Annotated in this window: 94 protein-coding genes, 2 tRNA genes and 1 pseudogene; 56 read left to right on the forward strand and 41 right to left on the reverse strand. The window is 70.2% G+C overall.

The features are described 5' to 3' along the window. The 3 genes from ACIHFD_RS55575 to ACIHFD_RS55585 form a co-directional block, all read right to left on the reverse strand. A partial coding sequence (locus ACIHFD_RS55575; RefSeq protein ID WP_397373804.1) for an FAD-dependent oxidoreductase occupies positions 1–661 on the reverse strand: 661 nt, incomplete at its 3' end. A gap of 162 nt (positions 662–823) precedes the next feature. Then, on the reverse strand, positions 824–2,107 hold the full coding sequence (locus ACIHFD_RS55580) for an ArsB/NhaD family transporter (protein WP_397373805.1): 1,284 nt from the start codon (positions 2,105–2,107) through the stop codon (positions 824–826). Beyond that, positions 2,104–2,550 (reverse strand): CBS domain-containing protein, encoded by a 447-nt coding sequence (locus ACIHFD_RS55585; RefSeq protein WP_397373806.1) that lies wholly within the window; start codon positions 2,548–2,550, stop codon positions 2,104–2,106. Before ACIHFD_RS55585 ends, ACIHFD_RS55580 begins: the two co-directional genes overlap by 4 nt. A gap of 281 nt (positions 2,551–2,831) precedes the next feature. Between ACIHFD_RS55585 and ACIHFD_RS55590 the strand changes: the two genes are divergently transcribed. Further along, positions 2,832–4,046: a cation:proton antiporter gene (locus ACIHFD_RS55590; protein WP_397373807.1), complete on the forward strand. Its 1,215-nt coding sequence runs from the start codon at positions 2,832–2,834 to the stop codon at positions 4,044–4,046. A 91-nt stretch (positions 4,047–4,137) separates the two neighbouring features. After that, on the forward strand, positions 4,138–5,013 hold the full coding sequence (locus ACIHFD_RS55595; protein WP_397373808.1) for an alpha/beta fold hydrolase: 876 nt from the start codon (positions 4,138–4,140) through the stop codon (positions 5,011–5,013). Positions 5,014–5,019: 6 nt separating this feature from the next. Here the strand turns inward: ACIHFD_RS55595 and ACIHFD_RS55600 are convergent, their stop codons facing one another. Further along, positions 5,020–5,892: an SAM-dependent methyltransferase gene (locus ACIHFD_RS55600; RefSeq protein WP_397373809.1), complete on the reverse strand. Its 873-nt coding sequence runs from the start codon at positions 5,890–5,892 to the stop codon at positions 5,020–5,022. Continuing rightward, positions 5,889–6,365 (reverse strand): GbsR/MarR family transcriptional regulator, encoded by a 477-nt coding sequence (locus ACIHFD_RS55605; RefSeq protein ID WP_397373810.1) that lies wholly within the window; start codon positions 6,363–6,365, stop codon positions 5,889–5,891. The genes ACIHFD_RS55600 and ACIHFD_RS55605 overlap by 4 nt, the downstream gene beginning before the upstream one ends. 152 nt (positions 6,366–6,517) lie before the next feature. Between ACIHFD_RS55605 and ACIHFD_RS55610 the strand changes: the two genes are divergently transcribed. Beyond that, complete coding sequence (locus ACIHFD_RS55610; protein ID WP_397373811.1) at positions 6,518–7,231, forward strand: DUF998 domain-containing protein; 714 nt, start codon at positions 6,518–6,520, stop codon at positions 7,229–7,231. 104 nt (positions 7,232–7,335) lie between these two features. On the opposite strand, the gene ACIHFD_RS55615 is transcribed toward ACIHFD_RS55610, so the two are convergent. After that, entirely contained in the window at positions 7,336–7,647 is a 312-nt protein-coding gene (locus tag ACIHFD_RS55615) for a GbsR/MarR family transcriptional regulator (RefSeq protein WP_397373812.1), read from the reverse strand. A 117-nt stretch (positions 7,648–7,764) separates the two neighbouring features. Next, positions 7,765–8,946 carry a cytochrome P450 gene (locus ACIHFD_RS55620; protein ID WP_397373813.1) on the reverse strand — a complete coding sequence of 394 codons (1,182 nt, stop codon included), beginning with the start codon at positions 8,944–8,946 and terminating at the stop codon, positions 7,765–7,767. Positions 8,947–9,033: 87 nt separating this feature from the next. Here ACIHFD_RS55620 and ACIHFD_RS55625 point away from each other — a divergent pair, with 87 nt between their 5' ends. Next, entirely contained in the window at positions 9,034–9,639 is a 606-nt protein-coding gene (locus tag ACIHFD_RS55625) for a TetR/AcrR family transcriptional regulator (protein ID WP_397373814.1), read from the forward strand. 497 nt (positions 9,640–10,136) lie between these two features. Then, a complete protein-coding gene (locus ACIHFD_RS55630; protein WP_397373815.1) occupies positions 10,137–10,646 on the forward strand; it encodes an Imm21 family immunity protein in 510 nt (169 codons plus the stop codon). 66 nt (positions 10,647–10,712) lie between these two features. Here ACIHFD_RS55630 and ACIHFD_RS55635 read toward each other — a convergent pair whose 3' ends face one another. Further along, on the reverse strand, positions 10,713–11,141 hold the full coding sequence (locus ACIHFD_RS55635; protein WP_397373816.1) for a DUF6086 family protein: 429 nt from the start codon (positions 11,139–11,141) through the stop codon (positions 10,713–10,715). 234 nt (positions 11,142–11,375) lie between these two features. Between ACIHFD_RS55635 and ACIHFD_RS55640 the strand changes: the two genes are divergently transcribed. From ACIHFD_RS55640 to ACIHFD_RS55660, 5 genes are all read left to right on the forward strand, one after another. Beyond that, entirely contained in the window at positions 11,376–12,518 is a 1,143-nt protein-coding gene (locus tag ACIHFD_RS55640; RefSeq protein ID WP_397373817.1) for a hypothetical protein, read from the forward strand. Positions 12,519–12,985: 467 nt separating this feature from the next. After that, entirely contained in the window at positions 12,986–13,540 is a 555-nt protein-coding gene (locus tag ACIHFD_RS55645) for an EF-hand domain-containing protein (protein ID WP_397373818.1), read from the forward strand. Positions 13,541–13,951: 411 nt separating this feature from the next. Next, complete coding sequence (locus ACIHFD_RS55650) at positions 13,952–14,335, forward strand: peptidase inhibitor family I36 protein (protein WP_397373819.1); 384 nt, start codon at positions 13,952–13,954, stop codon at positions 14,333–14,335. A gap of 66 nt (positions 14,336–14,401) precedes the next feature. Next, complete coding sequence (locus ACIHFD_RS55655; protein WP_397373820.1) at positions 14,402–15,259, forward strand: hypothetical protein; 858 nt, start codon at positions 14,402–14,404, stop codon at positions 15,257–15,259. 215 nt (positions 15,260–15,474) lie between these two features. Further along, positions 15,475–16,368 carry a bile acid:sodium symporter family protein gene (locus ACIHFD_RS55660; protein WP_397373821.1) on the forward strand — a complete coding sequence of 298 codons (894 nt, stop codon included), beginning with the start codon at positions 15,475–15,477 and terminating at the stop codon, positions 16,366–16,368. 6 nt (positions 16,369–16,374) lie between these two features. Here the strand turns inward: ACIHFD_RS55660 and ACIHFD_RS55665 are convergent, their stop codons facing one another. After that, positions 16,375–19,671 carry an ATP-binding protein gene (locus tag ACIHFD_RS55665; protein ID WP_397373822.1) on the reverse strand — a complete coding sequence of 1,099 codons (3,297 nt, stop codon included), beginning with the start codon at positions 19,669–19,671 and terminating at the stop codon, positions 16,375–16,377. A 244-nt stretch (positions 19,672–19,915) separates the two neighbouring features. After that, complete coding sequence (locus tag ACIHFD_RS55670; RefSeq protein ID WP_397373823.1) at positions 19,916–20,131, reverse strand: 2TM domain-containing protein; 216 nt, start codon at positions 20,129–20,131, stop codon at positions 19,916–19,918. Between the two features lie 124 nt (positions 20,132–20,255). On the opposite strand from ACIHFD_RS55670, the gene ACIHFD_RS55675 reads away from it, so the two are divergent. Continuing rightward, positions 20,256–21,053 (forward strand): alpha/beta fold hydrolase, encoded by a 798-nt coding sequence (locus ACIHFD_RS55675; RefSeq protein WP_397373824.1) that lies wholly within the window; start codon positions 20,256–20,258, stop codon positions 21,051–21,053. 121 nt (positions 21,054–21,174) lie between these two features. Beyond that, entirely contained in the window at positions 21,175–21,288 is a 114-nt protein-coding gene (locus tag ACIHFD_RS55680) for a hypothetical protein (protein WP_397373825.1), read from the forward strand. A 297-nt stretch (positions 21,289–21,585) separates the two neighbouring features. Here ACIHFD_RS55680 and ACIHFD_RS55685 read toward each other — a convergent pair whose 3' ends face one another. The 3 genes from ACIHFD_RS55685 to ACIHFD_RS55695 form a co-directional block, all read right to left on the reverse strand. Next, entirely contained in the window at positions 21,586–22,080 is a 495-nt protein-coding gene (locus ACIHFD_RS55685; protein WP_397373826.1) for a monooxygenase family protein, read from the reverse strand. 113 nt (positions 22,081–22,193) lie between these two features. After that, on the reverse strand, positions 22,194–22,322 hold the full coding sequence (locus ACIHFD_RS55690) for a hypothetical protein (RefSeq protein WP_397373827.1): 129 nt from the start codon (positions 22,320–22,322) through the stop codon (positions 22,194–22,196). A gap of 365 nt (positions 22,323–22,687) precedes the next feature. Next, entirely contained in the window at positions 22,688–23,962 is a 1,275-nt protein-coding gene (locus tag ACIHFD_RS55695; RefSeq protein WP_397373828.1) for a serine hydrolase domain-containing protein, read from the reverse strand. A 330-nt stretch (positions 23,963–24,292) separates the two neighbouring features. Between ACIHFD_RS55695 and ACIHFD_RS55700 the strand changes: the two genes are divergently transcribed. From ACIHFD_RS55700 to ACIHFD_RS55710, 3 genes are read left to right on the forward strand one after another with little or no spacing between them, the layout of a single operon-like run. Further along, on the forward strand, positions 24,293–24,910 hold the full coding sequence (locus tag ACIHFD_RS55700) for a DUF1989 domain-containing protein (protein WP_397373829.1): 618 nt from the start codon (positions 24,293–24,295) through the stop codon (positions 24,908–24,910). Positions 24,911–24,917: 7 nt separating this feature from the next. Beyond that, positions 24,918–26,045, forward strand: a complete 1,128-nt coding sequence (locus ACIHFD_RS55705; protein ID WP_397373830.1) for a tRNA-dihydrouridine synthase — start codon at positions 24,918–24,920, stop codon at positions 26,043–26,045. Beyond that, positions 26,042–26,944: a polysaccharide deacetylase gene (locus ACIHFD_RS55710; RefSeq protein WP_397373831.1), complete on the forward strand. Its 903-nt coding sequence runs from the start codon at positions 26,042–26,044 to the stop codon at positions 26,942–26,944. The genes ACIHFD_RS55705 and ACIHFD_RS55710 overlap by 4 nt, the downstream gene beginning before the upstream one ends. On the opposite strand, the gene ACIHFD_RS55715 is transcribed toward ACIHFD_RS55710, so the two are convergent. Further along, entirely contained in the window at positions 26,932–28,506 is a 1,575-nt protein-coding gene (locus ACIHFD_RS55715) for a PucR family transcriptional regulator (RefSeq protein WP_397373832.1), read from the reverse strand. The two genes, ACIHFD_RS55710 and ACIHFD_RS55715, sit on opposite strands and share 13 nt — an antisense overlap. Before the next feature lie 148 nt (positions 28,507–28,654). Beyond that, positions 28,655–29,335, reverse strand: a complete 681-nt coding sequence (locus tag ACIHFD_RS55720; RefSeq protein WP_397373833.1) for a class I SAM-dependent methyltransferase — start codon at positions 29,333–29,335, stop codon at positions 28,655–28,657. Between the two features lie 169 nt (positions 29,336–29,504). Here ACIHFD_RS55720 and ACIHFD_RS55725 point away from each other — a divergent pair, with 169 nt between their 5' ends. Next, positions 29,505–30,590 (forward strand): cytochrome P450, encoded by a 1,086-nt coding sequence (locus ACIHFD_RS55725; RefSeq protein WP_397373834.1) that lies wholly within the window; start codon positions 29,505–29,507, stop codon positions 30,588–30,590. A gap of 577 nt (positions 30,591–31,167) precedes the next feature. After that, a pseudogene (locus ACIHFD_RS55730) lies at positions 31,168–31,779 on the forward strand (phosphotransferase family protein); the annotation flags it as partial. A 23-nt stretch (positions 31,780–31,802) separates the two neighbouring features. Here ACIHFD_RS55730 and ACIHFD_RS55735 read toward each other — a convergent pair. Next, a complete protein-coding gene (locus ACIHFD_RS55735) occupies positions 31,803–32,804 on the reverse strand; it encodes an ArsR family transcriptional regulator (protein WP_397373835.1) in 1,002 nt (333 codons plus the stop codon). A 68-nt stretch (positions 32,805–32,872) separates the two neighbouring features. On the opposite strand from ACIHFD_RS55735, the gene ACIHFD_RS55740 reads away from it, so the two are divergent. Then, complete coding sequence (locus tag ACIHFD_RS55740) at positions 32,873–34,054, forward strand: MFS transporter (protein WP_397373836.1); 1,182 nt, start codon at positions 32,873–32,875, stop codon at positions 34,052–34,054. 124 nt (positions 34,055–34,178) lie between these two features. On the opposite strand, the gene ACIHFD_RS55745 is transcribed toward ACIHFD_RS55740, so the two are convergent. From ACIHFD_RS55745 to ACIHFD_RS55765, 5 genes are all read right to left on the reverse strand, one after another. Further along, on the reverse strand, positions 34,179–34,538 hold the full coding sequence (locus tag ACIHFD_RS55745) for a hypothetical protein (RefSeq protein WP_397373837.1): 360 nt from the start codon (positions 34,536–34,538) through the stop codon (positions 34,179–34,181). Beyond that, positions 34,538–34,972 carry a hypothetical protein gene (locus tag ACIHFD_RS55750; protein ID WP_397373838.1) on the reverse strand — a complete coding sequence of 145 codons (435 nt, stop codon included), beginning with the start codon at positions 34,970–34,972 and terminating at the stop codon, positions 34,538–34,540. Before ACIHFD_RS55750 ends, ACIHFD_RS55745 begins: the two co-directional genes overlap by 1 nt. Positions 34,973–35,488: 516 nt before the next feature. After that, entirely contained in the window at positions 35,489–36,220 is a 732-nt protein-coding gene (locus ACIHFD_RS55755; protein WP_397373839.1) for a hypothetical protein, read from the reverse strand. A 311-nt stretch (positions 36,221–36,531) separates the two neighbouring features. After that, positions 36,532–37,329 (reverse strand): methyltransferase domain-containing protein, encoded by a 798-nt coding sequence (locus tag ACIHFD_RS55760; protein ID WP_397373840.1) that lies wholly within the window; start codon positions 37,327–37,329, stop codon positions 36,532–36,534. A 30-nt stretch (positions 37,330–37,359) separates the two neighbouring features. After that, complete coding sequence (locus ACIHFD_RS55765; RefSeq protein WP_397373841.1) at positions 37,360–37,767, reverse strand: hypothetical protein; 408 nt, start codon at positions 37,765–37,767, stop codon at positions 37,360–37,362. Between the two features lie 348 nt (positions 37,768–38,115). Between ACIHFD_RS55765 and ACIHFD_RS55770 the strand changes: the two genes are divergently transcribed. The 10 genes from ACIHFD_RS55770 to ACIHFD_RS55815 all read left to right on the forward strand — a co-directional run bounded on the left by ACIHFD_RS55770 (position 38,116) and on the right by ACIHFD_RS55815 (position 49,750). Continuing rightward, positions 38,116–38,253, forward strand: coding sequence for a hypothetical protein (locus tag ACIHFD_RS55770; RefSeq protein WP_350733660.1), 138 nt, complete (start codon positions 38,116–38,118; stop codon positions 38,251–38,253). An 87-nt stretch (positions 38,254–38,340) separates the two neighbouring features. Further along, positions 38,341–39,345: an MvdC/MvdD family ATP grasp protein gene (locus tag ACIHFD_RS55775; protein WP_397373842.1), complete on the forward strand. Its 1,005-nt coding sequence runs from the start codon at positions 38,341–38,343 to the stop codon at positions 39,343–39,345. Continuing rightward, positions 39,335–40,372 (forward strand): TIGR04500 family putative peptide maturation system protein, encoded by a 1,038-nt coding sequence (locus tag ACIHFD_RS55780; protein WP_397373843.1) that lies wholly within the window; start codon positions 39,335–39,337, stop codon positions 40,370–40,372. The genes ACIHFD_RS55775 and ACIHFD_RS55780 overlap by 11 nt, the downstream gene beginning before the upstream one ends. Before the next feature lie 60 nt (positions 40,373–40,432). Further along, positions 40,433–42,583, forward strand: a complete 2,151-nt coding sequence (locus ACIHFD_RS55785; protein ID WP_397373844.1) for a peptidase domain-containing ABC transporter — start codon at positions 40,433–40,435, stop codon at positions 42,581–42,583. Beyond that, positions 42,580–43,188 carry a DUF6461 domain-containing protein gene (locus ACIHFD_RS55790; protein WP_397373845.1) on the forward strand — a complete coding sequence of 203 codons (609 nt, stop codon included), beginning with the start codon at positions 42,580–42,582 and terminating at the stop codon, positions 43,186–43,188. Before ACIHFD_RS55785 ends, ACIHFD_RS55790 begins: the two co-directional genes overlap by 4 nt. Positions 43,189–43,800: 612 nt before the next feature. Then, complete coding sequence (locus tag ACIHFD_RS55795; RefSeq protein WP_397373846.1) at positions 43,801–45,036, forward strand: glycosyltransferase; 1,236 nt, start codon at positions 43,801–43,803, stop codon at positions 45,034–45,036. A gap of 74 nt (positions 45,037–45,110) precedes the next feature. Then, on the forward strand, positions 45,111–47,264 hold the full coding sequence (gene helR / locus ACIHFD_RS55800; protein ID WP_397373847.1) for an RNA polymerase recycling motor ATPase HelR: 2,154 nt from the start codon (positions 45,111–45,113) through the stop codon (positions 47,262–47,264). 190 nt (positions 47,265–47,454) lie between these two features. After that, entirely contained in the window at positions 47,455–47,874 is a 420-nt protein-coding gene (locus ACIHFD_RS55805; RefSeq protein ID WP_355206873.1) for a helix-turn-helix transcriptional regulator, read from the forward strand. Beyond that, positions 47,871–48,722 carry an ABC transporter permease gene (locus tag ACIHFD_RS55810; protein ID WP_397373848.1) on the forward strand — a complete coding sequence of 284 codons (852 nt, stop codon included), beginning with the start codon at positions 47,871–47,873 and terminating at the stop codon, positions 48,720–48,722. The genes ACIHFD_RS55805 and ACIHFD_RS55810 overlap by 4 nt, the downstream gene beginning before the upstream one ends. Continuing rightward, a complete protein-coding gene (locus tag ACIHFD_RS55815) occupies positions 48,719–49,750 on the forward strand; it encodes an ABC transporter ATP-binding protein (protein WP_397373849.1) in 1,032 nt (343 codons plus the stop codon). The genes ACIHFD_RS55810 and ACIHFD_RS55815 overlap by 4 nt, the downstream gene beginning before the upstream one ends. A gap of 31 nt (positions 49,751–49,781) precedes the next feature. On the opposite strand, the gene ACIHFD_RS55820 is transcribed toward ACIHFD_RS55815, so the two are convergent. The 4 genes from ACIHFD_RS55820 to ACIHFD_RS55835 all read right to left on the reverse strand — a co-directional run bounded on the left by ACIHFD_RS55820 (position 49,782) and on the right by ACIHFD_RS55835 (position 56,183). Then, positions 49,782–53,915, reverse strand: a complete 4,134-nt coding sequence (locus ACIHFD_RS55820) for a molybdopterin-dependent oxidoreductase (protein ID WP_397373850.1) — start codon at positions 53,913–53,915, stop codon at positions 49,782–49,784. A 180-nt stretch (positions 53,916–54,095) separates the two neighbouring features. After that, entirely contained in the window at positions 54,096–55,154 is a 1,059-nt protein-coding gene (locus ACIHFD_RS55825; protein WP_397373851.1) for a threonine aldolase family protein, read from the reverse strand. Between the two features lie 59 nt (positions 55,155–55,213). Beyond that, positions 55,214–55,501, reverse strand: coding sequence for a DUF1905 domain-containing protein (locus tag ACIHFD_RS55830; RefSeq protein WP_350733675.1), 288 nt, complete (start codon positions 55,499–55,501; stop codon positions 55,214–55,216). 19 nt (positions 55,502–55,520) lie between these two features. After that, complete coding sequence (locus ACIHFD_RS55835) at positions 55,521–56,183, reverse strand: rhomboid family intramembrane serine protease (protein WP_350733677.1); 663 nt, start codon at positions 56,181–56,183, stop codon at positions 55,521–55,523. A 123-nt stretch (positions 56,184–56,306) separates the two neighbouring features. Here ACIHFD_RS55835 and ACIHFD_RS55840 point away from each other — a divergent pair, with 123 nt between their 5' ends. After that, positions 56,307–56,837, forward strand: a complete 531-nt coding sequence (locus ACIHFD_RS55840; protein ID WP_397373852.1) for a DUF4240 domain-containing protein — start codon at positions 56,307–56,309, stop codon at positions 56,835–56,837. A 4-nt stretch (positions 56,838–56,841) separates the two neighbouring features. Here the strand turns inward: ACIHFD_RS55840 and ACIHFD_RS55845 are convergent, their stop codons facing one another. Both ACIHFD_RS55845 and ACIHFD_RS55850 read right to left on the reverse strand, forming a co-directional pair. Then, positions 56,842–57,489 carry a LuxR C-terminal-related transcriptional regulator gene (locus ACIHFD_RS55845; protein ID WP_397373853.1) on the reverse strand — a complete coding sequence of 216 codons (648 nt, stop codon included), beginning with the start codon at positions 57,487–57,489 and terminating at the stop codon, positions 56,842–56,844. Then, the gene (locus tag ACIHFD_RS55850; protein WP_397373854.1) at positions 57,474–58,715 is read right to left on the reverse strand and encodes a sensor histidine kinase; all 1,242 of its coding nucleotides are present in this window, start codon (positions 58,713–58,715) and stop codon (positions 57,474–57,476) included. The genes ACIHFD_RS55845 and ACIHFD_RS55850 overlap by 16 nt, the downstream gene beginning before the upstream one ends. Before the next feature lie 189 nt (positions 58,716–58,904). Between ACIHFD_RS55850 and ACIHFD_RS55855 the strand changes: the two genes are divergently transcribed. The 7 genes from ACIHFD_RS55855 (at position 58,905) to ACIHFD_RS55885 (ending at position 65,549) form a co-directional block, all read left to right on the forward strand. Continuing rightward, on the forward strand, positions 58,905–59,321 hold the full coding sequence (locus tag ACIHFD_RS55855) for a hypothetical protein (protein ID WP_397373855.1): 417 nt from the start codon (positions 58,905–58,907) through the stop codon (positions 59,319–59,321). A 37-nt stretch (positions 59,322–59,358) separates the two neighbouring features. Next, positions 59,359–59,793: a signal peptidase I gene (gene lepB, locus ACIHFD_RS55860; RefSeq protein ID WP_397373856.1), complete on the forward strand. Its 435-nt coding sequence runs from the start codon at positions 59,359–59,361 to the stop codon at positions 59,791–59,793. Positions 59,794–59,803: 10 nt separating this feature from the next. Beyond that, the gene (locus ACIHFD_RS55865; RefSeq protein WP_397373857.1) at positions 59,804–62,704 is read left to right on the forward strand and encodes a BTAD domain-containing putative transcriptional regulator; all 2,901 of its coding nucleotides are present in this window, start codon (positions 59,804–59,806) and stop codon (positions 62,702–62,704) included. Between the two features lie 74 nt (positions 62,705–62,778). Further along, positions 62,779–62,973, forward strand: coding sequence for a hypothetical protein (locus tag ACIHFD_RS55870; protein WP_192789616.1), 195 nt, complete (start codon positions 62,779–62,781; stop codon positions 62,971–62,973). Between the two features lie 88 nt (positions 62,974–63,061). Then, positions 63,062–63,235 (forward strand): hypothetical protein, encoded by a 174-nt coding sequence (locus ACIHFD_RS55875; protein WP_350733688.1) that lies wholly within the window; start codon positions 63,062–63,064, stop codon positions 63,233–63,235. A gap of 14 nt (positions 63,236–63,249) precedes the next feature. Continuing rightward, a complete protein-coding gene (locus ACIHFD_RS55880) occupies positions 63,250–63,747 on the forward strand; it encodes a hypothetical protein (RefSeq protein ID WP_397373858.1) in 498 nt (165 codons plus the stop codon). Continuing rightward, positions 63,744–65,549, forward strand: coding sequence for an ABC transporter ATP-binding protein (locus tag ACIHFD_RS55885; RefSeq protein ID WP_397373859.1), 1,806 nt, complete (start codon positions 63,744–63,746; stop codon positions 65,547–65,549). The genes ACIHFD_RS55880 and ACIHFD_RS55885 overlap by 4 nt, the downstream gene beginning before the upstream one ends. On the opposite strand, the gene ACIHFD_RS55890 is transcribed toward ACIHFD_RS55885, so the two are convergent. The 5 genes from ACIHFD_RS55890 to ACIHFD_RS55910 all read right to left on the reverse strand — a co-directional run bounded on the left by ACIHFD_RS55890 (position 65,522) and on the right by ACIHFD_RS55910 (position 71,542). Next, positions 65,522–66,010: a S26 family signal peptidase gene (locus ACIHFD_RS55890; RefSeq protein ID WP_397373860.1), complete on the reverse strand. Its 489-nt coding sequence runs from the start codon at positions 66,008–66,010 to the stop codon at positions 65,522–65,524. The two genes, ACIHFD_RS55885 and ACIHFD_RS55890, sit on opposite strands and share 28 nt — an antisense overlap. Further along, complete coding sequence (locus ACIHFD_RS55895) at positions 66,007–67,848, reverse strand: ABC transporter ATP-binding protein (protein WP_397373861.1); 1,842 nt, start codon at positions 67,846–67,848, stop codon at positions 66,007–66,009. The genes ACIHFD_RS55890 and ACIHFD_RS55895 overlap by 4 nt, the downstream gene beginning before the upstream one ends. Next, complete coding sequence (locus ACIHFD_RS55900; protein WP_363981509.1) at positions 67,845–68,393, reverse strand: hypothetical protein; 549 nt, start codon at positions 68,391–68,393, stop codon at positions 67,845–67,847. Before ACIHFD_RS55900 ends, ACIHFD_RS55895 begins: the two co-directional genes overlap by 4 nt. A 63-nt stretch (positions 68,394–68,456) precedes the next feature. Beyond that, a complete protein-coding gene (locus ACIHFD_RS55905) occupies positions 68,457–68,642 on the reverse strand; it encodes a hypothetical protein (protein ID WP_350733697.1) in 186 nt (61 codons plus the stop codon). Positions 68,643–68,821: 179 nt separating this feature from the next. After that, positions 68,822–71,542, reverse strand: a complete 2,721-nt coding sequence (locus ACIHFD_RS55910; protein WP_397373862.1) for a tetratricopeptide repeat protein — start codon at positions 71,540–71,542, stop codon at positions 68,822–68,824. Between the two features lie 87 nt (positions 71,543–71,629). Here ACIHFD_RS55910 and ACIHFD_RS55915 point away from each other — a divergent pair, with 87 nt between their 5' ends. The 3 genes from ACIHFD_RS55915 to ACIHFD_RS55925 are packed head-to-tail and all read left to right on the forward strand — an operon-like array spanning position 71,630 to position 73,739. Continuing rightward, the gene (locus ACIHFD_RS55915) at positions 71,630–72,154 is read left to right on the forward strand and encodes a MauE/DoxX family redox-associated membrane protein (protein WP_350733700.1); all 525 of its coding nucleotides are present in this window, start codon (positions 71,630–71,632) and stop codon (positions 72,152–72,154) included. A gap of 16 nt (positions 72,155–72,170) precedes the next feature. Beyond that, complete coding sequence (locus tag ACIHFD_RS55920) at positions 72,171–73,058, forward strand: hypothetical protein (RefSeq protein ID WP_397373863.1); 888 nt, start codon at positions 72,171–72,173, stop codon at positions 73,056–73,058. 48 nt (positions 73,059–73,106) lie between these two features. Further along, a complete protein-coding gene (locus ACIHFD_RS55925) occupies positions 73,107–73,739 on the forward strand; it encodes a 2'-5' RNA ligase family protein (protein WP_397373864.1) in 633 nt (210 codons plus the stop codon). Between the two features lie 16 nt (positions 73,740–73,755). Here the strand turns inward: ACIHFD_RS55925 and ACIHFD_RS55930 are convergent, their stop codons facing one another. Further along, entirely contained in the window at positions 73,756–74,196 is a 441-nt protein-coding gene (locus ACIHFD_RS55930; RefSeq protein ID WP_397373865.1) for a MarR family winged helix-turn-helix transcriptional regulator, read from the reverse strand. Positions 74,197–74,258: 62 nt separating this feature from the next. Between ACIHFD_RS55930 and ACIHFD_RS55935 the strand changes: the two genes are divergently transcribed. Further along, positions 74,259–75,392, forward strand: a complete 1,134-nt coding sequence (locus tag ACIHFD_RS55935; protein ID WP_397373866.1) for an FAD-dependent oxidoreductase — start codon at positions 74,259–74,261, stop codon at positions 75,390–75,392. Here ACIHFD_RS55935 and ACIHFD_RS55940 read toward each other — a convergent pair. Then, the gene (locus tag ACIHFD_RS55940; protein WP_397373867.1) at positions 75,389–76,279 is read right to left on the reverse strand and encodes an NAD-dependent epimerase; all 891 of its coding nucleotides are present in this window, start codon (positions 76,277–76,279) and stop codon (positions 75,389–75,391) included. The genes ACIHFD_RS55935 and ACIHFD_RS55940 overlap by 4 nt on opposite strands. Positions 76,280–76,350: 71 nt before the next feature. Between ACIHFD_RS55940 and ACIHFD_RS55945 the strand changes: the two genes are divergently transcribed. Then, a complete protein-coding gene (locus ACIHFD_RS55945) occupies positions 76,351–77,286 on the forward strand; it encodes a GlxA family transcriptional regulator (protein ID WP_397373868.1) in 936 nt (311 codons plus the stop codon). A gap of 20 nt (positions 77,287–77,306) precedes the next feature. On the opposite strand, the gene ACIHFD_RS55950 is transcribed toward ACIHFD_RS55945, so the two are convergent. Beyond that, positions 77,307–77,579, reverse strand: coding sequence for a ribbon-helix-helix protein, CopG family (locus tag ACIHFD_RS55950; protein WP_355206940.1), 273 nt, complete (start codon positions 77,577–77,579; stop codon positions 77,307–77,309). 468 nt (positions 77,580–78,047) lie between these two features. Here ACIHFD_RS55950 and ACIHFD_RS55955 point away from each other — a divergent pair, with 468 nt between their 5' ends. Further along, the gene (locus tag ACIHFD_RS55955; RefSeq protein WP_355206943.1) at positions 78,048–78,395 is read left to right on the forward strand and encodes a hypothetical protein; all 348 of its coding nucleotides are present in this window, start codon (positions 78,048–78,050) and stop codon (positions 78,393–78,395) included. Here ACIHFD_RS55955 and ACIHFD_RS55960 read toward each other — a convergent pair whose 3' ends face one another. Genes ACIHFD_RS55960 through ACIHFD_RS55970 form a run of 3 tightly spaced genes read right to left on the reverse strand, consistent with a single transcriptional unit; the run spans position 78,396 to position 80,577 of the window. Beyond that, the gene (locus tag ACIHFD_RS55960) at positions 78,396–78,899 is read right to left on the reverse strand and encodes an NUDIX hydrolase (RefSeq protein ID WP_363981537.1); all 504 of its coding nucleotides are present in this window, start codon (positions 78,897–78,899) and stop codon (positions 78,396–78,398) included. A 12-nt stretch (positions 78,900–78,911) separates the two neighbouring features. After that, positions 78,912–79,655 carry an ABC transporter permease gene (locus ACIHFD_RS55965; protein WP_397373869.1) on the reverse strand — a complete coding sequence of 248 codons (744 nt, stop codon included), beginning with the start codon at positions 79,653–79,655 and terminating at the stop codon, positions 78,912–78,914. Next, complete coding sequence (locus ACIHFD_RS55970) at positions 79,636–80,577, reverse strand: ATP-binding cassette domain-containing protein (RefSeq protein ID WP_397373870.1); 942 nt, start codon at positions 80,575–80,577, stop codon at positions 79,636–79,638. The genes ACIHFD_RS55965 and ACIHFD_RS55970 overlap by 20 nt, the downstream gene beginning before the upstream one ends. A gap of 247 nt (positions 80,578–80,824) precedes the next feature. Between ACIHFD_RS55970 and ACIHFD_RS55975 the strand changes: the two genes are divergently transcribed. The 5 genes from ACIHFD_RS55975 to ACIHFD_RS55995 all read left to right on the forward strand — a co-directional run bounded on the left by ACIHFD_RS55975 (position 80,825) and on the right by ACIHFD_RS55995 (position 83,403). Beyond that, complete coding sequence (locus tag ACIHFD_RS55975) at positions 80,825–81,358, forward strand: AAA family ATPase (RefSeq protein ID WP_397373871.1); 534 nt, start codon at positions 80,825–80,827, stop codon at positions 81,356–81,358. Positions 81,359–81,408: 50 nt separating this feature from the next. Beyond that, positions 81,409–82,371, forward strand: a complete 963-nt coding sequence (locus tag ACIHFD_RS55980) for a GH25 family lysozyme (protein ID WP_397373872.1) — start codon at positions 81,409–81,411, stop codon at positions 82,369–82,371. An 88-nt stretch (positions 82,372–82,459) separates the two neighbouring features. Next, positions 82,460–82,987 (forward strand): NlpC/P60 family protein, encoded by a 528-nt coding sequence (locus ACIHFD_RS55985; protein ID WP_364265673.1) that lies wholly within the window; start codon positions 82,460–82,462, stop codon positions 82,985–82,987. A 73-nt stretch (positions 82,988–83,060) separates the two neighbouring features. Then, positions 83,061–83,291 carry a transposase gene (locus tag ACIHFD_RS55990; RefSeq protein ID WP_350733721.1) on the forward strand — a complete coding sequence of 77 codons (231 nt, stop codon included), beginning with the start codon at positions 83,061–83,063 and terminating at the stop codon, positions 83,289–83,291. Between the two features lie 39 nt (positions 83,292–83,330). Beyond that, positions 83,331–83,403: transfer RNA gene (locus tag ACIHFD_RS55995), tRNA-Thr, on the forward strand. Between the two features lie 254 nt (positions 83,404–83,657). Here ACIHFD_RS55995 and ACIHFD_RS56000 read toward each other — a convergent pair. After that, on the reverse strand, positions 83,658–84,404 hold the full coding sequence (locus ACIHFD_RS56000; protein ID WP_397373873.1) for a DUF2071 domain-containing protein: 747 nt from the start codon (positions 84,402–84,404) through the stop codon (positions 83,658–83,660). A 302-nt stretch (positions 84,405–84,706) separates the two neighbouring features. Here ACIHFD_RS56000 and ACIHFD_RS56005 point away from each other — a divergent pair. The 7 genes from ACIHFD_RS56005 (at position 84,707) to ACIHFD_RS56035 (ending at position 90,056) form a co-directional block, all read left to right on the forward strand. After that, positions 84,707–84,780, forward strand: a tRNA-Met gene (locus tag ACIHFD_RS56005). A gap of 71 nt (positions 84,781–84,851) precedes the next feature. Then, positions 84,852–85,016: a 50S ribosomal protein L33 gene (gene rpmG / locus ACIHFD_RS56010; protein ID WP_019632658.1), complete on the forward strand. Its 165-nt coding sequence runs from the start codon at positions 84,852–84,854 to the stop codon at positions 85,014–85,016. An 863-nt stretch (positions 85,017–85,879) separates the two neighbouring features. After that, on the forward strand, positions 85,880–86,329 hold the full coding sequence (locus tag ACIHFD_RS56015; protein ID WP_192789633.1) for a MaoC family dehydratase N-terminal domain-containing protein: 450 nt from the start codon (positions 85,880–85,882) through the stop codon (positions 86,327–86,329). A 1-nt stretch (position 86,330) separates the two neighbouring features. Next, entirely contained in the window at positions 86,331–86,759 is a 429-nt protein-coding gene (locus ACIHFD_RS56020) for a MaoC family dehydratase (protein ID WP_350733726.1), read from the forward strand. 111 nt (positions 86,760–86,870) lie between these two features. Further along, complete coding sequence (locus ACIHFD_RS56025; RefSeq protein ID WP_397373874.1) at positions 86,871–88,085, forward strand: hypothetical protein; 1,215 nt, start codon at positions 86,871–86,873, stop codon at positions 88,083–88,085. A gap of 11 nt (positions 88,086–88,096) precedes the next feature. Then, on the forward strand, positions 88,097–89,134 hold the full coding sequence (locus ACIHFD_RS56030; protein ID WP_397373875.1) for a UDP-N-acetylmuramate dehydrogenase: 1,038 nt from the start codon (positions 88,097–88,099) through the stop codon (positions 89,132–89,134). 340 nt (positions 89,135–89,474) lie between these two features. Continuing rightward, a complete protein-coding gene (locus ACIHFD_RS56035) occupies positions 89,475–90,056 on the forward strand; it encodes a TMEM165/GDT1 family protein (protein WP_397373876.1) in 582 nt (193 codons plus the stop codon). On the opposite strand, the gene ACIHFD_RS56040 is transcribed toward ACIHFD_RS56035, so the two are convergent. Together ACIHFD_RS56040 and ACIHFD_RS56045 are read right to left on the reverse strand one after the other, a co-directional pair. Beyond that, entirely contained in the window at positions 90,042–92,894 is a 2,853-nt protein-coding gene (locus ACIHFD_RS56040; protein WP_397373877.1) for an ATP-binding protein, read from the reverse strand. The two genes, ACIHFD_RS56035 and ACIHFD_RS56040, sit on opposite strands and share 15 nt — an antisense overlap. A gap of 115 nt (positions 92,895–93,009) precedes the next feature. Beyond that, complete coding sequence (locus ACIHFD_RS56045; protein ID WP_192789639.1) at positions 93,010–93,156, reverse strand: hypothetical protein; 147 nt, start codon at positions 93,154–93,156, stop codon at positions 93,010–93,012. Between the two features lie 198 nt (positions 93,157–93,354). Between ACIHFD_RS56045 and deoC the strand changes: the two genes are divergently transcribed. Further along, positions 93,355–94,284: a deoxyribose-phosphate aldolase gene (gene deoC / locus ACIHFD_RS56050; protein WP_397373880.1), complete on the forward strand. Its 930-nt coding sequence runs from the start codon at positions 93,355–93,357 to the stop codon at positions 94,282–94,284. A 2-nt stretch (positions 94,285–94,286) separates the two neighbouring features. Beyond that, a partial coding sequence (locus tag ACIHFD_RS56055; RefSeq protein WP_397373878.1) for an aldehyde dehydrogenase family protein occupies positions 94,287–94,513 on the forward strand: 227 nt, incomplete at its 3' end.

Here is a 94,513-nt window from a genome sequence, read left to right on the forward strand (position 1 = left end):
CGTAGGCGAGCAGTCGCCACTGATCGCCCGGCATCGGCATCGCGCCCAGCACGCCGTCGGGGTGCGCCCAGCCGCTGGTGCCCGACCGGTCCAGCTCGGGGTCGAGGCGGCCGTCGACCAGCAGGAACCGCTCGCTGACCTTCACCCCGGGAAAGCTAATCCCCGCCAGCCCACGAACCGAGCTGCCGCTCCCGTCACAGCCCACCAGCCAGCCCGCCCGGACGGTACTCCCATCGGCCAGCACCGCGGTGACCCCGGCCGCGTCCTGGCCCAAGGCGGTCAGTCTCCTGTCCCATTCCGGCCGCTCGCCCAACTCGGCAAGCCGCTCACGCAGCCGCGCCTCAACCCTGGCTTGAGAGATCACCATCGGCGGAGCCGCGGTGCCCAGCCCTGGGTCGCCGAACCGGATCTTCATCATCGGACGGTCCCCTGCGTACGTGGTGATGGCCATCGCCCGCACCGACTCCTCCGGCAGGTCACCGAGAGCGTCCAGACGGTCCAGCACCTCCGAGCCGCGAGCGTGCACGAAGTTCGCCCGGGACGTGGTGGCCGGCCCCGCTGCCTTGTCGATCACGCGGACCGATACGCCGTACTGCCGCAACGCGCACGCCAGCGCCAGGCCCACCGGCCCTGCGCCGACCACCAGAACATCGGTCTCCATGATCAGCCTTCAATTTATTAACGGAACGGGATCGTAAACATAATCCACCAACTACTCCGGTGTGTCCAGAGGGGGTGCCTTGCTGCAGATGGCAACTCGTCGGGGGTTGGTTATAAGAGGTCGCCGTGGCCCACTCTGTCCACCTGTGGGTGCTGACGCCGGTCAGAGGAGGTATCGCAGCCACAGGTACGGGGCGACCAGGGCGACGGTGACCGCCGTGACGATCAGGCCGTACTTGGTGAACTGCCAGAAGCTGATCGGCGTGCCGTTGCGGGCGGCGATGCCGAGCACGACGACGTTGGCCGCGGCACCGACCGCGGTGGCGTTGCCGCCGAGGTCGGCACCGAAGGCCAGCGCCCACCACAGCACGTCGTGCCCACCGTTGGCCTGGACCAGTTGCTCCACGATGGGGCTCATCGTGGCGACATAGGGGATGTTGTCCACGATGGCCGACAGCACGGCCGAGACACCCAGCAGTCCCAGGGCGGTGGCCTCCGGTTGCCCGCTGGTGGCCGAGACAGCGGCCCGCGACAGTTCCTTGATGACGCCGGTCTCGACCAGGGCGCCGACCATGACGAACAGGCCGGCGAAGAACACCAGCGTGGGCCACTCGACCTCGGCGATGGCCTCTTCGGTGGTCACCTTGGTCGCGGCCACCAGCACGCCCGCACCCAGCAACGCGACCACCGACGGCTCGTAGTGCAGCACCGGGTGCAGCACGAACGCGGCCATCACCAGGGCGAGCACGGCCAGCGACTGCCACAGCAGTCGCCGGTCGGCGATCGCCTCCCGCTCGTCCAGCGCCATGATGGACTCGGCGCGTTCGGGGTCGTAGCGGAACGATCGGCCGAACATCAGCCAGCACAACCCCACGAACACCGCCATCAACACGATGATCATCGGGGCCATGTGGGCAAGGAAGTCGTTGAAGGTCAGGCCGCCGCGGCTGGCGATGATGATGTTCGGCGGGTCGCCGACCAGGGTGGCCGCGCCGCCGATGTTGGAGGACATCGCCTCGGCGATCAGGAAGGGCGCCGGGTTGACGGCGAGCCGTTCGCACACCAGGAACGTCACCGGAGCGATCAGCAGTACGGTGGTCACGTTGTCCAGCAGCGCCGAGGCCGCCGCGGTGATCAGCACCAGCAGCACCATCAGCCGGAACGGCCGGCCGCGGGCCCGTTTGGCGGCCCAGATGGCGAGGTATTCGAAGACGCCGGTCTGCTTCAGTACACCGACGATGATCATCATGCCCAGCAGCAGGAAGATGACGTTCCAGTCGATCCCCGCGTGCCGGGAGAAGAACGCCGCCTCGCCCTTGGTGGCATGGATCAGCAGCATGATCCCCGCGCCGCCGAGCGCCGCCGCGACCCGGTGGACCTTCTCGGTAGCGATCAGTGCGTACGCGGCCAGGAAGACCGCCACGCTCACCCACGCGAGCACGCTCATACCGGGAGCACCCGGTCCAGCAGTGCCTGCAGCGTCACCGCCCCGATCAGCCGCCGGTGCTCGTCGACGACGCCGATCAGCGGGCTGTGGGTGCGCGCCATGAGTGCGGCCAGCTCCAGCACGGTCGCCTCGGGGTCGGTGACCGGTAGCTCGCGGGGCTGCCGTGGCAGTGCCTCGCGTACGGTGCGGCCGTCCAGCGCTTGGAGGAAGGCGTCCGCGTGTGACTCGTCCACCACCCGCGCCAGCGCCGGATCGTCCTGGCAGTAGCCGGGCACGGCCAGGCGCAGCACCTGCGTGCCGGGCAGGATCGTGACCGGCGAGTCTCCTCCGTCGACCACGATGAGACCCGGCAGATCCTGCTCGGCCAGCAACCTGGCCGCGTCGATCACGGGAGAATCCAGGCGGACCGTAGGGAAGTCGGTAAGCAATTCTCGGGCGCGCACCGGCACATCCTTCGCTCGACGGGGACAGAACGTGCCGACCAGACTTCCCGGCTCACCTGTAGACAACGTATCAAGCCCTGTCAAGATCGCCGAGAGCGGATCGGCAGCTCACCGCCCCGTTCACCGTGAAGGCGGCCGTCTGCGCCGTCAAGAATCCGTCTGTTCGCTTGACACGGCCGCTGCTAAGGTGAGCGTTGGTGCGCCGGGAAGTCTGGTCGGCAAGATCGCGATAGCTGGACCGACCGGAGGCGTTCCATGATGTGTTCTTCGCGGTGCCCCTGATGAGCGCTTTACTGACAGCGTTCGCGGGCGTGCTGCTGCTGGCTGTGCTGCTGTCCAGCCTGGCCCACCGCACCATCCTGTCCACGGCCGCGCTGTTCCTGGTGGCCGGATTCGTCCTCGGCGACGGGGTGTTGGGCGTGGTCTCGCTCAAGCAGGGCGATGAGCTGGTGGCGACGCTGGCCGAGCTGGCGCTGTTCACCGTGCTGTTCACCGACGGCATGCGGGTGGGCTGGCCGGAGTTGCGCAGCGCCTGGAGACTGCCGGGGCGGGCGCTCGGCTGGGGTCTGCCGCTCACCCTGGTCATCACCGCCGTGGGTGCGCACTACCTGGTGGGGCTGGGCTGGGTCGAATCCCTGCTGATCGGTGCCATCCTGGCGCCCACCGACCCGGTCTTCGCCGCCGCCCTGGTCGGCAACGAGAAGGTGCCACCCCGGCTGCGGCAGCTACTCAATGTCGAGTCGGGTGTCAACGACGGGCTCGCGCTGCCGTTCGTCATTCTCTTCCTGGCCATCGCCTCCGGAGCGCAGAACCTGCACCTGGGCGAGCTCAGCCTGGAGCTCGGCCTTGGCGTGCTCATCGGAGTCGTCATCCCCTGGGCGGCGATCAAGCTGGAGCAGACGCGCTGGTTCTCCGCCTCGACGCAGTACGAGCCGCTCAACGCCCTGGCCATCGGCCTGCTCGTGCTCGCCGTCGGCAAGGCCACACACGGCAACCTGTTCCTGGCCGCCTTCTTCGCCGGCATCACCGTCGCCACCATCGGGCAGCGGCAGCGCGAGTCGTTCGAGCACTTCGGCGAGCTCATCGCCGAAGTTTTCAAGCTGGCCGCGCTGCTGGTATTCGGCGCGCTCATCACCCCGCCCCTGCTCGGGTCGGTCGGTTGGCAGGGATGGCTGTTCGCGATCCTCGCCCTCGTGCTCGCCCGGCCGGCGGCCATCTGGTTGTCGTTCCTGCGATCGGGGCTGTCGGTGCGCGAGCAGGCGGCGGTGGCCTGGTTCGGCCCCAAGGGCTTCGCCTCCGTCGTGTACGGGCTGCTCGTGCTCGGCTCCGGCATCGCGCCCGCCGAGCAGGTGTTCCAGCTCGTCGCAGTGACCATCGTGCTGTCGATCCTGCTGCACTCCTCGACCGACATCGTGGTGGCGCGCTGGTTCGACGATGAGCGTGAGGTTCCGGCCTGGTACGGGAGCGTCGCCCGCAAGATGCGCCGACGGGAGTGACCGTGCCGGGGCTGATCCGTTGGCTCGTCCCGCGGATGTCTGCCCATCCCCTGGTCCGAGGTCGTGATCCCCTTTCACGCAAGGAGATGCCATGGTGTCCACATCCGGTGCGGCCTTCGCTGAGCGCACCACCAACGTCGCGCGCCTGCCGGCTGGTCAGGTGGAATACCGGCTGGAGGGTGAAGGCCTCAGGACGATCCTGGTGTTCCACGGCGGTCACACGCGGGCGGGGCTGGCGCAGGGTGAGGAGGTCTTCGCCGACGCCGGTTTCACGGTGCTGGCGCCCTCGCGCCCCGGTTACGGGCGTACGCCGATGACCACGGGCACCGCGCCGGCCGGCTTCGCCGACGCCACCTCCCAGTTGTGCCGGACCTTAGGCATCGAACGCCTGGCCACGGTGGTAGGGATTTCGGCCGGCGGGCGCACCGCGCTGACCATGGCCGCCCGCCACCCGCACCTGGTCGAGCGCGTCATCCTGCAAAGCGCCGTCGGATTCCTGCCCTGGCCCGACCGGCTGACCCGGCTGGGCGGCCGGGTGGTGTTCAATGCCCGGGTGGAGGCCGGTACCTGGGCGATCCTGCGGTCCCTGGTCCGCCTCGCACCGTCCCTGGGGCTGCGCCTGCTGCTCCATGACCTGTCAGTCCTGCCCGCGCGCCAGGTCCTGGCGCGCCTGTCCACCGCCGAGCGGGCCACGCTGGCCGGACTGTTCACCGTGATGCGCTCCGGAAGCGGCTTCGTCGCCGACATGCTCCCCGTGCCGGACTGCGCCGCGCAGGTCAGCCAGCCCACGCTGGTCATCGCCACCCGCATCGACCGGTCAGTGCCCTTTGCCCACGCCGAGTCCTTGGCCGCGGCGATGCCGAATGCCGAACTGGTGGACCCCCGGGCCGACAGTCACATGATCTGGTTCGGCCCTGACTATCCCCGCATCGCCGCGAAGATCCGTGATTTCCTCGCCGCAGGCTGAGCGCGGCTACCGCTTCTCGGCGTAGACGAAGCGTTCGAGGTCGGACACCGGCAGCTCACGGCCCGCCGGCTCCAGGTAGCGGGCCCGATATTCGGCGGCGCCGACCTGCTCACGCTCCACCCAGCCATAGCTCGCCAGCAGGCCGCCGACCTCGCCCGGAGCCAGACCGAACCGCCACAGCCGCCGCTTGACCACGAACTCCTCATACAGCGCCATAGCCCCGTGGCCGCCACCGTCCAAGAAATCCCGCAGCACGTAGGTGAACAGGAGCCGGCTGCCTGCCGTGGCCTGGGACAAGAACGCCAACGTGGCGCGAACTCCCTCCTCGGTCAGGTACTGCGTGACCGCCTCCCACACGAACACCACCGGCCTGCCGGTCTGGAACCCGTGCTCGGCCAGCACCCCGCCCAGATCGTCGGTCTCGAAGTCGACACCGATCAGCCGTACGTGTTCCGGCACGCCGCCGGACAGTGTTCGCAGCCGCTGCCGCTTGTCCTCGACGTTCGCCGGCAGGTCCAGCTCGTAGGCACGCCCGCCGGACGGCGTCAGACGGCAGGCACGGGTGTCCAGCCCCGCCCCGAGTACCACCACCTGCGTGATCCCGGTACGGAAGGCCTCAGTGACCTTGTCGTCGGCGTAACGCTTGCGGCACAGCACGGCGCCCCAGATCCCCGGTGCGCGCTTCTCCGATGCTGCGATCATCCATCGGCGCACGGCAGGCCATCGGCATGCCCGGACGGCTGCGCGCATGGTCACGGGCAGCAGCCCGATCGCCAGCCCGTCATCGATCAGGCGTCGGCCGGGTGGCTCGTACTGCTCGGCAGCGGCGATCATCATGGGGCCGAGCGCGGTCTGCGCCGCTGCGGGCCGTCGCGTCATGCCTCTTCCCTCCGATCGGCCCGTGCCTGCGATGGGGGCGGTGGGGCGTCATCGAACACCTTGGCCATCCACTCGAACGTGGCGTGCGCCTGACGCATCCGCCCGGTACGGTCCTCCTCCTGGCCGGCCAGCGCCAGCCCATCCCGGGTGATGTCCAAGAACGCGGCGATCCCGGCAACCTGCCGGCGCACCACAACCGTCCAAGCGTCCTCGGCCATCCGGTAGTAGACGGTCCGCTCGCCTGGCCGTGTCCGCCAGTCGAGGAAGCCCATGCTGGTCAGAAGCCGCAGGTTCGAGGTCAGCGAGGCGCGGCTGGCGCCGATGGCGTCGCTGATCTGCCCGGCGGACTGCTCTGGCGGATCGCAGATCATCAGCCAGCCCAGCACCCGCCCGGCGATCGGCGGCACCCCGTCGCGCGCCAGGTACATGGCGACCCGCTCTACCCACTCCAGCAGTTGCTCTTGCTTGGTCACACCCGATCCGCCTCCTCTTGCAGTTATTTCAGTATGCGCTAAAATCCATGTATTGATCAAGGATGTGCCTCAACCTGGGGCGTGCTGTTGGTGAGCCGGGAAGTCTGGTCGGCCCGTGACCTGCGGTCGCGGAGAAGCGGGAGGACTTTCCTATGGCCACGCGTACTCTCACGGCGCTACTCGGCAGCGGCGTCGCCGCCGGTGTGCTCGTACCGGTGCTGTTGTGGGCCGACGGCGCGACCCGCCCCGGCTACAGCCTCTGGCACCACGGCGCCAGCCAGCTCGGCACCGGCGAACGTGCTTGGCTGCAGACGGCCAACTTCGTGCTGGGCGGGCTGCTCCTGCTGGCCTTCGCGGCCGGGCTACGCCGAATCCTGCGCGGCGGCCGCGGGGCCACCCGGGTACCGGCACTGCTCGCGACCGCGGCGACCGGGATGATCGTGGCTGGGCTGGTGCCCACCGATCCAGCGCTGGGCTACCCGCCCGGGCAGCCCGCCCCGGCGACCGGCGCGCTCACCACCAGCGGCCTCATCCACCAGGCGGCCGGCTTCGCCCTGTTCGCCGGGTTAAGCGCCGCCGCGTTTGTACTGGCCCGGCGCTTGGGACAGCAGAGTCGCGCCTGGGCCGTCTACTCGCGCCTGTCCGGGGCCCTGATCATCGCCTTCGCCTTCGCCGCCGGCATCGCCTACCGCCTCGACGTTCTGGGCGTGTGGCGCCCGGCTCCTGCGGGCCTGCTCGAACATCTCTCCCTGCTGACCGGCTTTGGCTGGATCATCGCGGTGGGCGTTCATCTCCTGCGCAGCCACGTCCCCGGAGGCCCGAACACACCTCCGGCAGGCACCCAAGGACCCGCCCAGGCTGGATGACGCGAAAGCCAGTCGTCAGCTCTCCGGCGACAGCTGCGGAGCGGGAGCTGCCATCGACAGGCTCCCGCCCCGCGCGCTTTCCGGCGGCACGTTAGACGCAGCCGCTACCGGGGAGTGCCGGCGTGCTTGGCGGCATAGTGCTCGCGCCAGTTGTCGATGAGCGGGATCAACTGCTCGGTCATGTAGGCGTAGAAGTCCTTCATCTCGTGCAGGCGTCGGCCGGCGATGCTGTCCTCACCCGCCGCGTCAATGCCTTCCTGGGCGGCAGCGCCCATGGTGGCCAGCATCGCGTTCTGCTGTGACATCAAGCTGGCCCAAGCGCCTGCGCGGAAACGATAGTGGTCGCGGCGGCTGCCGGGGGCGGGGACCCGTTCGATGAGGCCGAGCGGGATCAGCTGCTTGACCGCGGTGGACACCAACCAGCAGAGCCGTAGGTACCGCCGGAGGCCTCGAACGAGCGGGTGGTCTCCGCGTCCAGGTCGGCCCGCCGGCGCTCCCGGGTGGTAGGCGCGTCCTGCCCGATGCGGTGGTCGTCACCAGGTGACGGGCAGGGCGGTGAGGCCGCCGGTGAGCACGTTCGGGTTGAAGGTCAGCTCCTCCACCGCGCAGCCAAGCTTCAGGGCGGGGAAGCGGGCGACGAGCTGGGAGAAGACGACCTGCAGCTCGATGCGGGCCAGTGGCGCGCCGATGCAGTAGCGGGCGCCGTGGCCGAAGGTCAGGTGCGGCGCCGGCGGCCGGTCGAGGTCGAAGCGGTCGGGGTCGGCGAAGACGGCGGCGTCGTGGTTGGCCGCGCCGGTGTCCAGCAGCACCAGGTCCCCGGCTCGGACGTGGGCTCCGGCGATCTCCAGGTCGGTGCGGGCGTAGCGGGGGATGCCGCCGCCACCCAGACCAGGCGCGCGCAGAATCTCTTCCACGGCAGCGTCGATCCGGGATGGGTCGTCCACGAGGGCCTGCCACTGGCCGGGGGTGGTCAGCAGCCACAGCGCACCGTTACCGATCACGGTGACCGTGGTCTCGTGCCCGGCGAACAGCAGAGTCATGCCCATCGCGGCGGCATCGTCGTCGCTGACGCCGTCGGTGGCGGCCAGCCGGGAGATCACATCGGCGTCCACTTCCCCTGCGGCGCGCTTGCGGACCACCAATTGCTGCCCGTAGCTGAACAGTTCGGCCAGCCCTTGCTCGGAGCGGGCCCGGTCGGTGATGTCGGCGGCAGCCTGCGTCCAGGCGCGAAACTGCGCCCGGTCCTCGAACGGGACGCCGAGGAGTTCGCAGATGACCGCGATCGGCAGCGGCAGGGCGAGCGCGGCGTGCAGGTCGGCAGATGGACCGGCGGTGGCCATCTCGTCCAGCAGGTTCGCCGTGAGCGTCTCGACCCGGCCGCGCAGCGCGCGCATGCGCTTGGGCGAGAAATGTGGCTGCAGCAGCGAGCGCATCCGCCGATGGTCGGCCTGCTCGGTGTCGAAGTCGCCCAGCGGGCCGCCGAACAGTGCTGACTCACCAGTGCGGGAGGCGCCCTCGGGCTCGCGGTGGGCGCGGCCGAGCCGGTCGTCATCCAGCAGAGCGCGTACCTGCTCATAGTCGGTCACCAGCCAGGCCGGGTCGCCGACGGCGGTGCGGATGGCGTGGATCGGGCCTTGGGCCTGCAGCTGGCGCAGCAGCGGCGCCGGCTGCATCGGGCCGGGCTGCTGGAACGGCAGCCGGACGGGTTCGGACACGACTCCCCCAAGAGGTAGACGCAGATTTGTATACTTCGATGTCTAAAAAACTACATGTATACTTCTGCTTCTACAAGTGGAGGTGGGATGAGCAATCCCGAAGCAGGCGGTACCGCCTCTGAGGCCGTCCCGACTTCACCGGTGCGGCGGCTGCGGCGCGCCGAGCGGCGGGAGCAGATCCTGGACGCTGCCACCCGCGCCTTCGCCCGTGCCGGTTACGCCGCCACCGGCCTTGACGACATCGCCGCCGAGGCCGAACTGACCCGGGCGATGTTGTATCGGCACTTCGACTCCAAGGCCGACCTGTACCGAGCCGTGCTCGACCGGGCGTGCGTGCGGCTGGCCGAGGCCACTGGCACCGACGACTTCGACGAGCGCGCCCTCCCCGCCCTCGTGCGCGCTGCCGCGGCTGATCCCGACGGCTTCAGGCTGCTGTTCCGCTACGCGGCCCGCGAGCCCGACTTTCGCGAACTGATCGACTCCATGACCGCCGCTTCTCGTGAGGTCGCCCGCCGCAACCTGGCCAGGAGGATCCCTGCGGGCCCTTGGCTGGACTGGGCCGCGAACCTGATCCCCACCCTGACCCTCGAGGCCGTCATCGCCTGGCTGGATGCCGGCCAGCCCGACCCCGACCAGGCCGCTCAGCGCATCGATCAGGCCGTACACGGTGTCATGGCCGCCGCCCAACCTTGAGCCGTCCAACAGCGGGTCACCGCGTACGGCCATCATCGGCAGTGATCGGTTCCGATCAGGTCTCAGAACACGTGACTGGATTGGGCGGATCAGCGCTTGAAAGTCCGCAGCAGGGTCCTCATTGCGGGCCAACGCTCTCACGCGGGGACGTCGGACAGCACTGAGCTCGGGCGTCGGTGAGCTGGATAGCATCGAAGGGAGAGATTCTCTCGGCAAGGCGGTGGGGCGAGATGAACCGACCGATGCCGGCGGGGATCGCGACCGGATCGGTGCTCGCGCCGCCGCCCCACGACCGCTTGGTAATGGCTGGTCTCCATTCGTGGTCGGGGGCGATGGAAGAGCCGGATAACGGTGTTCTCAGATCGCGTGGCTAAGCATGTGGGCGCTGACTCGGCCATAGGTAGACAGCGGGTCGCCTGTGTGCCCTTCGAGGATTTGACTGCTGCGGGTACCTTGTCCCCCCCAAGAACGATCATGCATCGAGAGCGAGGTCATCAGTGCTGCATACCTGGGTCAGCACCGCCGGAGGTCCACTGATCGCCATCCCCCAGTCCGAGCTGAACACGTGGGCGGGTGTTAACGACAACGATGGTCCCGTCGAGACCTGGGGAGACTACGGCCGCGCCTGCGCTGTTGAGGGCTACATCGGTACCGTCACCGTTGGGGCGCGGCAAGCCCTTGTTCTCGGCGACGAACCTGCCATGACGACCTATCTGCCGACCGAACGCCTCTTCCTGCGCTGGGCCGCCGCATACTCCGAAGCCGAGCTGGTCGCGGCAGCCGAGCGAGCCCTGGCGGCAGAGCCGGATTGGAATGATGACGAAGACCTGAACTGGGAGGTGCGGGAGGCGGTCGTGCTCTTCGACTCGGCCATTCCCGGTGCTGAGCTGGAGCCTGACGATCGACTCATCATTGATCTGGAGCCTGGCCAGTACAGGGTTCGAGCCACCTACATGAAGGATGAGGACAATTGGATGATCCTCGTCCAGCTCCAGCCGGGAACCTGAGCCCCGGGCGTACTCCGCGTCTGTGTCGCTCTTCCATTGATCATGTGGTCGGGTGTCGTAGGAGCCTTAGCGCGGCATGGCCCGAGCGTGCTGCCCAGAAAGGGCCGCCCATCGCTCAACATCACGTACCTGGCCACCTGGTGGCCATGCGGAATGTTCGCTCACCTGCACATCCCTCCAGCCGCCATCGTTCGCATGGGGCACGGGCAGTTTTGCTCCGCCGCGCTCAACGAGAACGAGGGCCGTCGCTATGAAGCCCTCCATGAGTGAGTGCAGGATGGGATGGTTCGAACGCTCGTAGCGCTCGATTAGCGCACTCACGAAGGCCGCGAAGGCGGCCAGGTCAACCTCACATTCGTCGCTCACCATAGGGCCGAGCCCCGTCGGCAATCCTGTCTCGGGGGCAAGCGCTTCCGCTGATCGCATGAACAGGCCGGCGACTCCGTTCGAGGGGTTCCAGAGGACTTGATCGCCAACCTGGAAGTACTGGCTCATGTTCTCCTCGTGTTCCACCGCGCCCGCCGTTCGGGCCGCGACGTTGGGCCCGAAGGTTAGCGTTTCCTACGCATCCCCGGGTATCGTCGCGGGTCCATCGCAGTAACCCGGACGAGCTATCAGGACGGACTCGGTCATCCGAGCTCACCTTCTGCGGGAGGCAGGGCAGGACGCGGGCGATCTGGCAGGCTGGCAGGAGGAGGACAGCAGAAGCGGCAGGACGGAGACGAGCGCGTGGCTGGTTGGAGCGCGATGGCGGGGATGCACGACTTCGTCGTGCCCGACGAGGGGGCGGCGCAGGCGTTCGCCGAGCAGCTCGCGGAGTACGGGTTCCCCTGCGTTTTCGCCCGTCCGCACCCGGACGGCGGCTGGCTGGTGATGGCGCTCGACGAGGGCCCCTACCCGGTCGACACCGTGGGTCACCGGCAGATCGAGGCGGTGAGCCGGGAGGCTGCGGCGATCGCGCGGATGCATGGCGGTCGGCCCAGTGGCGGCAGCCGGTTCGACGTCAGCAGGATGGCCGAGTATCGCAGCTGGACCGCCCCGATCGAGGTGAAGGGGACGAAGGCGCGTCCGCCGGTCCCGGAGGTCACCGTCGTTCCGGCGCCACCGCTGGAACCACTGGCGCTCACACCGGACTTCGCCACCCCGGGGATCGTGGAGCTGGCCGGTCTCGACGACGTGCCGTGGGGCGACCTGGAGCATGCGCACGGTTCCGCCGACGACGTCCCCGGCCTGCTGCGCGAGCTGGCGGACGGTACGGGGGAGTGGGACGAGGTCCTCGACGAGTTGTTCGGTGACGACCTGCTGCACCAGGGCGACTGCTATGAGGCCACCGCCCCCGCGCTGCCGTTCCTCACCGAGCTGATCGTCGCCGACATGGTGCCCGCGCGTCAGCGCCGGGACCTCTATCTGTGGCTGATGGTCGCCGGTGGCCGCCGCAACGACAACCTGGTCGCGTTCGCCGACCTCGCGCTGGACGAGGAGGAGCCGCTCCAGCCGGGTGCATGGACCGAGGAGGTGTTCCGGACCGTCGGTGACCAGGTTCCGGTGCTACTGGACCGGTGGGACGCCGAGCCGCCGGGAATCCGTTTCGTGCTCGCGGTCCTTGCCGCGCAGCATCCCGGGCACGGTGTGCGGGCCGCCGACCGGATCGCTGCGTTGGCCGCCGAGCTCGACGGGACGCGGCAGGGTGCGTACCTGCGGCTCGCCGTGGAACTCGTGCACGGCCGCGACGCGCAGGCGCTGGCTCTCGCCTCCGAGATCATCGACTGGGCGGATCACCTGGAACCGAAGTGGCTGGAGGCCCCGGGCGTGCCCGACGGCATCAAGGCGGCGCACGTGCTGGCCGAGGGCGCGCTCCGCACGATCGAATAGCGGCATCGCTCCTGGTCACCAGCTTGTACGGCCTGGCCACGTGATGCTCGAATGTGATGGGTGGCGGCCCATTGTGGGCGCTGTGCCGCCGGGTGGTGTTGTAGGCATTGGCGATCCGGGGAGCGGTCTTCATGCGGGCCTCGGCTTTGGTAACGACACACGACTGTTGTTCGCCACGAATCGCATCCGTATCGGCGGAAGATGCAGGGTTATCGGTGATGTCGAGTGCTGAGGCGTGGCTGACGATCCACATGGCATGACAGTGATCCGGGTGTCGATGCTCCGGTGTCGGACTCTCTCTCGGAGGCCGTTCTTTCGCGGACACCGGCGTACTGCTCCCACGCGCTCTCTCAAGGCACATTAGTGTTGCCGCGTCGCCACCATGGCGCCATCTGTCACTGAGCGGAGCCATCCGGATACTTAGGGATCGGTCGCGATCCACGCCGTTCGATCCGGGAGGTACACCTGTGACCCGCTCTCTGCACGAGTCCAACATCGCTGCCCTGTTCGCACTGCTTGACAGCACCGGCGACGGGCAGATCGCTGCCGATGACTTCAAGCTCATCGCGGACAGGGTATGTGCCGCGGTGGCCCCTGACCCGGGCTCGCGTCAGCATCAGGCCATTCAGCAGTTGTGCGCGGACTGGTGGGAACACATCCGCGAGGACGCCGACCTCGATGGCGATGCCGCGGTGAGCGAGGCGGAGTTCGCCCAGGCGGTGGACCACCTGGTCGCGAGCCATCCGCAGTTCCAGCAGATGACCAGCGCGTTGTCGTGCGCCGCCTTCGATGCCGCCGACACCGACGAAGACGGGTTCATCTCAGCGCCGGAACTCGATCACTTCTTCAGCGGGATAGGTATCCCCCACGAGGTGGCCGAGGGTGCTTTCGCCCAACTGGACACCGACGGCGACGGCAGGATCTCCCGCCAGGAGTACGCCGAAGGCGTTTGGGTGCTGCTCACAAGTGAAGACCCCGTTGCCCCTGGATCGGCGATCCTGGGGCAGACGGGTGCGGGCTGAGCTCTCCCGCTGCGGGTTGCGGCCTGTCAGTAAGGTTGGCTGCCACGATCCATAACCGGTCGAGGTCGTACGGTGCGTACCCGAAAGATTGCCTGGCCGCACGCCACGGTCCCGTTCTGGCGGGACCGTCGGCTCAGCCTACGCAAGTTCGGACCTTGCAGGCCCGTCACCAGCGGAAACGCGGTGACGGGCCGCTCGCTTTGTGTCCGGCCGTCCACGGTCGCCGCCGGCACAGGATCGCCCCCACAGGCGTACGTTCCCGGCCATAACGCGTGCACCTCCACGTGGGGTGACCCGTTGGCCGTGTGCACGAGGTGGCGCATGATCACCACTTAACCGAATTCGTGGAATTTTCCGGCATGTACCTGACTATGATCACAACAATTTCGGCTCCACGAGAATGAGGTGTGCATGAAGCGAGCAAGGGTGCGCAGCGCCGGTGTGGTGGCGCTGGCCCTGGTCAGCCTGGTGGGGGTCGGCTCCACTGCGCAGGCCGAGGTGGACCCGGCGGTGAGCTCCTGCGAGCTGGCCTTCTGCCTGTACGAGCACGACAAGTTCAAGGGCGCAGAAGAGGAGTTCATGTTCGAGGGCTGGGGCCTGTGCTACAACGCACTCAAAGTGAACAACAAGGCGAGCTCCATGCGGAACAACAGCGCCGCCAGGGTGCAGTTCTACAACTCCGCCAACTGCTCCGGCGCGTACGGCTACGCGGCAAAGCCGTCCTCTTCGGACGGCGACCTGACGAACAACGGGTTCGACAACAAGACCAGCTCCATCAGGTACGTCAGGCCGTAAGGCCCTGAACCGCTCGCAGGACACCGAGTTCGGTACCCGGCCCCGCGGCCGATCGGAGGAATCAGCGTGTCTGTTCGGCTGCGGGGAGCGGTCGGGGTGCTCCTGATCGCGGCGACAGCCGCCTGTTCGACGGCGGCGGCGACGGAGCCGCGGGTTCCGGTGCCGACGCCGGGGGTGGAGGCGCGAGAGCTCTCGATCCCCTTCGACCGCTACAACTTCTCCCCGTCGGACATCGGCATCCTTGAGGGCGCCGAAGAGCTCCTCATCCGCGACTGCATGCGGCGGCGGGGCATGGCGTGGGAGGTGCTGCCGCAGAGCGCGGCGGAGGACGTGGAGCCGGCCAACCGCCGCCGCTACGGTGTCGTCGAACCGGAGATCGCTCGCCTCTTCGGCTATCACAACCCGCCCGACCGCCCTACCGTGGCCCGGCGCGCCGCCGCACGTGCCGGCCGTATGCGAAGCCTGTCGGCGAAGGAACGGCAGGCGGCGTACGGCGAGAAGGACGGCTGCCTGAAACAGGCGCGGGACCACCTGGAGCAGGGCACCCCGCAGGTCGACGAAGCCCTGTTCAACAGGCTCATCTCGGAGACCTTCGAGCGCTCTCAGGGGAATCCGGAGGTCGTCCAGGTTTTCCGGGCCTGGAGCACGTGCATGCGGGAGCAGGGCCGGCAGTACGCCGACCCGCTCGCCGCCATCACCGACCGGCACTGGATGAAGGGCGGCCCCGCATCCCAGGAGGAGATCCGCGCGGCGCAGGCGGACGTGGGGTGCAAGGCGCGGACCGACCTCGTCTCCATCTGGTCGGCCGTGGAGAAACGCATCCAGGACGATGCCGTCGCGGCTCACCCCGCCGAGTTCCATGCGCTTCAGGAGACCAAGGGTCGGCAGCTCGCGGCCGCCCGCGCCGTCCTCGCCCGCGGCTGACCGGCACCTCGTACATGCCCTTGGGCCGCGCAGGTCGGCGAGGCGGCTGGGACGGTCGCCGTCACAGTCCCCGCGGCTCGGAATGCCTCACGCTGATCACGCACGGCAGACCTGAGCAATGGCCAGGCTGCTGACGAGTGGTAGCCACCGTCCCCCGCCCGGCAAACCTTGCGGCGACCTACCAGAACTTGTAGGTATGCCCGAGAATGTCCGCTATGGGTTCCGCGTTGATCTTGGCCAGTCTGCCGTTCGCCATCGGCATCGTCATGCTCGGCCTCGGCCTCAGCCTGACCCTGGACGACTTCCGGCGGGTTGGTCAGTATCCGAAGGCGGCCGTGGTCGCGCTGCTGTGCCAGATCGTGCTGCTGCCGGCGATCTGTTTCGGCGTGGTGCTCGTCTTCCGGCTTCCGCCGGAGCTGGCGGTCGGGTTGCTGCTGGTCGCGGCGTCGCCCGGTGGCCCCGCGGCCAACCTGTTCAGCCACCTGTTCGGTGGGAACGTCGCGCTGAATGTCACGCTCACCGCGATCAACTCGGTGCTGGCCGTGGTCGTCCTGCCGGTCGTGGTGAACCTCTCGGCCGGGTACTTCTTGCCCGATGGGGCCGCCCTCGGGCTGCAGTTCGGCAAGATACTGCAGGTCTTCATGATGGTGCTCGTACCGGTCGCGATCGGGATGCTCGTGCGCGCATGGGCGCCGGAGGCGGCGCGGCGGCTCAACCTCCCCGTCCGGGCGCTGTCGGTCGTGGTCCTGGTCGGGGTCATCTACGCCGTGCTGTACGCGGAGCGGGAGAACCTCGTCGGCTATTTCGTCTCGGTCGGGCTCGCCGCGTTGGCCTTCAACATCGTGAGCCTGCTGATCGGCTACGGCGTGCCGCGCCTGGCCGGCGTCGACCACCGCGCGGCCACCGCGGCCGGGTTCGAGATCGGCATCCACAACACCGGGCTCGCCATCACGATCGCGCTGAGCCCGACGCTGTTGAACAGTGCCGAGATCGCCATCCCGGGCGCGGTGTACGGCATTGTCATGTTCTTCACGGCGACCGGATTCGGCTGGTTGATCAGGGGCCGAGCTCGACGGCATCCACAGATCCAACGTGACGGTGTGGCCTGAGCGCGATCAAAGCTCGGTGAGGAACTTCTCGGCGCGGCGGGCGAAGAGGTGGGACCCGCGTTCGTCGGACCGGTCGCGGGCCTTTTCGGCAGCGGCTCGTACGACTTCGGCGGGTTCGCCGCGGGCGTGGAGCAGGCGTGCCCGCAGCAGCAGGACCAGTCCTTCGGCGTAGCGTTGGCCGTAGGCCTCGAGGGCCTGGTCCGCTCGGTCGAGGGCGACGCCCGCCTCGTCCGGCATCCCGGCGGCCAGCCACATCTCGGCGATCAGCGCGTGGTGGTACGCGACGCCCCACCGCGGCGGGTCGACCAGCGTCCCGGCCAGGAGCTGGTCGGCCTCCGCCGCGATACCGGCCGGGTCATCGCCTGTGAGGGCACGGGCCCAGTACCAGTTCAGCCGTACGTAGTGCTCCTGCTGGACGGCGGCGCGGCCAGTGCCCACGGCCATCCACCGCTCGATCGTGCGTATCACCCAGGCCGCGTCACCGGCCATCGAAGCAATGATCGTGGTGTAGTAGGCCCAGGTCGCGACCGCATACGAGTCGTCGGGGCCGTTCCACTTGTCGATCATGGTCTCCGCCGTCCCGGCGTCACCGTGCAGTGCCGTTATGACAGCCTGCCAGCCGGGCCACTCGCCCGAGACGTCACGCCGGATCGGGGTCTCGCTGTGCGCGGAGACAACCCCGTCGAGTAGGGCGGGGTTGTTCTCGCTGAAGCACCGGTATGCCTCGCCGATGTTGCCGATGTCCCACTGGTGCAGGCCCCAGGCTTGCCGGCCGTACACCCGGACGACCGGATCGGAGGACGCCTCCCCTTGCTCGTACAGCCGGCGGACCAGACGAACGCGGTCCCACTCCAGGAAGGTGTAGGCCCCGAACAGGCGCGCGAAGAGGAGGCCGGCGGCCTCCACCTCCCGGCCGAGTTGGCGGGCCAGGTGTTCCGCACGCTCCAGCAGATCGAACGTCGTGCCGCCGAACCCGGCTTGCCGGCGCGGGGCGATGGCGAGTAGCGAGAGGGCGGAGAGCTCGAGTTCCGGGAGCCCGGCGTTCCGCGCGATCTGGGCGGCCGATTGCAGGTGCCGGTCGGCGGCGGCGAACGCGAGCTTGGTCGTCGCGCGACGACCGGCGCGCTTCAGCGCCTCCACGGTACGAACCGGGTCGGCGAGGGGACCGGCGGCGGACAGGTGGAAGGCGAGACGTTCGGTGATGGACTCGTCGTCCGCTTGGCTCTCTTCGAGCGCATCCGCGACACGCAGGTGCAGCCGGACGGTCCGCAGCTGCTCCGTTGTCTCCATGATCGATTCACGGACCAGGTCGTGCGCGAAGCGCCACGAGAACGGGTCCTCCGGCCCCGTTTCGAGCAGGCCCAGCGCGCGCAGCGGTTCGAGGCGTTCGAGGCAGTCTGCGAAGTCGACACCGGCGGCGCGGGCGAGCAGGCCGAGGTCGACGTCGCGGCCGATCAGCGCGGCGACCCGCAGCAGGTCGCGAGCGCTGTCGTCGAGGCCCGCCATCCGGTCGCGGACGACGTCTCGCACCGTGGACGGCACCCCTGCCCGGGCCGATGCGTCGCCGTCGCTGAGCGCGCCGCGGTCGCTGAGGAGCCGCGACAGTTCGCGGACGAAGAAAGGATTGCCGGCGGTGCGAACGTGGATGTTGCGGGCGGTGTCCGTACCGGGTTCGTGGCCGGTCTCGCGGCGGATGAGTTCGGCCACGTCGGTCAGGCTGAGCGGGCCGAGCTGGATCCTGCGGTGGTTGGGCAGCCGGCTGGCGGCGGCCAGTACCCGCGAAAGGTCGGGGCCGGGTGTGGGCGCGCGGTCGCGAAGGGCGCCGACGATCGCGGTGCCGGCGGGCAGCCGGCCCGCCAGGTGGTTGAACAGCTGGAGCGAGGTGGCATCGATCCATTGAAGATCGTCCATGACGAGCAGCATCGGTCGTTCTGCCGAGGCCTGGCCGATAAAGGTGACGACCTGCTCGAACAGGCGGAACTGGGCGCGGCCGCCGGAAACCGGCGGCGCGGCGTCATCGTCCCGAGATTCGAGGAGACGACCGAGTTCGCTGGCCAGCCACTTCTCGCGCGCCAACGCGGGCAGGCTGTCGAGGACAACGGTGAGCGCCTGCTCCCATGGCCACATCGAGGGTGTTCCGTCGCCTTCCAGACAGGAAGCCCAGACGACGAGCGCGCCACGCCGGTCCGCGGCGGCGGTGGCCTCTTCCAGCAGGCGTGTCTTGCCCGCGCCCGGTTCGCCTTCGACGATGGCGAGCCCGGTGCGGCCGGTGAGCGCCGCCTCGATGGTCTGCCGCAGCACGCCGAGTTCCTCGCCGCGGCCGACCAGGCTCGCCGGTGCGCGGTCACTCTCACTTTCCGTGCTCGTCACCGCCGGCGACGTCGGGGTCTGCGTCAGTACTCGCAGGTGCGCGGCCTGCAGCGCCGGGCCGGGGTCGATGCCGAGCTCCTCGGCGAGGCGCTCACGGACCGCGTGGAACGCTGACAGCGCCTCCGCCTGCCGTCCAGCTGCGCCGAGGGCGGTGATGAGGCCGGCATGTACGGGTTCGTGGAACGGTGCCATCGACGCGGCCAGCTGCAACGCCGGGATCACCCGCTCCGGCCGGCGAAACGACACGGCCAGTTCGGCCGCCGCCGCGCAGGCGGCGTAGAACTCGTCGTCCAGGGTGGCCAGGATCGACATCGCGGCCGATCCGTAGGACAACCCGTCCCCCGCGGGGCCACGCCAGAGGCCGAGCGCTCTGACGTAGTGGTCGAGCGCCACTTCGCGAGCCTGCTGGGCGAGGGCGGTCTGGGCGGCTTCGAGGAGTTCCCGGAACGTGACGAGGTCCAGCGTGCCGGGGCCGGCGCTGAACGCGTACGTGTTGCCGCGGCGGTGCAGATACGTACCGGCCGCCCGGGCGGGGACCGCGGGTTCGAGCACCCGCCGCAATGCCCCGATGTACTTCTGGATGAGGTTGAGCGCGCTGGCGGGAGCGTCATCGGCCCAGAGCAGGTCGATCAATTCCCTGGTGCTGACCGGATGGCCCACGCGCGCCAGGAGCAGGGCCAACAGCTGCGCCTGCTGCCGGGGGCCGACGTCCAGTTCGGCGCCATCGCGCCACAGCCGCAGCGGACCGAGGATCTGCAGGCGCAGCGAACCGGCACCGGTCGGCGGATCTTCGCCGTCGGGCCGAACGGGATGGGCGGGCCCGGTCACGTCGACTCCCGGATGGACATGACAGATTGGTCCGCTTACGACCCGTTTCGGGACGCAGCGTGCACCGAGTATATGGGCCCAGGATTGGTCGTAGAAGAGATCCACCTGCCAGGCAGGATCGTCACGGAAGTCTCAGGCGCTCGTCCAGTTCGGCGCGCGTGCCGGACATCACGGCCGCGGTCACCTGGATACCCCGACCTCCGTCCTGCTCGGTTGCGGCGACGCTGAGGACTTGACCGCGAGTCTGGCGCCATCCGACGCCACCTTCGTCCGCCTCACCGGCGTCAGCCCGGGGTGGCGGACCAGTCGAGAATGACGTCGGCCATCCCCACTTCTCCAACTGCTCGGCTCAGTGCGCGGTATTCGATTGGGGCGGTGAGTAGACGCTCCAGGCGTGAAAGGCCAGCCCGATGCCCCAGAAGACTATCGACCATATAGGCCAGAAGTGGTTTCCCGAGTCGTAGAGAGACCAGACCACGACCTGGACCACATTGGACAGCACATAAAAGAGCAGGTGAATCCGCAGACCCCACTTCCGGGCGGTCTCGCTCTTCTTTGTTTTCATGCCTGCAGGCTAGATCGACGTACTTCCCAAAGACTGAATTACCGGGCTCAGCGATCGTCAACTACCGGGATCTACTCTGACCCGCAATTGAGGTGCAAACTGCATACGTTGAAAGGACCACACTATGACGACGACCCGCCGAGCGGTGCTGGCCGGATCAGCCGCGGTCGCGGCCGGTACCCTGCTGGGAACGTCCGAGGCGCAGGCGCAGCCCCGGCAGGAAGCCAAGCCCAAACCCACCGTGGTGCTCGTGCACGGCGCGTTCGCCGATTCCTCCGGCTGGAACGACGTCAGCGCCAGGCTCATCCGCGAGAACTATCCGGTGATCGCCCCGGCGAACCCACTGCGCAGCGTGGCCGCCGACTCCGCCTACCTGGCCTCCATCCTCGCCACCCTCAGCGGCCCGATCGTCCTCGCCGCGCACTCCTATGGCGGGATCGTCATCACGAACGCCGCGACCGGTAACCCGAACGTGAAAGCGCTGGTCTACGTGGCCGCGTTCGCCCCCGACCAGGGTGAGTCGCTGCTGGACCTGCAGACGAAGTATCCGGGAAGCAAGCTCAATGAGGCGGCGCTGGACTTCCGTCCCTACGGTGAGAACCTCGTCGACGGATACATCAAGAAGGAGTTCTTCCACGACGTCTTCGCCGGGGACGTGCCGAGGTCGACCACCAACCTGATGCAGGCCGGCCAGCGGCCCGCTGACGCGCGCACGCTCGGGGAGCCGTCCGGCGCCCCGGCGTGGAAGACCATTCCCTCCTATTACCTCGTCGCTCGGAACGATCAGGTGCTGCCCGTCGCGGCCCAGCGGTTCATGGCGCGGCGGGCGAAAGCACAGGTCCACGAGGTCGGCGCCTCGCACGTCGCGATGATCTCGCAGCCTGCCGTGACTGCCGACCTCATCAAACGCGCCGCGCGCTGACGCCGGATCAGGGCCGTACCGATATCGCCTGACGGCCCCGCGGGCGGCGCCCGCCGCCCGCCCCTGATCTCCGTTGATCGTCTGGAGGAGGAGACGATGCATCAGCGCCACGCTGGAGGCCATGGCCATGGGGTTGCCCGTGGTGGCCGCGGACGCGGTGGCGCTACCGCACCTGATCGACGACAACGGCCACCTGTTCCAGCCCGGCGAGGTGACTCCCTGGCCAGGCACCTGACGCGCATTCTCACCGACGACGACCTGCGGGTCCGGCTCGGCAAGGCCAGCACGCCTCTGTGTCGAGGGCCTCGCCCACCTCGACGGCGCTTCCGCCAACCGGGGCCGGTCCATCGCCGCGCTGATGGGCATGCCCACCGAGGCGGGCCGTTCCGGCGCGCCATCGGGCAGAGCCTGCCGGGCACGTTCCGCCCCCACGATCGCTTCATTCGCGGGCATTTGTAGCACCCATGAATTTCGCCACCGTCGGTGTTACCAGGCGCACACCCTCTGCGGTCACCGACGATGGCCCGAGCGGCTAGGACCCGTAGAGGTCCGTCTCGCTCAGGACCGGGCTGCTGTCATCGGAGCGTCCCAGGCGGGCCGCGGAACCGAACATGGGTCCACGAGCGCGCTGGATCCCAGCGAACCGGCCAAAACCGATCGGCTTGGGCACGTCGTCGTAGACGGCCTCCATACCACCCTTGACCGAGTACGTCTCATGCCAGAAACCGGTGCCGCCCGAGTCCCGCAGGAAGTCCAACCACCACTCCCGATGCGGCTCGGACCGGGCAAAGGCGAGCAGCGACGGCAGGTCCCGCCAGTACTGACGCATCCCCATGTTCATCGGGAAGAACGAGTAGTAAACGGGCTCGTGCAGTAAGAGCCCGTCCGGCTTACCCGCGACCGACTCACTGATCTTCCGGCCGAAGCTGAAAAAGGTCCGGATCCCGTACAGATGATTCACCCGCATGCCGAGGTACAGGACGATGAGGTCTGGATAGGCGGACAGATCGACGGTCTGCCGATTCACGCGAGTTGGCATCCAACGCTCCTTTTGGCTCGGGTTACGCATGGGCTGGTCATGTGCCGGCGTGGGCGGGTCGTCGCTTTGATGGAGGCCACGGCGAGTGTAGAAGCGCCTCTTCAGCGCCGGTGCCCAACAGTTTGCGGGTGGCCGAACCGTTCGGGGATCAACGCGCCGAAGACCCGCCTGCCCTGAACGCCGCCGCGGATGAGGGATCCGGCCAGCAGTGTTCGGCGGGTGGTCGTCATCGTTGTGGCCCTCCACGCTTGAGTTCGATCCTCAGCAGCCTCAACGTACGAAAGCGAACTTGACTAGCACTGAACGAAATCCGAGAGGAGTGAACGGCGACTTCCCTGTCGGCTGGTGTCTGCGCGTCGACCGCGTGTCACAGGAGGAACTGGGCACCGGGCCTCGGCAACAGCTTGGGTGAAGCAACCGCCCCACGCTAGAGACTGAGAGTGGCGAAGATGCCACCCTCAGCGCTTTGAGAATGGCCGGGCGACCCCTCTCCGGAGTCACGTCGTCGGCCATCAGCCGTGGCTTGTGCCCCCGGCACATTTGAATTTGTCGAGCCACGCGCCCCGACCCGCTAGGTTGTGTCAGCTTCGGCGGGTTAGGCGCCGGTGATCAGGCGTCGTTCCAGGTCGATGATCGGCTCGATGCTCTGCAGGTCATAATTGCTCAGAATGACGGCCGTCCAGTCCATGTCAAGGTAGATGGACCAGCTCGTCGATATGCCGCCCGCACCGCCTCCGTGGGTGATGATGCGCTGGTTGTTGTAGGTGGAGGCCACCGGCCCGTACGCCTGGAAGTTCTCCCCGCGGAGGGAGTTGCCGGAGGTGTCCGGCTTCAGCGGCTTGGCGGAGATCTTTCCGTTCACGTACAACTCGGTGTAGGGCCGGGCGGTGAGCTTGCCGCCTTGCAGCGCGATCGCGAAGCGTACAAGGTCCGGGGCGGTGGCGAAGCCGTTGCCGCCGCCCGTTCCCATCCATCCCCGGGCGGAGTTGCTGCCCTGGCCGGCGTCGCCGTAGACGGAGCCCTTGTCGAGGTTGCGGACGGCGTCGACGCGCGTACCGTCCTTTTGATACATGTACGGGTGAGCGATGCGCTTGTCGGTCAGCCACTGGCGGCGGTCGTAGTAGGCGGAGTCCTCCATGCCGGCCGGGAGGAAGATGTTCTGGCGGACGTAGTCCTGGAACGACATGCCGGAGACCTTCGCCACGAGTTCGCCGAGCAGGGTGTAGCCCATGCTGCTGTAGGCCTTCTTCGTCCCGGGCGCGAACTCCAGCTCGAAGGTCTTCAGATTCGTCCAGAAGCTTGCCATCTGCTGCTCGTAGCTGTTGTGGATCTGCTCCGGTGGCGGCTGCTCGCCCGGGCGCCGGGCGTCGCCCAGGCCACTGGTGTGGGTGAGGAGGTGGTGCACGGTGATGCGTTCGGCCATCTCCGCCGGCAGGCCGTCCAGATGCTTGCTCACCAGGTCGTAGAACTTGAGCTTGCCCTGCTGGACGAGCTGTACGACAGCCAGCCCGGTGAACGGCTTGGAGGACGAGGCCAGAGCGTAGATGGTGTCGACCTTGTTCCGGATCTTGCTTTCCTTGTCCGCCCAGCCATAGGCGCGGGCCAGGACTTGGCGGCCGCGGTGCGCGAGCATCACGGTGCCGGAAAACTGATCCTTGTCCGCCAGTTCTTTGATGTGCTGGTCGAAGGCGCCTCCAGGACGCAGGTCCTTGGGAATGCGGCCAGAGCCTGAGGACCGGTCGGCGTTCGCCTCGGCGGTTCCTTGCGAGGCGAACAGACCACCGGCCGCCAGCGGGACCGCGCCCAGGAACCCGAGGGCGGAGCGGCGCGAAGGGCCGTGGTCAGACGAGGAGGGATGCGACAACGCCATGGAAATCCTTTCACGAGGAAAGATCTGCGAGGGGGATGCAAGCACGCAGCTTGTTTCTTCGGCGTTTCTGCGGCCTTCTTCGACTGGCAGGGCGTGCCCGGTGTCAGCCTGCCGATCGGCGCGCGGGGGACGGACGGCGCCGGCCTCCCAGCGCGCCGGGACCGCGCACTTCTCGACTGCGCGGCACGCGTCAAGGCCGCGTGACCGGCGTCAGGAGGACGGAGGGTCCCAGCGGATGACCTTGCGAAACTGTAGGTTCATCCACTTCCTCGTACAAACGGAGGGGAAATCTCCATGGCCTGCCCGTGTGCCGGCTGGTTGGCTGTCGGTATGCGAGTTATCGTGCCCGCCACCGAAGGACGGGCGGTAAAGGTCAGGTCCGGTCAGCGCGTACGGGTCACCGACCTCCAGGGAGGTCAGGTCGGCGACGTGTTCGCGTTCGCCGCGGACGACGTGAACGAGCACCTCAGCGCGTCACACACCCGAGCCGCCACCAGCCGCCTGTTCCCGGCGATCGGCGAGCAGTTCGTCACCGACCGGCGCAGGCCCGTCCTCACCCTGGTGGAGGACACCTCGCCCGGGCGGCATGACATGCTCATCGCCGCCTGCGACCCGGCCCGCTACCGTGCTCTGGGCGTGTCGGGGTTCCACGCGTCCTGCGCGGACAACCTGGCCACGAGCATGGCTGGACTCGGTCTCGCCGTCCCGGTCACCCCGCAGCCGGTCAACGTGTTCATGAGGATCCCCGTGGCGGACGACGGCCGGCTGAGCTGGCTGAGCTCGATCAGCCGCCCGAACGACGCGATCACGTTGGAGGCGGCGATGGACTGCGTGTTCGTGGTCTCGGCCTGCCCGCAGGACCTGGTCGGAATCAATGGGCACAAGCCGACGCCGTTGGCGATCGATCTCCTCAACGGTCAGGACGACACAAGCGACGTCAAGGAATGAGCGAACGATGAACGACATCCAGCATCCCGCCCTGCGACCGGACCGCATCGGCGAGCTCCACCTCGCCAACCGGCTGGCCGTCTCGCCCATGACCAGGGTGTCCGCCGCCGCCGACGGAACGCCGACGGCCGAGATGGCGGACTACTACGCGGCTTTCGCCCGCGGCGGTTTCTCCCTCGTCATGACCGAGGGAACCTATACCGATACGCGCTACAGCCAGAGCTACGCCAACCAGCCCGGCATCGTCACCGACGGTCACGAGGCCGCCTGGCGGGACGTCGTCAGCCACGTGCACGACGCCGGAGCGCCGATGGTCCTTCAGCTCATGCACGCGGGAGCGCTGTCGCAGGGCAACCGCTACCGCGACGACACGGCGGCGCCGTCGGCCGTCCCGCCGCGCGGGCAGAAGATGCCGGAATACGGCGGGTACGGCTCTTGGCCGACGCCCCGCGCGATGAGCCAGGACGACATCGATCAGGTGGTGCACGGCTTCGTGACGTCGGCCGTACGCGCCCGGCGAGCGGGTTTCGACGGGGTCGAGGTGCACGGCGCCAACGGCTATCTCGTGGACCAGTTCCTGACCGACTACACCAACCGGCGCGGCGATCGCTATGGTGGCACGGTCGCCAACCGGGTACGACTCGCGGCAGAGATCGTCTCCGCCATCCGCGCTGAGGTCGGTCCGCGTTTCTGCGTGGGGATCCGCTTGTCGCAGGGCAAGGTCAACGACTTCACCCACAGATGGGCGGGCGGCTCCAGGGAGGCGGAGATCATCTTCGCCGCGCTCGCCGAAGCGGGGGCGAGCTACCTGCACATCGCCAGTGAAGGACGGGACTGGGTGGAGACCGCGACCCTGGACGGGCAGGTGACGATCACGGGCCTGGCCCGGAAGGTGACCGGACTGCCCGTGCTGGCCAATGGCGGCATGCACGACCTCGCCCGGGCGGCCATGGTGCTGCAGGACGGTCACGCGGACGTACTGACCCTCGGCCGGGGAGCGCTCGCCAACCCGGACTTCCCGCAGCGCCTGGCCCAAGGGCTGCCCATGGCGGGCTTCGACCGCCAGATGCTCCAGCCCATGGCGACGCTGAGCAACGCCCGCCTGTGGCGACCGGCGGCCGGAGTGCCGGCTTGAGCGCGCCCGGACGAGTCGAGCAGGCGGGCGAGATCCGCGGCGGCTGGCGTGGCCGGTCCGCCGCGGTCGTGGCGCTCACTTTCGACGTGGACGCGGAGACCCCTGTGCTCGCGCAGGGCCGCGGCTTCGCCGACCACGCGAGCACGATGTCCCACCAGGCATACGGTCCCGAGGTCGGCCTGCCCCGTATCCTCGATCTTCTGGACGAGCTGGGCGTCCCCGCCACGTTCTTCGTGCCCGGCTGGGTTGCCGAGCACCGCCCCGCACTCGCCCCGTCGATCGTCGAGCGGGGCCACGAGGTGGCGCACCACTCCTACAGCCACCGGCCGCCCACATCGATGACCGCCGAGGAGGAGCGCGCGGACTTCGAGCGCGCGCTGGCGGTCTTCGACAGCCAGGGCATCGAGATCCGGGGACACCGAGCGGCGCTGTGGGAAGCGTCCTGGCGGACGGCTGACCTGGTCGCGGAGTACGGCCTGCGCTACGACTCCTCTCTCATGGGGGACGACAAGCCGTACAAAGTGGTCACGCCCGCAGGCGAGATCGTCGAGCTGCCCGTCCACTGGTCGCTCGACGACTGGGAGCAGTACGCGTTCCTGCCCGCACCTCATGTGGGCTCCGTCATCGAGTCTCCGGTGAAGGTGCTGGAACTGTGGCGGGCCGAGCTCGACGGGATGCGCCACTACGGCGGCCTGTTCAACCTGTGCGTTCACCCGTTCCTGTCCGGCCGGCCCGGCCGTGCGCTGGCGTTGCGGCAGTTCCTGGAGTACGCGCAGAGCTGCGCGGACGTGTCCTTCGCCCGCTGCCGTGACGTCGCCGAGCGTTCGGCCGTGGACGCCGGCCTGACCGTGCGCCGGCCCCGGCCCCCGGTGGTGGATCCGGACGTCTACCCGGACTGAGCCCAGTCCATCGCCTCGACGGTCAGCGCCAGGAACAGATCGACCCGGTCCTCCGTACGCCCCACGTCCCTGCCGGTGAGCTCGGCGATCTTGGCCAGCCGGTTGCGCAGGGTGTTGACGTGGATGTGCAACGCTCCGGCCGTCGCCGCCCATTGCCCGTCATGATCGAGGAACGTACGCAGCGTCAGCTCGAGCTCGCCGCTCCGCCGCGCGTCATGGTCCTTCATCGGGCCGAGGATCTTGCCGGCGAACTCGTTCAAGGTCTCGGCGTCGAGCAGCCCGAGGAGCAGCCGGTGCGTGCCCAGCTCGGCGAAGGCCCGCACGGACGGACCCGTGCGGGTGCGCCGCAGCACGCGGCACGCCTCCCTGGACTGCAGGAGCTGAGGGCGCAGCTCGGCCGCGTGGGCCGCGAGCCCTCCCAGGCCGACGACCGGGCACAGCCCAGGGAAGCGCCGTTCGATGCTCCGTACCAGGCGCTGGGCGAGCGACGGCAGCTCGTGCTCGGGATGACGCCACGGCAGGACGGCGACGACGTCCTGCGTGCCGCCGGCCACGACTGCCGGCACTCCCTCGACGGCGTAGAACTCCACGATCACCTCCGCGAGCCCGTGCACCGTCGCGGCCTCGCCGTCCGCGAACGCCACGGCGCACACGGCCAGCGGACCGCTCGGATCCACGCCGAACGCGCGGAGCCGGCCAGGAACCTCGGTCGCCCGCCAGCCTCCCGAGAGGACCATCTCCAGGAGCTCGCTGGCGAAGCGCATCTCGATCGCCTGGACCGCCTGCTGTTTCGCCACCTCCAGGCTGAGGAACCGAGCCGTCTGCTCCAGCGCCTGCCGCTCGGGCGTGGTGAGCTCACGCAAAGGGCGCAGGCAGATGAGAGCCGCGTCGATGTCGCCGACGGCACCCACCGGAAACAGCGCCGCTTGCCCCAAATCTCCCAGATCCACCTCCAGTGCCGGAGGCTTCTTGGCCAATGCCGTGGCCACGGCATGCAGCTGGTCGCTGTCCAGGCTCGCGCCGGCCACCGCGAGGGAACGCGCCATCCTGTCGACCACCGCCAGGGGCAGGTCATGCTCACGGCGCAGGACATCGAGCACGCCGGAGGCACCGGCACCCCGGGAGATCGCCGTGGCCAGGGCGTCTCCCCGGCGCACCATACCGACGAGCGACTGCTTGCGTTCGTCGGTCAGCATGTCGGCCATGGCCTGCGAGACCGCCGTGAACGGCACCGCGACGGAGATCTCCAGCAGCGGCAACTCCGCTTCGCGACAGGCTTCGACCAGCGCGTCGGGAGTCTCCGGCATCTCCGCGCGCAAGCCGAACACGATGCCACTGGCCTTGGCCTTCTTGACGTTCGTCACGAACTGCGCGGGAGGCACCCGTTCGAGCCACAACCCGTTGGTCAGCACGATCTCCCCTTCGCGTAGGTAGTGCGAAGGGTCGGGCAGCTCGGTGTTGTGCACCCACGCGACGGGCGCGTCCAATGCGCCCGGTCGGCCCGGCACCAGCACACGGAGTTCGAGCGAGGCGCGATCCAGCAGGGATTGGAGCGTGAACACGCTGTAACTATATACAGCGATGGATTCAATCTATAGAAGATTATCCACTCATCAATGGACGGTCTCGCCTGCTTGTGTGGTTTACGTCACCAAGGAGGCCACACGCAGTAAGCGCAGCTCAGAGGCCCTGCAGGGCCCCTTCTGCATTTCAGGGGTGTGCAGTCGGATGCCGCTCTGAGCGGCCCGTTGACGGGTGGGACACGTCATAGCCGGCGAAGGTAAACATGCGCCGTCCCGAGATCAGGGGACGCGACTGACCCGTGAAGCGGTGGACGCCGACACCGAAGCCGGCATCCGGCTCCGATAGCCATTCGCGTTCGAAGCCACGCTCCTCGAACCAGCGACAGATCAACGGCACCCGGTCAGGAGCCCCGCGGTGCCGAGTCCAGATAATCGTGCCGTCGGTCTTGCACAACTGGGTACAAGTGTCGATCGTGCGCTCGATGTCCTCATCCGTGATGTTGCCGAACACCCCACACACGAGCACGATCTCGGCAGGCGCCGAATCCCGGTAATGGTCAGTGAGCGCGGCATCGGCCGTGACCACTTCGACCTGCCGGAGTCCCGCCGATTTGATCGCCTCCTCGGCGATGGCGGTGTTGCCCGGGTCCAGTTCGACCAGACGCGCCCGAACATCGTCACGGCGGGGATGATCGGTCAGCACCTCCAGCACGTCGCGGCCCTGACCCGAGCAGAGACTGACGAGCTTCAGCGGACCGGGCGGGCAGCCATCCAACGCCAGCCGTATCCGTTCCTGGACGACCTGCAAGCGCCGCGCCAACTGTGAACCGGGGACGTCGTACTCATCGTGCCAAGTCTGCCAATCCATGAACGAACCCTACGAGGGCACACAGCCGAAACGCACTCCTTCGCCTCCGGCGGGGGCCTCAGGCTCCGAGATGATCGACTGATGGCCAGGCAGGCCGTCGCCCTTTCCAGCGGGTGTACGGCAGCGATCCGGCAGCGGTTTGCCAGGCCGTTCGCCCAGGGTGGAGGGCATGTCTGTCAAGGAACGTATCTTCGCCCATCCACCCGCGCCCGGCCCGGTCCAGTTCGATGAGCGGTTCGAGGCGTGGGTGGTCTCCCGGCACGCCGATGTCCGCAGGATCCTCAGCGACCACGCCGCCTTCTCCTCCGATGAACTCACCCACGGCGCACATCCGGCACCTCACCACGACAATCCCGTGTTGCGCAGCCTGCCGTCGCTCGATCCGCCCCGCCATCACGAACTGCGCCGCCTGGTGGCCAGGGTTTTCACTCCCCGCGCGGTGTCGGCCCTGGAGCCCTCCATCGCCGAGACCGCCAGGGAACTGCTGGTCGAGGGGCCCGGTGAGGTGGTGGACGGGTTCGCTTCGCCGCTGACGGTCGCCACGCTCGCGGGGCTGCTCGGCATCTCACCAGAGCGCAGGGCCGACTTCGTACGCTGGACGATCACGATCTCCGAGTTCGCCGGCGCCAACGCCGAGGACCCCGTACGGCAGGCGCGCTTCCACCAGGACCTGGCCGAACTGCGCACCTGCATCCGCGAGGTGGTCGCCGAGCCGAGGGGCGGCATGATCCCGGCCCTGGCGGCGGCGCTCGACGAGAGCGAACTGCTCGATCTGGTCACCACGCTCATCGTCATGGGCCACGAGACGACCACCAGGTTGATCTATCACGCGGTCCTGTGCCTGGAACGTTTCCCCACGGCGCCGACGCCCGGCCTGGTGGAGGAGGTGCTGCGCTACCTGCCGCCGGCGGGCGGCACGGAACGCTTCACCACTGCCCAGGTGGACGTGGACGGCGTCACGATCCCACCCGGGGCGCGGGTGGTGGCCTCGATCCGCCGCGCCAACCGGGACCCGCTGGTGTTCGCGGCCCCCGACGCGTTCGACGCCACGCGCGACCCCAACCCGCACCTGTCCTTCGGCACGGGCATCCACGTCTGCCTGGGCCTGCGACTGGCCACCAGCCAGGCGGTCGTCGCGATCCGGGCGCTGCGGAAGGCCTTCCCCGGCCGCTGGCGCGTGCCCGAGGACGGTCTGGAGGCTACGATCTCCCCCGTCGGGGTCGACATCCAGCGGATGCGCCTGATCACTCAGTGAAGCGAGCTGTGATCATGCCGCTCAGGAGGTGCGGGTTGCCCGCACCGAGCCCTCGCAGACTGTCCACCAGGACGAATACAAGTCATGAACGACGCCGCGCGCTATCCCGTGAACTCCGTCGATCCTTGGAGGGTTGATCATGTCGTCGGAAGCCGTGCTGGCAATCGTCGACCAGGACGGCGCCGTGCTGTGCGACATGGCCGGCGGCAATCCGGCGCTGCCGCGGATGCGGTTCGACGGCAGGTGGCCGCCGATGGACAGCGAGCTGACCGATCGCGTTCGTCGCGAACTCGGGCTGACCACGGTGGTCCTGGAGCCGTTGGACTTTACGACGGTGGTGCTGCTGGCGGAGAGCAGGGCGCGGCCGGTCTCCGCCGATGGGTTCGCGTGGCACGGTCAGGATGCGGTGACCGGGCAGAGCCTGGCACTCGACTGCCGGGCGGCGCGATCCCGGCCGCCCGCCTCCGACTGGTTCGGGCCCGGCTGGTTCGAGCGAGCCGAGTCCTACATCGACGGGGAGATCAAGGCTGCCGGTCGCGTGCGGCTCGGTCCGAGCCGCCAGGTCAAGCACTGGAGCATGTCCGCCGTGCTGCGCACGCCGACTTACCGGGGTGACCTGTACCTGAAGGCGGTCCTGCCGAGGCTTGCTCGCGAACCGGACATCACTCGATACCTGGCGTCATTGCGCATCGCGCCGTTCGCCACCATCACCGCGACGTCACCCGGTGACCGCTGGTGGCTCGCGGAGGACTTCGGCGGCGTGGACGGCTGGGCGATCTCCCCAGAGCAGCGTCGCGCATGCCTGACACAGCTGGTCACGGTGCAGAAGGAGACCATTCACCGCGGGGACGAGCTGATCGCCGCGGGGTGTGTCCCGCTCACCCCGGCCTCGCTGGCCGACGGCGTACGGTCGACCCTGGTCCGCGACGACATCTGGCGGGCGCCCAAGCTTGCGAAGAACCTGGACCGGGCGCTGACCGAGGAGGAGGCCGACCGGCTGCAGGCACTGACGCCGTATCTGGTCGAGTGCGCCGAGCGCCTGGACGAGGCGGCCATCCCGGCGGCGATCGTCCACGGCGATTTCCACCCGGGCAATGTGGTCGTGCGCGACGACGAGATCCTGTTGCACGACTGGAGCTTCGCCACCGTCACGAACCCGTTGTTCGATCTGGCCTCATGGCTGCACGACGCGTCCGAGCCGGACGCCGCGGCCTACCTCGACGCCTTCTTCGCCGCCTGGGCGGGACCGGTCCCCGATGCCTCCACGAGCACCTCCCCGGCCGCCGTCCGCACGTACAGCACCGACCGCCCGGCCCGCCGCCGCTCCACCAGCCCCGCGTCCAGCAGCACCCGCAGATGCCGGCCCACCGAGCCCAGCCCCTGGCCGGTCACGGCGACCAGCTGGGTCGTGCTCATGGGAGTCCCCAGCAGCACCAGCAATCCGGCCCGCGCGGTCCCGATCAGCGCCCCGAGCCCGGCCGGGAGGGGCCGCCGATCGTGGTCCTCGGCGAGCACCCCGAGACACGAATAGACGACGGCGTACCGCTCCCGTCCCTCCCACGACACCCACCCGGTTCTCGGCGTCACCGGCATGAACAGCAGGTCTGCCCCGGCGGCGATCTCCCGCGGCTGATACGCGTTCAGGTTGACCTGGAACCGGCTCTCCCCGAGCCACCGCGTCCCCGGCTTCAGCGAGTCCAGCACGGCCGCCCAGCCGCCCTGGCTCACCCGCGCGGTCCGCGCGACCATGTCGGCCTCCAGGACGCGTCGCCGACGCTCCCAGTACGGCTGTACGGTCTCCTCCCAGACGTACGTGAGGAGCGCGGTCGCCCGCTCGGGCAGGTCGTCCCGCTCCAAGGCGCCGGGGAGCGGGCCCCGGAGGGACACGCGGAGGTTGGCCCGCGCCTCCTCGGCCCCGGTCGCCCGCACCCGGGCCACGGTCTCCTCGAAACTCTCCCCCTCGCACGAGGTGGGGCAGAAGAAGTCGGCGATCCACGACCTGCCGAGCGCCGCCCGTACGACCAGCGCGGCCACCCGGTCGGCCGCGAGGCGCGCGCGGTAGCCGGGCAGGTGCGCGCGCAGCCAGGCCTCCTCGCCCGGATGGGCACCGGTCCCCGCGTGCAGCAGCTTCAGGCTCGCGAAGGTCTCGGCGAACGGCGAGAGCACGAACCGGCTACGGGCGAGGACGTCGGTGTCGATCTGCCACAGGCCCATGCGGTCAACCTTTCGCGCGTCGGCGAAACAGTAAACACGACCCCCGGGCTGCTCCGAGACTCCGACGTATGCGCAGCTATCGAACCCTGTTCCGCACCCCCGAGTTCACCCCGTTCCTGCTCTCTTATGCCGCTTTCGCCGCGGCTCAGACGATCGGCGCCCTGGCCCTCGGCACGCTGGTCTTCCAGGCCACCGGCTCGCCGCTGCTGTCGGCGGTGAGCATGTTCGGCCCGCAGCTGGCGAAGTTGGCGGGGGCCACGTTCCTGCTCTCGGGCGCCGACCGCCTGCCCCCGCGCGCGATCCTTTCCGGCCTCGCCCTCGCCTTCGCGGCCGGTACCGCGGTGCTGGCGCTGCCCGGTCTGCCGGTCGCGGCGGTCTTCGCCATCGTGCTGGCGCAGGGCCTGATCGCGTCCCTGGGCGGGGGAGCGCGCTCAGGACTGTTGACCGAAATCCTGTCGAAAGACGGCTACGTCCTGGGCCGTTCGGTGTTCAACATGCTCTGGGGCCTGATGCAGGTGGCCGGGTTCGCGACGGGCGCCGCGCTGCTGACGCTTCTGACCCCGAGGACATGCCTGCTCCTGGCGGTGGCGCTGTACGTGATGTCGGCCCTCGCCACCCGCCTGGGCCTCACGGCCCGCCCGCCGCGCTCCTCCGGGCGCCCGTCCGTCTCGGCGACCTGGCGCACCAACGCCCTCCTGTGGTCCTCGCGCTCCCGCCGCCTGACGTACCTGGGCCTGTGGATCCCCAACGGCCTGGTGGTCGGCTGCGAGTCGCTCTACATCTCGTACGCCCCCGGAGCCGCCGGCACGCTGTTCGCGTGCGGGGCGCTGGGCATGTTCCTGGGGGACGTGGCGGTGGGCCGCCTGGTGCCGCCCGCGTTGCGCCCCCGTCTCGCGGTCCCGCTGCGCCTGCTGCTGGCGACGCCGTACCTGTTCTTCGTCCTGCAGCCGGGAGTGGCGCTGTCGGCCGTGGCCGCCGTCGTCGCCTCCGTCGGCTTCGGCGCGAGCCTGGTCCTGCAGGAACGCCTGATGTCCCTCACCCCGGACGACCTCGCGGGCCAAGCCCTCGGCCTGCACTCCGTCGGCATGTCCACCATGCAGGGCGTCAGCGCGGCCCTCGCGGGCGTGGTGGCCCAACTGACCTCCCCGGCCGCGGCGATGACGGTGCTGGCGTTCGGGTCGGTCGCCGTGACCCTGACCCTCGCGGTGCTGGGCAGGCACGAGGAACGGCAGCCGGCCATCCCTGCCTGATCGGCCGGAGCCTGCGCGACCTCCACGGGGAGGCGCGGGTCGAGCCCGCGGAGGCGCCGCGCGAGCTGGCGCAAGCCGGGCCCCAAGCGCTCCACGGCTACTCGCGCCGGATTCGCGTCGGCGGTCAGACGGGGATGAACAGCGCCTCGAACGGCGGGTCGCCGACGCCGGCCGTGACGTGCCCCATTCCTGTGGTGTCGGCGGCGAGTACGAGGTCGCCGGGACCGAAGCGACGCCGGCCGCCGTCGCTGACCGTCACCTCGATCACCCCGCGCAGCATCACCACCCACTGCTCACGTGGCGCCGGGTGCGCGGTGCTGTCGAACGCGGCACTGCGCAGGAACTGCACGCCATCTCTCGACGGCAGCCCGCCGACGGCCATGGCCGGGACCCCGTCGGCCACCTGCCGGTGTTCCAGTGCGATCTCGCCGTCCTCGAACGCTGATCCGCCGTCCTCCGTGCGGGTGATCCTGGTGAAGCGCATCAACTCACTCCGATGAACTGGTGGTCGGTACGGATCCGCCCATCGCTGTCCAGGGCGAGGATGTCCAGGCCGCCGCCGACGGCCTGTCCCGTGTGGGCCGACACCATCGACCACCGGATGCCGAGCACGTTGGACATGAGGAGGGACGCCTCTTCGGCGCACTCAAAAAGGTGCTCGCCCGACGCGACGAACATCTCGTACGCACGGGTCACCCTGGCGTTCAAGGCGTCGTGACCCCGGACTTCCAGCGGCGGCACCGGAAACGCCAGCCCCGCGGCGGCCTCACGGATCTCCTGCGGCGGGTCGACCAGCACCTGGACCCCGTCGAGCGCCCACATTTCGCGGATGAGCGCGGCCCGCGCGGCCGGATCGGGTTCGTTCCACTGGGCGACGTATCGGTCGGCCCATTGCTTGATGTCGAGTGGGTTGCTCATGCACAGCAGTGTGCTGATTCCCCCGCGCCACCGCGATTCCCTGCAGGGAATCGCGCCGCTGCCGGTTCGGGCAGGTGGGTGGCTTCGTGGCGGAGGGCGTCGGGCATGCGGGAGGCATGGTTCTGCCGGGCTGTGCCTCTGGCGTGCGTCGGTTTTGTCCTGCGAGGCCTGTACATGGATGCGCGCCAAGCGGAGTTGCGCCGCGGTCCGCCGCCGCTGCCGTCCGGCTACTGCGCCGAGTACAGCGGTGGAGACAGCGACTGCCCTGGAGGATGAGTCGTCGACGCCGGCCTGCCACTCCGAACTCCGCCGGCTCGGATGACGCCAAGCGAAAATGCCGTGGCAAAATAATTGCCACGGCATTTTGTCACCCGCGTTTTCGGGCGGCCGAGAGCGATTTCGACTCAATCGCCGATCACAGTGCCAGGGGATGCCCTCGGTCTCGACGGAGGACGTCGTCGCCGAGCTCATCTCCAGGCGGGCCTTCTCACCTTGGTTCGTACCGTGCGTTACGACTTACCAGTCGTGGTGGTGGTCAAACTTGTCGTGGTCGAACTTCTTGTCGTGCTCGAACTTTCTGTCGTGCTCGAACTTCTTGTCGTGCTCGTTCTCGTCGTGCTCGAACTTCTTGTCATGCTCGGACTCGTCGTGCTCGAACTTCTTCTCGCGCTCGGCCTCGTCGTGCTTGAACTTCTTGTCATGCTCGAACTTGTCGCGGTCGAACTTCTTCTCCTGCTCGAACTTCTTGTCATGGTCGAACTTGATGTGGTCGATCTTGACGTGGTCGAACTTGAAGCGATCGGACTTCTTGTCGCGGTCGAACTTCTTGTCGCGGTCCATCTTCTCGCGGTCGAACTTCTTGTCGTGCTCGAACCTGTCGCGGTCGAACTTCTTGTCGTGCTCGTTCTCGTCGTGCTCGAACTTCTTGTCGTGCTCGTTCTCGTCGTGCTCGAACTTCTTCTCATGTTCGAACTCGTTGTGCTCGAACTTGTCGTGATCGAACTTCTTGCCGTGCTCGAACTTCTCGTCGTGGTCGTGCTTGTCCTCGCGGCCCCACCAGAGGACGTCGCACACGCCCCACTCGCTCGCGCAGTTCGCGGCCGGCTGCGTCGGGACGTAGCCCACGCTCGCGCTCGCCACTGCCTGGCCCAGCGGAACGAACATGAGACCGGTGGCCGCAGCGGCCAGAGCCAGCTTGGCGATACGGGCGCTGCGCGGCGTCGGCAAATGCCGAATTTCAGTATTCACGTGCTCTCGTTTCCATTCATGGATAAATCGACGCGAAATCCGACGCCCACATCTCGGTAGGCATTCAGACAGAAGCGTACATACCCGCAAGGATTATCTCATTCACCTCAATGAACCCCAATAACCCGTCAAATTCGATACCTTTAAAGAAGGCGTCGTCGCACAAATATTTTGGCGTTTCTTTGCATGTCGTGAGACATGCCATGACGCTGGTTCCGATTAATTCACATTTGCGGATACTCGGCGATTTTCCGTCCAGAACGGCGCCACCCGCGGGCGGACGGCGGAACCGCCCGGAGTCTCGGCGTAGTTCACTCCGGGGCGCGTCCCCAGGCCGACACCATCGGCGCGGTCGCCAGGTCCATGCCGCCGGCCGCCACGTTGGCCAGGTGCCGCTCGACCTCTTCCTCGGTCGCGTGGCCGCCGGCGACCAGGCCCTCGCGGATGTGCGCGATGGTCGCCGTCTCCAGCAGGTCGCAGGCGGGGGAGGCGATCGGGAAGTACGCCTCGGCCGCCACGTCGACCAGCCCGGCGGCGCGGAGCAGCCCGGGGAGCCGCCGTCCGTACGCGAGGTCGGCGCCGCGCCCGGCCAGCATCGCGCGGAACCCGGCACGGATCCGGTTGGCCGGCCGCTCACGCTCCCCCTGCTCGTACGGGGAGCTCAGCGGTTGCAGCGCGGGGTCGGCGTCCTCGAGAAGGAGCCGGCCGCCGGGCTTCAGCGCCGCGACCATCGACCGCAGGGCACGTTCGCGGTCGGCGACGTGCACCAGCACCAGGCGCGCGTGCACGAGGTCGAACGCCTCATCGGGAGGGTCGGAACGGGCGACGTCATGCCGGCGTACCTCCACCACCGGGCCGGCCGCATCACGGATCCAGGAGACGTCGATGTCGGTCGCCAGGACGCGGCCCGTGGGACCGACGCGCTCGGCCAGCCCTCGCGGGACGGACGGCCCCCCGGCGCCGACCTCCCAGCACCGCCACCCGGGCTCGATGCCGAGGCTGTCGATCCGCCGGAACGTCGGGGGATCGAAGATGGCCGACAGCGCCGCGAAACGCACCCCGGCCTCGGCCCGCGCGTTGTCGAGCAGGTAGCCGGCCTCATCCGTCATGGACCGATGATGCACCACTCCGAGCGCGGGTCATCGTGACGTGGCGAGGCGATCCCAGACCAGGCGCTGCCGTTCCGCCGACAGGCCCTGGCCCGTCATGGCCCGATGCAACAGGTCGAAGTCGCACCCCTGCGCGCTCATGTGGTCGAGGAGGGGTTCGTAACGGTCGGCCCTGTCCCGTACGAGTTCCGTCGCCAGCCGTAATTCCAGACGAACCGCGGGAACCTGGTGCGAGCCACATGCGATCCACACGCAGTGCTGCCATGGGCCGCGACCGACGCATTCCATCGCGTCGGAGTCGGTCTGCCTCTCGACGGTGCTCATCTCCACCTTGACCCCGTGCACCTCGTACCTGGCGAAGTATTGCGCGGACGCCGGAATCCACGAGGCGGCGTGAAGGCAGGGGAACGAGGCGAGCGCGGCACCGAACTCATCCACCTCCTCTCGCCGCGCCACCAGGAGGTCGATGTCCCCGACAGGAAGCTGAACCCCCTGAAGGAGAGCCGCGCTCGTGCCCCCAGGCGGTAAGCGATGTCGGCACCCGCGGCTCGCATGGCCGTGAGCACCGTGTCCAGCGCCGCAGTGATGTCCGCCGCTCGAAGAGACGTTCCGCCGTTGTCCATGGCGAGCAGCCTAAGAGCGCGAGGACGCGGGATGTCAGTCGTGCTGACCTGCGTTCGCAGTCAGCTTCAGCCGCCTTTGCAGTGGATCACAAGTCGTGATCGCCACGATCACTCGCAGGGTCGTAGATCACGGCCCTGCGCAACCAGAAGGGGGGTGAACAGCATGCTGAACATCGAGGACCTTCCCGCCGGTGTCTCCGAGCTCGACGGCGAGGAGCTGGAGGTGATCGCGGGCATGGAACCGGACTGGAGCACCTATCTCTGCACCGCCAGCCAGAAGGGCGACTGCTGGAAGACGTGATCCGACCGCGATGACCGCGGCCCGGTGAGCAGCGGGGAGCCCGTCAAGCGGCTCCCCGCTGTTGCGACAGCAAAGGACCGAACGACTGTGTTATTGATCATCAGCAGCCACCGCGACGACTCGATACACGTCGTGCTGCCCAAGCTGCGCGAGCGCGGCGTGCCGCTGCTGTGGTGGGACGAGGCCGACTATCCCGGAGCCTCCACCCTCACCACCAGCTGTCTCGACGGCCGCTGGCGCCAGGTGCTGACCTATCGGGGCGAGACGTACGACCTGTCGAAGGTGAGCGCGGTGTGGGACCGGCGCCCCGACCGGCCGTCCGCGCTCGAGGTTCCGGAGCCGTCGCAGCGCGCCTTCGCCGAGCACACGGCCAAGATCGCTGTCACCGGCGCGTACGACCTCATGGTCGGGGCCCGGTGGATGCCCGCGCCGCCGCAGTACACGGCGGCCGTCGACAACAAGCTCCTGCATCTGTACCGGGCCGCCAAGCTCGGGTTGACCGTGGCCGACACGGTGGTGACCAACGATCCCGAGGTCCTGGTGCCGCTGTGGAACCAGGCCGGCGGGCGGATGATCACCAAGACGCTCGGATTCCACCCGTTCACGCTGGACGGGGAGGCTCGTCACCTGTTCACCGCGACGGTGCCCAGGCGGCGGCTGACCGGGCGGCACCGGCTCCGGCACGGCCCGGCGATACTGCAGCCGAACCTGCCCAAGGCGTACGAGCTGCGGGTGACCGTGGTGGGCGAGCAGGTGTTCGCCGCCCGCATCGACTCCCAGACCTCGCGGCTCACCACCGTGGACTGGCGGCACTACGACGACACCAAGGTGGGCTACGCGGCCTACGACCTCCCGCAGGACATCGCCGACCGATGTGTCCGGCTGGTGGCCGGGCTGGGCCTGAGCTTCGGCGCGCTGGACTTCATCGTGACCCCGGACGGCCGGTACGTCTTCCTGGAGCTCAACGTCAACGGCCAATGGGCCTTCGTCGAGCTGCGTACCGGCATGCCCATCAGCGATGCCATCGCCGACTGGCTCACCACCGCCACCACCACCGGCCCCGATTCAAAGGACTCCGCCGATGCCCACTGACCAGCGCACTGCCGTCCGTACCTCCTTCGCCGACGACCTCGCCGGGGCGGTCGCGCTCCTGCGGGGGTTGCCGACCGCGCAGGACCAGGTGGGCGAGGCGCGGCGGCGCGCGCGTGACTGGGCCGCCGCGCGGCCGCACCTGCGCGCCCAACTGGTCGTCGACGAGCCGCCGGGGACGACCCGGGTCGGTTACGACCTGCTCCTCGACCACCCCGAGGGCGGCACCGTCGCGCTGTCGGCCGAGGCGGAAGACGGCGTCCCGTGGCTGGTGGACCACTCCACCCACTGGGCGGCGGCCAACGTCCTCAGCGTGGACGGGGTCGGACTGTCCATCGCGGTGGCGCTGTCCACCATCCGCGCCCTGGGCGTGCGCGACCAGCAACTCCACGAGCGGCTGGTGGACCACCGCATCCTGCTCAACGAGCTGGAGGGCGCCCTGCAGTCGCCGACCGAGACCGAGATCCAGGCGGCCGCCGACGAGTTCCGTCGCCGCCGTGGGCTCACCGGCAAGGCGCAGACGCTGGAGTGGCTGGCCGAGGCGGGCATGTCGCCGGAGATGTTCCGGACCCACGCCCGTACCCAGGCGATCATCGCCCGCATCCGCTATCGCTTCGCCGGCGAACCCGCCCGCCGCCACCTGGCCGAGCACCCGGAGGACTTCACGATGCGGCGCGCGGTGTGGGTGACCGGTCCCCACGCCGACGAGCTGCGCGCCCTGTCGGAGGGGCCGGTGCAGGACTTCGCGGCCCGTTCCCTGGCCGCCCTCGAACGCCCCGGGCACAGACTGCAGCTGCACGCCGCCACCACGCTCACCCCGCGTCTGCCCGAGCCCCTGCGGACGGCGGCCGAGCGAACGGCGATCGGGCCGGTCCCCTACGAAGGCGGCCATCTGGCCGGGGCGGTCCACGAGGTCGTCCCGCCCGACCCCGGCGCGCCGGAAGTGCTGGAAGCAGCGCGGGACGCGGCCCTCCAGGAGTGGCTGGACGAGCGGCGGCGTACCGCGGAGATCCAGTGGTTCTGGCTCTGAGCGCGATCGGGCGGATGTGACGGTGAGGGAAATGGCGTACCGGATCGGGGAGGTGCGGTGGTGAGACGCCGCGTGCCGCTGCGGATGCAACTGGCCCGCAGTGACTGCGGCGCCGCCTGCCTGGCCATGGTGCTCAGCGCGCTGGGCCGCCGCACGGGCCTGGCGGAAGTACGCGAGCACCTGGCCGAAGGCGTGGACGGGGTGAGCCTGCGCGAGATGATCCAGGCCGGGGCCCGCTTCGGGCTGCGGTTACGGGCCTGCCGCGCCCCGATCGACACCCTCCACGCGCTGCCCGCGCCGTTCATCGCCGTGTGGGAGAACAACCACTTCGTCGTCGTCGAGCACATCGGCCCACGCGGCGCCACCGTGATCGATCCGGCGCGGGGCCGGCGGAGACTGTCGCAGCAGCAGTTCCAGGCCGGATACTCCGGCAAGGTCCTGCTGGCCGACGCCCCCGCCGGGCTCACCCCCGCCGCCCGGCCCCGGCCCTGGCGCGTGCTGCGCCCGCTGCTGGCACCCGCGCTGGCCAACCGGGGGCTGATCGTCGCGGTGCTGCTGACCTCGCTGACGGCGCAGCTGCTCGGGCTGGCCGTGCCGCTGTTCACCAAACTCGTGGTGGACCGGCCGGTGGCGATGGACGCGACGACGCTGGCGGCCGCCGCGCTGTGCGTCGTGCTGGTGTACGGGCTGACGTCCTGGACCCGCGCCCGGATGCTGATCCGGCTGCAGACCTCGGTGGCGGCCGAGGGGATGCGCGCACTCGTCGGCCACACGCTGGCGCTGCCGTACCGCTTCTTCCAGCGCCGCTCCAGCGGCGACCTGCTGAGCCGGCTCAGCGGGGTGGCCATGCTGCGCGATCTGCTCACCGAACAGTCGCTGGCCTTCCTGTTCGACCTGGCCACCGCGGTGACGTACCTGACCCTGCTCATCCTCGCCGCGCCCGGGCTCGGGCTGGTGACGCTCGCGGCGGCGGCGTTGCAGGCCGGTGTGGTCCTGGCCACCGCCCGCCGCGGCATGCACCTGGCCTTCGCCGCCCTGCACACCACCGCCGCCACCCAGGCCACCATGGTCGACAGCCTGGCCGGCATCGAGGCGATCAAGGCCTCCGGCGGAGAGGCGGCCGCCGCGGACCGCTGGCGCGTCCACCACGAGGAGGAGCTGACCACCGGGGCGGCCCGGGACCGGCACGTGGCCGCGGTCCAGACCGCCACCACCACCCTGCAGATCGCGCTCCACCTGAGCCTGCTGGTGACCGTGTTCGCCTCGACCTCCGGGACGCTGGGCGACCGGCTCGCCCTGGTGTCCCTCGCCGTCGCCGCGACCACGCCGCTCGCGTCGCTCCTGGGCATCGTCTACCAGCTGCAACTGGCCGCCGCACACCTGGGCCGCATCGCCGACCTGATGGGTACGCCGCAGGAGCGCATCGGCGGCGTCCGTCCGGACGGCGGGCTGCGCGGCAGCGTCACCGTCACCAAGATCAGCGTCGGCTACGACGCCCGTACGCCGGTGCTCCGCGACCTCTCCCTGCGCATCCCGGCCGGCGCGCGGGTCGCCATCGTCGGCGCGTCGGGATCCGGCAAGACCACCCTCGGCCGTACCCTCATCGGCCTGACCGAGCCGACCGCCGGACAGGTCCGCTTCGACGACATCCCGCTGCAAGAACTCGACCGGCAGTGGCTGCGCCGGCAGGTGGGCGTGGTCACCCAGCAGCCACACCTGTTCTCCGGCACCATCGCCGCCAACATCGCGGGCTTCACCCCCGTCAACCACCAGGCGGTCGAGCACGCCGCCCGCCTGGCCGAACTCCACGACGAGATCGTGCGCCTCCCGCAGGGCTACGACACCAACGTCGGAGAGGGCGGTACGCGCCTGTCCGGCGGCCAGCGCCAGCGCCTGGCGCTGGCCCGTGCCCTGGTCCACCGCCCCCGCATCCTGCTGCTGGACGAGCCCACTGCGGCGCTGGACGCGGTCACCGAGGAACGCATCCGCCGCAACCTGCTCAGGCTCGGCCAGACCCAGGTCATCATCGCCCACCGGCTGTCCACGATCCAGGACGCGGACCTGATCGTCGTACTGCACCGCGGCCAGATCATCGAGGCGGGCACCCATCACCAACTCATGACCCACGACGGCCACTACGCCTACCTGGTGCGGCACCAGCACCGGTCGCCCGGCCCTCAACGCCCGTTGACACGGCTCGTCGTGCCATGATCACCGCGTTACGGCTCCTCGCGGAAGGCGGACGAATGAGCGGTGCCACGGCATTGACCTACGAATGGCTTCGAGAGGAGTTCACCGATGGCACCGGGGAGACCTGGCTCTCGGCCGGCTTCGTGCGGGATGTGTCCCCTCGGGAGGCTTTGCGGCGGATGGGTGTCACCCCGTGTTCGGTGGCTGAGTTGTCCGTATGTGGGGTCGCGGCCTATGCGGCCGCCGGCGGAACCGTCCTGGTCGAGTCCGGCTGGATGAGGGCCATCTACGACCAGGCTGGCCTGCTGTCCGTAGGCACGGTCGCAGCCGCGGTGTTCATGACCATCAAGAACGACGGCTTCACCTACTGCGTCGACGGCCGATCAATCACCACGTTCGGTCTGTACGCCTACTCTCTCCGGAGAGGTTCCGACCCCGACCGGCTCCAAGCGGAGGTCGACGCGCTCGACATGGATTTTGACGGTAACCAGCCTGATGTCCCTGATGATCCGGTCTCCGGCGCTCTCGCCCTCGCCGAACGCGCCACGGGCGTCCACCTGTCTCCCGCTCGTTATGCCAGGCCGGCCTTGATCGGATCCACCGACCACCTTTTCGTCAATCGCTGACCCGCCTTGCTCCTGAAGATCCGAATTGCTTCTCCACTTCTCGTCCGGTGGCCTCGGCAAAGGTTTCGTGGGCGGTTGCCGGGGCTATTCTGGAGCGGTGGACGCAGCTGAGGCCAGCGGGCACTTATGGCGTGACAGCAAGTCGCATGGTGATTCTCTCGTGCTCGACAGGAACGTGCTGGCCCAGTTGATCGAGTACGACGCCGATCCCTTCGAGGTCGAGCTTTACGAGTGGGTGTCCGACCCGCAGGTGCGTCTCATAGATCGGGCTCGGCGCTCCTATACCGGCCAGTACAAACGGCGCCTACGCCGCCTGCGAGACCGTACGAAGCGTAGTTACACGCGTGATCGTTCTGCTGGGCATGATCCCGTAGTTCACGACGCAGGAGTGTAAGGGCGTCTGCCCGGACGGCTGCAACGGTGAGCAAGATGATGCAGTTGCGCAGGACGTACAGGTTCGGGCGCCGACTGTGGCGGGCGATGAAGGGGAAAGGGGAGACCCGCGCCTTTCCACTCTCAACGTATAGCGCACCGGGGGGCTTGCCACAAGACCCGGGTCATGCCGCAGAATCGTCCGCCGAGGCCAGAACCTGCGGAAATGGGGGACGCGAAGTGCGTGTGGTGTTGTCGACGTACGGGTCGCGCGGGGACGTCGAACCGATGGCGGCACTCGCGGTGCGGTTGCGGGAGCTCGGCGCGGAGGTGCGGGTGTGCGCGCCGCCGGACGAGGAGTTCGCGCAGCTGTTGGCCGGGGTCGGCGTGCGGCTGGTGCCGGTCGGTCAGTCGGCGCGTGCGCTGACGACCGCGGCGCCGCCGCCGTCATCCCTGCCTGAGCGCGCGGCCGAATTGATCGCCGGCCAGTTCGACGCGGTCACCGCGGCGGCCGAGGGGTGTGACGTGCTGGTGGCGACCGGCATGATGCCGGCCGCCGCCGGTGCGCGGTCGGTGGCCGAGAAGCTGGGCATCCCTTCCGTGTTCGTGACCTTCCAGCAGCTCACCCTGCCGTCGCCGCACCGCCCGCCGCTGGCCTATCAGGGCCGGCCGTTCCCGCCGGAGGTGACCGACAACCGGGTGCTGTGGGACCTGGACGCCCAGAGCATCAACGCGCTGTTCGGTGCGGCGCTCAACACCAGCCGGGCGTCGAACGGCCTGCCACCGGTGGACGACGTTCGCGACTACGTCATCGGCGACCGGCCGTGGCTGGCGACGGACCCGGCCCTGGACCCGTGGCAGGGGATGCCGGAGCTCGACGTCGTACAGACCGGCGCGTGGATCCTGCCGGATACTCGCCCGCTCCCGGCCGAGCTGGTGGCGTTCCTGGAGGCCGGCGAACCGCCGGTGTACGTGGGCTTCGGCAGCATGCCCATGCACGCTTCCAAGGACGTCGCCCGGGTGGCCATCGAGTCGGTCCGGGCGCAGGGCCGCCGCGCGCTCGTCAGGCGCGGCTGGGCCGACCTGGCCCTGATCGACGACCGGGACGACTGCTTCGTCGTCGGCGAGGTCAACCAGCAGGCGCTGTTCGGCCGGGTGGCCGCGGTCGTGCACCACGGCGGCGCGGGCACGACGACGACGGCCGCGCGGGCCGGCGCGCCTCAGGTGGTGGTGCCCCAGGCGACGGATCAGCCGTACTGGGCGGGTCGGGTGGCCGAGCTGGGCATCGGCGCGGCACACGACGGTCCGGCTCCGACCGCCGAGTCCCTGTCGGCCGCGCTCAGGACGGCTCTGGCCCCCGAGACCCGGGTACGAGCGACTGCCGTGGCCGGCACGATCCGCACCGACGGGGCGGCGGCGGCCGCGAAGCTGCTGCTCGACATGGTCAGCCCGGAAAGGCGGTCCGCATCCGCGTGAACCCCGGCGACCGGGTTTGTCACGCCGGTCCAGACGCCGACCTTCGCAAGCGACCTCACATCGGAGCTGATGACGTGAATCCCCTGACCACCGGCGTGTTCGACCTGCCCGAGCATCTTGCCCCCAAGGCCGACCCGGCGCTGATCGCCGGCGATGAGCGGCACTTCGCGGCCATCGCGGAGAGCCTTGAGCAGTCGATCTCCGAGCTGTCCGACCGCCTCGACGCCGAGCGCAAGGCGCCCGGCGGAAAGGGGCGGGCTGCGCTGGACCGGGACCTGGAGATCCACCGGCTCTCCGCCCGCCTGCGCGCACTGCGTCGCTTCGGTCTGGACCTGTGCCTCGGACACATGGTCAGCGCGGACGACCCCGAGCCCGTGTACATCGGACGACTCGGCCTCACGGACAGAGAGGGCCGCCGGCTGCTGCTCGACTGGCGTTCCCCCGCGGCCGAGCCGTTCTTCGGAGCCACCCACGGGAACCCGATGGGTCTGGCGAGCCGCCGCAGGTACCGCTGGACCCGCGGCCGGATCAGCGACTACTGGGACGAGGTGTTCACCTCGGACGGGTTCGAAGGGCACCACGCCGCGCTCGACGACCAGTCCGCCTTCATCGCCAGCCTGGGCAGCAGCCGGTCGCCACGGATGCGCGACGTGCTCGGCACCATCCAGGCCGACCAGGACGCCATCATCCGCGCGGGATCCAGCGGCGCTCTCGTCGTCGACGGCGGTCCGGGTACGGGCAAGACCGTCGTCGCCCTGCACCGCTCCGCGTATCTCCTCTACTCCGATCCCCGCCTCGGTCACCGCCGGGGTGGCGTGCTGTTCGTCGGTCCGCACCAGCCGTACCTGGCCTACGTCGCCGACGTCCTTCCCAGCCTCGGTGAGGAGGGCGTACAGACCTGCACCCTGCGGGACCTCGTCGCCGAGGGAGCCACGGCGGCGACCGAGACCGACCCGGACGTGGCCCGCCTGAAGTCGTCCGCGAACCTGGTCAAGGCGATCGAGCCGGCCGTCAGGTTCTACGAGAACGCGCCCACCAAGGGGATGACGGTCACGACCCACTGGTCCGACATCTGGCTGAGCCCCGAGGACTGGGCCGAGGCGTTCGAGGCGGCGGAGCCCGGCACCCCGCACAACGAGGCGCGCGACCAGGTCTGGGAGGAACTGCTCACGATCCTGGCGGACAAGCACGACAACGAGGACATCTCACCTGACCTGCTCCACAAGTCGCTGCTGCGGAACAGGGAGCTGCTCACGACCTTCAACCGCGCGTGGCCGCTGATCGAAGCGGCCGACCTCGTCGGAGACCTGTGGTCGGTACCCGCCTACCTGCGGATGTGCGCCCCCTGGCTCAGCCCCGACGAGGTCCGGCGGTTGCAGCGCGCGGACGCCCAGGCCTGGACGGTGTCCGACCTGCCACTCCTGGACGCGGCGCGGCAGCGGCTCGGCGACCCGGAGGCGGCGCGGCGCAAGCGGCGGCAGGAGGCCTCCGTCGCCGCCGAACGCGAGCGCATGGCCGGCGTCGTCGACAACCTGCTCGAGGCCGATGACGACGGTGAAGGCGCGGTGACGATGCTGCGCGGACAGGACCTGCGGGACGCCCTGGTCGACGAGAACGCATCACCCGGTATCGAACCGGACCAGCTCGCCGGCCCGTTCGCGCACATCGTCGTGGACGAGGCTCAGGAGCTGACCGACGCGGAGTGGCAGATGCTGCTGCTCCGGTGCCCGTCCAGGAGCTTCACCATCGTCGGGGACCGGGCCCAGGCCAGGCACGGGTTCACGGAGTCGTGGCAGGAACGGCTGGAACGGGTCGGGCTCGACCGCGTCAACCTGGCGTCCCTGAGCATCAACTACCGTACGCCGGAAGCGATCATGACGGCGGCCGAGCCGGTCATCCGGGCCGCGCTCCCGGACGCCAACGTGCCGACCTCCATCCGCAGCACCGACGTCCCCGTCGTACACGGGTCTGTTTCGGAGCTGAGCTCGATCCTCGACACCTGGCTCGCCGCGCATGTCGACGGGATCGCCTGCGTGATCGGCGACCCCACGTTCCAGGGGACGTCCCGCGTGCGGTCGCTGACTCCGGAGCTGTCGAAGGGGCTGGAGTTCGACCTGGTCGTTCTCGTCGACCCGGAGGCGTTCGGCGAGGGCATCGAAGGAGCGGTCGACCGTTATGTCGCGATGACCCGAGCGACCCAGCAACTGGTCATCCTCACGAGCTCCTGATCTCGGCTCCGGGGCGAGGCCAAGGTAGGACACCTCACGTGGATGAGCGCTGGATGACTCGTGGATCGGCCGAGATGACGGCGGGGCGGGTGGTCTGGCCGGCGAGGCCGGCGATGATCGTCTCGGCGCGGTGGATGCCATGGCAGAACCGTACTTGGGCTCGAATGTGCGAAAGGTATGGTGAGGGCCTATGACGACGTTTCGGATCAGCGAGGCCGCGGCGCTGCTCGGGGTCAGCGCCGACACCGTCCGCCGGTGGGTGGACGCGGGGCGGCTGGCGGCCGAGCGGGACGAGCACGGTCATCGCCAGGTGAACGGCGCCGACCTGGCCGCCTTCGCCCGGGCCCAGGTCGAGGAGATCGAGAGCGGCAGCCGTTCCTCGGCGCGTAACCGCTTTCGGGGGATCGTGACCGAGGTGATCCGGGACGCGGTGATGGCGCAGGTGGAGATCGCCGCCGGGCCGTTCCGGGTGGTGTCGCTGATGAGCCGTCAGGCCGCCGACGAGCTCGGCCTGGAGGCGGGGGTGGTGGCGGTCGCCGTGATCAAGTCCACCAACGTCGTCGTCGAGATCCCCGGTCATGAGCGCGTGAGCAGCAGCCAGTCCGCATGACCGATCCCGAGCGCGCCGACCGGGCGGACCTGAAAGGCGGGTCCGCCGGTCGCCCGGGCCGTCGGGCTTCCGGGCGGCTGCCGTGGATGCTGGTCGTGCCCGCGCTGGTGGGCCTGGCCTTCCTGGTGCTGCCGCTGGCCGGGCTGCTGATCCGCGCGCCGTGGGGGACGCTGCTGGAGCGGCTGGCCGAGCCGCAGGTGCTGGAGGCGTTGCGGCTGTCGCTGGTGTGCGCGACCATCGCGACGGCTCTGTGCCTGGTGCTCGGGGTGCCGCTGGCGTGGCTGCTGGCCAGGGTGGACTTCCCGGGGCGGCGGGTGGTGCGGGCGCTGGTGACCGTTCCGCTGGTGCTGCCGCCGGTGGTGGGCGGTGTGGCGCTGCTGCTGGTGCTGGGGCGGCGCGGGCTGGTCGGGCAGTGGCTGGAGTCGTCGCTGGGGATCACGCTGCCGTTCACCACGGCGGGGGTGGTCGTCGCGGAGGCGTTCGTGGCGATGCCGTTCCTGGTGATCAGCGTGGAAGGCGCGCTGCGCGGCGCCGACCGGCGCTTCGAGGAGGCGGCCGCCACGCTCGGCGCCTCGCGCTGGACCGTGTTCCGGCGGGTGACGCTGCCGCTGATCGCGCCGGGTGTGGTGGCCGGGGCGGTGTTGTGCTGGGCTCGGGCGCTGGGGGAGTTCGGCGCGACGATCACGTTCGCGGGCAACTTCCCGGGCACCACCCGTACGATGCCGCTGGCCGTCTACCTGGCGCTGGAGACGGAGCCGGAGGCGGCGATCGTGCTCAGCCTCGTCCTGCTGGCCGTCTCCGTGATCATCCTGGCCAGCCTGCGCGACCGGTGGGTGAGCAGCCCATGACGCTGCAGGCCCATCTGGTGGTCTCCCGGCCCGCCTTCACCCTCGACCTCGCGTTCGAGGTGGCCGCGGGCGAGGTGGTGGCCCTGCTCGGCCCCAACGGGGCGGGCAAGACGACCGCGCTGCGCGCCCTGGCCGGGCTCGTCGCGCTGTCCGGCGGCGAGATCGTCCTGGACGGCCGCGACCTGCACCCGCTGGCCGCCGAGCAGCGTCCGATCGGCATGGTCTTCCAGGACTACCTGCTCTTCCCGCACCTGACGGCGCTCGACAACGTCGCCTTCGGGCCGCGCTGCCAGGGCGTCCCCAAGGCCGAGGCCCGCCGCACGGCCGCCGTCCTGCTGGAACGGGTCGGCCTGGCCGACCGGGCCGCCGCCAAGCCGCGGCAGCTGTCCGGCGGGCAGGCCCAGCGGGTCGCGCTGGCCCGGGCGCTGGCCGTACGGCCCAGCCTGCTCCTGCTGGACGAGCCGCTGGCCGCCCTCGACGCCCACACCCGGCTGGAGATCCGCTCGCACCTGCGCCGTCACCTGGCCGACTTCGACGGCGCGACCGTCCTGGTCACCCATGACCCCCTGGACGCGATGGTGCTGGCCGACCGGCTGATCGTCATCGAGAACGGCGCCGTCGTCCAGCAGGGCACCCCGGCCGTGGTGGCCCGGCACCCGCGTACCGACTACGTGGCCCGCCTGGTCGGGCTCAACCTGTATCGGGGTCTGGCCGACGGGGCGCGGGTCAAGGTCGGCGAGCTGCTGCTGCACACCTCCGAACGGCTCGACGGGCCCGCGTTCGTCGCCTTCCCGCCCGCCGCCGTCGCCCTCTACCGGACGCGTCCGGACGGGAGCCCGCGCAACCTGTGGGAGGCGCGCATCGAGGGCATCGAACGGCACGGCGACAACGTACGCGTCCACCTCGACGGGCCGATCACCGCCTTCGCCGACATCACCCCCGCCGCCCTGGCCGACCTCGACCTGACGCCCGGCCAGCAGATCTGGGCCTCGGTCAAGGCCGGCGAGACCCACGCCTACCCGGCGTGATCGAGCCGAGCTGTGCCGATCAGGGCCGCCTTCAGTACACGTCCCTTACGTAGCGCTTCGCCGCGGCGAGCTGCTTGACGTACGCGGTGGCGTCGTCGGGGGCCAGGCCGCCGTGGCGGGCCGCGATGTCGCGCAGGGTCTGGTCGACGTCCTTGGCCATCCGGGCGGCGTCGCCGCACACGTACACGTGCGCGCCCTCCTGCAGCCAGCTCCACAGTTGCACGCCGTGCTCGCGCATCCGGTCCTGCACGTAGACCTTGGCCCGCTGGTCGCGGGAGAAGGCCAGGTCCAGGCGGGTCAGCAGGCCGTCCTCGTGCAGCGCGGCCAGTTCGTCGCGGTAGTAGAAGTCGGTGGTGCGGCGCTGCTCGCCGAAGAAGAGCCAGTTGCGGCCGCGGTGGCCGAGGGCCCGGCGTTCGTCGAGGAAGCCGAGGAAAGGAGCCACGCCGGTGCCCGGGCCGATCATCACCATGGGGGCGCCGGGGTCGGCGGGCGGCCGGAAGTGCTTGGTGGGCTGGACGTGCACGGGGACGGTGGTCTGCTCGGGGCTGTCGGCCAGGTACGCCGAGCACGCGCCGCCCCGCGTCGTGCCGCGCGGGTTGCGGAAGCGCACCACCGAGACCGTCAGGCTGATCCGGTCGGGGCTGGTGAGCGGGCTGGAGGAGATGGAGTACAGGCGTGGTTGGAGCCGTTTGAGCGCGTCGGTCCACTCCTGGGCCGTGGCGCGCACGGGGAGCTCGGCGAGCACGTCCACGGCCTGGCGACCCCACACCCATTTGTCCAGCTCGCCCTTGTTGCCGGGGCGCAGGAGCCGGGCGAGGTCGCGGTCGTGGGTACGTTCGGCGACGAACTTCAGCAGGCCAGGGGTGATCTTGGTGATGTCGAGGTGGCGGTACAGGGCCTCGCGGAGCGGCAGCGTGCCCAGGCCGGGCAGCTCGACGGTGTCGGCGGGGCTGAGGCCGGTGCCGGCCAGCCATTCCATGACCAGGTCCAGGCTGTTGGCGGGCAGCACGCCGAGGGCGTCGCCCGCCTGGTAGGTCAGCTCGCCGCCGGTGTCGAAGGTGAACTGGCGAACCTCTTTGGCCGAGCCCGGCAGGCTGAGCAGCCGGTTCGCCGTCAGCGTCGCGGTGAAGGGAGTGGCGCGGGTGCCGGACGGCATGGCCGTCGTCGGTTCGCTCCGCGCCGGTCCGGGATCGGTAAGGGTGGACAGGAGCTGGTTGAGCCAGTCCAGGGCGCGTTCGTGCTCGTCCGGCTCGCAGTCGACGCGTGGCGCGAGGCGGAGCGCGCCGAGCTCCTCCAGGCGCCGGTCGAGGCGCCGGCCGTGGCCGCAGAAGTCGTCGTAGCTGGAGTCGCCGAAGGCGAGGACGGCATAGCGTACGCCGTCGAGCCGTGGCGCTCCGGGCTCGGCGAGCGCGTCCCAGAACGCGGTGCCGTTGTCGGGGGCCTCGCCGTCGCCGAACGTGCTGGAGATGATCAGCAGGTCCGCGTCAGGCGTCAGGGCCTGCGGGGCGCAGTCGTCCATGCTGACCAGGCGGGCGCTGCGGCCGGCGCCCGCCAGCCGCTCGGCGCTGGCGGCGGCGAACTCCTCGGCGTTGCCCGTCTGCGAGGCCCACAGGATGACGATCTCGCGTGCCGGGATCTCCGGCTCGGCGGGCGCGGGCTCCGGTTCGGTGGGCTTCCGCGCCGGGCGGACGATGCGGGAGAAGGCGCCGGCCAGAGCCCCGTTCACCCACACCGCGTGGTCCGGCGCGAAGGGCGCATGACCCGGCAGCACCGGTACGTCCGCTCCGTCGAGCGGGGTGCTCGCCAGGCCGGACAGGAATCCGGACAGATAGCGGCGTTCCGATGGGGAGAGCTCCGGCGGGGTCATGTCGGCGAGCCCGAACAGGCCGCGCAGCGCGCCGACGGCGACCGGCGCCCGCACCTCCTCGGCGGTCGCGGCCGTACGAACGTCGGATGCCGGGGCGGCCGCGGTGGGGTCCGGGGCGACCTTGGCGAGGGAGACCGCGCACACCTTCAGCTCGGGCTGGAAGGAGATGGGGTCGACGGCGTCGCTGGTGACGGCGTTGACGCTGAGGTACTCGCCGAAGAGATCGTTCCAGTGGAACGGCGCGAACAGGTTGCCCGGCATGACCCGGTCCGTCACCACCGCCGGCAACACGGCCCGCCCGCGCCGGGAGGAGACCGTGACGAGGTCGCCCTCGCCGATGCCGTGCTCGGCGGCGTCGGCCGGGTTGATCTCCACGAACGGGCCGGGGTTGAGCTTGTTCAGCTTCGCGATCTTGGCCGTCTTGGTGAGCGTGTGCCACTGGTGCTGCACCCGCCCGGTGTTGAGCACGTACGGGAAGGTGTCGTCGGGCAGCTCGGCGGCGGGCAGGTGCGGACGCGGGAAGAAGACGGCCCGGCCGTCGGGGGTGGCGAAGGCCAGCCGCGGGCCGCTGCCGTCCTCGCGCGTGAGCGTCTCCTGGCTGCGGCCGTCGTTGAGGTAGCGGACCGGGTTGCGCTCGCCGGAGCCGGGCGGGGCGGGCCACTGCACGGGGGTTTCGCGTAGCCGGTCGTACGTCACGCCGCGCAGGTCGTACCCGGTCGCCGGGTTCCACGCCCGCTTGATCTCCTCGAACACCTCCTCCGCGCTCGAATAGGAGAAGCCGTCCTCGAACCCCATCTCGCAGGCGACCCGGGCGATGATCATCCAGTCGGGCAGCGCCTCGCCGACCGGATCGACGGCCTGCCGGAGCAGGGTGAGGTTGCGCTCGGAGTTGATCATCACGCCTTCGGTCTCGGCCCACAGGGCGGCGGGCAGGACCACGTCGGCGTAGGCGTTGGTCTCGGTGGCCGCGAAGACGTCCTGCGTGACGACGAACTCGGCGGCCTCCAGGCCCGCGATCACCGTCCTGCGGTTGGCGACGCTGGCCACGGGGTTGGTGCAGATGATCCAGCACGCCTTGATCTCGCCCTCGGCCATCCGGGAGAACATCTCGATCGTGCCCTGCCCGACGTCGGTACGCAGCGTGCCGGGCGCGAGGCCCCACAGGTCCTCGACGAACCGGCGGTCCTGCTCCACCAGCACCGAGCGCTGCCCGGGCAGGCCGGGGCCCATGTAGCCCATCTCGCGGCCGCCCATCGCGTTCGGCTGGCCGGTCAGCGAGAACGGGCCGCTGCCCGGCCGGCAGATCGCGCCCGTGGCCAGGTGCAGGTTGCACAGCGCGTTGGTGTTCCAGGTGCCGTGGGTGCTCTGGTTGAGCCCCATCGTCCAGCAGCTCATCCACTCGCCGGCCTCGCCGATCCACCGGGCCGCCTGGCGCAGGTCGGCCTCGGGGATGCCGGTGAGCTCGGAGACCTTGGCGGGCGGGTAGTCGAGCAGGAAGCCCGGCATGGCCTCCCAGCCGCGGGTGTGCTCGGCGACGAACTCCTCGTCGACGTGCCCGTTCTCCACCAGCAGGTGCAGCAGCCCGTTGAGCAGGGCCAGGTCCGTGCCGGGCCGGATCTGCAGGAACAGGTCGGCCTTGGCGGCGGTGGCGGTGCGCCGCGGGTCCACCACGATCAGCTTGGCGCCGGCCTTGACCCGGTCCATCATGCGCAGGAACAGGATGGGGTGGCAGTCGGCCATGTTCGCGCCGATGACGAAGAACACCTCGGCGCGCTCGAAGTCCTCGTACGAGCCGGGCGGGCCGTCCGAGCCCAGCGACAGCTTGTAACCGCTGCCCGCGCTGGCCATGCACAGCCGCGAGTTCGACTCGATCTGGTTGGTGCCGACGAACCCCTTGGCCAGCTTGTTGGCCAGGTACTGGGCCTCCAGCGTCATCTGCCCGGACACGTAGAACGACAGCGCGTCGGGCCCGTGCTCGTCCAGGATCGCGCGCAGCCGCCGGGCGGTCGACGTGATCGCCGCGTCGACGCCGCTCTCCTCCGGCTGTACGCCCCTGGCGGGCCTGACGAGCGCGCGTTCCAGCCGGCCCGGGGCGGCGAGCATGTCGGCGCTGGTCGCCCCCTTGGTGCACAGGCGGCCGGCGTTGGCCGGATGGCTCTTGTCGCCGGCGACCTTGACCACCCGCCGCCGCCCGTCCGCGCCCCGGGCCACGTCCAGGACGATCCCGCACCCTACGCCGCAGTAGGAGCAGACGGTCTTCACACGCGCGATGGCGTTGCTCGGGTCTGTCGCCGTCATCGGCCCTTCCCCTTCGACAGGGCCTGAACGACGTTCCCTCTCCGTGGGCGCGCCGCAGCCGCACCGGGCAGATCCAACGCGCAAAACGTAAGAAACAGGCGTTACGCGGATGTCACAGCAGCCGACCGCCGCCGGTTACATCCGCATCACCGCCGATCCCCGCCCGCCACACGCCCAGGGTCACGAGGCGGCGCGGGCGAGCACGTCGCGGATGAGGGCGACCACCTCGCCGGGGGTGAACTCCATGGCGTTGTCGCCGACGCTGATCTCGAAGCTGCATCGGCTCGGGCCGGGCGCGGAGCGGACCCGTCCCCAGAGCTGGATGCCGCGTTCGGCGAGGATCTCCTCGCCGGCCCGCTCGACGGCGCGCCTGGGAGCCGGCAGGTGGATGTGGAACAGCGGCGTCTGCGGGGGATCGGGGTAGGCGTGGGCGGCGCCGTCGGCGTTGACGGCCGCCGCGATGGCGACGGCGTGCTCGTGGTAGGCGGGCATGCGTGCGGCCAGGGTGTCGAGGCCGACGAGGGCGGCCAGGGCGAGCGGCCAGGCGTCGCGGATGCCGCCGCCGAGCCGCTGGCGCCACACCCGGGCCGCGTCCACCGTGGCGGTGTCGGCGGCGAGCACGGCGCCCCGTACGCCCTGCAGGCTCTTGTAGAGCGAGACGTAGACCGTGTCGAAGAGGGCGGCGATCTCGTCGAACGGCCGGCGATAGTACGTCTGGGCCTCCCACAGCCGGGCGCCGTCCAGGTGCGCGGCGGCGCCGGTGGCCCGTACGAGGGCGACCTGCTCGCACAGGTCCTGCCATTCCGGAAGCAGGCCGCCGAGGTCGCGCTGCGGCAACTCCCAGACGACCGCCGCGAGCGGCTCGCCCGTCGCCCGCAGATCGTCGGTGGTCATCAGCTCGTGCGGGTCGCCGGTGCGGCGCATCCGCAGGCCGTGGACGGCGTTGTAACCCTGCTCCTCCCAGACGTCGAGATGCGATTGCGGGTGCGCGGCGAAGGTGCGGCGCCCGCGCCGGTCGGCGTGCAGGCGCAACGCGACCTGCTGGGCCATCGTCCCGCTGGGGAAGAACAGGGCGCTTTCCTTGCCGAGGAGCTCGGCCAGCCGCCGCTCCAGCACCGCTACGGGGCCGTCAGGGCCGTCCGGCGGGGTGTCGTCGTCCACGAGCGCCAGCATCTGCTCCAGCATCACTCGTGGCGTACGCCGGATCGGCGCGTGCAGGAACAACGACCGTCGGATCATCTGCATATCCTTCGCTATTGCGACTATTTCGCAATAGTAGCCGCCGGCGCCCGGATGGGTCAGAGGTCAACGGTCAGGCGAACGGTCACCACGTCCCCCACGTCGAGCCCTTCGGCCTTGCGCACCCCCGCCTTCACCGGCACGATGTAGCGCCCGTCCTTCGGGAACAGCGACGTCTTCCACCGGGTCTCCCGTATCTGGGCCGTGACCGGGATCATGCCCCAGCCATAGCTCACCGCGCCGGCGGTCGTCTCCAGATCACGGCACTCCTCGTCCGGAACGGTGATGAAGTGCCAGGGCGCCGGCCCCCTCCAGAACCACATCTCACTGCTGAACTCCACGTTCATCGATCCAGGATAGGAGCCGTCAAAGCCCGAGATCGTCCAGCTCCTTCAGCAGCGCGCTTCGAGGGCTCTGCTGCGGTGGGGCTGACGGCGTGCGCCGGGACCGGCCGCGTTCGCGGAATATCCAGCCGCCCGCCAGGCCGCCGGCAAAGCCGAACAGGTGAGCCTGCCAGCCGATCCCCTCCTGGGGCAGCAGGCCGGCGAACTGGTAGGCGAAGCACAGGGCCATGACCACGCCCACCACGATGTCGATGAGATGCCGGTCGAACGCGCCGCGCACCAGGATGTAGCCGAAGTAGCCGAAGACGACACCGCTCGCGCCCGCCCCGGTGGCGTCGGGGCTGGCGGTGAACCAGGCGCCGAGACCGCTGACCAGGATGATGAGCCCTGTCACGCTGAGGAACTTGCGCACGCCCCGATAAGCGGACAGGAAGCCGAAGATGAACAATGGCCCCGAGTTTCCCTCGATGTGCGCCCAACTCCAGTGCAGGAACGGCGCCGACACGATGTCGGGCAGGCTCGCGGGGTTCCACGCCTGGATCCCGTACTCGTAACTCAGCGTGTAGCCCGATGCCCAGTTGGCGATCTGGATCGTCCAGATGACGGCCAGCGCTCCGACCATCACCCATAACGCCTTGCGCGCCTCAGCGATCATGATCTCGGCCGTAGGGCCTTTGGCTTCCACGTGATTCCTCCTGAGCGTCCGTGCCTTTTCCGGGAATCAGTATCGGGGCCATCGATCACGAATTCGGCAGCAGCCGCCTTGTGCGGTGGACGGCATTGCGGCTCGGCGTTCAGAATGCCGATCATGACGCGTGACGACTTCTGGGCGATCCTCGCGCAATGCCCCCCGCCGGCAGGCCCCGACGACGACTGCGACGCACTTGTCGCAAGGCTCGGCCGATTGTCGCCGCCGGAGATCGTCGCGTTCGACCAGCACCTCACCGACCTCCGCCTCGCAGCGCATCGCCTCGACCTGTGGGGAGCCGCGTACCTCATCAACGGCGGCTGCTCCGACGACGGCTTCGAATACTTCCGCTGCTGGCTGGTCGGCCAGGGACGTCGGACCTACGAGGCCGCACTCGACGATCCGGATTCCCTGGCGGATTGCCAGCCCGCCCGCAGGAGCATCCTCGACGATTCGGACGAGTGCGAATGCGAGAGCTTCATGTACGCCCCCGGCAAGGCTTACGAGCGCATCACCGGCCAAGAACTCCCTGAGGTCACCGGGGAGTATCCGAGGCTCGGGGAAATGTGGGACTTCAGCGATGTCGAGGAGATGCGCCGCCGTTACCCACGACTGTCCGCGCTGCTCGACGAGGCTGACGCGCTCGCCTAAGGCGTCAGGGCTTGTTCAGGTAAGTGAGTACGGCGAGGACGCGGCGGTTGTTGTTGTCGTCATCGGTGATGCCGAGTTTGCCGAACATGGAGGTCGTGTACTTGCTGACAGCGCTCTCACTGAGAAAGAGCCGCCGGCCGATGGCCTGATTGGACAATCCCTCGGCCATGAGGCCGAGCACGGAGTATTCGCGTTCGGTGAGCTGTCCGAGTCGTCGGTCCGAGGACCCGCTGGACAACAATTTGGCGATGACCGCCGGGTCCATGGCGGTCCCGCCGGTTGCGACGCGTTCGAGGGCGTCGATGAACTGATCGGCGTCGAACACGCTCTCCTTGAGGAAATAGCCGATGCCGCCGGCGCCGTCGGCCAGGAGTTCGCGGGCGTACAACTGCTCGACGTGCTGCGAAAGGATCAGGACCGGCAGCCCCGGCACTTCGCCGCGGGCGGCGAGGGCCGCCCGCAGGCCCTCGTCGGACTGGGTCGGCGGCATGCGGACGTCGACGACGGAGACATCGGCCCGCCACCTCAGCAGCGCGTCGAGCGTCTCGGGCCCGGTGGTCGCCGTCGCCACCACCTCGTGCCCGTACGCCTGGAGCAGGCGGACCATCCCGTCGCGCAGGAGGTAGAGGTCTTCGGCTACAACGATTCGCATGGCACGACCATCCTCACACGCGTCGGACCGCCCGCCGGACTGGTGATCTCCACGGTGCCGTCGAAGACCGCCAGGCGCCGGCGCAGCCCCGCGAGTCCGCCCCCGGCGCTCACACTCGCCCCGCCCCGGCCGTCGTCCTCGACGTCGACGGCGATGCCGGTCTCGTCACGGGTGATCGAGATCCGTGCCCGGGTCGCGTGGGCGTGCTTGACGGCGTTGGTCAGGAGTTCGGCGACTCCGAAGTACACGGCGGACTCGATCGGCGGGTCCAGACGCAGCTGAACGCCGGCGCTCACGGCCACGTCGAGCGGGCTGTCCAGGGCGAGAGCGCGGACGGCGTCGACGAGCCCGCGCTCGTTCAGCACCGGCGGGCTGATGCCCCTGACCAGCTCGCGCAGCTCGTTCAGGGAGGTGGCGGCGCCCACCCGCGCGTCCCGCAGCAGCGTCCTGGCCTGGTCGGGGTCGGTCTCCATGAGTTTCTCCGCGGTCGCCAGGGAGAGCCCGAGCGCGACCAGGCGTGCCTGCGCTCCGTCGTGCAGGTCCCGCTCGATCCGGCGGATCTCGGCGGCCTGCGCGACCGTGGTGTCCGCGCGCTGGGCCGTCAGCTCATCGACCCGGTCCGCCAGCGTCATCGCGGGCGACGGGCGCAGGAAGCGGACGGCCACCGGTACGACGGGCCGCCAGGCGTACGGGGCGGCGGCGACCGCCACGACCAGGCCGAGCATCCCGACGAGGAGCGACGACCGGCTGAACCCGAGGACCGCCGCCACGGCTCCGGCCGGCGGGACGGCGGCGACCACACCCGCGGTGAGCGGCGCGATCGCCGTGAACCGCAGGTCGCGCCAGAAGCCGGGATCTCTCCACCGGGTCCGCCACTTCTGGTCCATGAGGGCGTCGCGTTTGGTGCGCTCGTAGCTGAAGCCGTTCCACCAATATCCGGTGGACAGCTGCGTCACCGGCGCGGCCTGCCGATCTCCGGCGGGGATGACGGTGCCCGTCCACTTCGCGACGACGGCGCGGACCATCCGGCTCACCGGGCGCGCCAGCGCGAGCGTGCCGATGCACGCCCACACGAACGGCACTGTCCCCGACCACGGGTCCCCGCTCCACCACCAGATCCACAGCGCCACGGCGGCGGCCCACACGGCCGGGACCGGCATGGTGACGGCCACCACCACGCAGGCACGCACGAACCCCACGCAGGCGCTCCACACCCACTGTCGCATGATTCTTCCTTCTCACTTCACGACCACGGCTTGGTGTCTTCACTGTGCACCGCGCCGGAGCCGCTCCCCGCCGGATCGGCCCTGAAGTGGGTCTGGACCCACCCAACCGTACGTCCAGCCCCATACCGCCCCATCCATGCCCTCCCTAGCGTGATCACCACTCCAAACAACGCAAGGGATGAAACGGACATGGAATCCTTCGGCAAGGTCAAGATCCTCGTCGCCGCCTACGGCGCGCTCAGCGCCGCCGTGCTCGCCACGGTCGCCGTCCTCGCGATCGGCGGTCAGACGGTGACCTCGTTCATGTGGGGCCGGTCGGCGGGGGTGCTCGCGAGCGCCGCGGTGACCTACTGGCTGACGGTCCTCGCCGCACGGGGAGCCCGGTGGGCCTATCTGCGTGTACGCGTCATCTCGATCGTCATGCCGGTCGCGATCGTCGCCGTCGACATGATCCCAGGCATCTGCCCGATGTGGTTCGCCACGATGCAGGCGGTATGTGCCCTCCCCATCGCCGCGGTCGGGTTCGTCGTCAACGGATCCAGCCTGCGCGCCGCCTTCCCAGCGGTTGACAGGGTGCGGAACCAACGGCGATCCTCAGCCGGATAAAGATCAATATTTCCCTGGGGCGGCGGTGGAAAAGCGGATGAAGCTGATCAGCATGGGATTGCTCGCCGGTGTGCTCGCGGCGGCGGCCGGCGCCTTGGTGGCCCGCCGGCGCTACGTGGTGGTCACCGTCGAGGGGACGAGCATGGCTCCGACCCTGCACGACGGCGACCGGGTGCTGGTCCGGCGGCGCCGGATCGGCGAGGTGGCCAGGGGCGATGTCGTGGTGCTCGAACCTCCGTCCGACCCACGCGTGGGGATGGACGGCACGCGCTGGAACATCAAGCGCGCCGTCGCCCTGCCGGGTGACCCGGTGCCGCCGGACGTGGACGGCGCCGCGGAGCGCGTGCCCGCGGGTGCGCTGGTGGTCTACGGCGACAACCCCCGCAGCGTCGACTCGCGGCAGCGCGGTTTCTTCCCGGCCGATCGCCTGCTCGGGGTAGCGCTGCGCCGGCTGGGCGGGTCTGCCCTGTAGGCGGCGGGACGTGAAGTTCCGGATGCTCGGACCGCTGCGGATCGAGGGCGACGACCCGCCGGCGGGATGGGCGATGATCACGGCTCCCAAGCAGCGGACCGTCCTCGCCATGCTGCTCGCCCGGGCGGGCCACGTCGTACCGATCCGGTCGCTGGTGGCGGAGGTCTGGGACGACCAGCCGCCCCGCTCCGCGGTGGCGAACCTGCGTACGTACCTCATGCAGTTGCGCAAGCTGATGCCGCCCGCGGCCGACCCGGCCGTGGAGCGGCTGGTGACCTCGGACGCCGGTTACCTGTTGCGGGTCGAGCCCGAGGAGTTCGACCTCTTCCAGTTCGAGGCGCTGTCCGCGCACGCCCGCCAGGCGCTGGGCAGGCGCGATCTCAGCACCGCCCTGGACTCCTACACCCGGGCCCTCGCGCTGTGGCAGGGGATGGCGGCCGAGGACGTGCCGCTGGGGCCGACACTGCGGGAGGTGGTCGCGCGGCTCACCGACCACTACCTGAGCGTGGTGGAGGAGCACGCGGACATCCAGCTCGCCCTCGGCAGGCACGCGACGGCGGCCAAGCGGCTGCGCGAGGTGATCGGGCAGTACCCGCTGCGCGAGCGGCTGCACGGCCAGCTCATGGTGGCCCTGTACCAGAGCGGCGACGTGGTGGGCGCGCTGGACGCGTTCGGGGCCGCCCGGAAGGTCCTCGCCGACGAGCTGGGCATCGATCCGGGCCCTGACCTGCGCAGACTGCATCAGCTGATCCTGCGCAGGGACCCGGCCCTGCTGTCGGAGGAGGAGGCCCCCGCCGACGACGGGCGGCCCAGGCCGCGCCAGCTGCCGCGCGCGCCGAGCGTGTTCGTGGGCCGCTCGGCCGAGCTCGCCCGGATCCACGCCGTGCTGGGCGCCGGCGCGGGGCCGCCCGTGCTGGCGCTGCACGGCCCCGGCGGGATCGGCAAGTCGACGCTCGCCATGAAGGCGGCGTACGGCGTGGCCGACCGGTACCCCGACGGCCACCTCTACGCCGACCTCCAGGGATCGACACCGAGCCTGTCGCCGTTGCGCCCCGACGAGGTGCTCGGCCGCTTCCTCCGCGCGCTGGGGGTGCCTCCGGGCGAGGTGCCCGCGGCGCCGGCGGAGGCGGCCGCCCTCTACCAGTCGGTGCTGGCCGACCGGCGCGTCCTGGTCGTCCTCGACAACGCCGTCGGCGCCGCCCAGGTGGCTCCCTTGCTGCCGGCGGGCGGTGGCTGCGCGGCGCTGGTCACCAGCCGGTCGGCTCTGACGACGCTGGACGCCGTACCGATCGCCGTGGACATGTTCGACGAGGAGCAGTCGGTACGGATGCTGGCGCTGCTGGCCGGTCAGGCGCGCGTGGCCGCCGAGAAGGAGGCGGCGGCCGAGATCGCGAGCTGGTGCTGCCACCATCCGCTGGCGCTGCGCATCGCCGGCGCCCGCCTCGCGGGCCGGCCGGACTGGTCGCTCGCGGGCTTCAACGAGCGCCTGAGCAACCAGCGGCGGAGGCTGGACGAGCTGCAGGCGGCCGACCTGCGCGTCCGCTCCTGCTTCGAGGTCGGCTACGCGACCCTGACGAGCGCCGCGAGGACCGTCTTCCGCCTGTTCGGCGTGCTGGAGGTGCCGGAGGTGGGCGTCGAGCTCGTCGCCGCGCTGGCCGACGTCGACCTGAAGACCGCCGAGACTGTGCTCGACGAGCTGGTCGAGGCACGCCTGATCGAGCCGGTCGGCGAGAGCCGGTTCCGCACGCACGACCTGCTGCGGCTCTTCGCGGGGGAGCTGGCCGCCTCCCACGACTCGCCGGAAGACCTGGACCGGGCCGTACGGCGGGCCCTGGACTGGTACCTCGACCTCTGCCACCAGCTGCGCGACCTGCTGCAGTCGCACCTGGGAGCCGGCGGCGGGACCCGGGAGCGCCGGCGCGATCCCGGCCTGGTGCTGCGTGACCCCGCCGCGGCCGTGCGGTGGCTCGACACGGAGCTGCACTGCCTGGTCGCGGCCGCCGTCCAGGCCGCGCGCGGGGAGCCGGAAACGGCGCGCTTCGCCATCGAGCTGATGACCCTGGTCAAGGCCACGGTGATGAAGGGCGGCTACTGGCGGGAGCTGGAGACCATCGCACGGCTCGCCATCGAGGTGGCGCGACGCGACGGCGACCGCGGCGCGGAGGCGTCCACGCTCGCGACCCTGGGGCTGCTGGAGTGGCGGGCCGGCCAGGGGGAGGCGGCCGGCGGCCACATGCGGCGCGCGCTCGAGCTCTGGCGCGACCTGGGCAACCGCGAGGAGGAAGGGATGGCGCTGCACAACCTCGGCTGGCTGCACATGCAGACCGGCGACCTCAACGCGGCCCTCGGCCGCATCAGCGCGAGCCTGCGGCTGCTCAAGACGCACGGGTCCAGGCGCGTCGGGCTGGTCGGCCACAGCCTGGGCGAGCTCCTGCTCCAGCTGGGCAGGGACGCCGAGGCGGTGGACCGCTTCGAACGGTGCCTGACCGTCCGCCGGGCCGATCGCGACCTGAACGGCGAGAGCATCACGCTGGCGGCGCTCGGCCGCGCCTACTGCCTGCTCGACCGGCGGGACGAGGCGCTGGCCGCGATGGACGAGGCGCTGGCCCGCTGCGAGGAGACCGGCAACCGGGAGGACGAGTGGGAGGTGCTGCTGAGCAGGTCCGAGATCCGGCTGCGGCAGGGCGCCCTCGCCGCGGCCGAGCGCGACCTGGTCAGGGCCCTGGAGCTGGCCGCCCAGATCGGCGACGCGTACGGCTACGCCGCCTGCACCCGCCAGCTCGCCAGGGCCCGGACGGCGTCGGGCGACCCGCGTGCCGCGGGGGACGCCCGGCGGGCCGAGGAACTGTTCGCGGATCCGTCGATGCGCCTCAACCCGGTGCTGGAAAGGCTGCTCACCGCCCAGGTGTAGCGCGGCTGTATCGGTCGCTGTATGTCCCCCAAATAGCGTTTCGGCCTGACCGCATCGCTATACAAGGAGCGAACATGACTTCTGTCTTGGGCAAGCTCGGCGACAGGATTCTCGACAGGCTCGTCCCGAAGGCGTCCGCCAAGGCGGCCGCGGAGTGGTACGTGCACTGCTACTGCAGGGAGCGTTCCGACTTCAGGAAGATCTGCACGACCGCCGGCGGCACGACCCGCTGCGGGTCCTGCTACGCCTTCAGGGTCTGCGGCGGCTAGGTAGAACGCGCGGACCGGCGGCGGCCTCCTCCGCCGCCGGTCCCCGGACACGTTCGGCGCGTCCGTCACGCCGCTCGGCCGGCCACACGTGATCCGCAATCTCGTCCTGGCGGCGTCCGGCGCCACCGGGCTCGCCGCATGGGCCGCGTCCGGCGCGGCGGTGGCGCATCCGGCCGGTGTCGCGCTCGCTCTCGTCGCCGCCGCCGTGGGCGCTCTGCTCGTGGTGCGCCTCGACGACCTGTTGGAGCTGTTCACCGCCTGAAGAGGGGTTGTCCGATGCCTTTCCTGATCGTCGCCGTCGTGCTGGTCGGCCTGCTGTGCCTGCTGGACCTGGTGCTCACCTTGGGCGTGCTGCGCCGGCTGCGCGAGCACACCGCCGAGCTGGAACGCCTCGCGGGGACGTCGACGCTCATGCCGTACGATCCCCGCGTGCTGGTCGGGCGCACGCTGCCGCAGGACGTGGCGGGGCCGCGGCTCGTGGGCTTCTTCGACGTCGGCTGCGACACCTGCCACGAGCGCGCGCCGCAGTTCGCCGCGGAGGCCAAGGGGCAGAGCGCCCTGGCGGTCATCTCCGGCGCCGTCGAGGAGACCGCGGACCTGGTCGAGGTGGTGGGCGGCGTGGCGAGCGTCGTCACGGGCGAGGACGCGCTGCGCATCGTGCAGGCTCTCGACATCCACGCGTTCCCCACGTTCCTGCGGACCGACGAGGACGGCAGGGTCGTGGCCGCGGACACGGAGCTGACCGACCTCGCCGCCATGGCACCGGCGAAGTGACCCGTCGCGCCGCCACCCTGGCGCTGCTGTGCTGGCGGGCCGGGCCGGTGCTGGCGGTGTGCCAGCTGGTCGCCACCGTCCTGGCCGGACTGCTGCCCTCGGCCACCGTGTGGGCGACCAAGACGCTCGTCGACGGGCTGGCGACAGGCCGGCCGGAACGCGTGCTCACCCCGGTCGCGGGCCTCGTCGTGCTGGGGCTGGTCGCCGGGGTGCTGCCGCAGCTGACCGGCTATCTGCGGGGCGAGACGGATCGCCGGCTGGACCTGCTGCTGCAGGATCGCCTGTACACGCGGGTGAACACGTTCCACGGCCTGTCGCGGTTCGAGAATCCGGTGTTCCTCGACGAGCTGCGCATGGCCGCGCAGGCGACGGGCAACGCGATGGGGCCGATCACCTCGGGCCTGTTCGACCTCGGGCGCAACGTGATCGCCCTGACCGGGCTCCTCGTCGCCCTGGCCGTGCTGAGCCCGCTCATGGCGGGCCTGGTGGCGCTCGCGGCGCTGCCCGTCCTCGCGGCGAGGATGTCCCTGGAGAAGCGGCGGATCAAGATGATCGCCGGGCAGTCCGCCGCGGCCCGGCGGCAGATCTTCTACTCCTCCCTGATCACCGACGTCGAGGCCGCCAAGGAGGTCCGGCTCTTCGGGCTCGGCGACTTCCTCAAGCGGCGGGTGCTCGGCGAGCTGGCCGTCCTGCAGTCGGGGGAGCGGCGGCTGGACCGGCGGGAGGCGCTTACGCAGTCGGCGCTCGCGGCGCTCTCCGCCGCGGTCAGCGGCGCCGGGCTGCTCTGGGCGGTGTACTCCGCCCTGGACGGCCGGCTCACCCTCGGCGACGTGACCGCGTTCGCCGCCGCCGTGGCGGGCACGCAGGCCGCGCTGACCGCCACCGTGGACAACGCCGCGAACGCCCGCCAGGCGCTGCTCCTGTTCGCCCACCACGAACGGGTGATGTCGCTGCCCGGCGACCTGCCCACGCCCGGCGAACCGGAGCCGCTGCCCGCGCTGCGCCGCGGCATCGAGCTGCACGACGTGTGGTTCCGGTACGACGAGAGCCATCCCTGGGTGCTGCGCGGGGTGGACCTGACGATCCCCCACGGCGCCTCCGTCGCGCTGGTGGGGCTCAACGGGGCCGGCAAGAGCACGCTGATCAAGCTCCTGTGCCGCTTCTACGACCCGTCCCGCGGCGCGATCCTCTGGGACGGCATCGACATCCGCGACGTGCCACCCGCCGAGCTGCGCGCCAGGATGGGCGTGCTCTTCCAGGACTACATGAGCTACGACCTGACCGCGGCGGAGAACATCGGCGTGGGCGAGGTCGAGGCGATGTCCGACCGCGCCAGGCTCCGGACCGCGGCCGAGCTGGCGGGCGCGCACGAAACCGTCCAGGCGCTGCCCCGGGGCTACGACACCATGCTGAGCCGCGTCTTCTTCGGCCCCGAGGACGACGATGACCCGCAGGCGGGCGTGACGCTCTCCGGGGGCCAGTGGCAGCGCCTGGCCCTGGCCCGCGCGCTGGTGCGCGAGCGCCGTGACCTGCTCATCCTCGACGAGCCCAGCTCAGGCCTGGACGCGCAGGCCGAGTACGAGGTGCACCGCCGGCTGCGCGAGCACCGCGCGGACAACACCAGCCTGCTGGTCTCGCACCGGCTCGGAGCGGTCCGCGACGCCGACCTGATCGTGGTGCTCGGCGACGGCCGGATCGTCGAGCGGGGCACCCACGACGAGCTGATCGCGCTGGGCGGCCGGTACGCCCACCTGTTCGCCACCCAGGCCAGCGGCTACCGCGAGGGCGCCGACATCGGCTGAGCGATCTTGCGCAGCACCACGCCGAACAGGCGATCCGCCGCCAGGTAGCCGGACTGCCGGGAGTCGAGCGAGTGGTCCGGATTGTCGCCCAGCACCACCAGGCGTCCGGCCGGCACCCGCGTGCCCGGCTCGGTCCGCAGCGCGGGGACGGTGTCGCGGGGGATCGGGTCACCCGGGACGGCCGCGACGCGCTTGATGATCCAGCCCGGGCCCGCGCCCAGCTGCCGGTGCGGTTCCCGCGGGCGCTCGCCCGGCCGGGCGTGGGCGAAGCCGCTCAGCACGACGACCTGCCCGGGGCGCAGCGATCCCGGCGGCGTCCGCCGTACGAGGACGCGCTCACCCGGCCGGTACGCCGGCAGCATGCTCTCCCCCTGGACGGTCACCACCAGGTATCGCCGGCGTACCCGGAGAACGGCGAGAACGATGCCGACGGCCGCCAGCACGACGATCGCGCCGGTCACCGCGACAGCTCCACGTCGTCCCGGTAGCCGGTCGCCTGCCGGGCGAACAACTCGGCGTACGTGCCGCCCTCGGCCAGCAGGGCGGCATGCGTGCCCTGCTCCGTGACGACGCCGTCGGTCAGCACCACGATCCGGTCGGCCGTGCGGATCGCGCCGAGCCGATGGGTGATGACCACGCTGGTCCGCCCCGACCTCAGCGTGGCGAGCCGGCCGTGCACCTCGTACTCGGCCTCGGGGTCCAGGCCGGCGCTGGGCTCGTCGAGGATCATCAGGTCCCGGTCGCGCCGCAGGAACGCCCTGGCCAGCGCCAGCCGCTGCCACTGCCCGCCGGAGAGCAGCACTCCGGAGTCGGCTTCGTCCTGCTCGTCGTCCGGGTCCTGGGGGAATCCACGGCTCAGCAGCGTGCGGTAGCCGTGCGGCAGGGCCGCGACCACGTCGTGGATCCCGGCGTCCCGCGCCGCCCGCTCGATCCGCGCCGGGTCCTGGGCGGCGGCGAGGTCGCCCACGGCGATGTTGTCGGTCGCCGTCAGCTCGTACGACACGAAGTCCTGGAAGACGGCGCCGATCCGGGCACGCAGCGTCTCCGGCGGCACGTCGCGGATGTCCACGCCGTCCCACAGGACCGCCCCGCGCGTCGGGTCGTAGAAGCGGCACAGGAGCTTCACCAACGTGCTCTTGCCGGCGCCGTTGCGCCCGACCAGCGCGACCGTGCACCCGTTCGGGATGAACAGGTTGACGCCGCGCAGGATCCACGGATGGTCCGGGCTGTAGCGGAACCAGACGTCGCGCAGCTCGATGCCCCGGCGCAGGGGCGGCAGCGACGGGTGAGTGCCCGGCGCCGGCAGATCGGACTCGGCGGTCACGATCGCGACGTGGTGATGAAGGGTCAGCAGGTGCTCGTACGCCATCACGCCGGCCGACACCATGCTGTCCAGCGCCGCCTGCACGCCGGCGACCGCCGCCACGAACATCGCCACGTCGCCGACGCTGAGCCGTCCCTGTCCCGCCGCCAGGATCGCCCAGATGAGGCCCGCTCCGGCCACGACCGCCGAGGCGCCTGACAGACTCGCGTGGATGCGGAGCTCCCGCCGATCCATCCGGCGGCGTTCGGCGTTCGCGGTGCGCAGCTCGGCCAGCATGCGAAGCCGCAAGAAGGCGCCGAGGTCGAACAGGCGGATCTCCTTGGCGGCGTCCGCGGTGGACATCAGGTGCGCGTAGAACCCTTCGCGACGCTCGGCCGGCCCGATCCGCCACAACATCGTGTTCCGTTGCCGCGACATCCGCAGCTCGATGAGCAGCGCCGGCAGGGCCGACAGCACGACCAGGATGGTGAAGGCGGAGTTGACGAGTGCCAGGGACGCGACGAAGCCGGCGACCGTCACCGCGCTGCGAGCGGTGGTGAGCGCGGTGTCCACCAGCCTGCCGGGGTTGCTCGCGCTCTGCTGGGCCAGCCGCAGCCGATCAAGGAATGCCGGGCTCTCGAACCTGGCCAGACCGGTGAAGCCGGAGACCGCCGCGAACAGCTCGTCCTTCGCGTGCAGCGCCGTCCTGCGATCCACCTCGGCACGCAGGTAATGTCCCGCGTGCGCCGCCACGGCGGCGGCCGTGGTGACGGCGGCGACAGCCGCCGCCAGGGCGAGCAGCGTGTCGGTCTGCCGTAGCGCCACCCCGTCCAGCACGGCCTTGGTCAGCCAGGCCACGGCGATCGGGGTGGCCGAGCCCACCAGCGTGACCGCCAGGTACGCAAGGACATGGACGGGCGCCGACCGCCACACCATCGCGGCGGCGCGTGCCGCGCTCCTGGCCAGCCCCCGCGACGTCGGCGCCGGCTCGCTCACGCAGGCGACCCGGCCGGCAGCCGGGAGATCTCGGGCGCCACCGCGAGCAGCCTGCCGCCCGCCGTCACCTGGAGGAACGTCGGGAACGAGTGCACGCCGAACGCGTTGCTCACAGCGCTGTCCACGATCACCTGGGCCACGGGCTTCAGTGCGCTGACCATGTCCGCGGGGTCACCCGATCGGTTGTCGACCACCGCCAGCACCCGCGAGCGGTCCTGGCCCGCGGCCCACGAGGCGAAGCCGGGAAGCTTCTCATGGCAGCCGCGGCAATCGGGCGACAAGAACGCGACGACCGTCCCGTCCGGCAGGAGATCCCGGGTGAGAGGGCTCCCGTCCACCGTCGTCGCCTCAAAATCACCGGCGACGTCGCCGACGGCCGGCCCCGCGCCCGGCCCGGAAGGGCCGCCCATCAGGTCGACGGCTTCATACAGTCCGTCCAGCAGCTTGGTGTGCTCCCGCAGCCGCCGGATCACGCCGAGGGTCAGCACCAGACCCACGAGGCACAAAGCGCCGATGAGGGCCACGACGGCGATCAAATAGGACATGAGACAACCTTCCGTGTAAAGGGCCCGGCCGGCCCGCCAGCCGGGCACCCGCTCAACGTGCGGTCACGAGCAGTAGATGTAGCTCTTGCAGCCGCCGCAACTGCGGCTGCCGTTCGGGTAGTAGCAGCAGTACTTCGCGGTGAACGCCGGGAAACTGCAGCACTCATAACCGCAGTCGGTAGCCCTGGCCACGGAGTGCGGCGCGATCAGCTCGAGGAGCCGGTCGGCCATTCTGGTCACGACGCGCATCGAACTTTCCTTTCGGTTGTTCCGGCGGGACGGCGCCCGCCCGTGCGGAAGCGGTACGCCGGACCACGCCGCCGTCCCGCCGCCCGTCGCAGCGTGCGCCAGAGGCCTGAGCGATTTCTCAATGAATTCTTAACGGCCTGTTTCGGCAGTCCAGGCGGGCGATCGCAGGCGCGTGCGGATCAGGGACGGTGGAAGGAGACGATGCGGTCGCGGATCTTCGCCGCCTGCGCGTCGTCAACGGCGTCGAAGAACTCCGCCGCCTGCTTCCAGGTGTCGAGCGCGGCCGCGATGTCACCGGCCGCGACGTGCGTCTCGCCCAGGCGGACCAGCGTCTCGGCGGCCGCGTGCGGGTCGTCGCAGTCGCGCAGCAGCTCCGCCGCCCGCTCGAAGCAGGCCACCGCCTGCGCGTAGTCGCCTTTGAGGTGCAGGACGTGGGCGACGCTGTCCCACGCGTGCCCCTCGCCCTGGGTGTATCCGAGGCCGGCGAGGAGCCGCTGGGACCGGCGGCAGTCGGCCAGCGCCTCGTCGTACTCGCCGAGCTGGGCCCGCAGCCAGCCGGAGTTGTTCAACGCCCGCGCCTCCCCGCCGACGTCGCCGGCCTGCCGGAACAGCTCCAGCGCGTGCAGGGTGTGGCTCAGCGCCTCATCGGGTCGCGTCCGGCTCAGCGCGACGGTCAGGCCGAGGTGGACGTGCGCGCGCAGGACGGGTTCGCCGAGGTCGCGGTGCAGCTCGACCGCCCGCTCGAAGTGCTCGACCGCCTCGCCGTCGCGGCCGAGCCGGGCGTGGGCGCGGGCGATGCTGTTGTGGCAGCGGGCCTCGGCCAGCCGGTCGCCGAGCCGTTCGGCCGCGGCCAGCGCCACCGCGTGGGTGCGCAGGATCTCCTCCCAGAGGCCGCGCCGCTGCATGAACTCCGCGAACGCCCACGCCAGCCGCCACGCGTGGCCGTCGAACCCCGCCGCGGTGGCCTCCGCCAGCAGCGCGGGCAGCGCCGCCGACGCGTCGGCGTACCACCACAGGGCCTCCGCCGGCCCGGCGAACCGCTCCACCACGGTGCCCCGCGCCGGCGGGTCCAGGAGCAGGTTGTCGCGGTGCGGGTAACACATCCCGTTCGCGGCGCAGGCCGAGTGCAGGTAGTAGTCCAGCAGCCGCCGCGTCGCCGACCGCCGTGCCGCCCGGGTGTCGGCGCCCCGCGCCTGCTCCGACGCGTACACGCGCAGCAGGTCGTGCAGGCGCAGCCGGCCGGGCGCGCGGATCTCGGCCAGGTTGGCGCGGTCGAGGTGCGCGGCCAGCTCCCGCGTGCGCCCCACCGGCAGGGCGGCCAGGCTCGCCGCCGCCGACAGCGGCAGGTGCGGCCCCGGGTGCTGCCCGAGCCGCCGGAACAGCCGGGCCGCCGGCACGGGCAGGTCCCGGTACGAGCGCCCGAACACGTGGCGCAGGTCGATCGCGGGGTCGCTGTGCGCGAACGGTTCCAGATCGGCGTCGGCCCGCTCGAGGTCCGCGGCGGCCTCGGCCAGCGGCAGATCGGTGCGCTGCGCCAGCTGCGCCGCGACGATCGCCAGCGCCAGCGGCAGCCGGCCGCACCGGCGGATGATGTTCGCGGTGGCCTCCGGCTCGGCCGCCGGCCGGGCCTCGCCCAGCCACGCCACCAGGAGGTCGTGCGCGTCGTCGCCGGGCAGGACGTCCAGGCCGACCAGGTGCGCCCCCGCCGTGACCGCGAGCCCGGACAGCTCGGAGCGGCCGGTCACCAGCGTCAGGCACCCCGGCGCGGTGGCCAGCAGCGGGCGGACCTGGGTGGCGCTGCGGGCGTCGTCGAGCACGACCAGGACCCGGCGGCAGTCCAGCATGCTGCGGTAGAGCCCGATCTGCGCCTCCACGCCCGACGGCACCTGCGCCTCCGTGACCCCGAGCGCGCCCAGGAACCGGGGCAGGACCACAGCTCCGTCGGCCGGGTCGATCGTGCTGAGATCGGCGTACAGCTGCCCGTCGGGAAAGCGGTTGCGGTGCAGGTGGGCCCAGCGCAGGGCGAGCGACGACTTGCCCACCCCGGGCGGCCCGGAGATCGCGCAGACCGCCGCGGCGGCCTGCTGTTCGCCGATCGCGGCCAGCCGGTCCAGCTCGGCCGACCGGCCGACGAAGTGCCGCAGGCCGACCGGCAGCTGTGCCGGGACCGGCCGCGCGGCCTCGGTCGTGTCGCCGGAGCGCAGCAGCTTCCGGTGGACGCTCCGCAGCGGCGTACCCGGTTCGACGCCCAGCTCCTCGGCGAGCGTCCGGCGTACCTGGGCGAAGTGGGCCAGCGCCTCGGCGGTCCGCCCCCACGCGTGCAGCGCCTCGATCAGCGCGGCGGCCACCAGCTCGTCCAGCGGGTACTCCTCGGCCAGCGGCGACAGCGCCGCCACCGCGGCCGCGGCGTCCCGGCCGGTGACCACCCGTGCCCAGCGCAGCAGGAGCTCCCTGCGCTCGTCGCGCAGGCGATGGCGGGCCCGTTCGGCCCATTCGCCGGGCAACCCGGTCAGCGGATCGCCACGCCACAGCGCCAGCGCCGCGCCCAGCGGCGGCACCGGGTCCGGTACGGCCATCGCCTGGTCGGCCAGGCCCCGGAAGCGCGGCACGTCCACCGCGGACTCGTCCACGTCGAGCAGGTAACCCCCGAGCCGGCGGACGACGGCGCCCTCATCCGCGAGCACGTCGCGCCGGATGCGGGTGATGATCGTGTACAGGGTGCGCCGCGCGCCGGGCGGGACCTGATCGCCCCAGACCCGGGCGAGGAGCGTGTCCACCGGCACGACCCGGCCGACCTCCCAAGCGAGCGCGGCGACGGCGAGCGCGACCTGTGGAGGACGTACGGGCCGGGTCTGCCCCGACCGCTCCACCTCCACCGGGCCGAGTAACCGGATCAGCACGACGGTCCACCCCTTGCTCGTGGATCTTCGAAGACTAACGCAGTGGCGCTCTTGCCGGATTTGCGCGGGCATGGCAGGTTGCGGTCTATGCAGTACGTCGATGTGGCGAGCAGACTGCTGCTGCTCACGGTGTTCGTCCTCGCGCTGGCGAGCAAGGTCTCCAGCCGCCGGGCCTGGAACGAGTTCGTCCAGTCGATCAAGGCGATGGCGGTGATCGACAACGCCAGGGCGCCGGCGGCCGCGACGGCGACGGCGGTGGCCGAGGCCGGTGTCATCGTGCTGGCCGCGGTCCCCCTTCGCTGGGCCGGATCGGCGTCGTTCGTGCTCGCGGCCGGGCTGCTCGGCTGCCTCACCGTCGCCGTCATCATGGTGGTACGGAGGGGCGCCGCCGTTCCCTGCCGCTGCTTCGGCGCCTCCCGGACGCCCCTGAGCATGGCGCACGTGGCCCGCAACGGCATCCTCATCGCGGTGGCGCTGCTCGGGCTGGCCGCTTCCTTGGTGAACGGCTCCTTCGATCCGGCCATCGTCGCGATCGTCGGTGTCTTCGGTGCCGTACTGGGCCTGCTCATGGCCCGGTGGGACGATCTCGTCTCGCTGCTCCGGACGACCTGAGCCGGCGGCGGCTCACGTGGCGGGCTGGCGGGTGGCCGAGCGCTCGGTGCGCGCCAAAGGCGCGGGACCCGGCGAGGACCGGGTGGTCGTCCTCGAGGACGGCGGCGGCGTCCGCTGCGCGGCGGTGATCGACGGCGTCACCGACAAGTCCGGCCGCGACTACGGCGGGGCGAGCGGCGGGGCCCTGGCCGCCGATCGCGTCGCGCAGACCCTCGTCACCCTGCCGGACGACGCCACCGTGGCGGAGGCGGTTGCGGCCGTCTCGGCGGAGCTCATGGAGCTGCGCCGCAAGTGGTCCGTCGCCGACGACGACCTTCTCGCGCCGGCCGCCGTCGCGGCGGTGGTGTGGCCGGGGCGGCGGCTGGTCTGGCGCGTGGGCGACGTCCACGTCGCCCTGGGCCACCGCGACGGCGGGTGGCGTCGTCACCCCGGCGGGAAGCTGATCGACACGGTGCTGGCCGGCGCCCGGGCCGCTTACCTGCACTGCCTGCTGTTGCAGGGAGAACGCCCGGAGGACCTGGCGGCCACCGATCCGGGGCGGGCGCTGATCCGGCCGGTGCTGGAGCGCCAGGCCGTGCTGGCCAACCGGGATGAGGCCGGTCCTTTCGGGTACGGCGTGCTGGACGGGCGGCCGGTCCCGGAGCGGTTCGTGGAGACGTTCGTGCTGGTGGAGGACGTGGACGAGGTGGTGCTGGCGTCGGACGGCTACCTCGGTCCGGCGCAGACCCTCGCGGGAGCCGAAGCGGAGCTCCGGGCCTCGTTACGGGCCGATCGGCTGCGCATCATGGAACACGCGGCCACCAAGGCGGTCGCGGCCGGCGCCGAGAGTTTCGACGACCGGGCCTACGTGCGGCTGTCCCGCAATTCCCCTCGTGACCGCGGCTCACCGAGTCGGATATCGTGACCACGCTGCGTGAGCAGACCAGCTGCCCGCGCCCACCGAGGAGGACGCGTGAGCCCGCTTCCGACGCGCATGGCGAATCGCTGGGAGAAGCGCCGATCGCTCATGCTGCCGCCGGGGCAGGGCCGGCTCTACTGGCACGTTCTGCTGGGGGAGGACCCGCAGGCGCGGGCCATCGTCGAGGAGGCGCACGACCGGCTGGCCGGCCTGGCGGGGCTCGATCTGGTGCCGCGGCGGTTCATCCACCTCACCACGTTCGTCGCCGGATACTCGCACGAGATCACCGAGCGTCAGGTGACCGTGATGGCCGCGGAGGCGGCGGGCCAGCTCGCGCGGGTCGCGCCGATCACGGTGACGCTGGGGCGGGTGCTCTACCACCCCGAGGCGGTCGTGCTGGAGGCGCGGCCGGCCGAGCGGCTGCGGCCCCTGCTGGAAGCGGCGCGGTTCGCCACCCGGGCGGCCACGGGCCGTGACGGCGTGCTCGCCCATGACACGTGGCTGCCGCACGTCACCGTGGCCTACAGCAGCGCGGACGGCCCGGCGGCGCCCATCATCGACGCGCTCGGGGAACGCCTTCCGGAGCGCGAGGTGACGATCCGCAGCATCCATGTCGTCAACCAGGACGGCCCGGAGACGGCATGGGACTGGCGACCGGTGGCGGAGGTCCGGCTCGGCGCGTCGTGAGCGAGCTCCGCGGGGTTCACCCCCGTACCTCCCTGGTGGCGCATCGGTAGGCCTCGGTGACGCGGCTGAACATGTCCAGCATCACCATCGCCTGCTCCGGCTCGTAGTGCGCGCTGATCGCCGCCAGGTGCCGCCTGGACGCCTCGCAGGCGGCGTTGTAGTCGTCCAGGCCGCCCTCGACCAGCTCCACGGTGACCGTGCGCCGATCGCGTTCGCCACGCACCCGCCGTACGTAGCCCGCCTTCTCCAGCCTGTCGATCAGCCGGGTCGTCGAGGCGGACGGCAGCCCCAGCTCCTCGGAGATCGCCCCCACGGCGAGCGGTCCGCGCGTCTCCAGCAGGATGGCGGCCGCGACGTCGACGGGTTGCAGGCCGAGCCGGTCGGCGACCGCCTCGTTGTGCAGGAGGACCGCGACCAGGAACTCGCGGAAGACGTCGTCTGGATGTTCGTGGGCCACTTTCCTAACCTACTCCATCCCGGCGTATCTTCATATCGAAGATACTCCGCTTTGGAGGAGACATGGATGTTCTCGTCATTGGCGCCGGGGTGGGCGGCCTGGCCGTCGCGCGCGAGCTGCTGGCCGCCGGTCACCGGGTGCGGGTCTACGAGCAGGCTCCGGCCCGGCGGACGGGCGGCAAGGCGGTGCTGATCTGGAGCAACGGCACCGCCGTGCTGAACGATCTCGGCATCGGCCTCGACGGCGTCGGCGCCCGCATCGACCGGATCGACGCGCTGACCGCCGCCGGCCGGCTGCGTACCAGCATGGACATCGCCCACGCGGCCGGCCGCTTCGGCTTCGAGACCAGGGCGATCCCCCGTCGCCACCTGCTGGAACGCCTGGCCGGCGGGCTGCCCGGCGACCTCGTCCGCCACGGCCTGGCCTGCCGGGGCGTGACCCAGGACGACGGCCAGGTCACGGCGACCTTCAGTGACGGCTCCACGGACAGGGGAGACCTGCTCATCGGAGCCGACGGCCACCACTCGGTCGTACGGCGCTGCCTGTGGGGCGACGGCGCCGTACGGCCGGCGACCTTCGGCACCTGGCAGGGGCTCAGCCGGATCGACATCGATCTCGCCGGCACGCACCGGCACCTCATCATCTCGGGGCGCGAGGGCGCGTGCGGGCTCATGCCCGCCGGTGAGGGCCTGCTGCAGTGGTGGTTCGACGTGCGCTGGTCGCCCGCCGATCCGCGGCCGGCGTCGCCGCTGGCCGAGCTGAGGCGGCGGTTCGGGCACTGGGCGTCGCCCGTCCCCGAGGTGCTGGCCGGCGCGACCGAGGACGGCCTCGAGTTCTTCGGCCACCACTGGACCAAGGTGCGCCCGGCGTGGGGGAAGGGGCGGATCACCCTGGTCGGCGACGCGGCCCACATCATGCCGCCCACCCTGGGACAGGGCGCCAACCAGACCCTCGAGGACGCGTGGGTGCTCGGGCGCGAGCTCGCCAAGGGCGGCGACGACCCGGCGGTACGGCTACGCGCCTACGAGAAGCTCCGCTACCCGTACATCTCCCTGGTCTCCCGGCTGGCCAGGCGCAACCCCGCGAACTGGCGCGTCCCACCGCTGATCGCCCGGTTGTTCCCCGAGACGTCCCAGACCGCCATGCTCGCCCGCTTCAGCAACCGCCTCAACGAGCCGGCGGTCTCGCGACGCTAGATCAGTTGCCGGAGCACATCATCGACCGGGGTGGCGCCGACGCCGAGGATCTTCTCGGTCTCGGAGAAGTCGAGGACGAGCGGGTGGCCCGGCTTGGTGAGCACTTCGTGCATCTCCCCCCACAACGGATCGGTGATCCCGAGCAGGGTCAGGTCCCGTTCCGTCATCTCCTCCAGCCGCGGCGCGGGCGCTCCCGAGAGCTCCGCGAGCCGCCGGGCCAGTTCCCGCACCGACAGGGTCGCGGTGGGCACGTGCCAGGCCCTGCCGTACGCCTGCTCCTCCCGGCTCGCGGCGACCAGCGTGCGCGCGGTGTCGTCGATCGCCGAGTAACTGTGCGGAACGTCGAGTTCCTGCGGCACCAGGACGAGCCGGCCTTCCAGCACGGGCCGCTGCACCAGGAGGCTGAACACCGAGAAGGCGCCGGCGCCGTAGAACTGGCCGGCCCGCACCTCGGTGACCTTCACCCCCGAGGCGGCGGCCTCCTCCCACGCCCGCGCCCTGGCCCGCCCCTTGGGCCCGGTCGCCGCCAGCGGGAAGTGCGGCGTGATCGGCCCGTCCACCGGGCCGTAACCGTAGATGTTGCCGAGCATGACGTACGCGGCCCCCGTCCGCCGCACCGCGGTCAGCAGCGCCGCCGACAGGATCGGCAACTGCTCGGGCCAGGTGTGGTAGGGCGGCACGGCGGTGGTGAACAGCGTGTCCGCCCCTTCGGCCAGCTCGGTGAGCCGGTCGGTGTCGGTCGCGTCCGCGGCGACCCTCTCGACGAGCCGGTGGTCGGGCCCGCCGCCCGTGCGGCTGAGCATCCGTACCCGCTCGCCGTCCTCGGCCAGCAGCAGAGCGGTCTTCGACGCGGTGGCCCCGCGACCCACGATCACGTGAAATTTCATGATGACAACGGTGCCGACCTGCGGCCTCGTAGCATAGTGGCCGGAATGCCAACTATCCGGAGGATCTGGCCATGCACCGCCTCGCCGCAGTGATCGTCCCTCCCGTGCTGGGCTTCGACGTCTCGATCCCGCTCATGGTGTTCAACAGCGTCCCGTACTACGACGTACGCGTCTGTACGGCGCGGCCCGGCCCCGTGCCGACCGTCGGGGGCCCTGACGTGGTGGTGGCGCACGGCCTGGAGGCGCTGGAGGAGGCCGAGACGGTGATCGCGGTCGGCAGCGGCGGCGAGCCGGCTCCCCCGGAGGTCCTCGACGCCCTGCGGAAGGTCGCGGCCGGCGGGGCGCGGATCGCCTCGCTGTGCACGGGCGCGTTCGTGCTGGCCCAGGCCGGCCTGCTCGACGGGCGCCGCGCCACCACCCACTGGGGGCTGGCCGGCGACCTCGCCGCCCGCTTCCCGTCGGTCGACGTGCGGCCCGACGTCCTGTTCGTCGAGGACGGCGGCATCTTCACCTCGGCGGGCGCCGCGGCCGCCATCGACCTGTGCCTGCACCTGATCAGGCTCGACTACGGGGCGGCGGTGGCCAACACGGCCGCCCGGCTCGCGGTCGTCTCCCCCGTACGGCCGGGCGGGCAGGCCCAGTTCATCGAGACCCCGCTGCCTCCCGAACGCGGCACCTCGCTCGCCCCCACCCGGGCCTGGGCGCTCGAACACCTCGACCGCCCGCTCACCCTGGCCGACCTGGCCGGCCACGCCAGGATCAGCGTGCGCACCCTGACCAGGCGCTTTCACGCCGAGACCGGGCTGAGCCCGCTCCAGTGGCTGCTGCACCGGCGCGTCGACCGGGCCAGGGAACTGCTGGAGACCACCGGACTGCCGATGGACCAGGTGGCCGGGCGGAGCGGCCTCGGCAGCGCGGACTCCCTCCGCAAACACCTGGTCAGCCGGGTCGGCCTCACTCCCACGGCCTACCGCGCGAGCTTCACCCGAGAGCCTCTTCCGTCTTAGGGCCCCCGGTGAATGGCTGATCAGAGGAACAGTATTTTTCGCGGATTTCCGTCGGATTCCACGATGGCCAGCTCGTGGCCCTGCGCGAGCTGGTCCTCGACGAATTTCCAGATGGTGATGGCGCGGCGGATCGCCTCGGTGAACGACAGGCCCTTGCGCTCGGCCAGTGCCTTGAACGTCTGCGCTGTTTCGTGGCTCAGATTGACGGACAGGCGGACGAAATTGCTGTTGTTGTTGCTCCTCTCCTGCTCGAGCCTGGGGTCCTTGCCGGTGGACTCACGCGTCATGGTCATGTCACCTGGCCCTTGGGGTAAGGGGGCACGTGGAGTAGAGGGCGGGGATGCTCCGACGTCTCGCTGCTCTCGGTCCTCATCGATAGGCGCATGCTTTTTATACACGCTGGCTTGCCATGAGGAACGGGTCCGATCCGTACCGAGTGTTGTCCTGTCACACCTCGAAGGAAGAACGTTATACCGGTGCGGAAAGATCTGTGCCTCATATGCGGTTAATACTGGCAAATGGTACGCGTCACGGCATCATGAAATGTGGGCTAAAGGCGCGCTCGAATCCCACAGGCCCCTAGGATGTGCGTTATCCCGCAGGGGCGCGCGATCGGGCAGCGTGGCAGAAATCCCGCATGAAGCGGCAGAAATCTGACATAAACACGTGGCTCGCTCTCCGAGGTGGGTCCCATCGCAGTCTGAGGTGGTCCAACGCACCTCCCCGTAGTCAGCCCTGACGACTGGGCTGATGGAGGAAACATGAGTGGAGCCAGTCAGCCGTCTGGCGCCGGAGATCGATCCGGGGCCGAGGGGGCCGAGGACGTCCGACCGAAGAGCGAACTGGTGGATCTCTCCCCGCCACCCCCGGACTCGCCGGTGGTGCAGCTGCTGGAGAAGACCGCGGTCCGCCATCGCAGCTGGTTCATCGGCGTCTACTTAGGCGTGCTCATCACCGTCGTCCTGGCCAGCATCCTCGGCCCCGGCTTCCTGCCGGAGCAGGCGTGGAGCCAGATGAAACCCGAGGTGGCGGACGTGCGGCTCTGGCTCTTCCAGATCGGGTTCGTGATCGTGGGCGGCTATCTCTTCGCCGAGAAGGCGCCCAAGTAGCTAGTGCGGGCTCAGGCCGTCCAGAAGCGGCAACCAGGTGCGATCAGGGCAGACGCGGGCGATCTCCGACGGCGGGAGCCAGTCCGCCCTGGTGCTCTCCGAGCCGGCCGGCGGACGGGTCGGCCGGCCCGGATGCGGGAGACGGGCCCTGAACATCACCATGTACGTCAGCGGCGGGTAGCGGTAGCCGGCCGGGGCCGCGTCCAGGAGCTCGATGCGCTGCCAGGCGAAGGCGGACAGCGCGGTGGCCGGCAGGCGCAGGCCGGTCTCCTCATACAGCTCCCTGGCCGCGGCGTCGAGGGCCGTTTCGCCGGGTTCGAGGTGGCCGCCGGGGATGTCCCACCCGCGGCCCTCCTCGTCCACGCACGTCATGAGCGTTCTGCCGGTCTGGTCCGAGACGAACGCGAACGCCGACGTGGTCTTGTCCACAGGCGGGAGGGCCGGGGACAGGATCACGTCCAGGCGATGGCGTACGGGGATCCAGGGGACCGTCAGATGAGTCATCCCTCAAGGGTCTCAGACACCCCGGCGCATGGCCCGGTTGCCCAGATACAGGCCGATCGCGGCTATCGCGCAGGCGGCGGCGGTTCCGTACAGGATCGAGGGGCTTGTCAGGTTGCCGGAGAAGAGGGCTCGCTGGCCTTCGACGATGTACGTGACCGGGTTGGCGTACCCGATCGTCCGCAGCCACGCGGGAGCCGTCTCCAGGGGGAGCATCATCCCCGAGAGGAGAAGCAGGGGGAACATGATCGACTGGCTGACGATGTAGAAGAGCGTGCCGCCGGGCGCCGACTTGATGGCCAGCACGAACGAGAGCGAGCCCAGGCCGACGCCGAAGATCACCAGCTGCGCCAGGCCCGCCAGGACGCCCGCCGGATACAGCTCGAAGCCGAGGGGGACGGCCAGCACGATGATCAGGACGGCCTGGGCCAGCAGCACGATCATGGTCTTCAACGTCCGGCCCACCAGCATCGCCGTGCGGTTCAGCGGGGTGACCATCAGGCGCTCCAGCGAGCCGCCGATCAGCTCGACCAGCAGGGTGTAGCCGGCGGACATGGGGCCCGTCAGGCACATCATGACCAGGATCCCCGGCACGAACCACTGCCACGACGACCCGACCGCCCCGTCCAGCAGCGACCCGAACAGGAACAGGAACAGCAGCGGCTGCCCCATCTCGAACAGCAGCCCGACCGAGTCGCGCACGACCGGCTTGAACTCCCGCGAGAAGACGGTGGCGGTGTCACGAAAGAATGTCGTCATCGGTGAGGCTTCTCCCGGTAAGAGCGAGGAACACGTCGTCGAGCGTCGGACGGATGGTCTCGGCGGTGGTGACCTTGATGCCGGAGCCGTCCAGGGTTCTGAGGTAGTCGGGGAGCGCGGCGGCCGCGTTGGGGACGCGCAGGCGCACGGTGGTGCCGTCGGCGGTGCCGCCACCGAGCTCCGCGGCCCTGCGCGCCTCCTCCTCCGTGCTGGTGGTGATCGTGATGTGGTCGCCGGCGAGGTCGTTCTTGAGCTGCTCGGCGGTGCCGTCCGCGATGATCCGGCCGTTGTCGATGATCACCACACGTTCGGCCATGTTGTCGGCTTCCTCCAGGTAGTGGGTGGTCAGGAACAGCGTCGTCCCGTACGTCTCCCGCAGCTGGAGGATGTGCTGCCAGACCTCGGCGCGGCTCTTCGGGTCGAGGCCGGTCGAGGGCTCGTCGAGGAACAGCAGGCCGGGGCGGTGGATGAGGCCGAGCGCGATGTCCAGGCGGCGGCGCTGGCCGCCCGAGAGCGTGCCGGGGCGCCGCTTGGCCAGGGCTCTGAGGTCGAGCAGGTCGAGCAGCTCCTCGGCGCGGGCGGTCGCCTGCCTGGCGTCCAGGCCGTAGCAGCGGCCCTGGGTGACGAGCTCGTCGCGGACGAGGAAGTTCTCGCCCGCGCTGTTGCGCTGGCCGACGTAGCCGATGCGGGCGCGCACGCCCGCCGGGTCCTTGGCCACATCGTGGCCCGCCACCATGGCGGTGCCCGAGGTGGGCGGCAGGAGGGTCGTGAGCATGCGCAGGGTGGTGGACTTGCCCGCGCCGTTGGGCCCCAGGAAGGCGACGAGCTGGCCGGCCTCCACCTCCAGGTCGATGCCGCGTACGGCTTCCACACGCTCCTTCTTGACTTTGAACACTCGGGTCAGTCCCCGGGTTTGGATCATGGTCGGCCTCTCCGGGCATGGCGAAATAACCCCTGGTCGGGGGCGCGATTGAGGATCGAATCAAGTTTGTGCAGGTTCAATCCGGTTTGGCAAACGCGAATGTCACGTTCATAAACGCCTCCTACCTGCGGAAACGCCGTTTCCGACGGTGGCCTGCGACGGTGGATTTCGGGGCGCTGAGGTGCGGTTTTCCAGGTGTTGTGAAGATTTCCGGCCGGGGCTGGCAGCATGGCTGACCGTGTGCCGGATGGTGGTGCTGGTGAACGGGTTGCCCGGGGCCGGGAAGACCACGGTCGCGCGGGCGCTGGGGCGGCTGCTCGGCCTGCCGGTCTTCAGCAAGGACGACCTCAAGGAGACGCTGGCCGACGTGCTCGAACGGCCGCCGGGGGTCGGCGAGCGGGAATGGAGCAGGCGGCTGGGCGCGGCCGCCGGGGAGAGTATGTGGACGCTGCTGGCGAGCGCCGGGCGGGGCGCGGTGCTGGAGAGCCCCTGGCTCGCGCCGACGCGGCCGCTGGTGCTCGCCGGACTCGAGCGGGCTGGGGTCGAGGCCTCGGTCGAGGTGCGCGAGGTCTGGTGCGCGGTGCCGCCGGAGCTGGCCAGGCGCCGGTACGAGGGGCGGGTGCGGCATGCGATCCACGGCGAGGCCCGGCTTGGGGACGAGCGATGGGCGGAATGGGCGGCGGGGGCGCGGCCCCTGGGAGTTGGGACGGTCTATTGGATTGATACCTCAAAAACAGTTGATATTTCGGGACTTGCGGGGTTGTGTCAGGGTCCGCAATGATCTCCCGCGTGAAAAGTCTGTGGGTAATTGCGGCAATTGCTGCCTTAGGTATGGGTGGAGTCGCGGAGGCGGCCGACGGTGTTCCCGGCGTCGACGTCAGTAACTGGACGGGCGAGGTCGACTGGGAAAGCGTGGCCTCCGGGGGCGCGAAGTTCGCGTTCGTCCAGGCCACCGAGGGGACGAACTACCGCAACCCCAGTTTCGACGCCCAGTACGGCGGTGCTGCCGGGGCCGGGCTGATCCGGGGCGCATATCACTTTGCGCAACCACACGAATCCGACGGGACGGCCCAGGCCGACTATTTCCTGCAGAACGGCGGTAACTGGATCAGCGACGGTCAAACGCTGCCCGGAGTGCTCGATATCGAGGACAACCCGTACAAGGACAAGAACGGTAAGAACAACTGCTACGGCCTGTCCGCCGAGGACATGGTCACGTGGATCAAGGACTTCACGAAGAAGTACCACGAGGCCACCGGCCGCCGCGCGATCATCTACACCACCACGAGCTGGTGGCAGACCTGCACGGGGAACTCCGACAAGTTCAAGTCGAACCCGCTCTGGCTCGCCCGCTGGGGCGGCGATCCCGGTGAGCTGCCGAAGGGCTGGAAGAGGCACACGTTCTGGCAGTCGGCGGAGAAGGGCACGCTGGCCGGTGGGCAGAACTCGTTCAACGGCTCCGAGTCCCAGCTCAAGGAGCTGGCCAACCCGCCGGCCGAGGTGACGGTCTCGGGCGCGGCCCGGAACCGGAAGACGTACACGGTCACCGTCTCGAACACCGGCCCGCACCCCGTCAAGGACGTCAAGGTGTCGGGGCGGGCGTTCGGCGGGCAGCGCGTGGTGAAGGCGCCCGGGTGCAAGTTCAGCGGCACGGCGGTGCTGTGCCAGGTGGGGGAGCTGACGCGGGGCCAGAAGGCGACGTTCACGATCACCACGAAGCCGTCGAAGTCGAAGGGCACGGTCGGGCTGTACGTCACCGTGGGCTCTGTGAAACTGACCCTCAAGGCCCGCTGACGCCTGCCTGGGAGCCGCTGAGCGGCGCAGATCCCCGTGAGGCAGGATGACTCCTAAGGGCCATGGAGCTTGTCGGGGGCGGGACGGTATGAGGCGGTGGCGGCTGGCAGCAGGGGCGGCGGCGCTGGTCCTGCTCGTCGCCACGGCCTCCGTGCCACTCGGGCTGTACGTGCCGGAGAACGTCGTGCGGATCGCGTACGAGATCGAGCAGCGCAGGATCGTCTACTCGTGGGGAGGCGGTCACGCCGAGGAGCCCGGCCCCTCGAAGGGGACCTGCAAGGGATACCAGGGAAAGATCCGGCCCTGCCCGGCCGCCCGGACGCGCGGGCTCGACTGCTCGGGGTTCGCGCGATGGGTGTACGCGCTGGCCAGCGGGTCTGACGTGCTGGGGCCGGGGAACACCAACGATCACGTACGGCGGATGCGGCGGGTTCTGGTGGCCATGCCGGGGGACCTGGTCTTCTTCGGAAGCATCACGAAAAAAGCCATCAAAACCCACCATGTGGGCATCTATCTCGGCAACGGGAAGATGATGAACGCGCCCGAGACCGGTGCGGTGGTGCGCGTGGACGACATCGCCCGTCGGAAGGATTTCTTGGGTTTCTACCGGCTCTGAACTGATTCGGTATGGCCTGTAACGCGTGTGGCATGGCGAAAATTGAGAGACCCGGCGGCTACTGTGTGCCGCTATGGACAGGCGATGGGTCGGCCTCGACGGCTACGAGGTCGTAGGCGTGGTGCACGGCGGGCGGCAACTGCTGCGGGTGCGCCGGCACGGGTGGGTGGTCGCCGACTGCACCTCTGTGGCGGAAGTGGCCAGACACGTCGACCTGGCCGACCTGTGCGAGGTCATCGAACTGCCGGCGCGGCGGCGGACGGAAGAGCGCGCGGAGGCCCGAACGAGTTCGCATCATCGCTGACTGCCGTGTATGGTTACACCTGTCCGCAGCGCCGGACAGGCCCCTATAGCTCAGTCGGCAGAGCGTCTCCATGGTAAGGAGAAGGTCAACGGTTCGATTCCGTTTGGGGGCTCTTGCTCTGAACACCCACAACGCCCGACCCGCAAGATCGCGGGGCCGGGCGTTTCGCATTTCCCATCCCAGCACATCCACCCCCACCCTTAACCACCACCCCTCCCACGCCACCCAACCTCCTCCACTCACCCCAAATCACCGGCCCGCCGCGCCGCCACGCTTGCCCCGCGCCGCCAGGCCGCTTCACAGGGGTGTGCTTGCCCTGCGCCGCCACGCCACCCTGCGCGTACCGGTCGCGGCCGAGCGGCGTGGTCACCCGTGCGGGTGGAAGCGGTGCGGTGGGGTGTGGATGTCGAAGGGGATCCGGGCCTGCGCCAGGACCGAGTGCGGGGGCGTGTCGGGCGCGATCAGCCCCAGACGCTCGAAGAAGGGAAACCTGGCGAAGGTGGCCTCCAGGTGCCGGGGCCGCATGACCGGGTGCCAGATGCTGTAGGCGCCCACCCTGCCGTCTCTGCGCCGGTACCAGCCCTGGGTCGGATGGGTGAGTTGCTCCAGCCAGTCCGAATCGTCCGTGAAGCCGTCCAGCAGCGCCGGAGCTTGCGGGAGCTCGACCGCCTCGCACCGGCCGTCGTCGAACTCCAGGCGCCAGCGGGCCGGGGTGCCCAGCCAGTCGGCCTCGATGCGGATGCGGTCGCGGCGCCACGGCATGCCCCACAGGTGCTGCGGGATCGCCACGACGGGGTGGTCCAGGCGGGTGCCGAAGAACCAGACGCCCGCCTTGCCGTACGCCGTGACGTAGGCCCGGTAGTTGATCTGCCCGCAGTTGATCGACGCCTGCGGCAGGAACCGGAAGTGGAAGTCCCGGTCGCGGAAGGCGACGGCGGAGACCAGGGCGCCGGGTCCGTCCCCGAAGCTCGCCTCCATGGGCCCGAAGCCCTCGGGCAGGTGCCGGGCGAGTGCTTCGGCGTCCACCCGGTAGCTCACGATCGCGAAGTCCTCCAGATCCGTGTGCGCGTGGTGCCAGCGCGGACGCGGCCGGGGAGTGCCCACGAAGCTCATGCCCAAAAGGTACGGCTCTTACGGCTGTACGGGGACGGGCAGGATCAGGTGCGCCACGGCGAGATCCAAGGGCTCTCAGGGGTTGTGCGCGTCGCGCCGGTCGCTGCTACGCTTGCCTCCTCCACTGCTTGATCTTCAGGTGGAGTCGGCTGTTCGGGGGCGAGCATCGCCGATTGGTAATGGATTTCGGTTGTCGGGGGTTCCTGAGGCATACTGGGAGCACCCCACCCGATCGGGCGAGTTACGAATGTGCTCGCTGCGTCGGGTATCCTCTACGGGGCCGGGGTCGTTACCGGCCCAAAGGCGGAGTAGCTCAGTCAGGCAGAGCAAACGGCTCATAATCGTTGTGTCGCCGGTTCAAGTCCGGCCTCCGCTACTGCCCACTCCCAGGTCACCAGGCCTGGGTACGGGCGTGTCCATGTCCCGAACGTAGAAAGGCACTCCCAAGTGGCTGCCACCGACGTTAGGCCGAAGATCACGCTGGCCTGCCAGGAGTGCAAGCACCGCAACTACATCACGCGGAAGAACCGGCGCAACGACCCGGATCGGCTTGAGCTGAAGAAGTACTGCCCCAACTGCCGCTGCCACCGCGCGCACCGCGAGACCCGCTAGGTCTCCGGGCAGGGCTTCTGCCCCACATTTCGTCATATCGCACAACCGGCGTCCTACCACAGGGCGCCGGTTTGTCGCGTCTGCACAGGGTTTCAGCGACTCCACACGGACCCCAGGGCCCCCTCTGGCCGCTGATGGACGGCCGGCGGATGGCGGCTGGCCGTCGGCGCCTTGGGGCGGTGGGGTGGGCGCCTTGGGGTGTTCGGAGTGGGCGCCTGGGGTGTTTGGGGTGGGTGTCTGGGATGTTTGGGGTCGGCGTTGGTCCCGGTTCGGCGCGCCGCCGCCGGGGCTCCGGTCGCCACCCAGACGGGGACAAGCGGGCACCGTGACGGGTGACCGGCCCCTTGGCGGTCTGCGGGCGTCGTGACCGTGACTGGTCGGCCTCCTGGGAGGGGGCGGTAAGTGACGGTGGCCGGTCCTGAGGGGTTGATGGGCGCCCTGATGGTGGTCGGCCGCATGCGAGTCAGTGGGCGCTGTGGCGGGTGCCGTGACGGTGGTTGGCCTCCTGGGGACGGGGCGGTGGCATCGTGACGACGGCTGGCCCTGTGGGGGCGGTGGGCGTTGTGACGGTGGCCGGTCCCGAGAGGGTCGGCAGGCGCTGTGACTGTGGTCGGCTGCGTGTGGGGCGATGCGCAGTGATGTGGTCGGCCGGGTGTGGGTCGGTGGGTGCAGTGACGGGTGGGCGGCGTGTGCACTGGCCGTCGTGCCGAGAGAAGGCGGTGGTTATGGCGGGAGTTTTGGAAGGGCCGGGCGCCGGGAAAGTTCGCGCGGCAAAATCAAGATAATCACCGGCGACAGCCGAACCTTGTTCTGTTACCGTCGGCCTCAGCAGCGCTCGGTTGGTGACATGCGAGGGAGCACTGATGGCCTTGAACCGAGACTTCGTGGGCAGGACCTATTCGCCCAGCGCGCCGTACGAGGTCAGCCGGGTGAAGATCAGAGAGTTCGCCGCCGCGATCGGTGACAACAACCCGCTCTACCGGGACAAAGAGGCAGCCCAGGCCGCCGGATATCCCGATGTGATCGCGCCGCCCACGTTCCCCATCGTGTTCAGCCTGCAGAGTGGGGGCGAGGCGCTCGTCGATCCCGACCTCGGGCTGAACCTCGCCATGGTCGTCCACGGCGAGCAGCGCTTCGAGTACGTCCGGCAGGTCTGCGCCGGCGACCAGCTCGTCACGACCGCGACGATCACCGACATCCGCACGGCCGGGCGGAACGAGCTGTTGACGGTCAGGAGCGAAGTGACGACCGTCGACGGCGAACCGGTCTGCGTCACCTACAACACGATCGTCGAGCGCGGAGGGGCCGGTTGAGATGACCGCCACGGTGAAGTACGACGAGGTCGAGGTCGGTCAGGAGATCCCGGCCGCCGATTACAACGTGCGCCGGCTCAACCTGGTGATGTACGCCGGGGCTTCCGGGGACTTCAACCAGATCCACTGGAACGAGCGGTTCGCCAAGATGGTGGGGCTGCCCGACGTGATCGCGCATGGGATGTACACGATGGCGCAGGCCGGGCGGTTCGTCACGGACTGGGCCGGGGATCCCGGGGCGGTGGTGGACTTCGGGGTGCGGTTCTCGTCGATGGTGGTCGTTCCCGACGACGATCAGGGGGCGACGGTCTCGGTCAGCGGCGTGGTGGAGGAGAAGCTGGAGGACAAGCGGGTGGTCATCGGGCTCACCGCCAGGTCGGGCGATCAGAAGGTGCTGTCCAAGGCCCGCGCGGTGGTCCAGCTGTCCTGACGTGGCGGTCGGCCGGGTGATATTTCGGGCGGGTCTCGGGTACGCGTGACGTCTATGAACGAAGCCGCGCGACGAGTTTGGCCCACAGTTCGATCGATCCCCGTTTCCGCTGTGACCGATGCCAAGCCGCCCGCCCACCTTCGGCCGGCGCGGGTCGAGAAGGTGGCGGGCAGCTCCGGCACCGGACGCGACACCGCGGGCGGCACCGAAACCGGGACCGTCGGTGCAAGGGCCAGGGCGACCGAAGCCGGTACGCCTGGCGCGAAGGCCAAGGTGACCGAGGCCGGTGCGGCCGGTTCGGAAGCCAAGGCGGCCGGTACGGCCGACACGAAGGCCAAGGCGACCGAAACGGGAAATGCCGGTGCGAAGGCCAAGGCGAGCGGGGCAGGAGCGGGCAACGGGGCGCATGCTCGGCTTGATCCCGCTGCCGAGTTGGGCTTTTCCGGCGCTCCCGGGCAGCGGGGCGACACGGATGACACCATGCTCCACGCTCAGCGCGTCTGGGACAGCTCGCTGGCCACCAACCGCCTCGACGAGCTGGGCGTCAAGCTGGAACGCCAGCGTACGGAGACCAAGGACGTCACCGTCACCGTGAGCCTGCTGGTCGACGGCTGGCCGGAGGACGTCAGGAAGAGCGTGGGATCGATCGTCGAGCACACGAACGCGCGCGTGCTCGCCTTCGACCTCGGCGACGTCGACGGCGCCGGTGAGGTGCTGGACGAGCTGGCCGACCGGTATCCGGACCGGATCGCCGTGTGGCACGTGGCCGAGGAGCCGCACTGGCGAGGGGGTACGGCCACCTGGGGCGAATGCCGCGCCAAGCTGCTGCGGCTCGACGAGGCGGACGTGCACGTGCTCATGGACACGAATGTCGAGCTCTGCGGCGACGCGCTGACCCCGCTGGTCGCGGCCGTCGCGGGTGGCGCCGTGGCGGCCGGGTGGAGAGGCGTGGACTTCCCGGACGGGGAGCCGGAGCCGGTCCGCGTGGTGGAGCCGGGGCCGGGCACGGCCGGGCCCAGGAGGGTGCGGGCGCTGACGGGGGAGCTCATGGCGGTACGCCGGGCCCCGGCGCTCGGAGCCCTGCCCGAGGACGCCGGCTACGGCAGGAACGCCGACCTGGCGCTCTCCCTCGCACTCCAGCAACGGACCAACCAGCAGGAGTCCCACCAGCGAGAGCCTCTCCGGCAAGGTCACAGAGAGCTGGTCGTGCCCGAGGAGCCGCTGCCCGCCGTGCGGCTGGGACCGCACGACGTGGACCCCGACTACGACGCACGGGAGTCCCGCCGGAACTTCGACCGCGTGCTGCGCATACTGGGCACCTCATAAGCTATTGGCCCATGGAGATGCTCGCGCCGTATACCACGCTGCGCCTAGGCGGCCCCGCCCGCGACTTCGCCGAAGCGACCACGGCGGAGCACCTCGTGTCCCTGGTGGCCGAGGCGGACATGAAGGGGCAGCCCACGCTGGTGCTCGGCGGGGGCAGCAACGTCGTGGTGGCCGACGAGGGCTTCGACGGGCTGGTCATCAAGGTCTCGACCCGGGGCGTGACCGTCTCGCGCGACGGCGAGCAGGTGCTGGTCACGGTCGAGGCGGGGGAGGACTGGGACCCGCTGGTCGCCCGCGCCGTGGCCGAGGGCTGGTCGGGCATCGAGTGCATGTCGGGCATCCCAGGGCTGGTCGGCTCGACGCCCATCCAGAACGTCGGCGCGTACGGGCAGGAGGTGGCCCAGACCGTCTGGTGCGTGCGTGCCTACGACCGCCGCACCAGGCAGGTGGTGGATCTGGAGGCGCGGCAGTGCGGGTTCTCCTACCGTGACAGCGCCTTCAAGCGCGACCTGGCACGGCATGTGGTGCTCGCGGTGACGTACGCGCTGGATATTTCGGAAATGTCCGGCCCGCTGGCGTACGAGGAGCTGGCCCGCAGGCTGGATGCGGAGCCCGGCGGGAGGGTGCCGCTCGCGCAGGCCCGTGAGGCCGTGCTGGCGCTGCGGCGCGGCAAGGGCATGGTGCTCGACCCGGACGATCCCGACACCCGCAGCGCCGGCTCGTTCTTCACCAACCCGATCCTCACGCCCGAGGAGGCCGCGGAGCTGGCCTCCCGCGCCCCGGGGCATCCGCGCTGGGAGCTGCCCGGCGGGTCGGTCAAGGTGCCCGCCGCGTGGCTGATCGAGCAGGCGGGCTACCCGAAGGGGTACGCGCGCGGGCCCGTACGCATCTCCACCAAGCACACGCTCGCGCTGACCAACCCCGACGGGGTCGCCACCACCGGCGACCTGCTCGCGCTGGCCAGGGAGGTCCGGGACGGGGTGCGGGAGAAGTTCGGGGTCACGCTGGTCAACGAGCCCGTGCTGGTCGGCTGCGAGCTCGGGGAATAGGGATCCGGGGGAAGCTCGGGGTCGCGCTGGTCGACGGGCCTGTGCTCGGGCCTCGGGAATAGGTCCCGCCCGGGACGCTGGGACGGGAGAAGCCCGTGCTCGGACCTCGGGGAATAGGTCCCGTTCGCGGGCTGTTATGGTTGGTTGGAATTTCCGAAGGGGAGTAGTCCCAATCGTGTGATCGACACACTGGCGCTTCATCGCGCCCGGTCACACGGGCCTCATACGGGCGGACGAGACCTTCGGCCTGGCAGTTGTGCAATGAGATGCTGCCGGGCCGAAGTCGTGCCCGAATCTCCCCGGGTCGCCGCTTCCGGCTCGGTCGCGCGGAAGGGGACCGTTGGAAGCGTTCTGGATCAGTCTCGCCGTCATCTTCGTGGCCGAGCTCGGCGACAAGAGCCAACTCATGGCGATGACGTTCGCGACCCGTTTCAAGATCTGGCCCGTGCTCGCGGGCATCACGATCGCCACGACCCTCGTGCACCTGGTCAGCGTGGCCCTGGGCGGGTTGATCGGTGACGCGCTGCCGACGACGGCCATCTCGGTGGTGGCGGGGCTGGCCTTCCTCGGGTTCGCCGCGTGGACGCTGCGCGGGGACGAGCTGACCGAGGACGAGTCGAAGAAGGCCCAGCGCACCACCAGGAACGCCCTGATCGCGGTGACCGTGGCGTTCTTCCTGAGCGAGCTGGGCGACAAGACGATGCTGGCCACCATCACGCTGGCCACGCAGCACGGCTGGCTCGGCACCTGGATCGGCTCGACCGTCGGCATGGTGGCGGCGGACGCGCTGGCGATCCTGGTGGGACGGCTGCTGGGCAAGCACCTGCCGGAGAAGGTCATCCGGTACGGCGCCGCGGCGGCGTTCGCGATCTTCGGCGTCGTCCTCCTGGCGGAAGCGCTTATCGGATCAGGGGGACAGTAGTGAGAGGCGGTGGGCCGCGGCGGCGGCCTCGCCGCGGGTGGTGACGCCGAGCTTGGCCAGGATGTTGGACACGTGCACGCTCACCGTCTTCGCCGAGATGAACAGCTCGGTCGCGATGTCCCGGTTGGTCCTGCCCTGGGTCACCAGCCGCAGCACCTCCAGCTCGCGCGGCGTCAGCAGCTCGGAGGGCTCCTGGGCGGGCTGAACCCCGCCCACCCGGCGCGACAGCATCTCGATCTCCTCGATCAGCGGCGTCGCGCGCAAGGCCTGGGCCAGCGGGTGCGCCACCTTCAGCCGGGCCGCCGCCCCCTCGCGGTCGCCCCCGCGCGCGGCCGCGGTGGCCGCCCGCAGCAGGGCCTTGGCCTGGTTGTGCGGGCGGTTGAGCCGCTCCCAGGCCGCCGCGGCGGCGTCGAAGTCGCCGGTGTAGGACAGCCGGTACGCCTCCACGACCGGCCCGATGACCGACAGCTCGGCCGCCACCTCCGCGGCCAGCTCGCGCACCGCGGCGGCCCGTTCGGGCTCGGTGGCCTCGGCGGCGTCGCAGACCGTGCGGAGCAGCGAGAGCAGCCGCCAGCTGAGCATGGCCTTGCTGGACTGCTTGTGGTGCGAGAGCACGCGCTCGGCCACGCTGAGCGCGGCCCCCGGCTCGCCCTTCGTCAGGTGCCAGCCGATGTGCAGGCGGGCGTTGTTGATGATGTCCTGGACGAACTCCTCGGGCCGGTCCTTCAGCACGCCGACCTCTGACAGGATGCCCTCGACCAGTTGCAACTCGCCCCTGGCCAGGGCGATGTCGGCGCGGACGCGCAGGAGCGCGTACCGGTGGCGCAGGACGGGGCCGTGGCTGAGCGCGCCTTCGATGATCTCGATGGCCTCGTCCCAGCGGCCGATCACCTCCAGCGCCTCGGCCCAGTTGTTCTTGATGAACAGCCCGCTGCCGCGCAGCCTGCCGTACTTCTTGGCGAGCTCCCAGCCGTGCTCGGCCAGGCGCAGCGCCTCCTCGTGGCGGCCCATGTCGATCAGCGCGTCGATGTTGTTGCCGACCGCCCTGGTGATCAGGCGGGCGGACCCCGCCGCCGTGCCGATCTCCAGCGCCTGCTCGTTCACGGTGATCGTGGACTCGTTCTCGCCGTTGAGGGAGTGGCCCAGCGCCAGGTTCATCAGCAGGTCGGCTTCGAGGCAACCGTCGCCGAGCTCCCTGGCCAGGCGCAGCCCTTCGGCGATCAGCTCGCTCGCCTCGGCGATCTCGCCCCGCAACATGAGGTGGCGGCTCAGCACCGAGACCACTTCGGCGCGGTCGGCGCCGTTCTCGGGCACGAGCCGCAGCGCGTGCCGGAGGTCCTCGATGACGCCGAGCTGCCCCTTGGAGTTCTTGAACCCCACCCGCCGCACGATGAGCTGCGCGACGCGGCCGGGCTCCTGGGCCTCGTCCAGCTCCGACAGCGCGGCCTTGACGAACTTGGCGCCCTTGTCGGCCTCGCCGCCGGCGTTCGCGGCCTCCGAGGCCCGTTCGAGGACGGCGGTGTGGTCGGCGTCGATGAGCTCGGCCGCGTCGGGCACGCGCTCCCACAGCATGAGGACGCGTTCGAGCAGCGGGACGGCCTCGGTGTACGCGAACGCCTTGAACGACTTCTGGGCCGCCTCCCAGGCGGAGATCAGCGCCCAGGTGTCGTTGCGGGCGCCGTACCAGTGGTGTGCCAGCTCGACGGCGGCGCGCCCCGGCGGGACCAGCCCGCGGTCCTTGGAGATCTCTTCGGCGAACCTGGCGTGCAGCCGCTGGTGCTCGCCGGGCAGCAGCTCGTCGTGCACGGCCTCGCGGATGAGCGAGTGCCTGAAGACGTAGGCGCGGTTGTCGGCGATCTGCAGGACGTTGCCCGCGATGGCCGGGCGCAGCGCGGCCTCCAGCTCGACGTCGGACAGGCCGCTCACGGCGGCCAGCAGCTTGTGGCTGACCCGAATGCCGCCGGCGGCGGCGACGCGCAGCAGGCGCTGGGTCTCCTCGGGCAGCCGTTCGACGGAGTTGAGGATGAGGTCCTGCATGGACTCGGGGAACGCGCAGTCCTCGCCCTCCAGCATGGCCTCCACGAACAGCGGGATGCCCTCGCTGCGCTCGTAGACCTTCTCGACCTTGGCGTACTGGGGGACCTCGCCGAGGATGCCGGCCATCTGCTGGGCGACCTCGTCCCGCGACAGGCGGGGCAGGTCGAGCCGGTGCACGCCGCTTACCCTGCCCAGCTCGGCCAGCACCGGCCGGAGCGGATGCTGGCGGTGCAGGTCGTCGGAGCGGTAGGTCATGACGATCAGCACCTGCGGGGCGTGCAGGTTGCGGCTGAGGAAGGCGATGAGATCGCGGCTGGACCTGTCGGCCCAGTGGATGTCCTCGATGACGAGGACGGTGGGACGGGCGAGGGCCAGGCGTTCGAGGAGGGTGAGGAACTGCTCGAAGAGCCGGGCGCGGCCGGTGTCGGTCTCGCCGTCGCCGCTCGGCTCGCCGAACTCGGGCAGCAGCCGCGCGAGATCGCGCTCGGCGCCGTCCGGCAGCAGCCCGGCGACGGCCGCGGGGCCCTGCTCCCTGACGAGCTGCCGGAGCGCGGCGGTGAACGGCGCGTAGGCCAGACCCTCCGTGGACAGCTCCACACAGCCGCCGAACAGCACGTGAGCGCCGCAGGCCTGGCACTGCTCCGCGAAGCGCTGGATGAGCCTGGTCTTGCCGACCCCGGCCTCGCCGCCGAGCAGGACGGCCGTCACCGTGCCTTTTCGTGCCTCGTCGAAGCTTTCAGACAGAGCCGCCAGCTCCTCTTCCCGCCCGACGAAGACGGGACTGACAGAACGTCCCCGCATGTCATCCAGCATGTCATGCCCGATCGATTACTTTCGACGCTTTTATGGGGGTCCCTTTACGGGGGTTTCGAGGCCCGGCCACGAGGGAGGTGGTGGCCGGGCTCTCGAGGGATGGTCATGAGAAACGGAGCTTGCCGAAGACCGAGCGGCGCTCGGACTTGTTGGCCCTCTCGGCCTCGCGTACCCGCCGGTGCTCGGCGGCGGCCTTGCGGAGCTCGCTCGCGTGGTTCTTCATGAGCTCGTACTCGATCTCGGGGTGCATGGTGTGTCTCCTGAAATTTCGTGCTTCTTCCTGACACCTTTAAGACTCGGTCTAAGGCCCTGCCTGCCACATCGGGTGGATGCCTTATCTCCGGTACGCCGACGCGTACGGCATGCCTAAGACCCCGGGGCCGACCGCCTAAGGCGGTCCGGTTTGGAGCTCACGGCCCTGGTCGGCGATGCTGTGTTGGTGTCAACTGTGACTACCTCGCTCGCGGACGTCGCCTCGTCCGACTCGGCGTTGCGAGCTTTCCTGCACGGCCTGCCCGGGGTTGACCGGGTCGGCGCGGACCAGCGGGCGGCGATGCTCGGCACCCGTTCGATCAAGACCACCGCCAAGGCACAGGCCATCGACCTGGCCATCTCCATGGTCGACCTGACCACCCTCGAAGGAGCCGACACGGCCGGCAAGGTGCGGGCGATGTGCACCAAGGCCGTCCACCCCGGCGGCGGCGCCGGCCCGGTGGCGGCCGTGTGCGTCTATCCCGACCTGGTCGAGGTCGCGGTCCGGGCGCTGGCCGGGACCGGGGTCAAGGTGGCCTCGGTGGCCACCGCCTTCCCCAGCGGCCGTTCCTCGCTGGAGGTCAAGGTGAGCGACACCGCGCTGGCGGTGGCCGCGGGCGCCGATGAGATCGACATGGTGATCGACCGGGGCGCGTTCCTGTCCGGCCGTTACCTGAAGGTGTGGGAGGACATCGTCGCGGTCAAGGCGGCCTGCGGCGGCGCGCACCTGAAGGTGATCCTGGAGACCGGGGAGCTGGCCACCTACGACAACGTGCGGCGCGCGTCTTGGCTGGCGATGCTGGCCGGCGCCGACTTCATCAAGACCTCCACCGGCAAGGTGGCCCCGGCCGCGACGTTGCCGGTGACGCTGATCATGCTCCAGGCGGTGCGGGACTTCCGCGAGGTGACGGGCCGGCAGGTGGGCGTCAAGCCCGCGGGCGGCATCCGCACCACCAAGGACGCTGTCAAGAACCTGGTGCTGGTACACGAGACGGCCGGTGATGACTGGCTGTCGCCGCAGTGGTTCCGGCTGGGCGCCTCCTCGCTGCTGAACGATCTGCTGATGCAGCGGCAGAAGCTGGCCACCGGCCGGTATGCCGGTCCCGACTACTTCACCCTGGACTGATGATGGCGATCTTCGAGTACGCCCCCGCGCCCGAGTCGCGTGACCTGGTCGACCTCAAGGCGTCGTACGGGCTGTTCATCGACGGCGAGTTCGTGGACGGGGCGGGCAGCCCGTTCAAGACGATCAACCCGGCCACGGAGGAGACGCTGGCCGAGGTGGCCACCGCTTCGGCCGATGATGTGGATCGGGCGGTGCAGGCCGCCCGCAAGGCGTTCGGCGCCTGGTCGGC

It is taken from the genome of Nonomuraea sp. NPDC051941, from assembly GCF_044593615.1.

Bases quoted from the DNA above. Each gene is read 5' to 3' on its own strand.
- ACIHFD_RS55600 (WP_397373809.1), bottom strand. From the start codon at position 5,892: ATGACGCGACGGCCCGCAGCGGCGCAGACCGCGCTCGGCCCCATGATG.
- ACIHFD_RS55880 (WP_397373858.1), top strand. From the start codon at position 63,250: ATGCCTTTCCTGATCGTCGCCGTCGTGCTGGTCGGCCTGCTGTGCCTG.
- ACIHFD_RS55595 (WP_397373808.1), top strand. From the start codon at position 4,138: ATGGTGTCCACATCCGGTGCGGCCTTCGCTGAGCGCACCACCAACGTC.
- ACIHFD_RS55825 (WP_397373851.1), bottom strand. From the start codon at position 55,154: ATGATCCGACGGTCGTTGTTCCTGCACGCGCCGATCCGGCGTACGCCA.
- ACIHFD_RS55900 (WP_363981509.1), bottom strand. From the start codon at position 68,393: ATGTCCTATTTGATCGCCGTCGTGGCCCTCATCGGCGCTTTGTGCCTC.
- ACIHFD_RS55840 (WP_397373852.1), top strand. From the start codon at position 56,307: ATGACGCGTGACGACTTCTGGGCGATCCTCGCGCAATGCCCCCCGCCG.
- ACIHFD_RS55740 (WP_397373836.1), top strand. From the start codon at position 32,873: ATGCGCAGCTATCGAACCCTGTTCCGCACCCCCGAGTTCACCCCGTTC.
- ACIHFD_RS55650 (WP_397373819.1), top strand. From the start codon at position 13,952: ATGAAGCGAGCAAGGGTGCGCAGCGCCGGTGTGGTGGCGCTGGCCCTG.
- ACIHFD_RS55670 (WP_397373823.1), bottom strand. From the start codon at position 20,131: ATGAAAACAAAGAAGAGCGAGACCGCCCGGAAGTGGGGTCTGCGGATT.
- ACIHFD_RS55905 (WP_350733697.1), bottom strand. From the start codon at position 68,642: ATGCGCGTCGTGACCAGAATGGCCGACCGGCTCCTCGAGCTGATCGCG.
- ACIHFD_RS55780 (WP_397373843.1), top strand. From the start codon at position 39,335: ATGCCCACTGACCAGCGCACTGCCGTCCGTACCTCCTTCGCCGACGAC.
- ACIHFD_RS55750 (WP_397373838.1), bottom strand. From the start codon at position 34,972: ATGAGCAACCCACTCGACATCAAGCAATGGGCCGACCGATACGTCGCC.
- ACIHFD_RS55850 (WP_397373854.1), bottom strand. From the start codon at position 58,715: ATGCGACAGTGGGTGTGGAGCGCCTGCGTGGGGTTCGTGCGTGCCTGC.
- ACIHFD_RS55690 (WP_397373827.1), bottom strand. From the start codon at position 22,322: ATGACGACCACCCGCCGAACACTGCTGGCCGGATCCCTCATCCGCGGC.
- ACIHFD_RS55675 (WP_397373824.1), top strand. From the start codon at position 20,256: ATGACGACGACCCGCCGAGCGGTGCTGGCCGGATCAGCCGCGGTCGCG.
- ACIHFD_RS55935 (WP_397373866.1), top strand. From the start codon at position 74,259: ATGGATGTTCTCGTCATTGGCGCCGGGGTGGGCGGCCTGGCCGTCGCG.
- ACIHFD_RS56000 (WP_397373873.1), bottom strand. From the start codon at position 84,404: ATGAGCTTCGTGGGCACTCCCCGGCCGCGTCCGCGCTGGCACCACGCG.
- ACIHFD_RS55745 (WP_397373837.1), bottom strand. From the start codon at position 34,538: ATGCGCTTCACCAGGATCACCCGCACGGAGGACGGCGGATCAGCGTTC.
- ACIHFD_RS55845 (WP_397373853.1), bottom strand. From the start codon at position 57,489: ATGCGAATCGTTGTAGCCGAAGACCTCTACCTCCTGCGCGACGGGATG.
- ACIHFD_RS55945 (WP_397373868.1), top strand. From the start codon at position 76,351: ATGCACCGCCTCGCCGCAGTGATCGTCCCTCCCGTGCTGGGCTTCGAC.
- ACIHFD_RS55720 (WP_397373833.1), bottom strand. From the start codon at position 29,335: ATGGATTGGCAGACTTGGCACGATGAGTACGACGTCCCCGGTTCACAG.
- ACIHFD_RS55590 (WP_397373807.1), top strand. From the start codon at position 2,832: ATGAGCGCTTTACTGACAGCGTTCGCGGGCGTGCTGCTGCTGGCTGTG.
- ACIHFD_RS55855 (WP_397373855.1), top strand. From the start codon at position 58,905: ATGGAATCCTTCGGCAAGGTCAAGATCCTCGTCGCCGCCTACGGCGCG.
- ACIHFD_RS55975 (WP_397373871.1), top strand. From the start codon at position 80,825: ATGGTGGTGCTGGTGAACGGGTTGCCCGGGGCCGGGAAGACCACGGTC.
- ACIHFD_RS55815 (WP_397373849.1), top strand. From the start codon at position 48,719: ATGACGCTGCAGGCCCATCTGGTGGTCTCCCGGCCCGCCTTCACCCTC.
- ACIHFD_RS55830 (WP_350733675.1), bottom strand. From the start codon at position 55,501: ATGAACGTGGAGTTCAGCAGTGAGATGTGGTTCTGGAGGGGGCCGGCG.
- ACIHFD_RS55625 (WP_397373814.1), top strand. From the start codon at position 9,034: ATGAGCAATCCCGAAGCAGGCGGTACCGCCTCTGAGGCCGTCCCGACT.
- ACIHFD_RS55960 (WP_363981537.1), bottom strand. From the start codon at position 78,899: ATGACTCATCTGACGGTCCCCTGGATCCCCGTACGCCATCGCCTGGAC.
- ACIHFD_RS56045 (WP_192789639.1), bottom strand. From the start codon at position 93,156: ATGCACCCCGAGATCGAGTACGAGCTCATGAAGAACCACGCGAGCGAG.
- ACIHFD_RS55760 (WP_397373840.1), bottom strand. From the start codon at position 37,329: ATGACGGATGAGGCCGGCTACCTGCTCGACAACGCGCGGGCCGAGGCC.
- ACIHFD_RS55635 (WP_397373816.1), bottom strand. From the start codon at position 11,141: ATGAGCCAGTACTTCCAGGTTGGCGATCAAGTCCTCTGGAACCCCTCG.
- ACIHFD_RS55985 (WP_364265673.1), top strand. From the start codon at position 82,460: ATGAGGCGGTGGCGGCTGGCAGCAGGGGCGGCGGCGCTGGTCCTGCTC.
- ACIHFD_RS56020 (WP_350733726.1), top strand. From the start codon at position 86,331: ATGACCGCCACGGTGAAGTACGACGAGGTCGAGGTCGGTCAGGAGATC.
- ACIHFD_RS55955 (WP_355206943.1), top strand. From the start codon at position 78,048: ATGAGTGGAGCCAGTCAGCCGTCTGGCGCCGGAGATCGATCCGGGGCC.
- ACIHFD_RS55970 (WP_397373870.1), bottom strand. From the start codon at position 80,577: ATGATCCAAACCCGGGGACTGACCCGAGTGTTCAAAGTCAAGAAGGAG.
- ACIHFD_RS55660 (WP_397373821.1), top strand. From the start codon at position 15,475: ATGGGTTCCGCGTTGATCTTGGCCAGTCTGCCGTTCGCCATCGGCATC.
- ACIHFD_RS55725 (WP_397373834.1), top strand. From the start codon at position 29,505: ATGTCTGTCAAGGAACGTATCTTCGCCCATCCACCCGCGCCCGGCCCG.
- ACIHFD_RS55695 (WP_397373828.1), bottom strand. From the start codon at position 23,962: ATGGCGTTGTCGCATCCCTCCTCGTCTGACCACGGCCCTTCGCGCCGC.
- ACIHFD_RS55680 (WP_397373825.1), top strand. From the start codon at position 21,175: ATGGCCATGGGGTTGCCCGTGGTGGCCGCGGACGCGGTGGCGCTACCG.
- ACIHFD_RS55770 (WP_350733660.1), top strand. From the start codon at position 38,116: ATGCTGAACATCGAGGACCTTCCCGCCGGTGTCTCCGAGCTCGACGGC.
- ACIHFD_RS55810 (WP_397373848.1), top strand. From the start codon at position 47,871: ATGACCGATCCCGAGCGCGCCGACCGGGCGGACCTGAAAGGCGGGTCC.
- ACIHFD_RS55950 (WP_355206940.1), bottom strand. From the start codon at position 77,579: ATGACCATGACGCGTGAGTCCACCGGCAAGGACCCCAGGCTCGAGCAG.
- ACIHFD_RS55700 (WP_397373829.1), top strand. From the start codon at position 24,293: ATGCGAGTTATCGTGCCCGCCACCGAAGGACGGGCGGTAAAGGTCAGG.
- ACIHFD_RS55610 (WP_397373811.1), top strand. From the start codon at position 6,518: ATGGCCACGCGTACTCTCACGGCGCTACTCGGCAGCGGCGTCGCCGCC.
- ACIHFD_RS55870 (WP_192789616.1), top strand. From the start codon at position 62,779: ATGACTTCTGTCTTGGGCAAGCTCGGCGACAGGATTCTCGACAGGCTC.
- ACIHFD_RS56030 (WP_397373875.1), top strand. From the start codon at position 88,097: ATGGAGATGCTCGCGCCGTATACCACGCTGCGCCTAGGCGGCCCCGCC.
- ACIHFD_RS55805 (WP_355206873.1), top strand. From the start codon at position 47,455: ATGACGACGTTTCGGATCAGCGAGGCCGCGGCGCTGCTCGGGGTCAGC.
- ACIHFD_RS55735 (WP_397373835.1), bottom strand. From the start codon at position 32,804: ATGGGCCTGTGGCAGATCGACACCGACGTCCTCGCCCGTAGCCGGTTC.
- ACIHFD_RS55705 (WP_397373830.1), top strand. From the start codon at position 24,918: ATGAACGACATCCAGCATCCCGCCCTGCGACCGGACCGCATCGGCGAG.
- ACIHFD_RS55580 (WP_397373805.1), bottom strand. From the start codon at position 2,107: ATGAGCGTGCTCGCGTGGGTGAGCGTGGCGGTCTTCCTGGCCGCGTAC.
- ACIHFD_RS55965 (WP_397373869.1), bottom strand. From the start codon at position 79,655: ATGACGACATTCTTTCGTGACACCGCCACCGTCTTCTCGCGGGAGTTC.
- ACIHFD_RS55915 (WP_350733700.1), top strand. From the start codon at position 71,630: ATGCAGTACGTCGATGTGGCGAGCAGACTGCTGCTGCTCACGGTGTTC.
- ACIHFD_RS55990 (WP_350733721.1), top strand. From the start codon at position 83,061: ATGGACAGGCGATGGGTCGGCCTCGACGGCTACGAGGTCGTAGGCGTG.
- ACIHFD_RS55940 (WP_397373867.1), bottom strand. From the start codon at position 76,279: ATGAAATTTCACGTGATCGTGGGTCGCGGGGCCACCGCGTCGAAGACC.
- ACIHFD_RS55980 (WP_397373872.1), top strand. From the start codon at position 81,409: ATGGGTGGAGTCGCGGAGGCGGCCGACGGTGTTCCCGGCGTCGACGTC.
- ACIHFD_RS56040 (WP_397373877.1), bottom strand. From the start codon at position 92,894: ATGCGGGGACGTTCTGTCAGTCCCGTCTTCGTCGGGCGGGAAGAGGAG.
- ACIHFD_RS55820 (WP_397373850.1), bottom strand. From the start codon at position 53,915: ATGACGGCGACAGACCCGAGCAACGCCATCGCGCGTGTGAAGACCGTC.
- ACIHFD_RS56015 (WP_192789633.1), top strand. From the start codon at position 85,880: ATGGCCTTGAACCGAGACTTCGTGGGCAGGACCTATTCGCCCAGCGCG.
- lepB (WP_397373856.1), top strand. From the start codon at position 59,359: ATGAAGCTGATCAGCATGGGATTGCTCGCCGGTGTGCTCGCGGCGGCG.
- ACIHFD_RS55790 (WP_397373845.1), top strand. From the start codon at position 42,580: ATGATCACCGCGTTACGGCTCCTCGCGGAAGGCGGACGAATGAGCGGT.